The organism is Burkholderia catarinensis (assembly GCF_001883705.2).
In the GTDB taxonomy this organism is placed as follows: domain Bacteria; phylum Pseudomonadota; class Gammaproteobacteria; order Burkholderiales; family Burkholderiaceae; genus Burkholderia; species Burkholderia catarinensis.
The window spans coordinates 1-93,518 of the sequence record NZ_MDEQ02000027.1; the positions used below are offsets into that span (position 1 = coordinate 1).

The window sequence follows — 93,518 nt, forward strand, 5'->3', positions numbered from 1 at the left end:
GCTGTTCGATGACGGACGGCTACGACTGCTATCAGAATGCTCTGGCCGAGCGGGTCAACGGCATCCTCAAGGGCGAGTTCCTGTTGCAACGTCCCGCTGACCTTGAGCAGGCCGCCAAGATGGTCGAACAGTCGGTTCGCATCTATAACCACGAGCGGCCACATGCCGCTCTGAAATACAAAACGCCCGATGCGGTGCATCGGGCGCTCTAGGGTCTGGATACTGTCAACCTATTCCAGGACTTGACACCGGCTTCGAATCGACACGACGGCGTACGCACGTACTCCGCCCGATCGATTCGCCACGCGCTACGCGCGCCCTCCTCCTCGCTGCCGGATCACGGCATCGACAACGCAACCCGCATCGCTGAAGCGCACCGGATCACGCCCCCCCTCGCCATCTTCGCGGATGCGGATCCCCCGCCGGTTGCCATGTCATGCGCCACCCCGCGTGGAATCGTGTCCCACCGTTTCATCCCGGCCCATCGGACGAGTTCCGGATTTTCCGGTTTCGCGGACATTCATGATCCACCCCCGATTCCGAATACCCTGACACGTCCCCGCCAAAGCACAAACCGGGATTTCCCTAGGCTGACACGGCGGCGTTCACGCGGTTAAATAAATCAACGTGATTTATTTAATGCGCCACCGAATGGCGCGACATGGAAGGAGACGCCATGAGAAGCCCGCACTTCGGCCAGGGAAGCAATTCGGCCAACGTGCGCCGTTACAACGAGCGCCTGCTGCTGAAGACGCTGCGCCGCGCGGGCAATGCGTCGAAGGCCGACCTCGCCCGCCTCGCGAACATGACGGGCACGGCGGTCGGCAGCATCATCGCGTCGCTCGCCGACGCGAAGCTGATCGAATTCGCGGGTCGCACCGAAGGCCAGCGCGGCCAGCCGGCCTCGCTGATCCGCCTCGACCCGCGCGGCGCGTTCGGCATCGGCGTCCATCTCGACCGGATGCGCATCGAGACGGCGCTCGTCAACTTCGCGGGCGACGTGCTCGGCCGCCGCTCGCACGACACGCTGCTGCCTCCGCCCGCTGACGTGCTCGAGATCGTGCGTCACGACATCGACGCGATGCAGGCCCTGCTCTCCGACCACGAGCGTGCCCGCCTGACCGGCATCGGCGTCGCGCAACCCTACAACCTCGGCGCGTGGATGCGCGAACTCGGCCTTGCACCCGACACGTTCCGTGCGTGGGAAGACGTCGATTTCGCGAGCGACCTCGGCCGCACCCAGTCGCTGCCCGTATTCGGCGAAAACGACGGCAACGCGGCCGCGATCGCCGAGCTGTTCTACGGATATGGCCGGCAGTGCGACGACTTCGTCTACCTGTTCATCGGGCCGGCAATCGGCGGCGGCATCGCGGTGGACGGCGACTGCCTGCGCGGCATGACCGGCAATGCGGGCGACATCGCCGTGATTCCGGTGCCGCCGAGCCGGCTGGCATCCGCGCCGCCGCCGCGCGGCCCGTGGGACATCCTGCTCGCGCGCGCCTCGCTGCATGCGCTCGTGCGCCATCTGCGCCATCACGGCGAGACGGTCGAGAACCGCGCCGATCTCGAAGCGTGCATCGCCCGCGGCCTGCCCGCCGTCGACGAATGGATCGACGACTGCGTCGACGCGCTTGCGCCGGCGTTGCGCGCGGTGCTGTGCGTGGTCGATGCCCCGGTGGTCGTGCTCGACGCCGATACCGACGCGGGCCTGCTCGACGCGGTCACCACCCGCCTGCGCGCGGCGCTCGCGGCCACCGCGCCCGAAGCGCGCGGCACGCCGGTGCTCGTGCGCGGCACGTTCGGCGCCGACGCCGGTGCGATCGGCGCCGCGACGCTGCCGATGTTCTTCAACTTTTCCCCGCGGGCCGGCATCCTCAAGGGCGCCCGCACCGACTCGCAGGAGGTCAACCATGTCGCGATCTGAGTCGCCCCGTCCGCTGCTCGAAATGCGCCGGATCAGCAAGACGTTCCCGGCCGTGCGCGCGCTCGACAACGTCAGCCTGACCGTCTATCCCGGCGAGATTCATTCGCTGATGGGCGAGAACGGCGCAGGCAAATCGACGCTGATGAAAATCCTGTCGGGCGCATACCGCGCCGACGCCGGCGGCGAGATCCTGATCGACGGCGAACCCATCGAGATCGGCGGCCCGCTCGCCGCGCGCGATGCAGGCGTCGCGGTGATCTACCAGGAGCTGTGCCTGTCGCCGAACCTGACCGTCGCGGAAAACATCTACGTCGGCCGCGAACTGCGGCGCGGCAACCGGCGCTGGGGCACGATCGACCGCGCGGCGATGGCGCGCGGCTGCCAGGACGTGCTCGCGCGCCTGGGCGCATCGTTCGGGCCCGACACGCTCGTCGACACGCTGTCGATCGCCGAGCAGCAGCTCGTCGAGATCGCGCGCGCCGTGCACACCCGCGCACGCATCCTCGTGATGGACGAACCGACGACACCGCTGTCGTCGCGCGAGACCGAACACCTGTTCCGCCTGATCCGCCAGTTGCGCGAGGAAGGTCTCGCGATCATCTACATCAGCCACCGGATGGCGGAGATCTACGAACTGTCCGATCGCGTGTCGGTGCTGCGCGATGGCGCCTACGTCGGCACGCTCGAACGCGAATCGCTGTCGGCCGAGCGTCTCGTCGCAATGATGGTCGGCCGCGACATCTCCGGCTTCTACAAGAAGGAACACGCACCGTACGACCCCGGCCACCTGCTGCTGTCGGTACGCGACATCGCCGACGGCGCGCGCGTGCGCGGCTGCAGCCTCGACCTGCATGCCGGCGAGGTGCTCGGCATCGCCGGGCTCGTCGGCGCGGGCCGCACCGAGCTCGCGCGGCTGATCTTCGGCGCCGAACCGCGCGTGCGCGGCGACGTGAAGCTGGGCGAGCGCACGTTCGGCTCGCACTCGCCGCGCGACGCGATCGACGCGGGCCTCGTCTACCTGACCGAGGACCGCAAGCGCCAGGGCCTGTTCCTCGACATGAGCGTGCGCGACAACATCAACATCTCGGTGTGCAACCGCGATGCGCGGCTCGGCTCGCTCGATCTCGCACGCGGTGCCGAGCGCGCGCGCGACGCGATCGCGTCGCTGTCGATCCGCGTCCCGAATGCAAACGTGAACGTCGGCGCGCTGTCGGGCGGCAACCAGCAGAAGGTGCTGCTGTCGCGCCTGCTCGAAACGAAGCCGCGCGTGCTGATCCTCGACGAACCGACGCGCGGCGTCGACATCGGCGCGAAATCAGAGATCTACCGGATCATCAACGAACTGGCCCGTGCCGGCGTGGGCGTGATCGTGATCTCGAGCGAGTTGCCGGAGATCATCGGCGTCGCCGACCGCGTGCTCGTGATGCGCGAGGGCGAGATCGCCGGCGAACTCGGCGGCCACACGCACACGCCCATCACGCAGGAAGCGATCATCGCGCTCGCCACCGGCTCGCAGGCCGAACTCGCCGACGCGCACTGACCACGGCCCCTTCATTTCCCTCTTACCTCCAGGTACCGACATGATCAACCCGACCAAGCAGCGGAACCTCGCTTCCGCGACGGCCCATCCGGTGGCCAACCGTACACCCCTGATGCGCGGCGCCGATCATCGCGCACGCATGCAGTCGCTGATACGCACCGCCGGCATGCTGCCGGTGCTGCTCGTCCTGTGCATCGGCTTCGGCTTCCTGACCGACGGCTTCTTCACGCTGCAGAACCTGTCGATCGTCACGCAGCAGGCGTCGATCAACATCGTGCTGGCTGCCGGCATGACCTTCGTGATCCTGACGGGCGGCATCGACCTGTCGGTCGGCTCGGTGCTCGCCGCCGCGGCCGTCGCGGCGCTGCTCGCCTCGACCATCCCGGGCTGGGGCTGGCTCGGCGTGCCCTTCGCGCTCGCCGTCGGCCTCGTGTTCGGCGCGATCAACGGCGGGCTGATCTCGTTCCTGCGCCTGCCGCCGTTCATCGTCACGCTCGGTGCGATGACGGCCGTGCGCGGCGTCGCGCGCCTGATCGGCAACGACACGACCATCTTCAATCCGCAGTTGCCGTTCGCGTTCATCGGCAACGGCACGATCCTCGGTGTGCCGTGGCTCGTCGTGATCGCGTGCGCGGTGATCGCGATCTCGTGGTTCATCCTGCGCCGCACGGTGCTCGGGATGCGGATCTATTCGGTCGGCGGCAATCCGGAAGCCGCGCGCCTGTCGGGCATCAACGTGCGGGCGATCCAGCTGTTCGTGTATGCGGCGTCGGGGCTGCTCGCGGGTCTCGGCGCGGTGATGTCGGCCGCGCGGCTCTATGCGGCCAACGGCCTGCAGCTCGGCCAGTCGTACGAACTCGACGCGATCGCCGCGGTGATCCTCGGCGGCACGAGCTTCGTCGGCGGCGTCGGCTCGATCGTCGGCACGCTGATCGGCGCGCTGATCATCGCGGTACTGACGAACGGCCTCGTGCTGCTCGGCGTGTCCGACATCTGGCAGTACATCATCAAGGGGCTCGTGATCATCGGCGCCGTCGCGCTCGATCGCTATCGCCAGCGCGATTCGGCGCGCACCTGAGCCCTTCCCGTCGATTCAACCTTGCGGTGCAGGCAGGTCCTCCTGCACCCGTTCGCCAACAGACCTCACGGAGACACAACGACATGTTCAAGCACACAGCCGCCCTGACCGCCGTCGCCTGCGCACTCGCATTCGGCGCTTCCGCCGCGCACGCGGCCGACAAGCCGCTCAAATCGATCGGCGTCACGGTCGGGTCGCTCGGCAACCCGTACTTCGTCACGATCGTGAAAGGCGCCGAGGCGCGCGCCAAACAGCTCAACCCGAATGCGAAGGTCACGGCCGTATCGGCCGACTATGACCTAAACAAGCAGTTCACGCAGATCGACAACTTCATCTCCGCGCACGTCGACATGATCCTGCTCAACGCGACCGACCCGAAGGCGATCGAGCCCGCGGTGAAGAAGGCTCAGGCGGCCGGCATCACGGTCGTCGCGGTCGACGTCGCGGCGGCCGGCGCGAACGCGACCGTGCAGACCAACAACGTGAAGGCCGGCGAGCTGGCGTGCGACTACATCGCGAAGAAACTCAACGGCAAGGGCAACGTGATCATCGAGAACGGTCCGCAGGTATCGGCCGTGATCGATCGCGTCAACGGCTGCAAGGCCGCGCTCGCGAAAAACGCGGGCATCAAGCTGCTGTCGAGCGACCAGGACGGCAAAGGCTCGCGCGAAGGCGGGATGAACGCGATGCAGGGCTACCTGACGCGCTTTCCGAAGCTCGATGCCGTGTTCACGATCAACGACCCGCAAGCGATCGGCAGCGATCTCGCCGCGAAACAGCTGAACCGCCCGGGCATCGTGATCACGTCCGTCGACGGTGCGCCCGACATCGAGGTGGCGCTCAAGTCCGGCACGCTCGTGCAGGCGTCGTCGAGCCAGGACCCGTGGGCGATGGCGCAGCAGGCCGTCAACGTCGGCTACGGAATCATGAACGGCCAGAAGCCGGCCAATCCGATGATCCTGATCGAGCCGACGCTCATCACGCGCGACAACGTGAAGGGCTACAAGGGCTGGAGCGCCCCGCGCTGATCGCGCCGCCCGCCCGCGACACCGGGCGGTGCCGGGCCGCGTCGCCGCGCGCGACGGCCGGCGCTGCCCGCCTTTTCACATCAACCGCGGCACCACCGCGCACCACGCCCGCGGCACAAGGTTCAGACATGACGACGACGTTTCCCCGCCTGATCGTATTCGGCGAAGCGCTGACCGATTTCATCCGCGACGACGCGCAGCACTGGCACAGCATCGCCGGCGGCTCGTGCTGGAACGTCGCGCGCGTCGGTGCGCGGCTCGGCGTGCCGACGGCCTTCGCCGGCACGGTCAGCCGCGACATCTTCGGCGACGAGCTGATGCGCAAGAGCGCCGACGCGGGACTCGACATGCGCTTCATCCGGCAGGTCGACCGCGCGCCGCTGCTCGCGATGGTCGTGTCGAAGCAGCCGCCCCACTATTTCTTCATCGGCGAAAACAGCGCGGATCTCGCGTTCGATCCGGCAGACCTGCCCGCGGGCGCGCTCGACGCAGCCGAGATCGTGCACGTCGGCTCGCTCGGTGTCGTGCGCGAACCGCTCGCGTCGCGCCTGATCGAGGTTGCTCAGGCCGCGCGTGCGGCCGGCAAGCGGATCTCGTTCGATCCGAACTTCCGTGCGCCGATGGCCGCGCCGTCGTATCGTGACACGCTGCGCCGGCTAGCCGCGCTCGCCGACTGGATCAAGGTATCCGACGAGGATCTGCGCGGACTGTTTCCCGAACTCGACGAAACGGCCGCGCTCGCGCAACTGCGCGTGTGGGCGCCCGACGCGACGATGCTCGTCACGCGCGGCGCATCCGGCATGCAGCTCCTGCATCGCGATACCGTGCTGTTCCAGCCTGCGTTCCCGACCGAGGTCGCCGACACGGTCGGCTGCGGCGACGCGAGCATCGGCGGCTGGCTCGCGAGCCAGCTTGCGCGTCCCGATGCATCGGCCGCCGAACACCTGCGCTACGCGGCGGCGTGCGCGGCGGTCGCCTGTGCGCATGCCGGCGCCTATGCACCGACTGCGGCCGAAGTGGCCGATATGGCCGACCGCCCAGCCGACGCGGTGCTTGCGTAGCAAGCGGCGCCGACGCGGCGTCCAGTCACGCGGCAGTCATCCCGTCGCCGCCGTCCGGCGGCATGCCGGCCTGCAGCAGTTGCAGGCTTTCGTCGACGCTCAGCTCGGACATCGCGTCGTCGCGCAGCGTATCGTCGGCTGCGCGGCGCAGCGCATGCAGCGCGTGCACCTTGAGCCGCACGATCGCGAGCCGCAGCCCGCGCGCCGTGCATTCGGCCGCGAACGTGCGCAACGATTCGATCGTCGTGCCGTCGACATCCGGCGTTTCCTCGAGGCTCAGCATCACGGCATGCGTGTCCGGCGCGGCCTTCATCAACGCGCGAACGCGATTCAGCATCCGGTCCGCGTTCGCGAAGAACAGCTGCGCCTCGGGCCGCACGATCAGCACGCCCGGCACCGGCTTCGCGTCGGCATGGCTTGCGACGTCGACGAAGTCGTGGCTGTCGCGCAGCCGGCCGAGCACGCTGACATTCGGCTCGGACAGCTTGCGCAGCGTCAGCAGCAGGCTCACGCCGATGGCCGCGAGCAGCCCGTGCAGCACCCCGAGCACGAGCACCGCGAGCAGCGCGGCGATCACGACGAGCCGGTCGCGATGCCAGTCCCAGTACGGCCGGAATACGGACGGATGCAGCGAATGGCTGACCGCGAAGATCACGATCGCCGCGAGCACGGGCTCCGGCGTGCGCGCGAGCTGCGGCAGCAGCAGCCAGACGATCAGCGCGACCACGCCGGCCGCCCACAGGCCGGCGAAGCGCGACTGTGCGCCCGCTGCCTCGTTCGCCGACGTCGCCGAATAGCCTGCGCCGACCGGCATCCCGTGCAGCAGGCCCGACACGAGGTTCGCGCAACCGAGCGCGACGAGGTCGCGGTTCGGCGACACGCTGTCGCCATGCTTCAGCGCGAAGTTGCGGATCGATCCGTACGACTCCGCGTACAGGATCAGCATCAGCGCGAACGCGAGCTCGACCGTCTGCATCCACGCGTTGCGGTCAAGCGTCGGCAGGCCGAATTCGAGGTGCCGGAAGTCGATATGGCCGACGATTGCGATCCCGTATCGCTGCCAGTCGACCGCATAGCCGGCCGCGATCGACAGTACGATCACGACGAGCGTCGCGGGCACGCGCGAGCCGCGCCCGAGCACGAACAGCAACGCCAGCGCGGTCGCGCCGAGCACGGCGCTCGCGAGGTTCGCATGCGGCGCGCCGGCGATCAGGTCGAGCGCGACGCGCGGCGCATCGCTGTGCTGCACGGAAATCGCGAGAATCTTCGGCAACTGCTTGATGACGATCGTCAATGCGAGGCCGAACGTAAAGCCGCGCAGCACGGGCCGTGCGACGAAATCCGACATGCCGCCGAGCCGCGCGACGCCCGCCAGGATGAACAGCACGCCCGTCATCGCGACGAGCGCCGCCGCGAGCGCGAGCTGCGCGGCAAGCGCCATCCCCGACTCCGAGAACACGGTCGCCGCGAGCACGGCGGCCGACGACGACGTCGACGACACGATCGCGAAGCGGCTGCTGCCGGTGAGCGCATAGACGACGAGCCCCGACAGCAGCGCAATGAGACCGGCCTGCGGCGGCAGGTTGGCCAGCCCCGCATACGCGACCGCCTCGGGTATCAGCAGGCCCGCGATCGACAGGCCGGCCAGCGCATCGAGGCCGATGCGCCGCGTGGGCGGCGGCGGGGCCGCATCGAGCGCGGAGAAATGGTCGGCATGCTGCGGGCCGGCGTCGGGGTGGATCGGGGCAGTCGTCATGAGGCGGTCGGCACCGTGCGCCGATCAGGGTTTGACGGCGATGACGCCCGACCAGCCGGGCAGATAGCGCGCATCCTGGTCGTGCGCGCGGTGCAGCGCGATATCAAGCGACTTCGCGAAACTCTTGCGGATCTGGTCGAGCGACACGTGCAGGCGCAGGTAATCGGCCCACAGGAATTCGCTGAACGGCGTCGCATCCTTCGCATAGCCGCCGGCCGTACGCAGTTCGCCGGCGAGGCTGCGGTACGGATCGTCCTCGAGCCCCGTCAGCGCCTTCGGCAAATGCGCATAGTCGCGGCGCGACCCGTCCGTGCCGAACGGATGCACCCACTGGTTGTGCTCCATCATCCGCCAGAAGATCGTGTCGTCCAGCCACGACAGATCCTTCAGCAGCATCGCGTTCACGCGCGACTCGCCCTCCTCGATCAGCGCGAGGCCGAGATGGTGGTGATCGGTGATGTAGTGCAGCCCGTCGGGGCCGAGGACGGCCGGGAACCAGTGCGATTCGATCGCGGCCTTGCGCGCGCGCTTGTCGAGCGTCTTCCAGTGCTTGCGCTTCGCCTTGACTTCGCGATACCCGACCGTCATCTGCGTCGGACGCAGCGCGTCCAGCCTGACGGGAAAGAGATGAACATCGTTGCCGAGTGCCATGGTCGTACCCCATGTTACGAAATTCCGGCAACGATACTCCTGATCTCGCGGGCCGTTAATACGTTATGACCTCGATACACGCCCGGTTGACGATCTCTGACACCCGCGCGTAAGCACGACGCTGCGCTACGCGCGCAGATCGTTGCGTTCGAGACGATGGCGAATGTAAGGAATGCCGTCGTGCACGACGCTCACGCGACGCATCCCGAGCTTGCGCGCGACGTTCAGCGAGCCGCTGTTGGCCTCCGCGATATCGGCGATCACGCGCGGCAGGCGCACGGTGTCGAATGCGTGCCGCACGACGGCTTCCGCGGCTTCGCTCGCGATGCCGCGCCCCCATGTCGTGCGCACGAGCCGCCAGCCGATCTCGACGTCGCGCGCCTCGTCCGCGTAATCGGGAATCAGCAGGATCCAGCCGATGAACGCATCGGGTGCGGCCTTCTCGAAGATCGACCAGTAGCCGAGGCCCGGCGGGTAGTCGCGCGTGATCCGGTGCGTGACGAAGCGGCGATGCTCGACCGGATCGTGCCACGGGCCCGCAATGTGCCGCGTGACCTCGGGATCGCGATCCATCGCGATGCACGCATCGAGATCGGCCAGCACGCGCGGACGCAGCCACAGCCTGGCGGTTTCGAGCACGGGCAGCGCAGCGGCGAAACGTTCGGTCATCGGGACTCCTGATTCAGTGACGATGCGCGTCGGATACATTACAAAATTGATACAAGCAGCCTTCCGGAATGATACAGATGTCTGTCGCGTGGTTTCGCGCAGCTCCGTTTCCGTTTCCGAAACAGTTCATTTCGTAGGGATTATTCCCGATTCGGCGTTATCGCGCCCTACATCGAGCGACGCCGCGGCCTACACTCGATCAATGCCCCCGTACCGCGCGCAAGCCGGGCCGGCATCCACATGCATATCGTGAGCGCGCAAGCCAACGAGGAGACCTCGGACATGAGCTGGACCCGCGAACAACGCAACGTCACGATCGCCGCCTATCTGGGCTGGACGCTCGATGCGTTCGATTTCTTCCTGATGGTCTTCGTGCTGAAGGACATCGCCGCCGAATTCTCGTCGACGATCCCGGCCGTCGCGTTCGCGCTCACGCTGACGCTCGCGATGCGCCCGATCGGCGCACTGATCTTCGGCCGGCTGGCCGACCGCTTCGGCCGCCGCCCGACGCTGATGGTCAACATCGCATGCTATTCGCTACTCGAACTCGCATCGGGTTTCGCGCCGAGCCTGACCGCGCTGCTCGTGTTGCGCGCGCTGTTCGGCATCGCGATGGGCGGCGAATGGGGCGTTGGCTCCGCGCTGACAATGGAAACCGTGCCGACCCATGCGCGCGGCTTCGTGTCGGGCCTGCTGCAGGCCGGCTATCCGAGCGGATACCTGCTCGCGTCGGTCGTGTTCGGCCTGTTCTACCAGTACATCGGCTGGCGCGGGATGTTCATGGTCGGCGTGCTGCCCGCGCTGCTCGTGCTGTACGTACGCACGCACGTGCCCGAATCACCGGCGTGGAAGCAGATGGAGAAGCGCGCGCGCCCGAGCCTCGGCGCCACGCTGAAGCAGAACTGGAAGCTCACGATCTACGCGATCGTGCTGATGACCGCCTTCAACTTCTTCTCGCACGGCACGCAGGATCTCTATCCGACGTTCCTGCGCGAACAGCATCACTTCGATCCGCATACCGTGTCGTGGATCACGATCGTGCTGAACATCGGTGCGATTGTCGGCGGCCTGTCGTTCGGGGCGATCTCGGAGCGGATCGGCCGGCGTCGCGCAATCTTCATCGCCGCGCTGATCGCTCTGCCCGTGCTGCCGCTGTGGGCGTTCTCGAGCGGCCCGGTTGCCCTCGCCGCGGGTGCGTTCCTGATGCAGATCTCGGTACAGGGCGCGTGGGGCGTGATTCCGGTTCACCTGAACGAGATCTCGCCCGACGAGATCCGGGCGACTTTCCCCGGCGTCGTCTACCAGCTCGGCAACCTGCTCGCGTCGGGCAACGCGACGATGCAGGCATCGCTCGCCGTTTCGCACAACAACAATTACAGCTTCGCGCTCGCGCTCGTGGCCGGCATCGTCGCCGTCGCAATCGCCGTGCTGATCCTGTTCAGCCGCGAGCGGCGCGGCATCGACATGACGCAATCGGTCAATACGCGTAGCACGGTCAGCTGAATCCGCGCATTGCCGCATCGCACCATCGCGCGCGCCCCGTCCCGCCGGGGCCGCGCGTGATGCTTTCCGCATCCGCACATCGAACTAGAGGAATTTATCCAGATTCCCTGCTTGCCCGCTGCGCCCGCGATTTTTTATCTTAATAAAAACGACTGTTTGAATCAGATAATCAAATCACCTGTTCGCGGCCGGGCGACCGGCATGGGAGGCGGAACATGGCAGTAAGTCAGGAGGGGCGGCCGTCCACGGGACGGCCGTCCGGGGGACGGTCACCCGGCACTCGGCAGACCGGCGGGACGAAGGCGCGCATCCTCGATGCGGCCGAGGACCTGTTCATCGAGCATGGCTTCGAGGCGATGTCGATGCGCCAGATCACCTCGCGCGCGGCGGTCAACCTCGCTGCGGTCAACTACCACTTCGGCAGCAAGGAAGCGCTGATCCACGCGATGCTGTCGCGCCGTCTCGACCAGCTCAACCAGGAGCGCCTCGGCATCCTCGACCGCTTCGATGCGCAACTCGGCATGCACATCACGTGCGAGCACGTGCTCGGCGCGATGTTCATTCCCGCACTGAAGGCATCGCGCAATCCCGAACGCGGCGGGCGCGGGTTCCTCCGGCTGATCGGCCGTGCGTACACCGATCCGTCGCCGTTCGTGCGCAACTTCCTGACCGCGCACTATGCGAGCGTCGCGGGCCGCTTCTTCGACGCGTTCCAGCGCGCATTGCCGCATCTGCCGCGCACGGAGCTCGGCTGGCGGCTGCACTTCGCGATCGGCGCGCTGTCCGGCGCGCTCGCGGGCGCCGAAACGGAAAGCCTGATCGACGAATTCTCGCAAGGCCGCACGATGAACGACGTGCAGATGATCGCGCGGCTGTCGTCGCTGATCGTCGCCGCACTCAAAGCGCCGATGCCCGACAGCGCGCAACTGTCGATCTTCGCGGCGGTGCTCGACGACGCGGGGGCAAGCGAAGCGTTCGGGTTGCCATCGGGCGCGGCCGCCGCCGATACGGCGACGCTGCATTCCACGAACTGAGCGCGCGAGGCCACGCGCGGCTCCCTGTTCACGATTTGTTTGATACACGCGATCAAGCGGGGCGTCGAGGCGCCCGCGCCGATCGATCGCGACGCACGGGGCACGGGCGGGCGCCGAAGCGCCTGCCCTCGCCGAGAGCTAAGACCGGAGACACGTCATGTCATCTTCCGCAGCAACCGCAGCGGCCCAGGTTCCGCCGAACACCGACGGCATCTGGTACGCGTCATATCCGCCCGGCGTACCGCACGAAATCGACGTTGCGCAATACGCATCGCTCGTCCAGTTCTTCGACGAATGCACGACACGCTTCGCCGAGCGCGTCGCCTATGTGAGCGCCGGCGCATCGATGACCTACCGCACGCTTGCGCAGAAAGTCGACGCGTTCGCGTCGTATCTGCAAAGTCTCGGCGTGAAACCCGGCGACCGCGTCGCGATCATGCTGCCGAACACGTTCCAGTACCCGGTCGCGCTGTTCGGCACGCTGAAGGCCGGCGCGATCGTCGTCAACGTCAATCCGCTCTACACCGTACGCGAACTCGCGCACCAGCTGAAGGACAGCGGCGCGCAGACGATCGTCGTGTTCGAGAACTTCGCGCGCACGCTGCAGGACGCGCTGCCGGAAACGCAGGTGAAGAACATCGTCGTCACCGCGCTCGGCGACCTGCTCGCCGACGGCTTCAATGCGAAAGGACGCCTGATCAATTTCGTGCTGAAGCACGTGAAGAAGCTCGTGCCGGCCTATCACCTGCCGCAGGCCATCCGGCTGCGCTCCGCCCTCGCGCTCGGCGCGCGCGGCAAGCCGCAGCCCGTGCAGACCACGCGCGACGATCTCGCGTTCCTGCAATACACGGGCGGCACGACAGGCGTCGCGAAAGGCGCGATGCTCACGCATGGCAACCTGATCGCGAACCTGCTGCAGGCGAAGGCGTGGATCGCCGACCAGGTCTCGGGCGACGTCGAAACCGTGCTCACGCCGCTGCCGCTGTATCACATCTATTCGCTGACGGTGAACGCGTTCATCTTCATGGGGCTCGGCGGGCGCAACATCCTGATCGCGAACCCGCGCGACATGAAGATGGTGATGAAGATCATCCGCAACGAGACGTTCACGGGGATCACCGGCATCAACACGCTGTACAACGCATTCCTCGACAACGAGGAATTCCGCAAGCGCGATTTCTCGAAACTCAAGCTCGCGATGGCGGGCGGGATGGCCATGCAGCGCGCGGTCGCGGAGCGCTTCCAGCAGGTGACGGGCCGGCCGGTCGTCGAAGGCTACGGCCTCACCGAATGCTCGCCGATCGTCACGATGAACCCGGTGGACCTGAACGACATGGCCGCGTTCAGCGGTTCGATCGGCCTGCCCGCACCGTCCACCGTCGTGCGCTTTCGCCGCGAGGACGGCACCTGGGCCGCCATCGGCGAGCCGGGCGAGCTGTGCGTGCACGGTCCGCAGGTGATGCGCGGCTACTGGCAGCGCCCCGACGAGACGGCCAACGCGATCGACGCCGACGGCTGGCTCGGCACCGGCGACATCGGCGTGATGGACGAACACGGCTTTATCCGCCTCATCGACCGCAAGAAGGACATGATCCTCGTGTCGGGCTTCAACGTGTATCCGAACGAGATCGAGGAAGTGCTCGTGATGCATCCGGGCATCAGCGAAGCCGCGGCGATCGGCATCCCGGACGAGGTACAGGGCGAACGGATCAAGGTGTTCGTCGTGCGCCGCGACCCGTCGCTTACGGTCGACGACGTGCTCGCGCACTGCCGCAAGAACCTGACCGGCTACAAGATGCCGAAATTCGTCGAGTTCCGCGACGCACTGCCGCAGACGAACGTCGGCAAGATCCTGCGCCGCGCGCTGCGCGACGAGGAACTCGCCCGAATCAAGGCCGCGAAGCAAGACTGAACGATCCATCGCTCCTGGAGACGCTGTCGATGAACGAAGGAATGAAGCGCCGCGCGCGGCATGCCGCCGCCGCGGCAGTCGCCTGCATGCTGTCGCTCGCGCAGGCGGGGCTGCATGCGCAGGAAACGGCCGGCGCCACGAGCGCGGCACCGGGCATCGCACTGCCGGCGGACCTCGCGAAGGTCGCGCACGAGCCGATCGCGCAGCAGGCGCGCTGGCTGCGCACGGCCGCGCAGCGCGGCACGCTCGCGCAACTCGATGACGCAACGCTCACCGCGCTGTTCAAGGCACTCGATCCGCTCGCCGTGCCGCTCTATATCCGTAATGGTCCTAACGGCTATCCGTCGTACCAGTTCACGATGGCACGCCAGGAGCGCATCAGCGGGAAATGGCCCGATACGCCCGACCGCATGCTCGTGAAGACCACCCGCGAGCCGCTGCGCGTTTATGCGAAATGGCTGCCGGGCGGTGCGCATGCCGGACAGGAGACCATCTACGACACGACGCAGCGCAAGGACGAGATGTACGGCCATCTCGGCGGCCTGCTCGGCAAGATTCCGCTGTGGACGGCACTCGACGGCGCGCTCGCGCGTGCCCAGTCGAATCACCAGGTGAAGGATCTCGGCACCGAGTTCATCACGAACCTGTACCTGACCGAAGGGAAAAAATATCTGGAAGTCGGCGTGCAGCGGCCGACCGACGTCGAAGCCAAAACGATCGACGGCGTGCGCGTCGTCGCGCTCACCTACGAAACGCCGACCGGCCGGCCGCAGTTCTATGCGAAGAAGGAAGTCCTCGGGCTCGACCTGCACGCGCCCTATTTCCGGACCGTCGAGTCCTATGACAACGACGGCAAGATCTTCGAGCGGATCGTCATCGAGAAAATCGTGCCGGCGACGCTCGACGACACCGCATTCGACCCGAAAAACCCCGACTACGCGTTCTGATTCGCGCCGGCATGGCCGGCTCCGGGCTCAATCGTCATCGTCGTCGCCGTGGTGCCTGCGCCATTGCTTGTAATGGTGCTTGCGCCACTTCCGGTAGCCATCGTCGTCGTCATCACGGTAATAGTCGTATCCGTAGCCCGGATAAGCAACCACGGCCGGCTGCGGCGCCACATAGACCGGCGCCGGCTCGACATAGACCGGCGCGACCGGCACGCCGATGCCGACCGACAGGTCCACATGCGCCATTGCACTGCCGGAAGCCAGCAACGCCACGCCCCCGACCCACCCTGCCCATCGCCTCTTGTTCATGTTCTGAATCCCTGATATACCGGCCCGCCCGGCTCGCGCAGCTAATGTAAGCACTGCGCGCACACTAAGGTGATACGGCGCTGCGAGAGTCGTAACGCGGCGTAACGAAACGGCTTTGGCCATTTGGCCGAATCGCGAAAATGCGCTGGAACGTCTATAGTGGGTTACGGTTCGACACAATCACGACTGCGCGCTCCCCGATCGAACAGGGTAGAATTCCGCCAAACGTCTTGTGGACGAACACGCCACACATACGCACAACATATTCTCTGACGCAGGCTCCTGCCGCACCTCAATGGCCAATCCCGCAGAATCCCATCCGCAAAACGACTTCATCAATTCGGCGCGCAAGGAACGTAAGCGCGTTGAAATCTATCTCGTCAACGGCATTCGTCTGACGGGGTGTATCGAGTCGTTCGACCAGTACTTGGTGATGCTGCGCACCCCCGTGGGTCTGCAAGGCATCTACAAGCGCGCGATTTCCACGATCCAGCTCGACACGGGCGGTTCGCGCCCGGGCGGCAGCGGCCCCCGCGGGCCGCGCCCCGGCGGCCGCCCCGGCGGTCGTGAAGGCGGCGGTCACAGCCCGTACGGCTCGCACGGCGGCCCGCGCGAATCGCGCGGCGACGGCGGCTACGGTTCCCGCGAACCGCGTGAAGGTTATGGCTCGCGCGAGCCGCGCGAGGGTTACGGCTCGCGTGAGCCGCGTGAAGGCTACGGCGCGCCGCGCGAACCCCGTGAACCGCGCGAAGGCTACGGCGCGCCGCGCGACACCGGCGACGCATCCGGCAACGCATCGCCGTCGGACCCACGCGGCGGCAACGGGCCGGTGATCGTGACCCGCCGCCGGCGAATCGTGCCGGACGGCCAGTAAAACAAAAGGGCAAGCCAACAGGCTTGCCCTTTTTCCTGGTGCGGCCGGAGCGGCATGTCGCCGCACCGCCGCCGGGCTCAGCGTGCCGTCGTCGGCAGGCCCGCGTCGGCCTCGCGCTGCAGCGAACGCACTTGCTGCTGCAACGCTCGCAGTTGCGACTGGAGTTCGGCCTGTTGCGCCTGCAGCGCAGCCGTCTCGCTACGTACGCTCTTCTGGCGATCCGCAACCGCCGCCTGTTGCTGACGTGCGATCGAGATATCGGCCTGCAGGCGTCGCGCGCGATCCTGCGTGACTTCGATCTGCTTGTCCATTTGCGCCTTCTGCGCTTCCAGCTTCGCCGCTCGCAGTTCGTTCACGGCCAGCCGCTCCGCCTGGCGCGAGAAATCGCGATAGATCGCTTCCGCGCGCGTTTCGTCGTAAGTCTTGATCACGCGCCAGAACGCCTTCTGCTGAAACAGCGCGACGAAGTATCCGCCGTCCTTCACGTTGAACAGCAGGCTCGCCCCGTAGCTGCCGTTGTAGCTCGTGCGCATTTCCGTCAGCGTGTGCGCCTGGATCTGGCGCTGCAGATCGTCGACCGTGCTCGGCCCCGTCGTCTCGCCCGCCTGCGGCTGCACCGACGTCTGCACCTGCGAATCGATCACCGGAATCGCGGCCACCGGCGCCGATGCCTGCTGCACCGCCGGCGAACCGCTGCCGGCCAAGCCCTGCGCGTAAGCGCCCTGTATGCCCCCCACCATGGCGAGCAACACACACGCCCGCCCTAACCCCGTCATATGGCTCATGAAGTTTTATTCCCGCCCGAGTCGTTGTAATTCAGCGCGATTTTATCTCATTAATTATTCGCTTTCGCGAGTCTCGGGTTCTTCGTCGAAGATCTGATATTTGCGCATTTTTTCCCACAATACCTTGCGGCTGATGCCGAGCTGCTGCGCCGTGTCCTGACGCCGCCAACCGTTTGCGTCGAGCGCCGCGATGACGCGGTTGCGCTCGTTCATGTCCCACTTGCTGCGGTCGACGAAGACCTCGGCTGCACTCTCCACCGGCACCGGCTGTGCCGAATTGCGCGCGTGCGCAATCAGCCGCTGCAGCCGCGCGGCATCCCACCCGCCCGTCTGCCGCACCGTCACGCCGACACGCTCGGCGAGGTTGCGCAGTTCGCGCACGTTGCCGGGGAAATAGCTGTCCGCGACCGAATCCGTCAGCCAGTACGGCAGATCGGACAACTGAGCGAGCCGCTCCTCGCCGACGACCTGTGCGACGAACGACTTGAACAGCGCAATCTTGTCGACTGCACCGCGCTCTTCCAGCGACGGAATGCTCAGCTCGATCACCGCAAGCCGGTAGTAGAGATCGGCGCGGAACAGCCCTTCCTTCACGAGCTGCGGCAACTTCTTGTTGCTCGCCGCGACCAGGCGGAAATCGACCTTGACCGGCGCCGACGCGCCGACGCGCAGCACCGCGCCGTCCTCGAGCACGCGCAGCAGCTTGACCTGCTGGTACAGCGGCAGATCGCCGACTTCGTCGAGAAACAGCGTGCCTCCTGCCGCCTGCTCGAAATAGCCTTTATGCGCAACAACCGCGCCGGTGAACGAGCCTTTCGCGTGCCCGAAGAACAGCGATTCGAACAGGCCGTCCGGGATTGCGCCGCAGTTCACCGGCACGAATTCGCCCTGCCGGTAGCGCGAATGCTTTTCGTGCAGGAGTTGCGCGATGCGCTCCTTGCCGACGCCGGTTTCGCCGTGCAGCAGCACGTTGGTGTCGCAATCGGCGAACGTATCGACTTCGTGCAGCAGCGCCTGCATCGATTCCGAGTGCGCGACGAGTTCGGACGGCTGCGACGTTTCGGCCTCATGGGCGCGCAACTGAGTGACGAGCTTGCTGATCATCCCGCGCAGTTCGGCACAGGTGAAGTCGAGCGGCAGGATGTGCGAGTAATCGGGCGGATACTGCGACGCGTCGTGGTCGCGTGCCGCACCGACCCAGACGACCGGCATGCCGATGTTGGCCTGCCAGTCGCGCAGGAACGCCGCGCCGGTTTCGATCATCGACACGCTGATGATCGCGAGCGACGGCCGCAACGCGGCGCGCTCGGGCGAGATCTCCGCGTTGTCGGCACGGATCACTTCGACGTCGAAGCTCGCCATGCACCGGGCGACGCGGTCAACGATGTCCGCCTTGCCTTCCCAGACGTACAGGTCGAGTTCTGCGATTGCGGGGGTGGTTCTCATCGGGTGGTCTTGCTTCTCTAATTGCTGACTGTTTGCGCGACGCCGCAGGTCAGCGACATCTGATGCACCGTGGCGGCACCGAGCTGGACACCAAGCAGGTCCAGCAGGGGATCGATGATACCGTCGAGTGCGGTCAAAAGCGGGCTCAGAACGGTGGTCAGGACCGACAGCAGCGACGAAAGGAAATCTGGCGTAATCGTGACGGAAATGAGCCCAAACAGGACACTCACGGTCGGCGTGATCTGTGCCGCTTTCAGGCCCGCCAGCGCGTTGTTCACGGCCGAACCCAGCGCATTCGTGTTGGTCGTCCAGTAGTACGACGGATCGCTTCCGCCCCTCCCGTAGAACGTATTGGTTGCTGTATTACCGGCCAGATTCGCCGAGACGTTGGAGACGGTCGCGGACACCTCAACGGCGCCCGCCAGAACCTTGACGTCAAGCACCTTGGCCGGTGACGTGCAACTGTAATTCGCTGGCAGGTTCAGCAGATTGCCGGATGTAAGCGGCGGCTGGCCGATGCAGAGATTGGCGACGCTCGGCTGCGCACTGATCGTCGCAGAATTCGGTGATGTCAGGCAATTGGTCGAAAGCAGCGTTGCGTTGCCGGCACCCAGTTGCACGTAAAGCGGCAGGTACACGTTCGCGGAAACCACGACCGGCAGCGGATTCACACCCAGGTTGACGACAAGATACAGGCCGATCTGCGCATTCGTCGCGACCGTCCGCCATGCGCCTTTTGCGTCCTTCCCGCCTTCGCCGACCGCAATGGTCGGTGGGCTGATGACCTGCACCTGCAACTGGACGATCGATACCGAATTGCCGTTGGGTAACGTCAGCGGCACATTGGCGCCAATCACCACGCCCGGCTTCCCGCTCTGCGAGATCTGCGCCATCGCCATGACGAGATCGAGCACGTTCACGGTCGCATCGGCCGCGGCCTGCGAATTCGCAAGGCCAAGCGTCAGCAGCGACGTGGCGCCTTTTCCGGTCAGGCTCGCAACGTTGATCGCCGTGTTGCTGAGCAGGTTCAGATTGAGGAGGTCGTTCAGTGCGCCGGTTGCACTGGTCTGCAGGGTCGTGCCCAGCGTGGTCGTCTTTCCGACGGCCTTCACCATCGCGTTGAGCAAGGTGCCGACCGACGCATTGGCATTGACCAGCCCGCCGATCGTTCCATTGCCGACCGACAGTGACTGCAGCGCGACAGCAATGTCGCCAAGCTTGACGTTCGCACAGGCGAGCCCCTGGTAGGACGCGAGATTGAGGTTGAGCGGCGTGCCGCCCTGCCCCTGCATCAGCGCGCCCAGCAGCGCATTCACCAGGCCGGGGTTCCCGCTCGGCACCCCCGAGCAGCCGACACCGCCAACCGCAGCCAGCGTCGCGCCGATCGAAAAGGTATCGATGTTGGTTGCCTTCGCAGTCGACGTTGCAGTCACGGTGCGTGTCGGCCCGAAGAAAAAATACGGCAGCGTCTTGGAGATCGTCACGCGAACCGCGTTCAACTGCGTCGCCAGCGGCACTGTCGACTTCGACGAATAGAAAGTGCTCGCCGTCCCGCTTGCCGATGGTGCCCAATAGCCGCAGTCGGCCGACAGCGTCGCGGTGCCGCTGCCGCCCAGCGTAAAGCCGTTCGTCGACGCGTTACTCGTCGCCACCGAGGTCACATTCGCACACGTATCGTCCAGTTTCTGAACTGCGGCGAGCGCGGCAAGATCGGCCACGCGCTGCATGTCGCGGCGCGTGAAAAAGACGTTGCCGAGGTCGATCGAACCGAGAATCACCATCGACAGCAGTATCCACACGGACGCCATGACGACGACCGAACCTCGCTGCCGCCGCAGTAACGCGCGGCCTTGTCCGGCCACCCGTTTCGATGCATGTCGAGCCGTGCTCATCGCCGCGCTCAATACGATTGCGATGAACTTTGCCCGCCGGACGACCCGCTGCCGTTCGCGTTGACCGGCGACCCCATCGATTCCGGAATCTTGTGCTTGAACGATTCGAGATACCGTTGATAGGTGAGCGACGCGGCGTCACCCAGCATCGGCAATGCCGGTCCGGCCGCGCGATCGTCCCGCTGAAATGCGAGCAGCGCGTTGGTCGCATGACCGATTTCCGACGCGTCCGGCGCCGGCTGCTCGCAATACGCTGCGGTTGCAGCCCCCATGAGCGCGAACAGCGCGACACCTTGGCGCATACGTGCAGCGCGACCGGGATTCTTGTTGTTCGTCATTTCAGTTCCCCCGAATGCCTTTTTCATTGTGCAAACCGCTGCAGCAGCGGCGCAGTAGGATCGAATCCCTGAATGTTCGCCACCGGCGACGGGCGCCTCGCGACATCCGAGCCCGAAACGTTGACCACGCTCCCCGAGCCGATCGGCGTCGCGACTGCAGTCGAAGCCTGAGCCGGGGACGCACGACGCCACGTGCGTACCGCTGCAGAAATCTTCATCGCATCGTTGCGGATTTCGTTGCGGACGTCAGCCGACAGCTTCTGCTGCGCCATCAGCTTCTGCGCATCTTGTGTATGGCCGGATACGAGCAGGTACAGCGCCAGATTGCTGATGATCTTCGGATTACTCTGGTCGAGTTCCGCAGCCTTCATCAGCGGAATACGCGCCCCCTCGACGTCGCCGCAGCGCAACTTTGCATAAGCGAGATCCGACTGCGTCGATGCATCGGTCGGCGTCAGTACGGTCGCCTGCGACAGCGCCTGCACAGCGCGCGGAAAATCACCCGCACCCCCGGCGATCAGCCCGAGCCCGCGATATCCACGCGCGGCCAGCGTCGTATTGAGCAACTGGGTATAGACCGCCGCGCTCGCGGCTGGCTGGTCGGTCATGCGCAATGCATCGGCGCGCAGCAGGATCGTTTGCGGCGATGCGCCGTACTGTTTTTCGTACGCGTCGATATGCGCCAGTGATGCGTAATACAGCCCTTGCGACTGCATCCTCTCGATCAGGCCGAGATACATACCCGGCGTATCCGGCGCCGCCTGCTTCTGGGCTGCCGCGTCCATCAGCGCCGCGCGCTCGGCCTGCGGGCCAACGCCGTATCCGCTTTCCTTGAATGCCGAACACGCGCCGAGCAGGCCCGCCATCACCATCACGCCAGTCACTTTCACGATTTCGTCGATGCGTCTCATCTTGCTTCCTTTCCTTCCCGGCATCAACGCTGCGCCTGAGTCAGCACGCGCAACACCGAGATCATTCCCGGCCCGGCCGTCACGATCAGCAGCGCGGGCAGCAACGTCACGATCATGACACCCGTCATCTTCACCGTCAGCTTGCCGATCCGTTCGCGCAGCATCGCGCGACGCGCCTCGCGCAACCGATCACCGAACTGCTTGAGCGGCTCCTGTACCGCGCCGCCATGCTTGTCGACCTGGATCAACAACCGCACGATCGCACGCAGATCCTCGTTTTCGAAGCCGGACGACAACCGCTGCAGCGACTGCTCGCGCGTCCGGCCGGCGGCGAATTGCCGCTGGGCAATTTCCATTTCCAGCGACAGCACGGGCATCATCCCCTTGAAGTCGTTCGTCACGACCTGAATGCTCTGGTCGAGCGACAGTCCGACCCCTTGCAGCAAGCGAAGCATGTCGACCAGCAGCGGCAGTTCGTCGATCACCGCTTGCCGGCGCTGTGCAGCACGACGTCGCAGGTAGAGCTTCGGCACCATGAAGCCGGTGACGACCGCTATGCCTGTCCCGGCCCGCCATTGCGCGCCTGTCACGTGCGAGCCGATCAGAACGATGAAAAGCAACGGAATGACGATCGCGCAGGCAAGCCGCGCGCTCAGGAACAGCCCGCGGGTGCGCGTATCGGCGTAGCCGCACTGCTCCAGCAGGAGCCGATCCTCGTCGGCGACGAGATACCGGCCGATACCGGTGTCAAGCAAGCGCATCCCGACCATCGACAGACGGTCCAGCCCTTGCGCAAGACGCGACGGCCTGGCGCCCGCATCCCGGCCGCCCGGATTCTGCCGGGATTCATCGGCCTCCTGCCCAGCCCGTGCGCCCGCTGCCTCCAGTGTCGCGGAACGCCGCTCGAGCGCACTGGCCAGCGTGCGATCGCTGCGCGTCTGCGCACTCGCGCGGCGCAGCGCGAGCAGTGCCAGCAACACTACGCCGAATGCGCCGAGTGCCAGTGCAAGCGAACCAAGTTGATTGGCTGTCATGCCGTCACCTGAGTTTGGCCATGTGGTACAACCAGATCCCGCCGACGACCTGCAGCATGAAGGCGATGAATAACAACTGACGCCCCGTGTAGTCGTTCCACATCGACTGGAGATAAAGCGGATTCGTCACAATGACAAAGCTGCCGATCGCAATCGGCAACATGACAAGCACCCACGCGGATAGCCGCGTTTCCGACGACATCGCCGCCAGTTCCCGCTCGGCCTGCTCGAGATCGCGCATGAACGTCGACATCCGGTCGAGCATGACATCGGCGCGACCGCCGTACCGGACCGAGAGTCGCAACACCGAGCCGACCAGTTCGAACTCCTTCGTGTGATAGACACTCGCGATATGCCCCATCGCACGGTCAATTTCGACGCCCGTGCGCAACATCCGCGATACATGGTCCAGACAACCGCGCAACGGCGCCTCCGTCGTCAGCAGCGCTGCCTGGAACGCCGCAGGCACGCTGTTGCCCAGCGTGACGAGACGCACGATGCCGTCAAGAAACGACGGCAACTGGCGAACGATCATCAGGCGCCGCCGCTGAATGCGGGACACGAGCCAGAGCACGAGCAGCGACGCGCCGCACACGAGCGCGGCGATGCATCCGAGCCAGCCGCCCCGGTTACCGGCAACGAGCCCGACCGCGACCAATCCCAATAAAGCAAAAAGCGCCTTGCCGCGCACGTCCTCGATTCCTGCGCGGCTCGCCACGTTGACAAGGTACTCCGCACCGATCTCGCGCCAGTGTGCCCAGCGCGAAGCAGGCGTGGCGGGTGACACGCGTGCCGTGCCGGGCGCGGACGCGACGCTCGCGACCGGCCTCGCCTCGCGTTGAATCGCACCCGCCGCTCTCGCGGCCGGTTCGATACGGCTATCAATGAAGCGCCGCACGTCGGCGCGGCCGCGCTTCACCTCGCCATGCCGCCAAAGCATTAACGCGGCGGCAATGCAAAGCAGCGCCATTGCAAGCACGCCTGCCATGAGGCTATACATTGAACCCCCCGCCCCCGCGGCCGAATCCGCCACCGAAACCGCTTCCGCCACCGCCAAAGCCGCTGCCCTGCAACACCTGACGGAACCGCGCGAGCTTCGGCGAATGCGGATGAATGCCGAGCGACTCCCAATTGTCGACCTCCTCGCCCTCGGGTGTCACACGCGCTTCGTAGCGATACAGCTCCTGCGTCGCAATGATGTTGTCCGACAGTCCGGTAACTTCGGTGATCGAAAGAATCCGGCGCCGTCCATTCGACAGACGGCCAATCTGTACGATGAAGTCGATCGCATTCGCGATCTGCCGACGCAGGCTCGATTCCGTCCCCTGGAAACCCGCAAAACCGGCCAGCATCTCGAGACGATACAGACACTCGCGCGGCGAACTCGCGTGGACGGTGCCCATCGATCCGTCATGCCCGGTATTCATCGCCTGCAGCATCTCGAGCACCTCGCCGCCACGCACTTCGCCAACGATGATGCGATCCGGCCGCATCCGCAGCGTATTGCGCAGCAGATCGCGGATCGACACGACGCCACTGCCGTCGAAACCGCCCGGCCGGCTTTCGAGGCGCACGACATGGGGGTGATTCAGCGACAGTTCGGCCGTATCCTCGATCGTCACGACCCGCTCGTGCTCTGGAATATGGAACGCCAGCGCATTGAGCAGCGAAGTCTTGCCGGAACTGGTGCCGCCCGACACGAGGATGTTGCAGCGCGCCTCGACCGCCGCCTCCAGCAACGTACCGATCTCCGCATTGAAACTACCGTTGGCGAGCAGGTCGGCCGGCTTCAGCGGATCCTTGCGGAATTTCCGGATCGATACGACAGGCCCGTCGATCGACAGCGGTTCGATCACGACGTTGACGCGCCCGCCATCCGGCAGCCGCGCGTCAACCATCGGATTCGATTCGTCCAGGCGTCGGCCGATCGGCGCGAGGATGCGACGCACGATCCGCAACAGGTGCGCGTTATCGGTGAAACGAATCGGCAGCTTCGCCAGAATGCCGTGGCGCGACACGTAGATATCGTTATAGCCGTTGATCAGGATGTCCTCGACGTGCGGATCGGCGAGCAGATCCTCGATCGGCCCGAACCCGGCGAGTTCTTTCGTCAACGCTTCGGCGATCGCCCTGACCTCGTTCTCGTTGAGCGGAATGCGCCGCAAACGCACGAAGCTGTCGATTTCCAGATCGACGAACTGGTTGATCGCCTGTCGCGACCAACGGCCGAATTCGGCGCCGAGTTCCTCGATACGCGTCAGCAAATGCTCATGCGCGGCATTCTTGATATCGTGAAATTGCTGCGACTGGGAGAACGGCGCGGCGCCGTCGGCAAATTGGATGTCGTGTGCCATCGCTTACGATCGCCTGGACGAAGGTTGAATGAAACGCTTGAGCGCGGACAGGCCCAATGCGCCGCGCTGGCCGGCGGCGCTCGGGCCGGCCAGTCGATCTGCAAGCGGCTCGAGCGCGCGCACATACGGATCGCGCTCGGCCGTGTCGACAATCAGCCGCCCCTGGTTGGCCGCCTGACCGATCGCCACGCGACGCGCCGGCAGCGTCGCCAGCAGCGAAATGCCGAGCCGGTCCGAGATCTGGGCCGGCGTCAGGCTCAGCGTCGCGTCATACTGGTTGACGACGAGACGAATCTTGCCGATGTCGACACCCGCATCGCGCAGCCCTTCCAGCAGGTCGACCGCCGAGACGATCGATGCGATGCCCTGGTCGCACACGAGCCACGCCTCGTCGGCGACTGCCGTGATCTGGGCAACGAATTCATGGTTCGTGAACCCGCCGAGATCGACGATCTGCTGATCGAAGAATGCGCGCAGCCGGTTCAACAGGCCCACGCACGCCGCATACGACACGTCGCGCAGGTCGGCGAGATTGGGGGGCAACGTGGTCAGCGCGACGCCGCTCGCGTGTCGCGTCAGCGCCGTGTTGACGAACGTCCGGTCGATGCGCCGCAGATTGCGCACGGCCTCGACGAAATGGAATTCACAGCGCGTGTTGAGGAACAGCGCACTATCGCCCGCGGGAAGCCCGAGATCGACCAGCGCCGTCTGCCGCGCGTGTGGCGCGGCGACACCGAACGCGGGGGCACCCCCTTCGGCGTCGCCCGAACCGGTGCGCTTGCGCAACCACACTGAGAGGTTCGCGGCGAGCGTGCTGACGCCCATCCCCGCGCGTGCGCCGAGCAACGCGACAAGTTTGCCATGCCGATTGGCCGGCTCCGTGCCAGTGTGCTCCAGCAAACTGCGGGTGATCCGCAATGCGTCGTCGGCACTGCCGGACACATCAATGAAATCGCGTACGCCGGCCCGCAGTGCGGCAAGCGCGCTTTCCGGCTCCGTGAGCGTACCGAGTGCGACGACCGGCAGGCCCGGGTGGGCGAGGCGTACGGCGGCCGCGGCGGCACTTGCCGCGGCTTGCGCATGGGAAAAATCGATGAAGGCGATCGCGGGATTGAGCCCCGCGATGCGCTGGCTTAGTGCGCCCGGCTCGAGCGACAACGCTTCCACCGTGCCTGCTGGCACGAGCGCCTCGCCCAGCCAGCGGGCATGCTCATCCTGCTGCGATGCGCACACGAAATAGTCGGTCACGGCAGGTTCAGCCAATGAAAGGGTTCTCGCGTTCATGTTGAACACCCCCGGTTACATATCGCGCGACATCTCGTCCCGCGTTCATTTCGAAAATCCGGGCGCTGCATCGGGTGATGCGATACCGCCAAGATACGACCGCCACACCGGGCCATCGCGCTGTTCGGACAGTTCGCCCGGCGTGGTCGGCAGCGGCGCGCCCTTCGCGATCGGCGCAACGAGATGCGGCGTCACGATGATCACCAATTCCTTGTCGTTTTGCTGGTAGTTCAGCGACTTGAAGAAGGCGCCAATGATCGGCAGATCACCGAGGACCGGTACCTTGTTAATGTTCGACATCGTTTCGCGGTCGATCAGACCACCGATCACGAAGCTTTCCCCGTCGCCGAGCTCGACCGTGGTATCCGCACGGCGGGTCGTGATCGCCGGCACCGACACGCTGTTGATCGTGACGCCATGCTGGAAATCAAGCTGGCTCGATTCCGGCGCCACCTTAAGCGCGATGCGGCGCTGGCTCAGCACGGTCGGCGTCAGGGTCAGGCCGACGCCGTACTGCTTCCAGTCGATCGCCGTCGAGCCGAGTGCCTGCGGCACCGGCACGGGAATTTCACCGCCAGCGAGAAAACTGGCGCTTTGCCCGGACAACGCCACCAGGGTCGGCTGCGCCAGCACGCGGGCCAGATTGTTCGCCTCGAGAATCGAAATATTGCCGAAGATGCCGCGACCCGCCGAATTCACCACCAGATTGAACGCGGATGCGATCGGAATGCCGGCCGTCGCCTGGAACCCCGATGTCGCCCCGCCGGCCACCGACTGGAGACCACCCGGCGAAAATGCGCCGAACGCGAATCCGTTGCTCTGCTTGAAGAAATTCAGCCCTGCCTCCTTCAGCACCGAACGGCTGAACTCAACAACCCGTACGTCGACTTGCACGACATTCCGGTTACCGACCGTCGAAGCATCGATCACCGCACCGTCCTTGCCGCCCATCCGCTTGCCGACGGCAACCGCGCGTTCGTGCGCTTCGAGCGACGTCGCCGAGCCCGACACGACTGCGGTGCCCCCATACGCCTTCACGCCCGGCCCCGAGCGGTCCACCACGGCCTGTGCGGCTGCGTCGACGACATTGACGTTCCATACCGTCGGTTCATCGCGACCACGCTCCCACAGCATCACGTTCGTCGAACCCGGTGCCTTCGCAACCAGCAGCACGGTCCCGGCACGCCCACCCTTCATGACCAGGACGTCGACGACCGACGGATCGCCCACCGCGATCCGCTGCAGTGTGCGGCCGGCAGCGACCTGTCGCTGCGAGCCGACCGCAAGATCGATCGACCCATTTGCGCCGGCAGCCCCAGCCAACACGGCGAAGGCCATGGCCCAGATGGCAATTGCGTATGCAATCAATTTTTTTGTCATTGTGTCGGAGACCGTCGTACGGCCTTCTCCCTTCCGTTACTGCTGTCGATGACCGTGTTTAGGTTGTTAATAGGAGACCGTCTCGGCCTGCCCGCCCCGAATCACTTCGATGCTGGCTCCTCCTCCCCGGGCGACGACCGGCGCACGCGGCGGCGCCTGCACTCGGGGTACATTGCGCGTACGCTTGGACGACAGTTCATCGAGCATCACGCCAGCGGCAGCCTGCCCGGAGGGCGTCAAGTCGCCGGCTGTGCGAATCGCGACCGTCTGCGCCGCGACCTCTTCATCACGCGGATTGCGCAGCGCGAGAGTCAGGCGGCCGCTTGCCTCGGCGAGCGTCAGTGCATTGACCTGCGCCGTCGGCACGGCGAGCACGGCGGTCCGCACCGCACCGCCCGGTCCGCCGTTGCCGTCACGCTCGGGGGTCGCGTCGCCGAACGACAGGACCCGCAGCTTCGACATCAACAGGCGCGCCTGTGAATTGGGAATCTCCGAGCCGGATTGCGCCATCCCCGAGCCGTCGCGCCGCAAATTCAGGAACACGTCGACGAAATTGCCGGGCCGCAGCCGATTTCCAACCGCATTCGTCTCGTCGACCTTGATGGCCACGGCCCGCTCCCCGGGCGCCACTTGGTTGGCCAGCCCCGACGTCAAGCCCCCCTCCACGACGGGCGCGGCGGCGAGAATGTCGTTCGCGGGTACGCGGCCGACCAGCAGCGACGGATCGCTGAACCCGCCGATCGGCATCATGGGCGCCGAAGCAAGCTTCAGCGCATCGGCGGGAATCGGTTGACCGGCTGGCAACAAACGCGTCGCCACGACGACCGGCACCGTCTGCATCGTTGCAACGGACGGCGCCACAACCGCCGGATGGGCCGGGGCGCGGCCAAGCATCCACGCATAGATCCCGAGCAGCACGGCGATCGCGATCAGCAGCCCGGCGATGATCTTCGTCAAATTGTTGCCCATGGTAAATGTTGAGTGCCGTAAATGTTGTTATGACGAAATCCGAACACCGCTTTGCGCTTGCCGCCGCACTCCGCGCGACGTCCGTTTCATAAAATGGTCGCCGGATTGATCTGCACGGTTGCCTTGCCGGTCAACTGCGTCGGTGTCACGAGTCCGAGCAGGGGCAACGACGGAAGCAGCGGATTGGTCTTGTACGGATACGTCACCGTAACCGTCACGCAATACATCGTCGCGTCGTAACTGCATGCCCCCGACACTGGCGTCGGAACCTGAACGTTGGCCAGCCATGACGTCAGTCCGGCCGCCGTCGTCTGTGCCGCCTTCGCCCGGTCCGTCAACGCCTTCGCCCCCGACCCGTTGGCCTCGTAGACATAATTCAGCGCCGTGCGCGCCCCTTCGGTCGCCGCAAGCGTCAACCCTTGCTGAACCGCGAAGATCAGCCCGTACGTCACGATCGCGTACAGGATCAGGAAGAACAGCGGAAACACCAGCGCGAACTCGACCGCCGTCGCTCCCTGCTGACGTCGCCTCGACCGTGGCTGGCACTGTCGTTTCATTGCATACCCCCGGTAACGACGAGATAGGCCAGCCATATCGCTGCCGGAACGACGAGACAGGCTGCGTATGGCGTCGCCCGCCGCGCACCGAGCGCCAGCGTCGGCGAGCCGCGCGACCACAGCGCCCCCAACGGCGTATGCGTAACCATCATCAAAGCGAGGACATGCACACCAGCCATCAGGCTGGCGACCACCCACAGCCACGGCAGTATCGACAAACCGCACCACGCACCGAGAACCGCGAACACTTTCACGTCCGCCGCACCCATGATGCGAAATGCAAAAAGCGGGAAAAAACTAACGAATCCGACCAGCATGCCGATCAATGCCTGTTCGGTGGAAATACCAAATGGATTTGCATTGATCAATGCGCTAGCAAGCGCCGCACCGAGCCCGACGACGACAAGCGAATTCCGGACAAGCCGAAATCGAATATCACCGACGGCAACGAGCGTCGCCCAGGCAAAAAAAATGCTGGTGCTGAAAAGGTGTGCCATATCGCAATCGACTGCGCAAGCCGATGTAACGGCGGGCGAGCCGCGACTGCGACCCGCCCGCCCCCAACGAACCGCAAAGGTCAGGGTAGCGAACTGGCAATCGTGGAGAACAGCGCCGAGATCTTCGTTCCGATAGTCGTCACACTACCGATGATCAAGGCCGCAATCAGACCCGCAATCAGACCATACTCGATCGCGGTAACCCCGTCTTCTTCCCGAAGGAAACGAATCATCATTGCTTTCATTTTTTATTCCTCGTGCCTGTATTTACGTTCTTTGGCCTTTTATACGTATACGTCCCCGCATATCTGGCCGTTGCCCCACGTCGTTCGCCACATCTGCTGTAACGACAACCGGGTGCGCTTTCTTTATAGGTCGCCCCGAAGGGCATAGCTCACAATTTGATGCAAGTTAACATTCGCGATAGTCACCTCCTCGAACGTTGTGTACCGAACCGTACATTTGCTTACATCTGCTCCCGATTCTATATCTGTTCATATTTAACTTCCAACCTCTTTTAACGGCCCGGACGGAAAAAATGATCAGGAGCACAACGTATTTGTACGGCGTTTCGGTAGGACTTACACATAGGATTTACGATAGGTTAGATGTGCATGCCTAATCCACCAGTAAAACAATTGCCTCGTCCACCAAGCCTGCGTGGGCCACACGTTACGCCGCACGCGTAACGTCAATGTTGTGACGTTACGTTACGAAACGGCCGAAACCGTTCTCATTCATCTGCACTTAAACAGATTCAACAATCTTTCAATTTCCATAACTTCCTTTTCCGACAAGGAATTGCCTCGTTTAAAACTGGTTGTCGAACCGTCGGGCATTGAAATGGCACGACAGTTGCAGAGTAGTCCTCGCACCACTCAGCACAACGCAGTTCACAACACACATTTAATGCGAGGACAAAATGGACATTAAGGTTATCCCTCATGGCGTGTTCCGGACGACTCTGATCGCGGCCACCGTTGCAGCCATGCTTTCCCTCTCCGCATGCGGCGGTTCCGGTTCGATCAGCCAGGGCCTCGGCCACGGATCGAGCTCGGGCGGCGGCGATTCGATCTCCACGTCGGGCGGCGGTACCTCCGGCACGAGCGGAACCTCGGGTACGAGCGGTACTTCCGGCACCAGCGGTACCTCGGGCACGAGCGGCACCTCCGGCACCAGCGGTACCTCGGGCACGAGCGGCACCTCGGGTGTGTCGTCGAATCCAGTGGGAAATGTCCTCGCACACAGCAGCAATATCGTCACGGGTATCGGCGGAACCGTCTCGGGTCTCGGCACCGTCATCGCCAACCAGTCGCTGCCGGGCGTCAACCCGGCCACCACGCAAGCCGCAGGCGGCATCGTGCAAAACGTCGGCGGCGCCGTTACCGCGCTCGGCAACGGCCTCGGCAACGGTCTCGGTCAACTCGGCGCGACGAAGGATCCGGTCGGCACCACGGTCGCCAGCACCGGCGGCGTGGTCAATCAGCTCGGCGGCGCAGTCACGCAGACGGGCAATCTGGTCACGAGCCTCGGCAGCGGCCCGCTGTCGCCGCTCGCGCCGGTCACGGGCGCCGTCGGCGGCCTCGTCTCGACGCTCGGCGGCGCCGTGTCGAACGGCGGCACCACCCTCACCAACGCGCTGTCTACCGGCCCGATCCAGCAGGTCACGCAGACGGTCAGCTCGGCCATCACGCCGATCACGACGATGGTCGGCCAGACGACCCAGACGATCGGCACGGCGACCGGCCTCGGCGCACCCGTCAATACGCTGCTCGGCACGATCGGCAACGGCCTGAACCAGGCCGGCGCCCTGCTCGCATCGACGGGCGGCAATCCGGTCACGACGGGCCTCGGCAACACCGTCTCGTCGACGGGCAACACCGTGAAGACCGTCGGCGGCCTGCTCACGGGCGGCACCGGCGGCGCGACCAACCCACTCGCCCCGCTCACCGGCCTCGTCTCGACGGTCACCGGCGCACTCGGCGGCGCAACGGGCGGCGGCAGCGGCCCGCTCGCCCCGGTCACCGGCCTTGTCTCGACGGTCACCGGCGCACTCGGCGGCGCAACGGGTGGCGGCAGCGGCCCGCTCGCCCCGGTCACCGGCCTCGTCTCGACGGTCACCGGCGCGCTCGGCGGCGCAACGGGTGGCGGCAGCGGCCCGCTCGCCCCGGTCACCGGCCTCGTCTCGACGGTCACCGGCGCGCTCGGCGGCGCAACGGGCGGCACGAGCGGCAGCCCACTCGCGCCGGTCACGGGTCTCCTCGGCGCGGTCACGGGCGCACTCGGCGGCGCGACGGGCGGCGCAGGCGGCAGCAGCCCGCTCGCCCCGGTGACGAACGTGGTGTCTACGGTCACCAGCACGGTCGGCGCACCTGCACTGACCGGCGGTACGGGAGCCGTCACGAACTCGGGCTCGTCGTCGAATCCGCTCGCGCCTGTCACGTCGCTGATCGGCGGCCTGCTCGGCGGCACGCACGGCAAGTAAGTCAATACCCAATCATCGACAAGACAGCGAGGAGTCCATCATGTCCCAGCAACGTTCTCTCACGACGACCGCCCTGCGCCAGTGGCGCGCGCCCCTCACCGCCTTCGCCGCAGCCTGCCTGCTGGCCGCCTGCGGCGGCGGCGGCGTCAGCTCGCCGCCGACCAGCAGCAACAACGGCTCCAACAGCACGAGCGGCACGCCCAGCACGAGCGGCACCAGCGGTACGTCCACCGGCACCAAGGGCGTCGTCAGCACGGTCGGCCAGACGGCCACCGACCTCGGCAGCACGGTCGGCAACATCAGCCTGCCGGGCCTCGGCGACGGCGTGACGAAGGGCGTCGGCAGCACGATTTCCAGCACCGGTACGATCGTCGGCGCGGCCGCAGATGCCGTGAGCAACGGGCTGGGACAGATCGGCTCAACGAAGGATCCGGTCGGCACAACGGTTGCAGGTCTCGGCAATGTCGTCGGCGCGACGAGCAACACGGTGTCCGGCCTGAGCTCGACGGTCAAGGCGCTCGGCACGGGCCCGCTCGCACCGCTCGCGCCTGTCACGACCCCGGTCGGCACCGTGCTCGACACGGTGGCCAACGGCCTGACGGCCGCCGGCACGACGATCGGCTCGACGCTGTCGTCGGGCGCCGTGCAACAGGTGACGCAGCCGATCAGCTCGGCGATCACGCCGCTCGTGATCACCGCCGGCCAGGTCACGCAACAGGTCGGCACGACGACCGGTCTCGGTCAACCCGTCTCGGGCTTGCTCGGCCAGGTTGGCGGTGCGATCAGCTCGGCCGGCAAGCAGGTCGCCGGCACGTCGAGCCAGCCGCTCGTCGGCGATGTCGGCCAGCTCGTGACCGTGGTCGGCAACACCGTGACCAACGCGGGCGGCCTCGTCAACCCGAACGGCCCGAACGGCGCGGCACCGATCCCCGGCCTGATCACCAGCCTCGTAGGCGGCTCGAATGCGACCGTCGCGAACGGCACGTCGTCGGGTTCCGGCTCGACGAACCCGCTCGGCGGCCTGCTGTCGGGTCTCGGTTCGACGCCGCTCGGCTCGCTCACGGGCGCGCTCGGTGGCGCAACGGGCGGCTCGGGGAGCGGCCCGCTCGCCCCCGTCACGAATCTCGTGTCGACGGTCACGGGCACGCTCGGCGGTGCAACGGGTGGCGCAGGCAGTGCAAACCCTCTCGCGCCCGTCACTGGTTTGCTGAATACTGTCACCGGAGCAGTTGGCGGTGCAGCGGGATCCGGGGGCTCGAGCCCGCTCGCGCCGGTCACGTCGCTGATCGGCGGTGTCTCCGGTACGGCATCGTCGGGGGGCGGTTCGACGGGCCTGCTGGCACCGGTAACGGGGTTGCTGGGTACGCTGGGTAGCGTTGGCAAGTAAGGAGGACGGTCGCGTCTTCGCAGCCGGAGCGGATGGCGCGGTCGTACCAACACAACCGGCATAGTGGCACGCGGCGCGCGGCACCCTGGTGTCGCGCGCCGGCATTACAAAGAAGACGAAAAGCAAGGCCTACGAGGAAGAACAATGAAATCCAGACTCGACAGATGGATGATGCTGCTCGCCATCGCGGCAGCAGGCACGGCACATGCGCAAACGCGCGTCGGCGGCAACCCGCTCGACTCCCTTCCCCAGATCAACGCGCCGAAACCCGGCCCCAACGTTACCGTGCAGGTCGCACCGCAGGCACCGCAACTGCAGGAGCTGCTGTCGCGGCACCTGACGCCGAAGACGTTCCAGGTCGAAGGCGTGAAGTCGATACCGTTCGAGGAAATCACGCGTCGCTTCACTCCCCTCGTCGGCAAGGACATCACGATCGGCGAGCTGATCGAAACCGCCAACGGCGTGACGAAGCTGTATCAGGATCGCGGCTACGCGCTGTCGTTCGCGTTCGTTCCCGCGCAGACGTTCGAGAACGGCGTCGTGCGCATCACGGTTGTCGAAGGCTACGTGTCGGACGTCAAGGTCACCGGCAAGCCCGGTGCGATGGAATCGAAGATTCGGGCGATCGCCGCGCATATCACCGCCGATCGCCCGCTGCGCCGCGCGACGTTCGAGCGCTACGTGAACACGTTCGGCCTGCTGCCCGGCCTCACGGTGAAGGCGAATGTCCCGCCGCCGCAAACGACCGAAGGCGCCACGACGCTCGAACTCGCGGTCGACCGCAAGCCGTTCAACGTCAGCACCGGTATCGACTTCAACCACCCGGGCGTCCAGGGCCTCATCACTGCGACCGAAAACGGCCTCACGTCGTTCGGCGAGCAACTGAGCATTTCCGCGCTGGCGCCGCCGGGACGCGACAAGCAGACCTACTTCGCATTCAGCGGCGCGGTGCCCGTCGGCAGCAGCGGCCTGATCACGCGCCTCGACGCGAGCACCTATCGCGGCAAGCCGACCGACAACCCGGGCCTGCCGTCGACCGTTCAGCGTACGGTCAAGAGCGAAAAGCTTGGTCTTTCGGCATCCTATCCACTGCTGTTGAATAACCAGCGCAGCCTGCTCGGTACTGTGTCGGGTTATGCAGCGCATAACGACGACAACTATCAGAACAAGGTCAACGGCAATACCCTCGACAACCGGTCGCAGGTTCGCGTGCTGCAGTTGCAACTCGACTACACGAGCGTCCAGCCGAAGCAGGTGCGAAAACTGAGCATCAACGTCGCCAAGGCGTTCGACATCCTCGGCGCGTCGAAATCGCAGACCGGCCTGGTTAACGGCACAGCGATTACGTACCCCGACCCGACATCGCTGACCTTCGTCCGCACCGGCGCGACCTTCACGCAAACCAACGAATGGCCGTTCCGGATCGGCACCTCGGTCTCTCTGACCGGGCAATACAGCCCCGACTCGCTGCCGACGTCCGAGCAGATCTCGTTCGGTTCGACGCGCTACGCGCTCGGCTATCAGCCCGGCGAAGCGTCGGGCGACTCGGGATGGGGGATGTCGCTGGAGGTCAACCGCGGCTTCTCGCCGGGCTGGACATATATGAAATCGGTCACGCCGTACATCGCGTACGACATGGCGCGCGTGTATCTGCACGCGGGCACGCCGTCGCCGAGCCGCATGTCGTCGGTCGGCATCGGCGTGCGATTCACGGACAGCCGTTTCTACAGTCTCGACCTGAACGTCGCGAAGCCGGTTGGCGACGCACCCGTCGAAAGCGCATCGCGCAGCCCGCGCATCAACGCCGCCTTCTCGTATCAGCTCAACTGATCCGTCACCAGACAGCCCGCGTCACGCGGGCTGTTTCGATTAGAGTCCCCTCTATCAAACGTGGCGCGCGGTTTCACGTATTCTGGCGAAGCTCGCAACATGCCCGCCCCATGCAGACGGTCGTGCGGGCGCATCGAATACGACATGCAAAACAAGGAGGACGACAATGATTCAACTGACCCGCCCGTTGCGTGCAATCGCCGTCGCCGGCGCACTGCTCGCCTGTGCAGCCCCCACGTTCGCGCAAGCCGACAACCCCATCGGCATGTGGCAGACGATCGACGACAACACCCATCAGCCGAAGGCACTTGTGCAAATCGCCGAGGACGGCGACGGTGCGCTGTCGGGCAAGGTCGTCAAGGGCCTCGGCGCGAACGATACGCCCGATCGCCGCTGCACCGCCTGCACGGACGAGCGCAAGGATCAGCTCATCAAGGGCATGACGATCATCAAGGCGATGAAGAAGGAAGGCGACCACTGGGACGGCGGCAACATTCTCGACCCGGAGAACGGCAAGGTCTACAAGTGCAAGATGACGCTTGAAGACGGTGGCCAGAAACTCGTTGTGCGCGGTTACATCGGCGTGTCGCTGCTCGGCCGGTCGCAGACCTGGGTTCGCCAGCAATAACGCGGCACGCGCTGAAACGCGCGTGCTCAATGAAAAAATCGGCCTGCGACGAAGTCGTCAGGCCGATTTTCTTTGGGTGCGTACGCAGCAATGACTCACGGGCATCACGCCGCGTGCTTCAGCGTGTCCGACGCATAGCCGCCCGGTGCGCGATACGCAGGTGCCGCGTTGCTACGCGCCTCTGCTGCCTTCGATTGCGTATGCTTGCGCATCCGCGAGGACAACTCATTGCACAGATTCATGCCTGCGTCGCCATAGAGTTCACGCATCACATTCATCAGCGTGCCCGTCTCGTGCCAGGTCTTGAAACGGCGATGGCACGTCTGATACGAAGGGTAACGGCGCGGCATGGCGGACCACGTTGCGCCGCTGTAGATCACCCAGAGCACGCCGTTCAATACGGCACGCGTATTGGCTAACGGCCGGCCGCGCAACTCGGTGCGCGGCTGCATTTCGGGCAGAAGCGGCGCAACGCAGCGCCACTCGTGGTCGGTCAGATCGCGATACGGTGTCATGGACATCTCCAGCCTTGGTAACCATGACACAACGATATCGGCTCACCTCAACAATGAATATAAGACAAATCCGAAAATACCCCGAGATTCAATGAATTTGACCGGAATTGACGTTTAAATCCCGCCAATTGCCGAATATCGTAATCAGGTCAGCGACGTATCGACGATGCGGCGTGGTGTTTCGAGATATTCCTTCGACTGCATCTCGACGATTCGCGAGACCGTTCGCGCAAACTCGTTGGCCATCGGGCCTTCGACGTACAACTGCTCCGCCGGCACCGCAGCCGACATCAGCAGCTTGACCTTGTGGTCGTACAGCACGTCGATGAGCCACGTGAAGCGGCGCGCCTCGGACGCCATCCGCGGCGACATCTGCGGCACCTCGGACAGCACGATCGCGTGGAAGCGGCTGGCAAGTTCGAGATAGTCGTTCTGCGATCGCGGGCCGCCGCACAGCGTCGCGAAGTCGAACCACACGACGCCGTCCGCCTTGCGCAGCGCCTTCAGCTCGCGTTTCTCGATATGCAGGATCGGACTTTCGTCGGGTACCGCGGCGAGCTGCGCGAATGCATGGCGCAGTTCGCGATCGGCGTCCGCGCCGAGCGGCGTGAGATACATCTTCACCTGCGCGAGCGTGCGCTGGCGATAATCGACGCCCGCGTCGACGTTGAGCACGTCGAGCTTGTCCTTGATCAGCGCGATCGCCGGCAGCATGCGGTCGCGATGCAGGCCGTCCGGATACAGGTCGTCGGGATCGTAGTTGGACGTCATCACGAACTGCACGCCGTTATTGAACAAGCGGTCGAGCAGACGGTACAGGATCATCGCATCGGCAATGTCCGACACGTGGAACTCGTCGAAGCAGATCAGCCGGTAGCGCTTCGCGATGCGCCGCGCGAGCTCGTCGAGCGGATCGGCCTGCCCCTTCAGTTCCTCGAGTTCGCGGTGCACTTCGCGCATGAATTCGTGGAAATGCAGGCGCGTCTTGCGCTGCACGGGCACGACCGCGTAGAAGGTGTCCATCAGGAAGCTCTTGCCGCGACCGACGCCGCCCCACAGGTAGACGCCGCGCGGGAGGTCCGGATGAATGATGAGCTTCTTGAATGCGTTCGAGCGGCGCGCCTTGTACTCGACCCACTCGTCGAAACAGGACTGCAGGCGATCGACGGCCGCGCGCTGCGCGGGATCGGACTGATAGCCGCGCGTGGTCAGTTCGCGCGTGTAGTATTCGGTGACGTTCATCGGGCAAACCGGAAAAAACGAAGGCGAGCGGGAAACCCCGCCCGCCTTCGTCATGAGACGGCTGCGCCGGCCGACGGCCGGCAGGCGCTACACCGTGCTCAGCTGTTCAGCGAGCGCTTGTCGACGGCGAGCGCCGCTTCGCGCATCACTTCCGACATCGACGGGTGCGGATGGCAGATACGGGCGATATCTTCCGACGCCGCCTTGAATTCCATCGCCACCACGGCTTCCGCGATCAGGTCCGACGCGTTCGCGGCGATCACGTGCACGCCGAGCAGTTCGTCGGTCTTCGCATCCGCGATCATCTTCACGAAGCCGTCCGGCGCGTTCATGCCGAGCGCGCGACCGTTGATCGAGAACGGGAACTTGCCCGTCTTGATCTCGCGACCTTCCGCCTTCAGTTGCTGCTCCGTCTGGCCGACCCACGCGATTTCCGGGTACGTGTAGATCACCCACGGAATGCAGTTGTAGTCGATGTGCGGCTTCTGGCCGTCGATCACTTCCGCAACCAGCACGCCTTCGTCTTCCGCCTTGTGCGCGAGCATCGGGCCGCGCACCACGTCGCCGATCGCGTACACGTTCGGCACTGCCGTGCGGCAATGGTCGTCGACGTCGATGAAGCCGCGCTCGTTCGCCTTCAGGCCGATCGCCTCGAGGCCGAGGTTGTCGGTGTTCGGCACGCGGCCGACCGACACGATCAGGCGATCGGCATCGAGCGTCTGCGCGTTGCCGTCCTTGTCCGTGTAGGCAATCGACACGCCGTTCGCGGTCGTCTTCACTTCGCCGATCTTCACGCCGAGAGTGATGTCGAGGCCCTGCTTCTTGAGCAGCTTGGCTGCTTCCTTCGCGAGCGCTTCGTCTGCTGCGCCGAGGAATGCCGGCAGCGCTTCGAGCACCGTCACTTCGGCGCCCAGGCGGCGCCACACCGAGCCGAGCTCGAGGCCGATCACGCCTGCGCCGATCACGGCGAGCTTCTTCGGCACCGAGTCGAACGTCAGCGCGCCTTCGTTGTCCGACACGATCTTGTTGTCGACCGGGATGCCCGGCAGATGACGCGCCTTCGAGCCCGTCGCGATGATCACGTTCTTCGCGGTGACGACTTCGGTTTCACCCTCGCCGCTCACTTCGATCTGCACGCCGGCATCGGTCTTGCCGGTGAACTTGCCATGGCCCTTCAGCCAGGTGATCTTGTTCTTCTTGAACAGGAACTCGATCCCGCTCGTCATCTTCTCGACGATCGCGTCCTTGCGGCCGAGCATCTTCGCGACGTCGATCTTCACGCCGTCGACCGTGATGCCGTGGTCGGCCAGGTGATGCGACGTGTTCTCGAACTCTTCCGACGATGCGAGCAGCGCCTTCGACGGGATGCAGCCGACGTTCAGGCAGGTGCCGCCGAGCTTCAGCGCGCCGGCCGGGTTCTTCCACTTTTCGATACAGGCAACGGTCTTGCCCAGCTGCGCGGCGCGAATCGCGGCGATGTAGCCGCCGGGGCCGGCGCCGATCACGACGACGTCAAATTCCTTGGACATGGCAATCCTTTCTACTTGTTCGTCCGCACGGGCAGCGCGTGTCGCGCCCCCGTGCGGAGCGGGTCAATGCGGTGAAACTCGGCTTACAGGTCGAGCAGCAGGCGTGCCGGATCCTCGAGCGCATCCTTCATCGCGACGAGCGACAGCACGGCTTCGCGGCCGTCGATGATCCGGTGGTCGTACGACAGCGCGAGATAGTTGATCGGACGGATCACGATCTGGCCGTTTTCGACGACCGGACGCTCCTTCGTCGCGTGCACGCCGAGGATTGCCGACTGCGGCGGGTTGATGATCGGGGTCGACAGCATCGAGCCGAACACGCCGCCGTTCGAGATCGAGAACGTACCGCCCGTCATTTCCTCGATCGACAGCTTGCCGTCCTTCGCCTTCTGGCCGAATTCGGCGATCTTCTTTTCGATCTCGGCGAGGCTCAGCTGATCCGCGTTGCGCAGGATCGGCACGACGAGGCCGCGCGGCGAACCGACCGCGATACCGATGTCGAAGTAGCCGTGATAGACGATGTCGTTACCGTCGATCGACGCGTTCACGAGCGGGAACTTCTTCAGCGCGTGCACGGCCGCCTTGACGAAGAACGACATGAAGCCGAGCTTCACGCCATGTTCCTTCTCGAACTTGTCCTTGTACTTCGTGCGCAGGTCCATGACCGGCTGCATGTTGACTTCGTTGAACGTCGTCAGGATCGCGTTGGTCTGCTGCGATTCGAGCAGACGCTCGGCGATACGCGCACGCAGGCGCGACATCGGCACGCGTTGTTCCGGACGGTCGTTCAGCCACGCCGTCGCCGACGCCGGCACCTTCACTTCCGGCAACGCCGGCTTCGCAGCGGCCTTTGCCGGTGCGGCTGCCGGAGCGGCCTTCGGTGCGCTGCCCGCGGCCAGCGCGTCGCCCTTCGTGACGCGGCCGTCGCGGCCCGAACCTGCAACGTCGCCCGCCGACAGGCCCTTCTCGGCCAGCAGCTTCGATGCGGCCGGCGATGCGGTGGCCGACGATGCCGCTGCGGCGACCGGCTGTGCTGCCGGTGCGGCTGCAGCAGGCGCTGCTGCCGGCTTGACTTCGGCGGCGCCCGCCGCTGCTTCGGCTGCACCTGCCTTCGCTTCGGTATCGATCGTAGCGATCAGCTGATCGGCAACCACCGTGTCACCGTCGTTCTGCAACACTTGCGCGAGCACGCCCGCTGCCGGCGCCGGCACTTCGAGCACGACCTTGTCGGTCTCGAGTTCGATCAGGATTTCGTCCTGCGCGACTGCTTCGCCCGGCTTTTTCTTCCACTGCAGCATGGTCGCTTCCGAAACCGACTCCGAAAGCTGGGGGACTTTGACTTCTACGATAGCCATGTGATTTTCCTGGATGCTTAATCTGGGTAATGACGAGGTTCGTGCGATTCCTTCGGCCGATGCGGCGCGCAACGCGCCCGGCGGGCCAAAAGAGACGGGAAAGCGCATGGCGCCTTCCCGTTTCGCTTCCGTCGGTTATTTCGCGATCGATGCGCTCTTCAGGCGGCCGAAAGCACCTTCGATCAGGGCCTTCTGCTGCTCGTAGTGCTTCGCGTAGTAGCCAACCGCCGGCGAGGCCGAAGCAGGACGGCCGCTGTATGCCAACTTCTGCCCTTCCTTCATGCCTTCCTTCAGATGGTGCTCGACGTAGAACCAGGGGCCCTGGTTCTGCGGCTCGTCCTGCACCCAGACCACTTCAGTCGCGTTCTCGTACTTCTTCATTTCGGCTTCGAACTGCTTGTGCGCGAACGGATACAGCTGCTCGATACGGATGATCGCGACGTCGTTCGCCTTCGCTTCGCGGCGATGTGCGACGAGGTCGTAATACACGCGGCCCGAGCACGCCAGCACGCGCTTGACCTTCTTCGCGTCGATGCCGCCGTCGACTTCGCCCAGCACCGGCTGGAACGAACCCTTCGCCAGTTCCGACAGGTCCGACACCGCTTCCTTGTGACGCAGCAGCGACTTCGGCGTGGCGATGATCAGCGGCTTGCGGAACAGGCGGATCATCTGGCGACGCAGCAGGTGGAAAATCTGCGCCGGCGTCGTCGGCTGAACGACCTGCATGTTGTGATCCGCGCACAGTTGCAGGAAACGCTCGATACGCGTGGACGAGTGCTCCGGACCCTGGCCTTCATAGCCGTGCGGCAGCAGCATCGTGAGGCCCGACACGCGGCCCCACTTCACTTCGCCCGACGAGATGAACTGGTCGATCACGACCTGCGCGCCGTTGACGAAGTCGCCGAACTGCGCTTCCCACAGCACGAGCGTATTCGGCTCGGCGGTCGAGTAACCGTATTCGAAGCCCAGCACGGCTTCTTCCGACAGCACCGAGTCGATCACCGTGAACTTCGCCTGGCCTTCCGCGATGTTCTGCAGCGGCACGTACGTGCCGTCGTTCCAGCGCTCGCGGTTCTGGTCGTGCAGCACCGCGTGACGGTGCGTGAACGTGCCGCGGCCCGAATCCTGACCCGTCAGGCGTACCGAGTAGCCCGATGCGACGAGCGACGCGAACGCGAGGTGCTCGCCCATGCCCCAGTCGAGCGGCTGGTCGCCACGCGCCATGTTGCGGCGGTCGTTGATCACGCGCTCGACGAGCGGGTGGACCTTGAAGTTTTCCGGGACCGTCGTGATGCGTTCGCCGAGGCGCTTCAGTTCTGCGAGCGGCACGGCCGTGTCGGCCGCATCCGTCCACTTGCGGTTCAGGAACGGAACCCAGTCGACCGCGTACTTGCTCTTGTAGTTCGACAGGACCGGGTCGACCGTGTGGTGACCGTCGTCCATCGCCTTGCGGTACGCCTTCACGTAGTTGTCGGCGTCGTCCGCGGCGATCACGCCCTGCTGCACGAGCTTCTCGGCGTACAGCGCACGGGTGCCCGGGTGCTGCGCGATCTTCTTGTACATCAGCGGCTGCGTGACGGCCGGCGTGTCCTGCTCGTTGTGACCCAGCTTGCGGAAGCAGACGATGTCGATCACGACATCCTTGTGGAACTGCATCCGGTAGTCGATCGCGATTTGCGTCGCGAGCACGACGGCTTCCGGATCATCGCCGTTCACGTGCAGCACCGGCGCCTCGATCATCTTGACGACGTCGGTACAGTACAGCGTCGAGCGCGCGTCGCGCGGGTCGGACGTCGTGAAGCCGATCTGGTTGTTGATGACGATGTGCAGCGTGCCGTGCGTGCCGTAGCCGCGCGTCTGCGCGAGGTTCAGCGTTTCCATCACGACGCCCTGGCCCGCGAAGGCCGCGTCGCCGTGGATCTGCACCGGCAGCACCTGCAGGCCGTCTTCGTCGCCACGACGGTCCATCCGCGCCTTTGCGGAACCTTCGACCACCGGGTTCACGATTTCGAGGTGCGACGGGTTGAACGCGAGCGACAGGTGGACCGGGCCGCCTTCCGTCGACACGTCCGACGAGAAGCCCTTGTGGTACTTCACGTCGCCGGCCGGCAGGTCGTCGACGTGCTTGCCTTCGAATTCGGCGAACAGGTCGGCCGGCATCTTGCCCAGCGTGTTGACCAGCACGTTCAGACGGCCACGGTGCGCCATGCCGATGATGATTTCCTGCACGCCGCTCTTGCCCGCGTGCTGAACGACTTCGTCCATCGCCGCGATGAAGCTTTCACCGCCTTCGAGCGAGAAGCGCTTCTGGCCGACGTACTTGGTGTGCAGATAGCGCTCGAGGCCTTCCGATGCCGTCAGGCGATTCAGGATGTGCTTCTTCTTTTCGATCGAGAATTGCGGCGTCGCGCGGGTCGACTCCAGGCGCTCCTGCCACCAGCGCTTCTGTTCCGGGTCGCTGATGTACATGTACTCGGCGCCGATCGTGCCGCAGTACGTGTCGCGCAGACCCTTGACGATATCGCGCAGCGAAGCCTGGTCGAAACCGAAATACAGGTTGCTCGCGCTGTACGTCTGATCGAGGTCGCCTTCGGAGAAATCGTAGAACGCGGGTTCGAGTTCGGGAATGGCGGGACGTTCGCGACGCTTCAGCGGATCGAGATTGGCCCATTGCGAGCCGAGGAAACGATAGGCGCTGATGAGCGACTGAACGTGGACCTGCTTGCGCGCGGCCGCGAGATTGCTGGTGCTTTCGCGCGGGACGAAGGCATTGGCCTTCGCACGCTCGGCGAACGATTCGACGATCGGGAAGTGCGCGACGTCATTGGCATTCGAACCGTCCGTTGCAGGCACATTCTGCAGCGCGTCGAAGTACTCTCGCCAGTTTTCTGGCACTGACGCCGGATTGTTGAGGTATGCATCGTACAGTTCTTCAACGTACGAAGCATTGCCGCCGAACAGATAGGAGTTCAGCTGAAACTGCTTCATTACATCTGACATTTTACGCTCACCTTTCTTCGAGCTTCTCGAGAAATAGCGGGTTACTCAACCTTCCGCGACACGGCCTGACCGTTTAGCGGATTGCGAATCAAGTCTTGCTTGGAAGGACCTAAAACTTGCGTGCGCGCAGCATATCACAGAACCGATACCGAAGCTCACGGCGAAATGCGGCTGAAAGCACCGCGCGGCGGGGTTTTGCCCGATTGCCGCGACCTCCGGGAACAGTGTTTTGCAGACAATCCGATTGCGCGCCGCGCGGATGCGAAAAAGGCTGCCACGAGGCAGCCTTTTTCGTCATGCACGGGAACGATCAAATCGCTTAGTCGACCGCGCCTTCGCGGCTCGCGCGGCGACGCTCGTGCTCCTTCAGGAAGCGCTTGCGCAGGCGGATCGACTGCGGCGTCACCTCGACGAGCTCGTCGTCGTCGATGAATTCGACCGCGTATTCCAGCGACATCTGGACCGGCGGCACGAGACGCACGGCCTCGTCGGTACCCGACGCACGCACGTTGGTCAGTTGCTTGCCCTTGATCGGGTTCACGACCAGGTCGTTGTCGCGGCTGTGGATGCCGATGATCATGCCCTCATAGAGCGCATCGCCCGGCTTCACGAACATGCGACCGCGATCCTGCAGCTTCCACAGTGCGTACGCCACGGCGGCACCGTCGTCCTGCGAGATCAGCACGCCGTTGCGACGCTCGCCGACCGAGCCGTCCTTGACCGGTGCGTACGAGTCGAAGATGTGGCTCATCAGGCCCGTGCCGCGCGTGAGCGTCAGGAATTCGCTCTGGAAGCCGATCAGGCCGCGTGCCGAGATCTTGTATTCCAGACGCGTGCGGCCGCGGCCGTCCGACGCCATGTCGAGCATTTCGCCCTTGCGGCGACCGAGTTCTTCCATCACGCCGCCCTGGTGCTCGTCCTCGACGTCGACCGTCAGCAGCTCGTACGGCTCGCTCTTCACGCCGTCGATTTCCTGCATCACGACGCGCGGACGCGACACGGCCAGCTCGTAGCCTTCACGGCGCATGTTCTCGACGAGAATCGTCAGGTGCAGTTCGCCGCGGCCCGACACTTCGAACACCGTTTCGTCGCCGGTGTCCTTCACGCGCAGCGCGACGTTGTGGTTCAGTTCCTTCATCAGGCGGTCGCGGATCTGGCGGCTCGTCACGAACTTGCCTTCACGGCCCGCGAGCGGCGACGAGTTGACGAGGAAGTTCATCGTCAGCGTCGGCTCGTCGACGGTGATCATCGGCAGCGCTTCCGGCGTATCCACCGCGCAGATCGTCGCGCCGATGCCGACATCTTCAATGCCGTTGATCAGCACGATGTCGCCCGCTTCGGCCGAGTCGACCTGCACGCGCTCGAGCCCGGTGAACGACAGCACCTGGTTGATCTTGCGGCTCAGCACGTCGCCTTCCGGGCCGAAGCGCATCACGACCGGCTGGCCCGGCTTGATGCGGCCGCGCGTGATGCGGCCGACGCCGATCCGGCCGACATACGTCGAATAGTCGAGCGACGTGATCTGCAGCTGCAGCGGCGCATCCGGGTCGGCCGGACGGACCGGCACGTGCTCGAGGACCGCCTCGAACAGCGGACGCATGTCGCCTTCGCGCGCGGCCGGGTCGAGCGACGCATAGCCGTTCAGGCCCGATGCGTAGACGATCGGGAAGTCGAGCTGCTCTTCGGTTGCGCCGAGCTTGTCGAACAGGTCGAAGGTCTGGTTGATGACCCAGTCGATCCGTGCGCCCGGACGATCGATCTTGTTGACGATGACGATCGGCTTCAGGCCGAGCGCGAGCGCCTTCTTCGTGACGAAGCGCGTCTGCGGCATCGGACCCTCGACGGCGTCGACCAGCAGCAGCACCGAGTCGACCATCGACAGCACGCGCTCGACCTCACCACCGAAGTCCGCGTGCCCCGGCGTGTCGACGATGTTGATGTGCGTCCCTTCGTACTCGACCGCGCAGTTCTTCGCGAGAATCGTGATCCCGCGCTCTTTTTCGATGTCGTTCGAGTCCATCACGCGCTCGACCATCTGCTGGTTCTCGCGGAAGGTGCCGGACTGGCGGAGCAGTTGGTCGACGAGCGTAGTCTTGCCGTGGTCGACGTGGGCGATGATGGCGATATTGCGAAGGGCGCGGGTCATAGAAACCTGGAAATCGATTGAACGCGCAAACGCGCCCGCTCGTTTTTCACGGGCGCACGCACATTGCAGCTTGGAAAGCCACAAATTATAGCACGTGAGAATGTCGAGAGCTGACGGGTGCAGCGCAACGCAACGAATCGGGCCGCCCCGCCCCCTTCCGGACAGACAAATCGACCGAATACGCGACCGGCAAGCCGAAAAACCTTATCGAGACAAGGGATTTTTGCCCCGCGAAGCGCGCCCTTTGCCGTTCGATTAACATTTGCCGCGGCAAGCAACTGTGCCTATACTGCTGCCTAGTCAACTATTGCAGCTTCAGGGTTTTATGTCGGATTCTTCTAACCAATCGCCCGTGTCGCCGCTGTCTTCATATCAGATGAACGACAGCGTCGGTTATCTGATGTCGCGCGTGAAGTCGGTGATGACCAACCTCGTCACGCAACGCACGCAGGAAGAGCTCGGCATCACGGGCACGCAGGCGAGCATGCTGTTCATGATCGCGGTCGGCAAGTGCTCGACGGCCGCCGAGCTGGCGCGCGAATACGGGATCGACGCGAGCGCGGTCACGCGCCTGCTCGACCGGGTCGAGAAACGCGGCCTGCTGTCTCGCGTCCGCAGCATCGAGGATCGGCGCGTCGTGCGCCTCGAACTGACCGACGAAGGCCGCGCGCTTGCCGAACGGCTGCCGCCCATTTTCCGCAGCGTGCTCGATCAGGTACTGGACGGGTTTACGCCGGAAGAAGTCGGGTTCCTGAAGAGCATGCTGCGCCGCATTCTCAGCAACTATTGCGAGACGGGCGCCGGCAGCATCACGTAATAGTTGCCATAACAATTACTTTTGACAGATTAATGTAAGGAAATCCTTGCAGTGTCCATCATTCATTCCGAGTCAGGGATCAGCGCGATGAAATCCTCCCCGTTGTCCGTGCGCGCCGGGTCGTGCCGCGCCGCCGTCGCCGCCGCGGTCGCCGCACTGGCGCTGGCGGGCTGCGCGAACTACATCGGCATCAAGAGCGACAAGCAGATCGCCCCCGCGTCGCAATTCGAATCCGCCCAGAGTCTGCCGGCCCAGGGCGGCCAGTGGCCGGCGCTCGACTGGGCAAACCAGTTCGGCGATCCGCAGTTGCCGAAGCTGATCGACGAAGCCCTTCAGGGCAATCCGTCGATCGCGCAGGCACAGGCACGCATCGCGAAGGCCTCGTCGTACATCGAATCGTCGCGCTCGAACCTGCTGCCGAAGGCAGAAGCCAGCTATTCGTGGACGCGCGAGCTGTATTCGTCGAACGCACTGTTCCCGCCTCCGTACGGCGGCCAGTGGTACAGCGAGAACAACGTGCTCGCGAGCGCTTCGTGGGAACTCGACCTGTGGGGCAAGAACCGCGAACGCCTGCACACTGCCGTGTCGCAGGAAAAGTCGGCTGAAGCCGACATGCAGCAGGCGCGCATCACGCTCGCGTCGTCGGTCGCGCGCAGCTATAACTCGCTCGCGCAGCTCTATGCGCTGCGCGACATCGCGCAACGCGAGATCACCAACCGCGAGACGGTCGGCAAGATCACCGACGGCCGCGTGTCTGCGGGCCTCGACACCAACGTCGAACGCCAGACGGCCCGCGGCAACATCGCGACGACCCAGGCTTCGCTGTCGGACCTCGACGGCCAGATCACGACGGTGCGCTACCAGCTCGCCGCGCTGCTCGGCAAGGGTCCGGATCGCGGGCTGCAGATCGCGGCGCCCGTGCTGAACCCGAGCGGCGACGTCGTGCTGCCCGGCAACCTGCCGGCCGATCTCGTGTCGCGCCGCCCCGACATCGTCGCCGCGCGCTGGCAGGTCGAGGCTGCGATGCACGACGTGAAGGAAGCGAAGGCCGAGTTCTACCCTGACGTGAACCTCGCGGCCGGCTTCGGCTTCGATGCGTTCGGCTGGGGCAAATTCCTGAATTTCGCGAGTCGCCAGGCGCAGTTCGGCCCGGCGGTCCACCTGCCGATCTTCGACGCCGGCGCGCTGCGTGCGCAGCTCAAGGGCCGTTACGCGGACTTCGACCTGTCGGTCGCGAACTACAACCAGACGCTGATCAACGCGCTGAATGACGTCGCGACGCAGGTCGCGTCGATCCGCGCGGTCGATCGCCAGATGGGCGACGCGCAACGTGCGCTCGACGCATCGACGCGCGCGTACGACCTCGCCGTGATTCGCTACAAGGCCGGCCTGTCGCCGCAACTGCAGGTGCTGACCGCGGACAGCAACCGCCTCGCATCGGAGCAGACGGTGACCAACCTGAAGATGCGCCGACGCGACATGCAACTCGCGCTGATCAAGGCGCTGGGCGGCGGATTCGACGCGACCGGCACGCCGCTCGCCGCGCCCGACGCCGACAAGCCGACAAAACAGGCCGCCAACTGATCCGGCGCCACCACTACGCAGACACTCGAAATAACGGACGGAGAAAATCGCCATGAGCGACCCTCAACAAAATGCCGCCAGCGCACAGTCGCAAAACAACGGGAAGCGCAAACGGATGATGACGCTGCTCGTCGCGGTCATCGTGATCGCGGCCATCGCGTACGGCCTGTACTACTTCCTCGTCGCCCGCTTCCGTGAAGGGACCGACGATGCGTACGTGAACGGCAACGTCGTGCAGATCACGCCGCAGGTCACCGGCACCGTGATCGCGGTGAAGGCCGACGATACGCAGACGGTCAAGGCCGGCGACCCGCTGGTCGTGCTCGACGCGGCCGATTCGCAGGTCGCACTGCAGCAGGCGGAAGCCAACCTCGCGCAGACGGTGCGCCAGGTGCGCGGCCTGTTCGTCAACGACGACCAGTACCGCGCGCAGGTCGCACTGCGCCAGTCCGACCTGTCGAAGGCCGACGACGACCTGCGTCGCCGCATGGCCGTCGCACAGACGGGTGCCGTGTCGCAGGAAGAAATCTCGCATGCACGCGATGCCGTAAAGGCCGCGCAAGCATCGGTCGATGCCGCGCAGCAGCAGCTCGCATCGAATCGCGCACTGACGGCGAACACGACGATCGCATCGCACCCGAACGTGATGGCCGCGGCCGCGAAGGTTCGCGACGCGTACCTTGCGAACGCGCGTAACGTGCTGCCGGCGCCGGTCACCGGCTACGTCGCGAAGCGCTCGGTGCAGGTCGGCCAGCGCGTGTCGCCGGGCACGCCGCTGATGTCGGTGGTGCCGCTGAATGCCGTGTGGGTCGACGCGAACTTCAAGGAAGTCCAGCTCAAGCATATGCGCATCGGCCAGCCGGTCGAGATGACGGCCGACATCTACGGCTCGTCGGTCACCTACCACGGCAAGGTCATCGGCTTCTCGGCCGGTACGGGCTCGGCGTTCTCGCTGCTGCCGGCGCAGAACGCGACCGGCAACTGGATCAAGGTCGTGCAGCGCCTGCCGGTGCGTATCGAGCTCGACCCGAAGGATCTCGACAAGCATCCGCTGCGTATCGGCCTGTCGATGCAGGTCGACGTCGACATCAAGGACGAACGCGGCGACCAGCTCGTGAACGCGCCGAACACCGTCTACGAGACCAACGTGTTCGCGAAGTACGGCGACGAAGCCGACGCCGAAATCGCCCGCATCGTCGCCGAGAACGCAGGCGGCAACGCATCGGCGCCGGCTGCGGCGAAGTCGAACGCCGCCGCGAAGATGATGTAACCGTTCCGACTCCGGAAAAACAACCGACATGGCACAGGCTCCTGCCTCTCACCCGCCCTTGCAGGGCGGGAAACTCGTGCTCGGGACGATCGCGGTGTCGCTCGCGGTGTTCATGAACGTGCTGGACACGTCCATCGCAAACGTCGCGATCCCGACCATCTCGGGCGACCTCGGCGTGTCGTCCGACCAGGGCACGTGGGTCATCACTTCGTTCGCCGTCGCAAACGCGATCTCGGTGCCGCTGACGGGCTGGCTGACCGACCGCTTCGGGCAGGTTCGCCTGTTCCTCGCGTCGATCATCCTGTTCGTCATCTCGTCGTGGATGTGCGGCCTCGCGCCGACGCTGCCGTTCCTGCTCGCATCGCGCGTGCTCCAGGGCGCGGTCGCGGGCCCGATGATTCCGCTGTCGCAATCGCTGCTGCTGTCGAGCTATCCACGCGCGAAGGCGCCGATGGCGCTTGCGCTGTGGTCGATGACGACGCTGATCGCGCCGGTCGCGGGCCCGATCCTCGGCGGCTGGATCTCGGACAACTACTCGTGGCCGTGGATCTTCTACGTGAACATCCCGGTCGGCATCGCCGCCGCGCTCGCCACGTGGTCGATCTATCGCACGCGCGAATCGACCGTGCGCCGCGCGCCGATCGACGGCGTCGGTCTCGCGCTGCTCGTGCTGTGGGTCGGCTCGCTGCAGATCATGCTCGACAAGGGCAAGGATCTCGACTGGTTCGCATCGACCACGATCGTCGCGCTCGCGCTGATCGCGATCGTCTCGTTCGCGTTCTTCGTGATCTGGGAACTGACCGCCGAGCACCCGGTTGTCGACCTGTCGCTGTTCCGCATGCGCAACTTCACGGGCGGCACGATCGCGCTGGCGGTCGGCTACGGGCTCTACTTCGGCAATCTCGTGCTGTTGCCGTTGTGGCTGCAGACCCAGATCGGCTATACGGCAACCGACGCGGGTCTCGTGATGGCGCCGGTCGGGCTGTTCGCGATCCTGCTGTCGCCGCTGACCGGCAAGTTCCTGCCGCGCACCGACCCGCGCTATATCGCGACCGCCGCGTTCCTGACGTTCGCGCTGTGCTTCTGGATGCGCTCGCGCTACACGACGGGTGTCGACGAATGGTCGCTGACGTTGCCGACGCTCGTACAGGGTATCGCGATGGCCGGCTTCTTCATCCCGCTCGTGTCGATCACGTTGTCCGGCCTGCCCGGCCACCGCATCCCGGCAGCTTCCGGCTTGTCGAACTTCGTGCGGATCATGTGCGGCGGCATCGGCACGTCGATCTTCCAGACCGCGTGGGACCACCGCAACAACTTCCATCACGCGCAACTGGTCGAGCAGGCGAACCCGTACAACCCGACGTTCAACCAGGCCGTCACGCAGATGGGCAACCTCGGACTGACGAAGGACCAGGCGCACGGGCTCATCAACAATATGGCCACGCAACAGGCCGCGCAGCTCGGCGTGAACGATCTGTTCTACATCTCGGCGGTGATCTTCGTGCTGCTGATTGCGCTGATCTGGATCACCAAGCCCGAACGCGCGGGCGGCGGCGATGCCGGTGCGGCGGCGTCGGCTGCGCACTGAGCGCCACCCGATACCGCGCCCCGCGCGCCAAACAAAAAGCCCGGTCGAAATCGACCGGGCTTTTTCGTTCCGACGGCGCTTGGCGCGCCGCGAATCATGCAGCCGTCACCACGAGGCGTTCCGGCGCCAGCACGCCGTTGGCCTTGCGAGCCACACCGAGCAGCCGCGCCGCGTCGTACACGCGCACACGCTCACCCTCCACCGCGTCGATCGGATCGAGCGCAGACAGCGGCAAACGTTGACCGTGCAGAAACCGCTTCGCGCAGGCTTCGTCGAGACGAACCAGCGGAAACGTCGACAGCAGCGCGTCGACCGGCTGAAGCCACGCATCGCGCGCCGCTTCAGCGGCGTCCGACAGCGCATCGAGCGTCACTGCATGCTCGAGCGTCAACGCGCCGACGCCCGTGCGACGCAGCATCGTCAGATGCGCACCGCAACCCAGCACCTCGCCGATATCTTCCGCCAGTGTGCGCACATACGTACCCTTGCTGCAGGTCACACGGAACGTCACGTCGGGCAGCTCGCAGGCGAGCAGGCCGAGCGCATGGATCGTCACGTTGCGGCCCTCGCGTTCGACGGTCTGGCCCGCGCGCGCATATTCGTACAGCGGCTTGCCGTCGCGCTTGAGCGCCGAATACATCGGCGGCACCTGCACGATCTCGCCGGTGAAGCGCACGAGCGCGGCTTCCACCGCTGCGCGGTCGCATTCGACGGGCCGCGTATCGATCACTTCGCCTTCCGCATCGCCGGTGGCCGTGCGCTGGCCGAGACGCATCGTCGCTTCGTAGGTCTTGTCGGCATCGAGCAGGTCCTGCGAGAACTTCGTCGCCTCGCCGAAGCACAGCGGCAGCAGGCCCGAGGCCAGCGGATCGAGCGTACCGGTGTGACCGGCTTTCTTCGCGAGAAGCAGGCGCTTCGCGCGAATCAGCGCATCGTTGCTCGACAGGCCAACCGGCTTGTCGAGCAGGAGGACGCCGTCCAGCGCGCGCCGGGGCACACGCGGACGTTGGGGTGCTGCAGTCGTCATAGGCCGGTCGAGCTCACTCGTCCTTGGTAGGTACGTCGGCCTCGTCGTCGTCCTTCGCGCGCGTCGAGTTCGCTTCCTTGATCAGGCGCGACATTTCCACGGCCTTCTCGATCGTCTGGTCGTAGTGGAAATGCAGCGTCGGCACCGTGTGAATGTGCAGGCGCTTGAACAGCAGGTTGTGCAAGTGACCCGACGCATGGTTCAGCGCCTCCTGCGTCTTGGCCGGATCGCCGGTCAGCGCCGTGAAGTACACCTTCGCGTGCGCGTAGTCCGGCGTGAGCTCGACGCTCTGGATGGTCACGATACCGATACGCGGATCCTTGACCTCGCGCATGATGAGTTCGGACAGATCGCGCTGAATCTGGTCGGCAATCTGAACGTTGCGATTGGGGGAAGTACGTTTCCTGGACATGATCGATCCCTGATTCGTTTATCAGGATAATGCGGCCGCCTTCTGGCGAGCCGCCATGAAAATGGGCGGGACAGGCCCAAGCCTGCCCCGCCCACGAGCCGATACGCGACGATTACAGCGTACGCGCGACTTCGGTCACTTCGAAGACTTCGAACTGGTCGCCTTCGATGACGTCGTTGAAGTTCTTCACCGACATACCGCACTCGAAGCCTTGCTTCACTTCCTTCACGTCGTCCTTGAAGCGCTTCAGCGATTCGAGTTCGCCCGTGAAGATCACGACGTTGTTGCGCAGTACGCGCACCGACGACGAGCGCTTGACGATACCGTCCGTGACCATACAGCCGGCGACCGTGCCGATCTTCGGCACCTTGAACACCTGGCGCACCTCGACCATACCGGTGATGACTTCGCGCTTCTCCGGTGCGAGCATGCCCGACATCGCGGCCTTCACCTCATCCACTGCGTCGTAGATGATGTTGTAGTAGCGGATGTCGATGCCGTTCGACTCGGCCAGCTTGCGCGCCTGTGCATCCGCACGCGTGTTGAAGCCGATGATGACCGCCTTCGATGCCGTCGCGAGGTTGACGTCGTTTTCGCTGATGCCGCCCACCGCGCTGTGCACGATCTGCACGCGCACTTCGTCGGTCGACAGCTTGAGCAGCGACTGCACGAGCGCTTCCTGCGAGCCCTGCACGTCCGCCTTGATGATGAGCGGCAGGTTCTGCACTTCGCCTTCGCCCATCTGCTCGAGCATGCTTTCCAGCTTCGCGGCCTGCTGCTTCGCAAGCTTCACGTCGCGGAACTTGCCCTGACGGAACAGCGCGATTTCGCGCGCCTTGCGCTCGTCCGGCAGCACGATCACTTCCTCGCCCGCACCCGGCACTTCCGACAGACCCTGGATTTCGACCGGGATCGACGGGCCGGCTTCCTTCGTCGGCTTGCCGTTCTCGTCGAGCATCGCACGGACGCGGCCATAAGCCGAGCCCGCAAGCACGATGTCGCCGCGGTTCAGCGTGCCGGACTGCACCAGGATCGTCGCGACCGGGCCCTTGCCCTTGTCGAGCTTCGCTTCGATCACGATGCCCTTGGCCGGCGCTTCGACCGGTGCCTTCAGTTCCAGCACTTCGGCCTGCAGCAGCACGTTCTCGAGCAGATCGTCGATGCCTGCGCCCGTCTTTGCCGACACCGGCACGAACGGCGAATCGCCACCGTATTCTTCCGGCACGACGCCTTCCGCGACCAGCTCCTGCTTGACGCGATCGAGGTTAGCGTCCGGCTTGTCGATCTTGTTGATCGCGACGACGATCGGCACGCCACCCGCCTTCGCGTGGGCGATCGCTTCCTTCGTCTGCGGCATCACGCCGTCGTCGGCTGCCACCACCAGCACCACGATGTCGGTCGCCTTCGCGCCGCGTGCACGCATTGCCGTGAACGCTTCGTGACCCGGCGTATCGAGGAACGTGATGACGCCACGCGGCGTGTCGACGTGATACGCGCCGATATGCTGCGTAATGCCGCCCGCTTCGCCTGCGGCAACCTTCGCGCGGCGGATGTGGTCGAGCAGCGAGGTCTTGCCGTGGTCGACGTGACCCATCACCGTGACGACCGGCGGACGCGGCAGTTGCTCCGCATCGGTAGTGGCTTCGCCTTCGACGAGCAGCGCTTCCGGATCGTCCAGCTTCGCAGCAACCGCGCGGTGGCCCAGTTCCTCGACGACGATCATCGCCGTTTCCTGGTCGAGCACCTGGTTGATCGTGACCATCTGGCCCATCTTCATCATCACCTTGATGACTTCGGAGGCCTTGATCGACATCTTGTGCGCGAGATCCGCAACCGAAACGGTTTCCGGCACGTGCACTTCACGGACGATCGGCTCGGTCGGCGCCTGGAACGACGATGCGCTGTCCTGGTGACGGCCGCGACCCTTCGGGCCGCCGCGCCAGCCGCGGTCGACACCGCCGCTCGAATCGCCGCGCGTCTTGATGCCGCGACGCTTCGACGCGTCGTCCTGCCAGCCGCCCTTGCCTGCGCCCGGCTTCTTGTTGCGGTCGCCCGCGCCTGCCGGCGCCTGCGTCGTTGCCGGTGCTGCACCGGCCGGCTTCTTCACGGCCGGACGCGCTTGCGCGCCTTCCGGCTTCGCCGGCTTGTGCAGCGTGCCCTTCGCTTCGACCGGCTTCGGCGGCTCGACCGGCTTCGGCGGCTCGACTGCCTTGACCACTGCCTTGCGCGGCGTGTTCATCATTTCGCGGATCGCACGCGCTTCGGCTTCCGCCGCCTCGCGACGCTTGCGAATTTCTTCCTGCTCGGCGCGCGCCTTGTCCGCCGCTTCGCGGGCAGCGTCTTCAGCCTTCTTCGCCGCTTCGCGCTGCGCCGCACGTTCGGCGGCCGCGCGTGCTTCGTCCTGTGCGGACTGCGCACTCGTCGCTTCCTGCTCGGCCGCGGCGGCCTGCTGCGCTGCCGCCTGCTGCTGTGCCGCAGCGGTTTCGACCGCGACACGCTTCGCCGCAGCCTCTTCCTCGGCGCGACGGCGCTCGGCTTCGGCCGCTTCCTCTCGGGCGCGACGTTCGGCTTCCTCGCGCTCGAGGTGTTCCTGGCGCTCGCGCAGTTCCTGCGCCTGCTTCTCGAGCAGCTCGGCCTCGCGGCGCGCTTCTTCCTCGCGACGCTTCAGTTCTGCATCGTCGTCCGCTTCGGCGACCTGCTCCTGACCCTGTTCCGCCCCATCGCTCACGTCGTCGCGCTTGACGAACGTGCGCTTCTTGCGGACCTCGACCTGAATGGTGCGAGCCTTGCCCGTCGCGTCAGATTGCTTGATCTCCGACGTATGCTTGCGGGTCAGCGTGATCTTGCGCTTGTCGCCGTCGGTTGCGCCGTGCGACTTGCGCAAATGATCGAGCAGACGCGCCTTGTCCGTTTCGGACAGCGCATCGTCTTCACTCGCTTTCTGGACGCCCGCTGCCTGCAGCTGTTCGAGCAGCACACCAGCAGGCATTTTCAGTTCCGCGGCAAATTGGGCTACGTTGTTACTCGCCATTCATTCCTCTTAGTGCAAGGACCGATTCCTTGCTGTTAGCATCGGGTCAGGCCATACGGCCGCCATCAAATCAGTGCGCCATGGTCATTTCTCACTGGAACCAATGTTCACGTGCTTTCATGATCAACGCCTTAGCGGCATCCTCTTCCATCCCGGTCATGTCGACCAGTTCATCCACTGCCAGCTCGGCGAGATCGTCGCGCGTGGCCACTGCGTGTTCGGACAGCTTCGCAAGCAACTCCGGCGTGATGCCGTCGAGGCTCTTGAGATCCAGCGCTGCGTTCTCGACTTTTTCTTCGTTCGCGATAGCCATCGTCAACAGCGCGTCACGGGCGCGGTTACGCAACTCGTGCACGGTGTCCTCGTCGAACGCCTCGATTTCGAGCATTTCGTTGAGCGGCACGTAGGCGATCTCTTCGAGGCTCGTGAAGCCTTCGTCGATCAGGATGTCGGCAACTTCTTCGTCGACGTCGAGACGCGCCATGAACAGCGCACGCAGCCGGTCGCGCTCTTCACCCTGCTTCAGGGCGGATTCGTCCGGCGTCATGATGTTGATCTGCCAGCCGGTCAATTCACCGGCAAGGCGAACGTTCTGACCGCTGCGGCCGATCGCGACCGCCAGCTCGTTCTCGTCGACGACGACGTCCATCGAGTGCTTTTCTTCATCGACGACGATCGACTGGACAGCTGCCGGCGCGAGCGCGCCGATCACGAACTGGGCGGGATCCTCCGACCATAGCACGATGTCGATGTTTTCGCCACCGAGCTCGTTGCGCACGGCCTGCACGCGGGAACCGCGGATGCCGACGCAGGTGCCGATCGGATCGATCCGCTTGTCGTATGCGATGACGCCGATCTTCGCGCGCACGCCCGGGTCGCGGGCTGCCGCCTTGATTTCGAGCAGACCCTGCTCGATTTCCGGCACTTCCATCTCGAACAGCTTCATCAGGAACTCGGGCGCCGTACGCGACAGCTCGATCTGCGGGCCACGTGCGGTGCGGTCGACCTTCGCGATGTACGCGCGCACACGGTCGCCCACGCGCAGGTTTTCCTTCGGGATCAGTTGATCGCGGCGCAGCAGCGCCTCGACACGACCCGATTCCACGATGAAGTTGCCCTTGTCGAGGCGCTTCACCGTACCCGTCATGATCTTTTCGCCGCGCTCGAGATAGTCGTTCAGGATCTGCTCGCGTTCCGCGTCGCGGACCTTCTGCAGGATCACCTGCTTCGCGGCCTGCGCGCCAATGCGCCCGAACTCGATCGACGGTACGGGTTCCTCGACATACTCGCCGACTTCGACGTCGGACTTCTGCTCACGTGCTTCGAACAGCAGGATCTCGCGATCCGGCTCCTGCAAGCCTGCCTCGTCGGGTACGACGAGCCAGCGACGGAAGGTTTCGTGCTCGCCGCTTTCGCGATCAATATGGACGCGGATTTCGGCGCCTTCGTCGAACAGCTTCTTGGAAGCGGACGCGAGCGCAGCCTCGAGGGCGCCCAGCACCACATCCTTGTCGACGTTTTTCTCGCGCGCCAGCGCATCCACCAGCATCAACACTTCGCGACTCATTATTTGCGGCTCCTAAAGTCAACTTGCGGAATCAGGCGGGCTTTGTCGATATCGGCCAGCGTGAAATCCAGCATGGCCGCCTCGCCCTTCTTCCCTTCAAATTCCAAACCGATCGTTTCGCCATTCGGCGCGTGCAGAATGCCCCGGTACGTCTTGCGCCCGTCCAGCGGCTTTTTCAAGGTCACGGAAACTTCGTTGCCGGCGAAACGCTCGAAGTCAGCCAGTTTCTTCAACGGGCGGTCGAGCCCCGGAGACGAGACTTCGAGCCGTTCGTAATCGATGTTTTCGACCGTCAAGACGTGCTGGAGCTGACGCGTGACCTTTTCGCAATCTTCGAGCGAGATGCCGGCAGGCTGATCGATATAGATGCAAAGCATGCCGCGCCCGGTGCGCTCGAGATCCACCAGCTCGTAGCCGAGCCCGGTGACCGTGGTTTCTATCAGTTCCGTCAGTTGCACTGTGTCCTCTCAGGTGTTCGCGCCCGCCGCTCGCGATTCACCCGCGGGCGCGCGCCTTAGCCGGCGCAGGAAGCGCTACCCGAGATGCCTAACCGTTTCAGCAAAAAAAAATGGGCGGAACGCCCATCTTCTTACTACTGGTGGTCGCACCTGAGCCGCACATTGAATCCGTACGCCCAGCGACTTCGCGATTATAGCGATTTTTGGCGCAAACGCCAAGCCAGCCGGTAAAAGCAGCGCGTCGTCTGCCTTTACGGACCGAAAATGTGAAATCGGACTGCCCGATCAACCGGCGCCATCCTGCCGCACCGGAGATCGGCGATGCCGGCGGCCATGCAGCGGCACGCGACATATAGACAGTCGAAAGCAAGAAATGCCATGCATCGTGCCGACAAAACCGGACGGATGCCGATCTTGCCGGCACGCCGGCGGCTTTGCGCCGCCGTATGCCTGAACGCTCAGCGGCTGCGCGTGCGAGTACGCTGCGGACGCTGGCCGCCGCGCGGGCCGCCACCGTTGCCGGCGCCCTCGGGACGATTGCCGTTCGGGTTGCGATTGCCGCCCTTGCTGCCGCCACGCTTGGGGCCCGCGCCATCGCGCTTCGGGCCTGCGCCATACGACGCGCGGTTCCCGTCGACATCGCGGCCACCGCCCGTGCGATTGCCATCACGACCGCCGCCTGCACGGTTGCCATCGCGGCCGCCGCCAGTGCGGTTGCCGTAGCCCGACGGCGCAACCGGCAGGCTACCATAGCCGCTCAGGCCCGGCAGGCCCGGCCCGCCGCGCCGACCGCCGCCACGACGCGGCTGGTCGAGTTGCCCGTGCGTCGTCAACACCGGCTCACGACTGATGAAACCCATCGACGTCTCCATCGGATCAGGCTGGCGGCGCTCGGCCTGACCGGCATCGCCGCGCTTGCCCTTCTCCTCCGACGGCGCCTTCAGGCCGACGGCCGCCAGCAGCTTGCGCACCTGCACGTCGTCGAGCTCCTCCCAGCGGCCGCGCTTCAGGCCGCGCGGCAGCGGGATCGGACCGTGGCGCGTACGGATCAGGCGGCTCACCATCAGGCCGACCGCCTCGAACATCCGGCGCACTTCGCGGTTGCGGCCTTCGGCCAGCGCGACGTGATACCAGTGGTTCGTGCCTTCGCCGCCGCCATCGCGGATGCGCAGGAAGTTCGCCGGGCCGTCATCGAGCTCGACGCCGTGCAGCAGCTTTTGCCGCGCACCTTCGGCCAGCTCGCCGACGACGCGCACCGCGTACTCGCGCTCGACGCTGTAGCGCGGATGCATGAAGCGGTTCGCAAGGTCACCCGAAGTCGTCAGCATCAGCAGACCTTCGGTATTGAAGTCGAGGCGGCCCACCGCAAGCCATTTCGCCGTCTTCATCGGCGGCAGGCGATCGAACACCGACGGACGGCCTTCCGGATCTGCGTGGCTGACGATCTCGCCCGTCGGCTTGTGGTACAGCAGCACGCGCGGCGGCTTGTTCGGCAGCTTGCGCTTGACCGGCTTGCCGTTGATCCGCACCTGGTCGGTCGGCATGATGCGCTGGCCGATATGCGCGGGCTCGCCGTTCACCGACACGCGGCCGGCGACGATCAGCTCTTCCATTTCGCGGCGCGAGCCCATCCCCGCCTCCGCCAGCACCTTGTGAAGCTTCGGTGCGTCGTCGTCCGGCGACAGCACGCGCTTGTTCGCCGGCTGGCTGCGGCCGCGGCGCAGCATCGGCGCACGCACGCCGCTACCGCCCGCGGAGTTGTCCGCGTCGAATGCCGGCGACGTCACGTAGGCGAACAGTTCGTCCTGGGACGCATCGCCTTCCGCCTTCACCGAGCCACCCTCAGCCTTCGGTGCGCCGCCGCGTCGGCCTTGGCCGCCCTGAGCGCCCGGGCCGCCCTTGGCCGCGCCTTCGCGCTTGCCGGCAGCAGGCTTGCGACCGCCCTTGGCCGCACCTTCCTTGCGCGGCGCACGCGCCGGCTGCGCTTCGGCAACCTCGGCCGGCTGCGCGTCAGCGCCTTCGCCGCCCTGCGGCTCGCCTTCGCCCTTCGACTTGGCCGCCGCGCGACGCCGCGCGATCAGACTGCGCGGGCCTCGCCGCAAACCGCGGCGGGGACGCTCGTCGCCACCCGCGGCCGAAGCGTCCTGCTCCGGCGCATCGTCGGCACGCGCTGCCTGCACGGCAGGCGCGGACGATTCAATATCGTGGATATCTGTCAAAACAACCTCAAAATGTCAGGTCTCGCGCCCGACACGGGCGCGGCAAGAAGTTGGCCGCGATCAGGCGCGACGCTGTTCGGGTTCTGCTTCGTCGTCCGGCAACGCGTCGGCACCGATGGGTGCACTGGCGCTTCGTACGGCATCCGCGAGACTGTCGGACGTGTCGTCCAGCATCTCGTCGTCCGCAGGACGGGAACGGGACGCGTCGGCTTGGCCAGCCTCGCCGGGCGTGTCGCCGGCCGCTTCCGCTCCGTCTCCGGCAGCCGCTTCGGCGGCCGGCTTGCGATCTTCCTCGTTCCAATCCGCGCGCAGCGGCTCGGGCTGCACACCGGTCGGCGCTGCTTCGGCGCCAACCTGTTCAGTTTGCTCGCGATCAGCATCGAGCGTATCGCGGCCCGGGATTTCCTGCGTCGACGCGACGTCGGTCGCGGCATCGCCCGGCAATTCATCCGCCTGCGCCTGCGGCGCGTCGTCCATTGCGCTGCCGACAACCGCCGCGTGATCGTCGAAATCCATTGCCTGCTGCGCAAGCAGCGCGGCCTCGATGTTCGCTGCCGGCTCTTCGAGCGCAGGCAGGTCGTCGAGCGCCTTCAGGCCGAGATCGTCGAGGAACTGCTTGGTCGTCGCATATAGCGCCGGGCGCCCCGGCACGTCACGATGACCGATCACCTCGATCCAGCCGCGATCCTCGAGTTGCTTGACCACCTGCGTATTGACCGTGACGCCGCGAATCTCTTCGATGTCGCCGCGCGTGACGGGTTGCCGATACGCAATGATCGCGAGCGTCTCGAGCACCGCGCGCGAATATTTCGGCGGCTTCTCGGGATGCAGGCGATCCAGATAATGACGCATCGCCGGCTTGCTCTGAAAGCGCCATCCGGTCGCCAGCGCCACCAGTTCGACGCCGCGGCCGGACCAATCCTGTTTCAGATCTTCGAGCAACGTGCGGACCGTGTCAGCCGACACTCCGTCGGCAAAGAGCTTGCGCAAATCGCCGAGCTTCAGCGGTTCCTGCGCGCAGATCAAAGCAGTCTCGAGGACGATCTTCGCCTCTTGGGTATTCATGCAGCTAGGCCAGACCCTGTGGTCAAACGAACCGGATCAACAAACAGACGAAAGGAACGGAAGACGCGCTCGCCCGATTCTGATCGGTCATATTGATGGGAGCACGAACCGGGGGCGGCGAACCAACTTCAGGCCAGGCCCAAACCGGACGGAACAGCACGGCTCAACGGCGGAACCGCGTGACTGAGCGCCATATTACGCAAAATTGTCCGGTGCGTAAAGATGGACCGAGGATGGGCCGAGCGGGCCGCCGCCAGTCGGCCGCGTCCGCTCCGGCCCCGCTTCAACGGGCAACCGTACCGCGCGCGATGAACCGGCGCAGCCGTTCGACGCCCGCGTCAAGCCGCGCCGGATCGCATGCGTAGCACCAGCGGACGAACCCTTCCCCTTCCGGGCCGAATGCACACCCGGGCGCAAGGCCGAGCCCTGCCTCGCGCACCAGCGTCTTGCAGAATGCGAGACTGTCGGCCGCGCCCGGCAGGCGCAGGAACAGGTACATCGCGCCCGGCGGAGGCAGCACCTCGACGCCCGGCAGCGTCCGCAGCGCGGCCACGAGGTGATCGCGCGCGTCGCGTAGCGCCGCGACGAACGACCGTACGAACGGCTCGCCATCGCGCAGCGCGACCTCGCCCGCAGCCTGCACGAAGCCCGGCGCACACGACGTGTTGTATTCGACGAGCTTCGACAGGTCACCCATCACCGATGCCGGCGCAATGAGCCACCCCAGCCGCCAGCCCGTCATCGCCCACGCCTTCGAGAACGAATTCACGACAACGACCCGCTCGTCGCGCGATGCGATATCGAGGAACGACGGCGCGCCGCCCGTGCCGAACGCGAGCCGTTCGTACACTTCATCGGCGACAAGCCAGATGCCGTGACGGCGGCAATGGGCGAGCACGGCCTGCTGATCGTCGCGCGACATCGTCCAACCGGTCGGATTGTTCGGCGAGTTGATCAGCAGCATCCGCGTATCGGGCGTCAGCGCGGCAAGCAGCCGCCCGACATCGAGCTGCCAGCCCGCGTCGCCATAGCCGAGCGGCACGCATTCGACCTGCGCGCCGAGGATCTTCGGAATCTCGACGAGATTCGGCCACAGCGGCGTGACCGCGACGACGCGCTCGCCCGGACCGACCAGCATCTGCGCGGCCAGCATCAGCGCACTCACGCCTGAACTCGTCACGGCTACCGTGTCGACCGCCGTCGCGCCGTGACGCGCGCCGACGTAGGCCGCGATCGCTTCACGCAGCGGCGCAGTCCCGAGGTTGTGCGTGTAGAAGGTCGCTCCGTCGCGCAGCGCCGCAGCTGCAGCGTCGCGAATGAAGCCCGGCGTCACGCGATCGGATTCACCGAACCAGAACGGCAGCATGTCCGGCACGCCGAAGCCGGCGTTCGCCACTTCCCGGATCAGCGACGGACGCAACGCATGCACCGCGTTGCGTACCGCCGGTTCGCCGGCCGCCGGAAAAAAATCTGCGGAATGCGTCATCGAGAACCACCGCCGAAGAACACGATCCGCGTAGTGTACCGACCCGCAAGCCGGACCGGCGCACGTCGTGCGCGTCAGTCGAGATCCTCCGCCCTCGCCGGCATCTGCCGCACGAGCTCCCAGATCGCCTGCGCAGCGGGCGACAACGACCGGTCGCGGCGGCGCACCAGTTCGACCGTGCGTTCGGTGCGCGGCGTGAGCGGTCGCGCGACGAGTGTCGAGCCGGCCGGCAGCGGCAGCGACAACCACGGCTGCACGCTCACCCCGACACCGGCCTCGACGAGCCCGAACACGGTCGCGGAATGCCCGAGTTCCTGCATGACCGTCGCGTTGACGTGATGGGCGGCCAGTGCGGCATCGATCAGCGGCCGGCTTCCCGACGCATGATCGAGGAGCACGAGGCGCTCGCCGTCCAGTGCCGTCCATGGCACCTCGGCACGCGCTGCAAGCGGATGGTCGGCGCGCGCGACAAGACAGAACGAATCGGTCATCAACGGTTCGCAGACGAGATCGGCGACCGTGAGCGGCCCGATCACGACGCCGAAATCGACTTCACTCGATTTCACCTTGCGCAACACATCACTCTGCACGTCGTCGCGCAGGCCCAGCGTCACGAACGGGAACTGGCGCTCGCACGACGCCACCACGCGCGGCATGAGCCTGCACGCGATCGTCGGGCTCGCCGCAACGATCACGCGCCCGCGGCGCTGCTCGCCGATTTCGCGAATCTCGCGCAGCGTGTCGTCGAGATCGTCGATCAGACGCGACACGCTCGCGATCAGGTTCGCGCCGACGTCAGTCAGTTGCACGTCGCGTGTCGTGCGGTCGATCAGCTTCAGCCCGAGCTCGGCCTCGAGCTCGCGCACGCAGCGGCTGACCGCGGACTGCGTGAGCCCGATCTCGTCGCCCGCGCGACTGAAGCTCTTGAGCCGCGCTACCTCGATGAATACGCGAAGCTGGCGCAGCGTGACGTTCATCTCCTGACCCCATCAATCGTCGATATCGATTCGCGATTCTAATGCGCTAATCCGGCTTCGATGTGCGAATCCGGCACCTGCCGCACATGTTTCGCTGCGGTGCAATACGTGCGCAAACGCACGTGGCGCGGGCGGACTGCACAAGATTGGTGATTGTCCCGATTTGCCGGCGGGTTATTTTGGCGTCTTATACGCCCCTAGCTGACTTAGCCGTTAGCTCGCTGCCAAGCGGCTCTCGAGGGATTCACCTCCGACATGGCACGCTTCGTGCATTACCTGACGCACAGGGCGCAGGTTTCGTCGGACGGAAGAGCAGAAACGCCGCTGCCGGCCAACCGGACGCCCCCACCCGGCACTCGACGATCGAGTGCTTGAAGAGTGCGCGGCGCAGGGCAGCGCACCGGAGTTAGCTTCGCTGAGGTGAGGACATGATGCTGTTCGACGATTTGAGAGATAACGAGTGGGCGCTGGTCGAGGGTCTGTTTTGCTCGGAACCCGCACGGAGTGAGCGGCGCGGCCGCCCCCGCGTGGAAGCCCGTTCGGTGGTGAACGCCGTGCTGTGGGTGCTGTCGACGGGTGAAGGCTGGTCGAAGCTGCCGGGCCGCTATCCGTCGCCGCCGACCTGCCGCCGTCGCTTCGACGAATGGCAGGCTGACGGCACGCTCGCCGAAATCGTGAAGCGACTCGGCACGAGCGGCCGGCAGATCTCGCTGCGCGGGCGCATCGGCGCGAGCGCCGCGAAACCGCCTGCACCGCCGAGCCGCGACCGGCTGCGCGGCGCCTTCTGGACCAATCCGGAATCCTGGCGCGCACCTGTCAAGATGGCGTAACGAATGCTCGATCGGGCGGCTTCGGCCGCCCGGTCTCTTTCTGCGACGCGGCCTTTTCGCGGCGCCTGCATTGCCGTCGATTCCCGTTGTCTTACCGCGATACATCTATTTACTAATATTTACAGCAAGCCTGCACTCCCGCGCTTACCTTAGCGAGATATCAACAGGCCGCGTCGACGGCTTGAAGGGAGCCCCGCCATGAAACCAATGTCACTGCTCGTCGCATGCGGCATTGTCATTTCCCTGGCGCTGACCGCTCCAGCCCACGCCGACGATCGCACGAAGCCGCCCCATCGCCAGCAGGATCACCGGAATACGCTCCGCCAGCCGCCGTCCGCCAACGCGTCCGGCCGACAAACCGTGCCGCGCGGCGACCTGCGCGGCGACATCGCCAGCAACGCGCGTGCGCGCATCGGCTCGCAGCCGACCGACGTACCGCGTCATCCGTAGTCCTGCGAATTTCAGGATTTCGCCAAAGAAAATGCCCGCTTTCGGGAACTGCGCTGCATGCGACGAGTCACATCGTTGCCATGAGCACAGCGTGGCAACAGCAAAAGTATCCGGTACGCCCGTATCCTCGCGATACGGGCTTTTTTTTGCATCGCCGGCCCGCGCGGCGACGCACGAGGCGGGATGATCCGCCGCTACAGGCGGCTTTCGAGAATCGCCACGGCGCTGGCTTCGCTCAATGCGTAGTCGTCCATGCGGCGGTCGGTCCAGGAAAGTAATTTCTCGTCGCGCTCGAGGCGCAAGAATTCGGCTCGACCACTGTCGGTCAGCACGGCGATGTCGACCGGTGCGTGGAAGCCCGGCGCGGGGGCAACTGTCTTCTGCCTGACCGTGTCCATCAGCCCGAGCGAACGGAGATACTCGAACACACCCGGGCGGCGTGCCCACGGTACCTGGCGGTACTGCACTCGTCTCAATGCGTCGAGCACCGCTTCGTTGGAATACGTGGCCATCTCGATTCTTTCTTAAAGTGCAGCGACAATGCGAAGCGGCGCGCCGGGCGGTCTCCGCCCGCCGATACCGCCACCGATTCTGGAGGCCGACGTTCGGCGTCGCGTCAGGGCCGGATCATCGGCCGTCCATAAAAAGACACCATACCCCAATCAAATTGATTCTGTTCGATTCATTTGTCCTTCTCTTCATCTGTTTCATGCTCTGCCGCAAGCGGCGGCGAATCATCTCGATCACCGCCGTTGCGCTGTTCTGGCTGCTCGCGACAGGCTGGCTCGCCGCGCCGCTGATCGCCTGGACCGAAGTGGGTGTCACGCCGGTCGAGCACCCGGACATGCACGGGCGGACCACGCTGATCCTCATCGGCGCCGGAACGCATCGCACCCACACCGGGCTGCAGCCGCCGCCCGACGGAGTCGCACGCATCCACAAGATTGCGGCGCTCTATCGCATGTGCCGGCAGCAGGCCGAGCGCTGCACCGTGGTGATGTCGGGCGGCGACCCGCAGCATCACGGCGAAACCGAGGCGGCCGTATACGGGCGCCAACTCGTCGCGGAAGGCGTCGCCCCCGCTGACCTCGTTCTCGAACCGAACAGCCGCACAACCTACGAAAACGCGAAATTCACTGCGCCTATACTACGCTCACAGTATGACGACGCACGCATTCTCGTCACCTCGTCGTACCAGATGCGCCGCGCATTGCTCGATTTCCGCCGCTTCGGCATCGATCCACAGCCCGTTTATGCGAATCGCCTGCGCGCACAACCGGGCTGGCTGCCACGCTGGCGCAATGTGGCCAACACCGAGCAGGCGCTGCACGAACTTGTCGGCATCGCACAATTCCACGTCTATCGATGGCTCGGATGGTTCTGACGGCCGCGCGGGAACCGGAGCGGAAATGGCGGCGGCACCCAGGATGGCACGCGCGTGACGAAGTGCGCGAAGTGTTGCGCGACTTCAACGGGGTCTTGCGTCGCGCCGCGATCCGGTGCACATTGATCCGTCACTTTTGTTACACTCGACGCGCACTCGATTGCAGTCGCCAGACAAAACGGCAACACTCGGGTTCATCACCACTTAGCGGAGGTAAAGCAATGAAGAAGACGTCCCTGGCTATCCTGGTAGCGATGTCGGCGCTGACTGGCGCAGCGTATGCGCAAGAGAGCACGGAAATCAAGACCATTACCGATCCGGCCAAGATCTCCGAGATCGAGCAGCGCGCACAAGCCCTGCAACAGCAGCAAGCGGCCGAGGCCGCTCAGCCGGCGATGCAAGAAGAGCATCACCACGGCAAGAAGGCTGCTCACCACAAGGCAGCGGCGAAGAAGGCCGGCAAGAAGGCTGCCAAGGCCGCAGACGCTGCCAGCCAGTAAGTTCGGCGGCACCGCACAAGCGAAAAAGCCGAATCCGGGCAACCGGATTCGGCTTTTTTGGTTGCGGCGCCCGTGCGCTGTGCTAAAGTCGCGCACCGAAATTTTCCACCCGTGCGCACCCCGGTGCGGAGGACAGCATGAGCAACATTCAACTCGACATCGAGTGGACCGAAGCCGCCACTCGCCAGATCAAGCAACTGATGCCCCGCGGCTCGACCGACGCATTTCTCGCACTGCCGCCGATCGAGTGCCTGCCGATGGAGGGCGACGTGCTTTTCCTCGGCCCGCAAGGCAAGCAGCAACCGTTCATCGTTGCCGAGCGCCAGTATCATCACGACGGCGACGCAGACTGGACGATCATCCTGATTCTCGACGTCCCCAGCACGTCGCACTGACGCGCCAGCGCGACCGGACACGTCCGGTCGCCCCACCCTGCTCAGACGAGCTTCGACAGCACACGGATTTCGGAACGCTCGATCCAGTCCGCAGCTGCTTCGCGATAGGCGAGAATGTGCGCGGAACGCGCATGGGCGCCCAGCGCCTCCTCGCTCTCCCAGCGCTCGACGAATACGAACCGCGCGGGCTCCTTCAGGTCCTGGTGCAGATCGTACTGCAATGCACCGGCTTCGCTGCGAGTCGGCGCGACGATCCCTTCGAGCACGGCACGCAGTTTTTCCTCGGCGCCCGGCTTCGCCACGATCTGCGCCATGACTGCAATTTCCGCCATTCCCGACTCCTTCATCCAGAAAAGTCCGAGAATACGCGAATCACGCACCGCGCATCGGCCGCGCCGATGCGCCATTGCACGACGGCCCCAAAAAAATAGCCCGCGCTTCAGAGAAGCGCGGGCGAAACCGTCGCCCTACGAGGATAGGCGACGGGGCCATCGAGATCCGCGCACTGGCGCGGATCGTCATCAGTTTCGCCGGCGCTCGTCGCGCCGGCACTTGAAGACGTCGATACGGTTGATCGGGCAACTCGCGGTGCACCCCGGTATCTGACGCCGTCCTCCCTCTTCTAACGATTCCAAGATATAAAGCAGGTTACGTGCCAGACATCGTTATCCGACTATTTCATTGATTTATAAGGATAATTTTTTCGTCAGCGACGATGTGACACGTGTTCTGCCGCCGTAACGCACGGATGTTACGTAACGTCACGAGGAGGGATCCACTCTCTCGCACGCGCCGACGAGCACCCATGAAAAAACCCGCCGAATGGCGGGTTTTTCGTTGGTGCAGAGAAACGTCGAAATCAGCGGAGCTGATTCACGAGCAGCCCCATGATCTGGCGAGCCGGCGACGACGTGTCGATCGCACCCGAATCGTCGACGACCGCAATGCGCGTCTGGTCGGCCGTGACCGCCTTCACGTTGACGCGGTACTGCTTCGCCTGCTTTTCCTTTTTGCCGTGGAACAGCTGGCTCCAGAAGCCCTGCTCGGCCGAACTCAGATCCTTCGGATCGACATAGCGCACGAAATACAGGCCCTTCGAGCGATCGCGATCGTCGACCGTGAAGTTCGCGCGATCGAGCGCGAGACCGACGTGCAGCCACGACCGGTCGTACGGCTCGCCGAGCGTGACTTCGGACGGCACGGCGGCAGCGTCGGCCGCATCGTTACCTTGCGCCGACGTGCGCGTGACGTTCTGTGCGGCGATCGCGGCGGCAGCCTTCGACGATGCGTCGGCGTCGGCCTTCTTGTCGATCGGCACCACGTTGTCTTTGATGTTCGCGATCGGCGGCTCGCCGTTCTTCGCGCGCTGCTCGTTCTGCGCGAGCACGGCCATCAGCCGCTTCAGGTATTCGGTCTCGAGCGCCGGATCGTTCGGCTTCGGTTCCCACTTGCTCGAGTCGTTGCTCGCGCCCGTGATCGCCTCGCGCATCCCCTTCTGGCTGATGAACACGTAGGTGCCGCCGTTCGGCGCCGAATCGAGACGCGTGCGGTACTTGTTGCGCTCGGCCGTCACGTACGAGTTGCCCATCGCCTTCGAGATCACACTGCGGATCAGACCGTCGTTGATCTGCGGATGGGTTTCGTTCCAGTCGGTTTCCATCACGCCCTTGTCGCGCTGGTCGACGACGAGCAGGAAGCCCTGCTCCTGCCAGAAACGGCGGACCTGCGGCCAGATGTCGGCCGGCTGCTTGCCGTCGATCACGAGCCAGCTCTCGGTGCCGTCACGCTGGATATGCATGCCGGTCACGGCCGGAGCGACCGTGTCCAGTGCAGGCGCCGCCTGCCGGACCTGCTGAAGCGCAGACAGGGAAGTCGCGCCGCCCTGGGGCGGCAGCGAACGCTGATCGGCCGTCTCGTCGAGCATATTGGGCGGCACTGCGAGCGACGCTTCCTTCGATTTCGAATCGCTCTTGTAGTCCACTTTCGTGGGCGACGACGTACCGCAACCGGCAACGAGCGCGCCGGTGGCGAGCACTGCAGCGAACCGCATGGTAAGACGAAGATCAGTCATGTTCGGGGAATCCTCTTCCGCTAAATCACGGCGCTTTCCGTGGATCAACCTTGCATTTTACCGGGGCCGCGCCGCGATGTGCAAAAAAGCGGTCGGCAAGAAAAAACCCGCGTCAGCCTAGGCTGACGCGGGTTCTTGTCTGGTCGGGGCGAGAGGATTTGAACCTCCGACCACCTGCACCCCATGCAGGTACGCTACCAGGCTGCGCTACGCCCCGAAAGAAAAAAATTATAACAGACACTTTCCTGATTTAGAACGGGTCGCATGCATTTTGTGAATGTTCTTGTGAAATTTTTGGATGTGGCAGCACCGATGCGAGCGACGACGCACATGGCATAGGCCACCTGCGCACCGGCCTCACGGCCCGGCATCGCATTCACTGCTTGCGCGCGACACAGATGACCGTCAGGCCGGCGACGCGGTTGAAGCGGAACATAGGCAACTCGATCCGGCAGATCGTCTTGAGCAAGCCATTGACGAGCGGATGGTGCCGGCGTAATTGCGACGCCGGCTCGCGCGGATGCCGACGCGCCCGCTCGCCCAGCCGCAATGCCGCTGCGAGCGGAAACGTGAGACCGAAATAATAGGCGCCGTGCTCGACATCGAGCCCTGCGCGACGCACCACGTCCTCGAGACTGCCGAGCGTATATCGGCGCTTGTGCTCGAGAAAATCGTCATGGCCGCTCCAGAGGAACTGGAACGCGGGAACCGTGATCAGGAACCGGCTACCCGAAGGCGCGCCCTTTACGTACTGCATCAACAGACCGACATCGTCGTCGACATGCTCGAGCACGTCCATCAGCAACACGAGATCGGCATCGAATCGTTCAACGGATCGCCGAAAGTGGATGGGCTTGCCGGCCGCCTCGCCGTCGGTATCGTCGGCGTAACTCGTATCGACACACCACGCCTCAGACGCCTGCGTACGCTCCAGCAAATGCTTCGAGAAGAAGCCGGAGCCTGCACCGACATCGAGTATCCGGTTCGCGCCCGACGCACCCAGAAACCGACGGATCGCGCTCGCCTTCGACGCGTAGTACCAGTGATCGTCCACACCCGCACCCAATACGTCGACTTCCTTCAGATCCATGACGCTTCCCCGTGATGGCTACCGTGCGTTGATCGATACAGCCACTGATGCCGATCTTACCCCGCCGTCGATCGTAGCCGTCAACAATGGCCGGCCTGCACCGGCAACCGCACGCCTCCCTAATCGAAAAGGACGATGGCCGCTTCGCCGCAATTCGCTACCGTGCGGTTACCCGGCGCGAGATTGACGCGCACGGCGAACCGTCCGACTGCATGCGCCGATCGATCCGGCCCGCCCCGGCTTTGCCGCATCGCGCGAGATACAGGAGGCGGCTTCGGTCACCACCGCGGTCGCGACTTCCGGTAACCGTCTCCGACAAAGGGCATTGAATGCATCAGAAAAGCGAAATTTCCCGTCGACATTTTCTCCGGCTGGGCGCCGGAACGATAGGCGTGGCACTCGGAAGCGCGTCGCTTCTGTCGGCATGCGGAGGCGACTCGATTTCGGTCGCGCCGGTCACGACACCACGGCTGAGTTCGGCATCGAACTTTCGCGACACGGCCGGACCGGACGTCACCGGCTATGTGACGATCAGCGGCGCGAAGATGAAGAAAGGCGTGATCTATCGCTCATCCGCCCTCGCGCTGTCCACCGCCGACGTCGTCACCGTCGGCACGCTCGGCATCAGGCAGGTCTGCGACCTGCGCACGCCCGCCGAGATCAGGACGCAACCGGATATGCCGCTGGCCGGCGCAACCTGGCAAAACCTCAACGTGCTCGGGGCCGCCAGTATCGACCCGATTCCGACCACCGGCCCAACCGCGACGGCATTCATGCTGAGCATGTACCGGGCGTTCGTGACGTCGGACACCGCGCATGCAAGCTATCACGCACTCTTCACCGGTTTCGCCGACAGTGGCGAGAACCTGGTTTTCCACTGCACGGCCGGCAAGGATCGCACCGGCTGGGCAACCGCCATTCTGCACACGGTCCTCGGCATCTCTCGGCAAACGATTCTCGCCGACTACCTGCTGACCAACGTCTATAGCGCATCCGAAATCGCCACCTCAATCGCCCAGGCTCAAAAAGCCGGCGGGCAAAATGCGGCAGACATGATGACCGCGCTGCAAGGCGCACATGCCGACTATCTGCAGGCGGCATTCGATCAGGTCACCGCGTCGTATGGCTCGATGACGTCGTATATCGAGAACGGCCTGCAACTCGACCCGGCGACGCTGAACGCAATCCGGCAGCGCATGCTGGTCTGATCGGCCTCGCGGGCAGCCGCGACGGAGCCGGTTCGCACACACGCTTCGCCAGCACCGGCCGCCCGGATCCTGTAAAACCCGTGCCGGCCAAGGCTGGCGGCAGGTCTGCCCGGTCGCGTCAAAAGACGGCGGCCGATGGTCCGCACGAACCAAACGACCGTTTGATCCAGTCTCCGGCCCACGCCGAATCCATTGTCCGGCAGCCCGCCGGCTCGCCGCACCCGGGCGCCCGTTGTTTGGTAACGCCGCTCTAGCACGCTATGACACACTGCACGGCATCGACGCTCGCGCCGTGCAGTGGCGCGCGCCGCCGTCGATCACGACAAGACATGGAGACAGACGATGCGGAATGCGGTCCGGCGCGGCCATCGCACGCCTTTGGCAATTTTCGACCGGATTTCCGGCGCGCGACGTGCGGCCACCCCGGTTTCGCACAAGACATCCCGCGTGTTCGGCTGCGGCGCACTGGCGCTCGCGCTGCTCTGCGCCGGCTGTGCGGAACCGGCCGCGCAGCGCGACGGCAACACGTCGGTCGCGTCGACAAAGATCGAACGCACAAAAGCCGAACGCCTCGCCCGCGAGCAGCAGATCGCGCGCACCGTACCGTCGCTCGCATCGATCAGCCTCACGCAACCGCGCCCGTTCACGCTACGCGACTCGGGCCAGAACGGCGCGATGACGTTCCTGCGCGACGTCGATTTCCGCATCGTCAACAACCTCGGCTTCTTCATCCATCAGTTGTCGGCCACGCTCGTGCCGACACAGGCCGGCGCGCCGATCGTGTTCGACGATCCGACGAGCTTCGAGATCGACGTGCATGAAGGCACGGTCACGCTCGACAACGCCAAGCTGACCGCCCTCTTCAACACCTACATCTTCGGCTACCGCAACGCGCCGCTGCGCAAGCTCGCCGTGTCGGCCGGCGACGGCGTGATCCATCTGCAAGGCGAGATGCAGCGTGACGGCTGGGTGCCGTTCTCGCTGACAGGCACACTCGCGATCCGCGACGGCAGCCAGCTCGTGTTCCACCCGACCGGCGTACGCGTGTCAGGCATCAACGCTCAGCCCGTGATGCGCGCGGCCAACGTGAAAATGGCGGACCTGCTGAAGGTCCAGACACCGATCGCGCGGCTCGCCGGCGACGAGCTCGTGATGTCGGTCGACAAGCTGATGCCGCCGCCGCGCCTGAAGCTCTTGATCACCGCGCTGCGCGTGACGCCGGCCGGCCTCGACCTGACGCTCGACGACGGCACGCATGCAGGCTTCGCGATGCCCGCGAACGCACCGCAGCAGGCGATGGTCATTCGCGGCGGCGATGTGAAGTTCATGCGCTCGATGCCGATGAACGCGGATATCGTGATCGGTCCGGCCGATCCTGCGAAGCGCGACCAGACTTTCGTGTTCGACCTGTATCACTATCGGGACCAGGTGTCGGCCGGCTACTTCAATTTCGACGAAAGCGGTGCGATGGCAATCCGGATGCCGTCGTACGCCGGCCCGGCCAGCGGCTCGCTGCTCGGCAACGCGGCCGCGCGCCTGAACGACAGCTTCCTTGCCGCACAGCAGAACGCACTGCGCGACGTGCGCCAGCACTGGGAAGCCTACGCGCTCGCGGCGGACACCGCTCGACCCGGCATGCAGAAGGTCGCGATGCGGCGCACGTCGACCACGCCGTTCAACGAACGCCACGTGTCGAACCGCAACCCGACGATCCACCTGCGCAACGTCGACTTCAACCTGTCCGGCGATATCGGCTTTCATGTCGAGGATCTCGACGTGGAACTCGTGTCGAAGCGGCCCGGCGAACCTGTCGATCTCGACGATCCGAACCAGTACGACATCCGCATTCTCGGCGGCACGGTCGTCGAGTCGTGGAAGGCGATGTCCGCGCTCTTCAACAATTATTTGCTCGACTACTCGCCGCGTTCGCTGAACGACCTGCAACTGAGCGCGGATGGCCAGAACCTGCGCGTCCAGGGCGGCATCAAGCTGTGGAATCACGTGCCGGGCGTCTGGCTGCCGACCGACATGAGGGGCTCGCTGACAGTGCTCGACGACCGGCACCTCGCGTTCAAGCCGTCCCAGGTGTCGGTGCTCGGCATTCCGCAGGCAAAGCTGCTGCGCTCGCTCGGCATCGAGCTCGCTTCGCTGACGCCGCTGCAGCGTCGCGGCGCAGAACTGCGCGGCGACACGCTCGTGCTCGACCAGTACACCGTGTTCCCGCCGCCCGTGCTGAACGGCAAGCTGGGACACGCAACCGTCGAGCGCGACGGGCTGCGCCTTACGTTCCGGCGGGTGGCGGGCGCGCCCGCGCCGCAGCGGCCGCAGATCGATGCGACGAGCTACATGTGGATGGAAGGCGGCGACATGAAGATGTTCAACGTGCTCGAACTGAACGTGCGTGCGCTGATCCGGAATTCGGCCGAGGCCGGCCCGATGCGTTTCGACCTGTACGGCTACCGCAGCCAGGTCGCGCAGGGCTCGGTGCGGATGCTGCCGGACGGCACGCTGGTCGTCGACATGGGACAGAAGAATCCGCTCGCGTCGCGTTGATGCACGTGTGCGACACGCATGAAAAAACCCGGTGGCAATTCGCCAACCGGGCTATTCATTTCATCACGCGCACTTCGTACTCAGCCGTGTTTCAGTCCGTCGATCACGTCGAGCAGCGCCTGCCGTAACGCAATGACGTCGACGCCCGGCTTGCCCGGCACACGCGCATCGGCGGCCTGCGCCTCCTGCTCGACGGGGGCCACCGCAACCCGCTCGCCGCCCGGCGAATCGAGCCGGTTACGCGCGCCATTGATCGTAAATCCCTGCTCGTACAACAACTCGCGAATCCGCCGGATCAGCAGCACTTCGTGATGCTGATAATACCGACGATTGCCGCGCCGCTTCACCGGCCGCAGCTGGGTAAATTCCTGTTCCCAATAACGCAGCACATGCGGCTTGACCCCGCACAGTTCGCTGACTTCACCGATCGTGAAGTAGCGCTTCGCGGGAATCGGAGGCAAGACGACTTTCTCAACCGTAGTGGTCATCGTCGGTTAACCGTCGGTAAAGGGTGCGCGGCGGTCGCGCGGGACGTCAGCGCGCCGGGCTTACTCCGCGCCGTTTTCGACCAGCGCCTTCAGCTTCTGGCTCGCGTGGAAGGTTACCACCCGGCGGGCCGCGATCGGAATCGCCTCGCCCGTCTTCGGATTGCGGCCCGGCCGCTGCGGCTTGTCGCGCAACTGGAAATTGCCGAACCCCGACAGCTTGACGCTTTCGCCGTTTTCGAGCGCGTCGCGGATCACTTCGAAAAACGCCTCGACCATGTCCTTCGCTTCACGCTTGTTCAGCCCGACGCTGTCGAACAGCAGCTCCGCCAGTTCCGCCTTCGTCAGCGTGGGCGTCTCGGCGGACGCCGGCGCCGAAGCGTCGCGGTTCATGGCGCTTCGTTGCGCCGTCAGGAGGGCTTCGAATTCACTCGAGGTCATGTCGTTCATATCTGCCATACAGCGCGTTAAATCAAAACTTACGATCGGAAAAAGCCGCCCGCGAACGGGCGGGCCCTCTCCTTAGCCGCGCAGGCGCGCACCGGCACGAGCCATCCGCTCGACCAGCGTCTGGATCGCCTGATCGACGACCTCGTCCTGTAGCGTGCCAGCCGCGTCCTGCAGCGTCACGCGGAAGGCAAGGCTCTTCTCGTGCGCGGCAAGACCACCGGAAGTATTTGATTTTGCACGAAATTCGTCAAAGAGTACAACCTTCTGAACGAATCGGCAGGCCTCTTCGGCGAGCGCCTTCTTCATTTCGTCGAAAAGTGCCTGAACCTCGACCGCCTGATCGACGACCACGGCGATATCGCGCCGTACCGGCGGGAATTTCGACACGTCGGTCGGTGCGGGCAGCGCACGCGCAATCAGCGCGTCCGCATCGATCTCGAACATCACCGGCGCATGCGGCAGCTCGTATTTCTGCATCAGGCGCGGGTGCAATTCGCCGACCCAGCCGACCGCACGGCCATCGACCTCGATGCGCGCGCTGCGGCCCGGATGGAGGGCCGGATGCTCTGCCTTCACGAAGCGCGCGGCCGCGGGCGCGAGCAGCGCCTCGAGATCGCCCTTCACGTCGAAGAAATCGACCGGGCGGGTCTCCGCGCCCCATTGCTCGTCGAGTGCCGGACCGTACGCAAGCGCGCCGACACGCTTCGGCTGCGCATGACCTTCGACCGCCAGCTCGCCCGCCTTCACCGACGGATCGGCAACGAACACACGGCCCGACTCGAACACGCGCACGCGATCTGCGCGGCGGTTCAGGTTGTGGCGCAGCACGGCGATCAGGCTGCCGAACAGCGTCGTGCGCATCACCGAAAGCTGGCTCGCGATCGGGTTCAGCAGCCGGATCGGATTGTCGTTGCCGGCGAAATCGTGCTCCCACTCCGCGTCGACGAAGCTGAAGTTGACGGTTTCCGCATAGTCGCGCGCGGCGAGCGCGTGACGGATGTCGTGGATCGAGCGCCGCGTCTCGTTGGTCGCGCGCATTTCGCTCGTCGCGACCGGCGGACGCGCCGGGATCTTCTCGAAGCCGTAGATGCGCGCCACTTCCTCGATCAGGTCTTCCTCGATCTCGATGTCGAAGCGGTGCGACGGCGGCGTGACGAGGAACGCGTCGTCGTCACGCTCGAACGGCAGGCCGAGGCGCGTGAAGATGCTGGCGATCTCGTCGGCGCCGATCTTCACGCCGATGATGCGGTTCGCGCGCGACACGCGCATCTTCACCGGCGCGCGCTGCGGCAGGTTCACGGACTGATCGTCGACCGGGCCGGCCTTGCCGCCGCAGATCTCGAGAATCAGTTGCGTAATGCGCTCGACGTGCTCGACGGTCGTCGCGTAATCGACACCGCGCTCGAAGCGATGCGCCGCATCGGTCGAGAAGTTGTACTTGCGCGCGCGGCCGCGGATGCTGTCCGGCCACCAGAACGCGGCTTCCAGGTAGATGTTGGTCGTGTCGAGCGTGACGGCCGTGCTGTCGCCGCCCATGATGCCGGCCAGGCTTTCGACTTGGGCGGCGTCCGCAATCACGCCGACCGTTTCGTCGAGTTCGACCGTGCTGCCGTTGAGCAGCTTCAGCGATTCGCCGCGCTTGCCCCAACGCACCTCGATACCGCCGTGAATCTTGTCGAGATCGAACACGTGCGACGGGCGGCCGAGTTCGAACATCACGTAGTTCGAGATGTCGACGAGCGCCGACACGCTGCGCTGGCCCGAACGCTCGAGGCGCTCGACCATCCACTGCGGCGTCTTCGCATGCGCGTTCACGCCGCGGATCACGCGGCCCGAGAAGCGGCCGCACAGATCGGGCGCGGCAATGCGCACCGGCAGCGTCTCGTCGAGCTCGACGCGCACCGGGCGGATGTCGACCGGCGTCAACGGCGCGCCGGTGATCGCGGCCGTCTCGCGCGCGATACCGAACACGGACAGGCAGTCGGCCTTGTTCGGCGTCAGCTTGATTTCGAAGATCGTGTCGTCGAGATTGAGCGTCTCGCGGATATCCTGGCCGACCGGCGTGTCTTCCGGCAGGACCAGCAGGCCGCTGTGATCCTCGGACAGCTTCAGTTCGCGCGCCGAGCACAGCATCCCCTGGCTCTCCACGCCGCGCAGCTTCGACAGCTTGATCGCGAACGGCTTGCCGCCCTCTTCTGCCGGCGGGAGTTCCGCGCCGACCAGCGCGACCGGCACTTTGATGCCGGGCGCCACGTTCGGCGCGCCGCAGACGATATTCAGCGTCGCGCCGGTACCGGCGTCGACCTGGCAGACATTGAGCTTGTCCGCATCCGGATGCTTGACGACTTCGAGCACGCGGCCGACGACGATCTTCGACGTCGGCGGCGCAGCCTTGCTCAGCGATTCGACTTCGAGCCCCGCCATCGTCAGCGCGTGCGACAGCTCGTCGGTCGTCAGCTGCGGGTCGACAAAGGTTCTCAACCAGGATTCAGGGAATTGCATGGATGTCTACGTTCGAAACAGGTTAGATCGACGCCCGGGCCCCGTCGGATCGTCCGTCGAGGCGTGCGCGGGCACATGTCGGCGCGGCGAGCGGCGTTATGCGAACTGGCGCAGGAAACGCAGGTCGTTCTCGAAGAACAGCCGGAGATCCTGGACGCCATAACGCAGCATCGTCAGGCGCTCGAGGCCGCTGCCGAACGCAAAGCCGATGTAGCGTTCGGGATCGAGGCCCATGTTGCGGATCACGGTCGGATGCACCTGCCCCGAGCCGGAGATCTCGAGCCATTTGCCGGCGTTCTTGCCTTGCTCGAACATCATGTCGATCTCGGCCGACGGTTCCGTGAACGGGAAATACGACGGACGGAAGCGCACGAGGATGTCGTCGCGCTCGAAGAATTTCTTCAGGAAATCGGTGTAGACGCCCTTGAGGTCGGCGAAGCTGATGTTTTCGTCGATCCACAGCCCCTCGACCTGATTGAACATCGGCGAGTGGGTCGCATCGCTGTCGACGCGATACGTGCGGCCCGGCGCGATCACCTTGATCGGCGGACGGTTCATGCGCGCGTAACGCACCTGCATCGGGCTCGTGTGCGTGCGCAGCAGCAGCTGGCGGCCGTCGGCGTCCTTGCCTTCGACGTAGAAGGTGTCCTGCATCGAACGCGCCGGATGGTTCTCCGGGCTGTTCAGCGACGTGAAGTTGTACCAGTCGGTCTCGATTTCGGGACCGTCGGCCACATCGAAGCCGATCGAGCCGAAGATCTGTTCGACACGCTCCCACGTGCGCATCACGGGGTGCAGGCTGCCTGCACCGGCGCCGCGGCCCGGCAGCGTCACGTCGATCGCTTCGGTGGCGAGGCGCTGGTTCAGCAGCGCGTCGGCCAATGCCTGACGACGGGCGGTCAGCGCGGCTTCGACCTGCTGCTTCACGACGTTGATGCGTGCGCCTTCGGTCTTGCGTGCTTCGGGATCGAGCTTGCCGAGGCCCTTCAGCAACTCGGTCAGCGCACCCGACTTGCCGAGAAATCGTGCTTTCTCGTTTTCGAGCGTGGTGATGTCGGCAGCCTGTTCGAAGGACTGCTGCGCGTCGGCGACAATCTGGTCCAGATCCATAGATCCCATCATTTCCAACGTCATTCGGTCTTGGCGAGCGAAACTGCTCCACCAAACAAAAAAGGGGCTCGGAAGAGCCCCGTTTTCGCTGCAGCGGCCGAGACTACCGGAACGTCGCTGCAACTAACCACGCAGTGCTAATTTCGCAATTAGGCTGCAACGGCGGCTTTCACCTGCTTGACGATCGCAGCAAAAGCAGCCTTGTCGAACACCGCCATGTCGGCCAGCACCTTACGGTCGAGTTCGATCGACGCCTTCTTCAGGCCGTTGATGAACACGCTGTAGGTCATGTCGTGCTGGCGAACTGCCGCGTTGATACGCGTGATCCACAGTGCGCGGAACACACGCTTCTTGTTGCGGCGGTCGCGGTACGCGTACTGACCAGCACGCATCACCGCCTGCTTGGCGATGCGGTAGACGTTATTGCGGCGGCCGCGATAACCCTTGGCCAGGTTGATGATCTTCTTGTGGCGGGCCCGTGCGGTTACCCCACGTTTGACTCGAGGCATATTTCTCTCCTTAGAGTATCGATTGAGGGGTTACGCGAACGGCAGCATTGCGCGGACGGAGTTCAGATCGGAATCATGAACTGCCGTAGCGCCGCGCAGGTGACGCTTGTTCTTCGTGGTTTTCTTGGTCAGGATGTGACGCTTGAAGGCTTGACCGCGCTTGACGGTACCGCCCGGACGCACCACGAAGCGCTTTGCAGCGCTCTTCTTGGTCTTCATCTTAGGCATGACGACAACTCCAGTTTATTAGATGGCGATGGGTGTGCGGTTGGCTTGCGCCCTTGACCCGCCCTTCGAAACCCAGTCCACTTGTGTACGGCGAACCGCTTGCGCAGCCACCGTCATTGTTGGAACGCCGCCCTGACCGGGCAACGCGCCGAACCACTGTCGAACCAGCGCGCAACGCGCGCGGGCTCGTTACTTCTTTTTCTTCGGCGAGAGCACCATGATCATCTGGCGCCCTTCCATCTTCGGCATCTGCTCGACCTGGCCCACTTCCTCGAGATCCGTGCGCAGACGCTCAAGCATCCGCATACCGATTTCCTGGTGAGCCATTTCGCGACCGCGGAAACGCAACGTGATCTTCGTCTTGTCGCCCTCTTCGAGGAAGCGCACGAGATTGCGGAGCTTGACGTTGTAATCCCCGTCATCGGTACCCGGGCGGAACTTGACTTCCTTGACCTGGATGACCTTCTGCTTCAGCTTCGCTTCGTGCTGCTTCTTCGATTCCTGGTACTTGAACTTGCCGTAATCCATCAGACGGCAAACCGGGGGAACCGCTTGCGGCGCGATTTCCACCAGGTCAACATCCAGTTCTTCCGATTTACGGAAAGCATCAGCGAGTTTTACGATACCGAGCGGTTCGTTCTCGATCCCGACCAGACGCACTTCCGGCGCATTGATTTCACCGTTGATGCGATGCGACGACTTATCAGTAGCGATGTTACGTTTCCTCTAAAAATTAAAAAAACGAGCCGCGCTGCCAGGGCTTACTTGAACGAGCGCAGGTCTTCCTGCAGACGCTCAACGAAGGCTTCGACCGGCATAACGCCAAGATCGACGCCGCCACGGGCACGCACGGCTACCGTTTGCGCATCACGCTCCTTATCACCCACGACGAGGAGATAAGGCACCTTTTCCAGCGTGTGCTCGCGTATTTTATAGCTAATCTTCTCGTTGCGCAAATCGGCCGTCACTCTAACCCCTTGTTTTTGCAACGATTGGGCCAGAGCATGCGCATATTCGATCTGATTTTCGGCGATATTGAGCACAACTGCCTGGCTCGGCGCGAGCCAGGCCGGCATTGCACCAGCATGGTGCTCGATCAGAATGCCGAGGAATCGCTCCATCGAACCGACGATTGCACGGTGCAGCATCACGGGCCGGCGACGGCTGTTGTCTTCCGCCACGTACTCGGCGCCGAGGCGCTCAGGCAGCATCATGTCGAGCTGCAGCGTGCCGCACTGCCACGAACGGCCGAGCGCATCCTTGATGTGGTACTCGACCTTCGGACCGTAGAACGCACCTTCGCCCGGCAGTTCTTCCCACTGAAGGCCGCACGCCGTCAGCGCTTCGCGCAGCCCCTGCTCGGCACGGTCCCAGGTTTCGTCGGAACCCATGCGCTGCTCCGGACGCAGCGACAGCTTGATATCGATGTGGTCGAAGCCGAAATCCTTGTACACGCTCATCGCGAGCTTGTTGAACGCGATCGACTCGGCAATGATCTGATCTTCGGTACAGAAAATGTGTGCATCGTCCTGCACGAAGCCGCGCACGCGCATCAGGCCGTGCAGCGCACCCGATGCCTCGTTGCGGTGGCACGAACCGAATTCCGCGTAACGCAGCGGCAGGTCGCGGTACGAGCGCAGGCCGTGCTTGAACACCTGGACGTGCCCCGGGCAGTTCATCGGTTTGATCGCGTAGTCGCGCTTTTCCGACTCCGTCGTGAACATGTTCTCGCGGTAGTTCTGCCAGTGCCCCGACGCCTCCCACAGCGAGCGGTCCATGATCATCGGCGTCTTGATCTCGAGATAGCCGGCTTCGTTCACGCGGCGGCGCATGTACTGCTCGACCTGCTGCCACAGCGCCCAGCCCTTCGGATGCCAGAACACCATGCCCGGCGACTCTTCCTGCATGTGGAACAGGTCGAGCTGCTTGCCGAGCTTGCGGTGGTCGCGCTTTTCCGCTTCCTCGAGCATGTGCAGGTACTGATCCTGGTCTTCCTTCTTCGTCCAGGCCGTACCGTAGATGCGCTGCAGCTGCTCGTTCTTCGAATCGCCGCGCCAGTACGCGCCCGCGACCTTCATCAGCTTGAAGACCTTCAGCTTGCCGGTCGACGGCACGTGCGGGCCGCGACACAGATCGGTGAAGCCGCCATGCGAATACAACTTGATTTCGTCGCTTTGCGGAATCGATTCGATGATCTCGGCCTTGTACTTCTCGCCGATGCTGCGGAAATACCCCGCGGCCTCGTCGCGCGACACGACGCGGCGCGTCACGGGCTCATCCTTCTTCACGAGCTCCTGCATGCGCTTCTCGATCTTTTCCAGATCTTCCGGCGTAAACGGGCGGTTATACGAGAAGTCGTAATAGAAGCCGTTGTCGATCACCGGGCCGATCGTCACCTGCGCGTCCGGGTACAGTTCCTTCACCGCGTATGCGAGCAAGTGCGCCGTCGAGTGGCGGATGATGTCGAGGCCGTCGGCATCCTTGTCCGTGACGATCGCGAGCGACGCGTCACGGTCGATCACGGCCGACGTATCGACGAGCTCGCCATCGAGCTTGCCGCCAAGCGCAGCTTTCGCAAGACCGGGACCGATCGAGGCCGCGACCTCGGCAACTGTCACCGGATGCTCGTATTGTCGAACTGAGCCGTCAGGCAAGCGTATCGAAACCATAGCAATCTCCGTGATGCCGACAGTGGGCGGCAGACCAGGTACGCAATATAAAAATCACGCGTGAAATTTCGCGACAAAAAAAATGCGGCCCCGCTTTCGAGGGGCCGCATTCGATACTTCACTCAAACTCAAAGGGCGAAAGGGTTCCTCGACTAGCGTCGCTCCGAAGTAGTTTCGGTCAACGTTCGCGGTGTCATAACCGTATTCGCCTTGTTCGCGTTGAGTTATTTACTGCATCGAACACCCGGAGACCGGGCATTCTCAATTCGTTGGTAGGCTCGATTGGACTCGAACCAACGACCCCCACCATGTCAAGGTGGTGCTCTAACCAGCTGAGCTACGAGCCTAGAGAAGCTGAAATTATATGGAGCCCCTACCTGTTTGGCAAGTGTTTTTATGCGGTCGCAGCAAAATGACCGCGTTCCAACCCCATCATGCCTTCCGCCCGGCCCGCACGACGCCCTGCACCTCGCCGAGCAACGTGCAGGCGCGCTGTACCTGTGCCGAGTTCGACACCTCGACCGTGAACTGCATGAATGCCGCATTGCGTCGGCTCTGCGTCTTCACGCCCACCACGTTGATCTTTTCGCGCGCGAACACTTCGGAGATGTCGCGCAGCAACCCTTGCCGGTCGCTCGCCTCGATCATCAGGTCAACCGGATAGACGGACGCGCCGCGCCCGCCGAGCACGTCGGCCGACCAGGTCGTCTGCAGCACGCGTTCCGGCGCACGCTCGACCATCCGGCGAAACGTCGGGCAGTCGGTGCGGTGGATCGACATCCCCTTGCCGCGCGTGACGAAACCACTGATCGGATCGGGCGGCGCCGGACGGCAGCAGCGCGCGAGCTGGGTCAGCAGCGCGTCGACGCCCACCACCAGCACGCCGGTCGACGCGCCATGCGCGACGCTCGCGCCGCTGCTGCGCTTCTCGAAATCGGCAGGCGCCTCGAACGCAGGCTCCGGTGGCGGCGCATCGGACAGCGCATGCTCGACGTTGCGCAGGCTGAACTCCTCCTTGCCGACGACCGAGAACAACTCCTCGGGCGACTTGAAGCCGAGTTTCGCGGCGAGGTTGTCCAGGTTGACCGACGTCTTGCCCTCGCGTTGCAGCGTCTTTTCGACGAGCGCCCGGCCATGCGAGACGTTTTCCTCCTGCTCGATCGAGTTGAACCACGCACGCACCTTCTGCCGTGCGCGCGAGCTCTTCAGGTAGCCGAGCTGCAGGTTCAGCCAGTCGCGCGACGGCCCGCCCTCCTTCACCGCGACGATCTCGACCGTCTGGCCGTTCGCGAGCGACGTGTTCAGCGGCACCATCACGCCGTCGACGCGCGCGCCGCGGCAGCGATGACCGAGTTCGCTGTGCAGGTGATACGCGAAATCAACCGGCGTCGCGCCCTGCGGCAATGCGATCACGCGCGCCTGCGGCGTCAGCACGTAGATGTGATCGTCGTCGAGCGATGTCTCGCGCAATTGCGCCCATGCCCGGTCGCCCGACACCTCGGTGCCGTCCTCGACGTCGTCCTTCCACGCCAGCAACTGGCGCAGCCACGCGATCTTCTCGTCGTACTTGTCGCTCGCCGAGAACTGGCCGCCATAGCCACGCGCGCCGGCCTCCTTGTAGCGCCAGTGCGCGGCCACGCCGTACTCGGCAAAGCGGTGCATGTCCTGCGTGCGGATCTGCACTTCGAACGCGCGACCATCGTCGCCGATCACGACCGTATGCAGCGACTTGTAGCCGTTCGGCTTCGGCCGCGAGATGTAGTCGTCGAATTCCTTCGGCACCGGCTGCCACAGGTGATGCACGATGCCGAGCACCGTGTAGCAATCCTTGATGTCGGGCACGATCACGCGAAACGCGCGCACATCGTACAGCTCGGAGAAGTCGAGCTCCTTGCCGCGCATCTTGCGCCAGATGCTGTAGATATGCTTCGGCCGGCCGCTCACGTCGGCCTGGATGTGCGCCTCCGCCAGCTCGTGCTGCAGCCGCGCGATTGCCTGCGTGACGTACGCCTCGCGTTCGATGCGCTTCTCGTCGAGCAGCTTCGCGATGCGCTTGTAGGTGACGGGATCCTCGAAGCGGAACGCGAGATCCTCGAGCTCCCATTTCAGCTGCCAGATACCGAGACGGTTCGCGAGCGGCGCATAGATCTCGAGCGTCTCGCGCGCGACGTCGGGCGGCGGATCGATCTTCGCGGCCGCGTAGTAGCGCAGCGACTGCAACCGCGATGCAAGCCGGATCAGCACCACGCGGATGTCCTGCGCGAACGCGAGCAGCATCTTGCGCAGCGCCTCGATCTGCGTGCGCCGCTCTTCCGCCGCATCGCGCCCGACGTCGGACACCGCGTTCTGCGCGGCGCGCAGGCTGACGGTACCGAGCCGCAACAGCTTGCGCACATCGGCAACGAGCCGCGCGACCTCTTCGCCGAAACGCTCGGTCAGCTCGCGCCCGGGGTCGCTCAGGTGCGGCGTCAGCACGAACAGCGCGGCGGCCTGCATCGCGGAAGGGTCGACGTTCAGCGTGCGCATGATCGACGCCGTGCCCGCCGAGTGATCGGCGAGCAATTCGCCGGACGACAGGCGCACGTCGCCGGCCCGCTCGCGCACGAACGCGAGCACGTCGTCGAACGACGGTGCCGCGACGGGGGAAGCTGAAATGGACTCGGTCATTGCACGGCCTGGCGGAATGCGGTCATCGTCGGGCGACGCTCAGCTCAACTCCGCTGCGCGGCGACGACCACGATCTCGACCAACAGCGCCGGATCCGCGAGCTTCGCCTCGACGGTGGCGCGCGGCGGCGTGTTGCCCTGTGCGACCCACGCGTCCCACTCCGCATTCATGCCTTCGAAGTTCGCCAGATCCGAGATGTAGATCTGCACCGACAGCAGATGCGCCTTGTCGCTGTTCGCTTCGGCGAGCAGGCGGTCGATGTGGCCGAGCACTTCACGCGTCTGGCCCTTGATGTCCTGCGTGGTGTCTTCGGCGATCTGGCCGGCCAGATACACGGTACCGTTGTGGATCGCGGTTTCGGAGAGACGGGCCCCGACGTGGTGACGAATGACTGCCATGGAATGTTCCGGTCGTGAGTGGTGAAGAATCGAACGACGGCACGGCCCGCGTGCCGCCGAACCGCATATTATGACGCGTTTATGCAGCGCCTTCGACGAAAAACCGCCGCGCGAGCGCAATCTGGTCGGCGTTGATGAACGCCGGCGCGTGGCCCGTACCCGGAATTTCGGCCTGCGTCACATGCCGGCCGCGACGCATCATCTCGGCTACCGTCTCGCGCGACAGCAGGTCCGACATCTCGCCGCGCACGACGAGCAGCGACGCATCCGTCGTCTCGATGGCACGCCACAGCGCGGCCTCGCCGAGCGCGGCCAGTTCGGGCGTCGTCGCCTTGAACGGTTCGGCGATGCGCGGATCGTAGCGCATCGTCCAGCCGCCTTCGGGCAGCTCGCGCAGCAGCGGCCGGTTGATCTCGCGCCACTCGTCGCCGGTCAGCGCGCCGAACGGCAGCGACAGCGACGTCAGATAGTCGACGCCCTCCTGTTCGGTCGTAAAGCACGGCTGCACGCCGAGATATTCGCCGATGCGCGTCAGCGAATCGGGTTCGATGCGCGGGCCGACGTCGTTGACGATCATCCGGCGCAGCGGCGAACCGGGCAGCCCCGCGAGCGCCATGCCGATCAGTCCGCCCATCGACGTACCGAACCAGTCGACCGATTCGACGTCGAGCCGCGCGATCAGCGTCACCATGTCGGCCACGTATTGCGGAATCGCATAGAGCCGCGAATCGGCAAGCCGGTCCGACCGGCCGCGGCCGGCGACATCGGGGCAAACGACACGATACGTATCCGACAGCGCAGCGGCGAGCCGGTCGAAATCGCGCCCGGAACGGGTCAGGCCGTGCACGCAGACCAGCACGCGCGGATTGGCGGGGTCGCCCCATTCGGTATAGGCGACGTGGTGAAGGCCGGCGACGCTTGCACACTGCACGCATCGCTGACGGGGAACCGGAGGATTCGCTGAGGTTGTTGGCATCGTTGGCATCCTGTCGAACGGGGGGCGGCGCGGCGGACGACGCTTGCGCCGCCCGATGCAAACGATTGTAAACCGCTTCGTAACCGCAGGTCGTCACGCACACGCCACCGCCAATACATCGTTCGCAGCGTGCTCAGTCGCTGCGGCTCCACGCGCCGCGCAACTGCTCGCGCAGGAAATCGACGAATGCGCGCACGCGCAACGGCACGTGACGACCACCGGGATAAACCGCATGAAGCGGTGCCGCGGGCGCCGCGAATGCCGGCAGCACGCGGACCAGTCGACCGGCATCGAGATCGGCACCGACGTCCCAGATCGACTTCAGCGCGATACCCGCGCCCTCCAGCGCCAACGTACGAGCCGCGCCGCCGTCGTTCGTCAGCAGCGCGGCCGTCACCTCGACCGCAACCGTGCCCTGGGCACCGTCGAACCGCCACTCGGCACGCGGCTGGTCGCCCATCACGATGCATCGGTGCGCACGAAGCTCGGCCGGATCAGCGGGCAGCCCGTGCGCGGCGAGATAGCTCGACGATGCGCAAAGCACGCGATGATTCGGTGCCAGTTCGCGCGCGACCATCGTCGAATCCGCGAGGCGGCCGATCCGCACGGCAACGTCGATGTCATGCGCGAGCAGATCGACAATCGTGTCCGTCAGCATCAGTTGCACGGTCAGCTCGGGATGTCGCCGCTGAAACGCTGCGACGAGCGGCGCGATCCGCAGGCGGCCGAGTTCGCCCGGCGCCGTCAGGCGCAGCAAACCGCCGACCGTGCCGCGGCGATCGCTCATCAGCGTTTCGGCGCGCCCCACTTCGGCCAGGATGCGCAGCACCTGCGCGTGGAACTGCGCACCGTCGTCGGTCAGCGTCTGCTGCCGCGTCGTCCGGTGCAGCAGACGCACGCCGAGCTGCGACTCGAGATGCGCAAGCCGCTTGCTGACGACGGACAGCGACAAGTCCAGCTCGCGCGCCGCCGCCGACAGGCTGCCGGCCGACACGATTCTCGCGAAGGTATCGAGCGCCGGGAGATCGTCGATCAGCATCGTGGCACCGGCCCCGATCGCATCTTTCCTTTTTTCGAATAATCCATTCGCTTTCCGCCGGTATTTAGATAGATATCGGAAACCTACCATACCTGTTCCGCGTCGTCGTACGACGCCATACACAGGACACCCGAAACCATGTCGACCCGCCTTCCTTCGACCGCTCGCCCGATCACCCGCGTCATCGCTGCGGCAGCCTGCGTCGTTGCGCTGTCGCCTGCCGCGTCCCGCGCGGCCGGCCTCGTCGAGCCGCACAGCCTGACCGTCGCGGCCGACGTGCCGGTCACGCAGGCACGCGCACAAGTCCTCGCCGCGCGTCGCTACGGCACGTTCTGGGATACCGGCGACGCCACCCTCGCCCGCACGGCACTCGCCGCCGGCTTCATCGACCGAACGCTTCCAGCCGGCCGCGCACAGGGCTTGCCGGGACCGCTCGCGGCATCCCGAACGATGCGCGCAGCCATCCCGGACCTGCGTTGCGACATCGAGCAGATGATCGTCGCGGGCGACCGAGTCGTCGTGCACCTGCATTTTCGCGGGCATTTCACCGGCACGTTCAATGGCACGGCCGGAAGCGGGCAGACGGTCGACTTCATCGCGACCGACATCTACCGGATCGACCACGGCCGTATCGCGGAAAACTGGCACATCGAGGACAACCTGACGCTGATGCGCCAGCTCGGGCTCGTCGGCTGACGGGGAAGACGATGACTTACAGCGACTCCAATTCGGCGACGCCTCCGGCGCGCCGCACGTTTCTTGCACAGGCCGGCGCCGGGCTGGCGGCCGGCGTCGCGGCGGCCGCGGGCGCCTCCCGGCTGGCAGCCGCCGCGCCGGCACCGCGGCCAGCAGGCAGAGGAGCCGGCGGATTCTGGCCGAACGATACGCGGCTCGTCATCTCGATCTCGATGCAATTCGAGGCCGGCGGACAACCGCCCAAGGGCGCAGACAGCCCGTTCCCGCCCGTCGAATTTCCATCGTCGGCGCCGGTCGATCTGGCATCGGCCACGTGGTTCGCGTATGGCTATCGTGAAGGGATTCCGCGTCTTCTTGACCTGTGGGACCGGCACGGCGTGAAAGTCACGTCGCACATGATCGGAGAAGCCGCACGCCGGCATCCCGAACTGGCGCGCGAGATCGTGCGGCCACGAAGCGGCCGCGCACGGCCCGACCTGGCGCTCGCAATTCGCGATGAGCCGCGACGACGAGCGTCGTTTCCTCACCGAAGCCCGCGACATGGTCGAAGCGGCAACGGGACAGCGCCCGATCGGCTACAACTGCAACTGGCTGCGGCGCGGGCCGCACACGCTGCCGCTGCTGCAGGAACTCGGCTACGTGTATCACATCGACGACGTCAGCCGGGACGAGCCCTTCGTCGAGACCGTCGGCGGTCGCGATTTCGTGGTCGTCCCGTACACGCTGCGCAACAACGACATCCTGCTGATCGAGGGCCGCAACTACTCGCCGACGATGTTTCTCGAGCAGATCAAGCTCGATTTCGACCAGCTGTACGCGGAAGCCGGGCAGCGGCGCAGACTGATGTCGATCAGCGCGCACGACCGGATCAGCGGCACGCCGCAGATGGTCCGCGCGTGGGACGCATTCCTGCAGTACGCACGATCGCATCCGGGGGTCGCCTTCATGCGCAAGGACGACATCGCCCGCTTCGCGCTACGCAGCCCGTCGACGCTGCGCGAAGCCGAAACGATCTGACCGGATTCCGCTCACCTCCTCACCTCGGAACGACCACCATGAACGATCCACTCCACGGAAAGAAAGTACTTGTCGTCGGCGGCAGCTCCGGCATCGGCGCCGCCGCCGCGAAAGCCTTCGCGCAACGCGGCGCTGTCGTGACGATCGCATCGCGCGACCCGGCCAGGGCCGGCGCAGATGCCGCGCCGGACGAGCACGTGCGCACCGAAGCGCTCGACATCACCGACACGGCGGCCGTCGATGCGTTCTGCGCGCGCGCCGGCCAGTTCGACCACGTCGTGATTTCGGCCGCGAAGACGGCCACGGGCCCGGCCCGCGCACTGCCGCTTGCCGACGCGCAGGCTGCGATGGACAGCAAGTTCTGGGGCGCATACCGCATTGCCCGCTCGATCGATATTGCACCCGGCGGTTCGCTGACATTCGTGTCGGGTTACCTCAGCGTGCGACCGAACGCGTCGTCGGTGCTGCAGGGTGCGATCAACGCGGCGCTCGAGGCGCTCGCCCGCGGCCTTGCGCTCGAACTGGCGCCCGTGCGGGTGAACACCGTGTCGCCGGGCCTGATCGCGACGCCGCTGTGGGACAAGCTCGCACCCGACGCGCGCGATGCGATGTACGCGGGCGCCGCCCAGCGCCTTCCCGCACGCCGCGTGGGCCAGCCCGAGGACGTCGCGAATGCGATCGTGTACCTGGCCACAACGCCCTATGCGACCGGTTCGACGGTGCTGGTCGACGGTGGCGGCGCGATCGCGTGACGCATGCGGTCATGACAAAACGCCCCGCGTTCCGTCAGGAACGCGGGGCGTCGGTCGTCATCCGGAAAGGACGGTGCTCAGGCGACCGCGCTCACATCGAGCGGTGCGCCCGTCTTCGTCTGGATCTCTTCCGCGCTCACGCCGTCGGCGAGCTCGAGGACCTTCAGGCCGGCCGGCGTCACTTCGATCACGCCGAGATCGGTGATGATCAGGTCGACCACGCCGACCCCCGTCAACGGCAGGTTGCATTCGTCGAGGATCTTGTGCTGGTCGCCCTTCGCGACATGCTCCATCAGCACGACGACGCGCTTCACGCCGGCGACGAGGTCCATCGCGCCGCCCATTCCCTTGATCATCTTGCCCGGGATCATCCAGTTCGCGAGGTCGCCCTGCCGGCTGACCTGCATCGCACCGAGGATCGCGAGGTTGATGTGGCCGCCGCGGATCATCGCGAACGAATCGGCCGACGAGAAGATCGACGAGCCCGGCAGCGTCGTGACGGTCTGCTTGCCGGCGTTGATGAGATCGGCGTCGACTTCGTCCTCGGTCGGCGACGGGCCGATGCCGAGCAGGCCGTTCTCCGACTGCAGCCACACCTCGACGCCTTCCGGCACGTGGTTCGCGACGAGCGTCGGCAGCCCGATGCCAAGGTTCACGTAGAAGCCGTCCTGCAATTCCTTCGCCGCGCGCGCGGCCATCTGGTCACGATTCCAGGCCATGTCAGTCTCCTTTCGCGCGTACGACGCGTTGTTCGATGCGTTTTTCGGGCGTCGCGTTCAGCACGATGCGCTGCACGAAGATCCCCGGCGTATGGACCTGGTCCGGATCGAGCGTGCCGTTCTCGACGATCTCCTCGACTTCCACCACGGTGATCTTGCCGGCCATCGCGCACATCGGGTTGAAGTTGCGCGCGGTGCGGCGATAGATCAGGTTGCCGGACTTGTCGGCCTTCCAGGCCTTCACGAGCGCGACGTCGGCCGTCAGCGACGGCTCGAGCACGTAGTGGCGATCGCCGAACTGGCGCGTTTCCTTGCCTTCCGCGATGACGGTGCCGTAGCCGGTGTTCGTGAAAAATGCGGGGATGCCCGCGCCACCCGCGCGCAGCTTTTCGGCGAGCGTGCCTTGGGGCGTGAATTCGAGTTCGAGTTCGCCTGCCAGATACTGGCGCTCGAACTCCTTGTTCTCGCCGACATACGACGAGATCATCTTCTTGATCTGGCGCGTTTCCAGCAGCAGGCCGAGGCCGAAACCGTCGACGCCCGCGTTGTTGCTGATGCAGGTGATGCCCTTGACGGCCGAATCGCGCAATGCCGCGATCAGCGCCTCGGGAATCCCGCACAGGCCGAAGCCGCCCACCGCGAAGGTCTGTCCGTCGCGGACGATCCCTTCCAGCGCGGCAGCCGCGCTTGGATAGACTTTGTTCATCTGTTGTCCCTTCCTCTATGGAAACCAGCGAAACCGGTTCACGCGCCCACCTGGCCCGCAAGCCCGCCGCACCATTCTATGCATGCGCGGCGATGCCTGCGTCGAGGCGCGCTGTTTTTATGTCGCGGCAAACCGCCGCGAGATGCCTGAAAGGGTACGATGCGGCGTGGATGCGGCACAATACGCAAAAATACATAAGCGTTTGCCTCCCCTTGCCTGCGCCATGCCCGCTCTCGATTACCAGACTGCCTTCCACCTCGCGCCGCTCGGCCTCGTCCTGTCGCGCGACCGCGTGATCGAGGACTGCAACGACGCACTCGCGTCGATCTTCCGCTGTGCGCGGGCCGACCTGATCGGGAAATCGTACGAGGTGCTCTACCCGTCGACGGACGAATTCCAGCGCATCGGCGAGCGCATCGCGCGCGTGATGGCCGCGAACGGCATCTACTCGGATGACAGAATCATGAAACGCGCGGACGGCGAACTGTTCTGGTGCCATGTGACGGGCCGCGCGCTCGACCGTACCGCACCGCTCGCGGCCGGCGTGTGGACCTTCGAGGATCTGAGCGCGACACGCCGGGTCGCCGTCGAGCTGACCCCGCGCGAGCGCGAGATCGCCGCGCAGTTGGCAACCGGCAAGACCAGCAAGCAGATCGGGCGCGTGCTCGAGATCAGCTCGCGCACGGTCGACATCTACCGCGCACGGCTGATGCGCAAATACGGGACGAACAATACGCCGGAACTGTTGCAGCGCCTGCTCGGGCAGTAAATGGCAGCGCCGGATGACAATCGGCCGCATGATGCGGCCGATTCGGAGAAACAACGGGCATGGCAAGTTACCGGCGGCCCTGCGCCGGCCTCGCCGTGCGACGCTCAGCCGACCTTCGGCGCGAGCGCGCGCTCGATCGTGTCGCGCAGCAGTTGCGGCAGCGGCGCCGACTTGCCGAGCGCGTAGTCGACCCACACGCAGCGCGCATTGCCGCGCGCATAGACGTGCTGCGGATCGTCCGCGCGCGTGAGCTCGAAACCGGTGTCGAAGCTGCTTCGGCCAGGCTTCGCGGCCGACATCTTCGCGATCACGTCGCCCGGATAGTGCAACTGCTTGAGAAACTCCATCGACGCCGTGACGATCACGGGCCCCTGCCCTTCGCCGTTGCCGCCGGCGATGCCGAGCTCCTCGAACCACGAGATTCGCGCCTGCTCCATGTAGCGGAAATAGACCGTGTTGTTCACATGGCCGAACGCGTCCATGTCGCCCCAGCGGATCGGCATCGACATTTCAAAAACGGGGGAATAATCGCTCATTGCAGTCTTCTTTGTTGCTGAATGTCATCCGCTCAGGCGAGGCCGAAGCCGTCGTCGGCGGAGATAATCGAGCCATTGATGAACTGCGACTCGTCGGCCGCGAGCAGCAACAACAGCCCGTCGAGGTCCTGAGGCTTGCCGACGCGCCGGCGCGGCAGCATCGACTGCAGCTTCTGGCCCTGCTCGGTTTCCCACAGGTAATGATTGATTTCGGTATCGATATAGCCCGGACAGATCGCGTTGACGTTGATCCCGTGGCGCCCCCACTCGAGCGCCATCGCGCGCGTCATCTGCACGACCGCGGCCTTGCTCATCGCGTACAACCCGATCTGCGGGAACACGCGCAGCCCGGCGACCGACGCGATGTTGATGATCCGGCACGGCGGCTTGCCGTTGCCGCCTCCGTTCGCGCGCATGATCATCCGCTTCGCGACTTCCTGCGCGACGAAAAATGCGCCGCGCGTGTTGGTATCGAACACGAACTCGAAATCGGCAGGCGTCACGTCGACGAGCTTCTGCATCGTCGAGACGCCCGAATTGTTCACGAGGATGTCGATCGTGCCGGCCTCCGTCTCCGCATGCGCGACTGCCGCCTTGATGCTCTGGACGTCGGTCACGTCGAGCGACACGACGTGCGCAGCGCCACCCGCCGCCTCGATCTCCGCGCGCAGTTCCTTCAGGCGCTCGACGCGCCGGCTCGCGAGCACGACCTTCGCGCCGGCCTGCGACAATACCTGCGCAAAGCGCTGCCCGAGGCCGCTCGACGCGCCCGTGACCAGCGCAACCTTGCCTTCCAGATTGATCGATCGACCCATTTGCACATCCCCTTTCGATGTCATTTCGCCGCCATGGACCGCACGGCCCAAGCGGCATTACCCTAGCACATAAATAGAACGATCGTGCTAATCTAGCCGCATGCTGTTGCGGCAAGCGTTTCGTTTCGCAGACAATACGCTCCCGAATAAAAGCATTCTAACGGTTAGAGGAACGCCAATGACCCCCGCAAGCCTCATCGAGCAATACGGCCCGCGCGAATCGATGGAATACGACGTCGTGATCGTCGGCGGCGGCCCCGCGGGGCTGTCGGCGGCGATCCGGCTCAAGCAGTTGGCCGCCGAGAAAGGCACCGAGATCGGCGTGTGCGTGCTCGAGAAGGGTTCCGAGATCGGCGCGCACATCCTGTCGGGCGCGGTGATGGATCCGCGCGCGATCACCGAACTGTTCCCCGACTGGAAGGAACGCGGCGCCCCGCTCGATGTCGAGGTGACGGAAGACCGCTTCCTGTTCCTGTCCGAGCAGAGCGCGGTCACGACGCCGAACTGGGCGCTGCCCGAGAACTTCAAGAACCACGGCAACTACGTGATCTCGCTGGGCAACGTCACGCGCTGGCTGGGCACGCAGGCGGAAGCCTTGGGCGTCGAGATCTTCCCGGGCTTCCCGGCCGCCGAGATCCTGTAC

General features: G+C 64.9%; 82 protein-coding genes, 2 tRNA genes and 2 pseudogenes. 31 read left to right on the forward strand and 55 right to left on the reverse strand.

What is annotated here, in order from left to right:
- The 6 genes from BFF94_RS30720 to BFF94_RS30745 form a co-directional block, all read left to right on the forward strand.
- On the forward strand, nucleotides 1–212 hold a 212-nt coding region (locus BFF94_RS30720), incomplete at its 5' end, for an integrase core domain-containing protein (protein ID WP_219140071.1).
- Between the two features lie 464 nt (nucleotides 213–676).
- Nucleotides 677–1,924, forward strand: a complete 1,248-nt coding sequence (locus tag BFF94_RS30725) for an ROK family protein (protein WP_219140187.1) — start codon at nucleotides 677–679, stop codon at nucleotides 1,922–1,924.
- Nucleotides 1,911–3,464, forward strand: a complete 1,554-nt coding sequence (locus tag BFF94_RS30730) for a sugar ABC transporter ATP-binding protein (RefSeq protein ID WP_219140188.1) — start codon at nucleotides 1,911–1,913, stop codon at nucleotides 3,462–3,464. The genes BFF94_RS30725 and BFF94_RS30730 overlap by 14 nt, the downstream gene beginning before the upstream one ends.
- A gap of 40 nt (nucleotides 3,465–3,504) precedes the next feature.
- Nucleotides 3,505–4,542: an ABC transporter permease subunit gene (locus BFF94_RS30735; RefSeq protein ID WP_128847789.1), complete on the forward strand. Its 1,038-nt coding sequence runs from the start codon at nucleotides 3,505–3,507 to the stop codon at nucleotides 4,540–4,542.
- Between the two features lie 83 nt (nucleotides 4,543–4,625).
- Nucleotides 4,626–5,570, forward strand: coding sequence for an ABC transporter substrate-binding protein (locus BFF94_RS30740; RefSeq protein ID WP_128847787.1), 945 nt, complete (start codon nucleotides 4,626–4,628; stop codon nucleotides 5,568–5,570).
- 128 nt (nucleotides 5,571–5,698) lie between these two features.
- On the forward strand, nucleotides 5,699–6,631 hold the full coding sequence (locus tag BFF94_RS30745; RefSeq protein WP_128841693.1) for a carbohydrate kinase family protein: 933 nt from the start codon (nucleotides 5,699–5,701) through the stop codon (nucleotides 6,629–6,631).
- Nucleotides 6,632–6,656: 25 nt separating this feature from the next.
- Here BFF94_RS30745 and BFF94_RS30750 read toward each other — a convergent pair whose 3' ends face one another.
- The 3 genes from BFF94_RS30750 to BFF94_RS30760 all read right to left on the reverse strand — a co-directional run bounded on the left by BFF94_RS30750 (nucleotide 6,657) and on the right by BFF94_RS30760 (nucleotide 9,707).
- Complete coding sequence (locus BFF94_RS30750; protein ID WP_128841692.1) at nucleotides 6,657–8,387, reverse strand: SulP family inorganic anion transporter; 1,731 nt, start codon at nucleotides 8,385–8,387, stop codon at nucleotides 6,657–6,659.
- Between the two features lie 24 nt (nucleotides 8,388–8,411).
- Nucleotides 8,412–9,038, reverse strand: a complete 627-nt coding sequence (locus BFF94_RS30755) for a ParB-like protein (RefSeq protein ID WP_128841691.1) — start codon at nucleotides 9,036–9,038, stop codon at nucleotides 8,412–8,414.
- A gap of 126 nt (nucleotides 9,039–9,164) precedes the next feature.
- On the reverse strand, nucleotides 9,165–9,707 hold the full coding sequence (locus BFF94_RS30760; RefSeq protein ID WP_128841690.1) for a GNAT family N-acetyltransferase: 543 nt from the start codon (nucleotides 9,705–9,707) through the stop codon (nucleotides 9,165–9,167).
- 282 nt (nucleotides 9,708–9,989) lie between these two features.
- On the opposite strand from BFF94_RS30760, the gene BFF94_RS30765 reads away from it, so the two are divergent.
- The 4 genes from BFF94_RS30765 (at nucleotide 9,990) to BFF94_RS30780 (ending at nucleotide 15,103) form a co-directional block, all read left to right on the forward strand.
- Complete coding sequence (locus BFF94_RS30765; protein WP_128841689.1) at nucleotides 9,990–11,210, forward strand: MFS transporter; 1,221 nt, start codon at nucleotides 9,990–9,992, stop codon at nucleotides 11,208–11,210.
- Between the two features lie 215 nt (nucleotides 11,211–11,425).
- Nucleotides 11,426–12,244 carry a TetR/AcrR family transcriptional regulator gene (locus BFF94_RS30770; protein ID WP_128841688.1) on the forward strand — a complete coding sequence of 273 codons (819 nt, stop codon included), beginning with the start codon at nucleotides 11,426–11,428 and terminating at the stop codon, nucleotides 12,242–12,244.
- A gap of 157 nt (nucleotides 12,245–12,401) precedes the next feature.
- Nucleotides 12,402–14,156: an AMP-binding protein gene (locus tag BFF94_RS30775; protein ID WP_128841687.1), complete on the forward strand. Its 1,755-nt coding sequence runs from the start codon at nucleotides 12,402–12,404 to the stop codon at nucleotides 14,154–14,156.
- A 29-nt stretch (nucleotides 14,157–14,185) separates the two neighbouring features.
- Nucleotides 14,186–15,103, forward strand: coding sequence for a DUF1571 domain-containing protein (locus BFF94_RS30780; protein WP_128841686.1), 918 nt, complete (start codon nucleotides 14,186–14,188; stop codon nucleotides 15,101–15,103).
- A gap of 27 nt (nucleotides 15,104–15,130) precedes the next feature.
- Here BFF94_RS30780 and BFF94_RS30785 read toward each other — a convergent pair whose 3' ends face one another.
- Nucleotides 15,131–15,412, reverse strand: a complete 282-nt coding sequence (locus BFF94_RS30785) for a hypothetical protein (RefSeq protein WP_128841685.1) — start codon at nucleotides 15,410–15,412, stop codon at nucleotides 15,131–15,133.
- Nucleotides 15,413–15,707: 295 nt separating this feature from the next.
- Between BFF94_RS30785 and hfq the strand changes: the two genes are divergently transcribed.
- Nucleotides 15,708–16,286 carry an RNA chaperone Hfq gene (hfq, locus tag BFF94_RS30790; RefSeq protein ID WP_219140198.1) on the forward strand — a complete coding sequence of 193 codons (579 nt, stop codon included), beginning with the start codon at nucleotides 15,708–15,710 and terminating at the stop codon, nucleotides 16,284–16,286.
- A 77-nt stretch (nucleotides 16,287–16,363) separates the two neighbouring features.
- On the opposite strand, the gene BFF94_RS30795 is transcribed toward hfq, so the two are convergent.
- The 14 genes from BFF94_RS30795 to BFF94_RS30860 form a co-directional block, all read right to left on the reverse strand.
- Complete coding sequence (locus BFF94_RS30795; protein ID WP_128842032.1) at nucleotides 16,364–17,071, reverse strand: DUF2968 domain-containing protein; 708 nt, start codon at nucleotides 17,069–17,071, stop codon at nucleotides 16,364–16,366.
- A 54-nt stretch (nucleotides 17,072–17,125) separates the two neighbouring features.
- Nucleotides 17,126–18,517 carry a sigma 54-interacting transcriptional regulator gene (locus BFF94_RS30800; protein ID WP_128842033.1) on the reverse strand — a complete coding sequence of 464 codons (1,392 nt, stop codon included), beginning with the start codon at nucleotides 18,515–18,517 and terminating at the stop codon, nucleotides 17,126–17,128.
- A gap of 17 nt (nucleotides 18,518–18,534) precedes the next feature.
- The gene (locus BFF94_RS30805) at nucleotides 18,535–20,409 is read right to left on the reverse strand and encodes a TadG family pilus assembly protein (RefSeq protein WP_128842034.1); all 1,875 of its coding nucleotides are present in this window, start codon (nucleotides 20,407–20,409) and stop codon (nucleotides 18,535–18,537) included.
- 8 nt (nucleotides 20,410–20,417) lie between these two features.
- Entirely contained in the window at nucleotides 20,418–20,747 is a 330-nt protein-coding gene (locus tag BFF94_RS30810; protein ID WP_128842035.1) for a DUF3613 domain-containing protein, read from the reverse strand.
- A gap of 23 nt (nucleotides 20,748–20,770) precedes the next feature.
- Nucleotides 20,771–21,658: a tetratricopeptide repeat protein gene (locus BFF94_RS30815; protein WP_128842036.1), complete on the reverse strand. Its 888-nt coding sequence runs from the start codon at nucleotides 21,656–21,658 to the stop codon at nucleotides 20,771–20,773.
- A gap of 23 nt (nucleotides 21,659–21,681) precedes the next feature.
- A complete protein-coding gene (locus tag BFF94_RS30820; protein ID WP_128842037.1) occupies nucleotides 21,682–22,692 on the reverse strand; it encodes a type II secretion system F family protein in 1,011 nt (336 codons plus the stop codon).
- Nucleotides 22,693–22,696: 4 nt separating this feature from the next.
- On the reverse strand, nucleotides 22,697–23,692 hold the full coding sequence (locus tag BFF94_RS30825; RefSeq protein ID WP_162285534.1) for a type II secretion system F family protein: 996 nt from the start codon (nucleotides 23,690–23,692) through the stop codon (nucleotides 22,697–22,699).
- Complete coding sequence (locus tag BFF94_RS30830; RefSeq protein ID WP_128842039.1) at nucleotides 23,685–25,046, reverse strand: TadA family conjugal transfer-associated ATPase; 1,362 nt, start codon at nucleotides 25,044–25,046, stop codon at nucleotides 23,685–23,687. Before BFF94_RS30830 ends, BFF94_RS30825 begins: the two co-directional genes overlap by 8 nt.
- A 3-nt stretch (nucleotides 25,047–25,049) precedes the next feature.
- Nucleotides 25,050–26,330: a fimbrial protein gene (locus tag BFF94_RS30835; protein ID WP_128842040.1), complete on the reverse strand. Its 1,281-nt coding sequence runs from the start codon at nucleotides 26,328–26,330 to the stop codon at nucleotides 25,050–25,052.
- Between the two features lie 45 nt (nucleotides 26,331–26,375).
- On the reverse strand, nucleotides 26,376–27,710 hold the full coding sequence (locus BFF94_RS30840; RefSeq protein WP_219140189.1) for a type II and III secretion system protein family protein: 1,335 nt from the start codon (nucleotides 27,708–27,710) through the stop codon (nucleotides 26,376–26,378).
- Between the two features lie 66 nt (nucleotides 27,711–27,776).
- Nucleotides 27,777–28,679, reverse strand: coding sequence for a Flp pilus assembly protein CpaB (gene cpaB / locus BFF94_RS30845; RefSeq protein ID WP_128842041.1), 903 nt, complete (start codon nucleotides 28,677–28,679; stop codon nucleotides 27,777–27,779).
- A gap of 86 nt (nucleotides 28,680–28,765) precedes the next feature.
- Complete coding sequence (locus BFF94_RS30850; RefSeq protein ID WP_128842043.1) at nucleotides 28,766–29,236, reverse strand: TadE/TadG family type IV pilus assembly protein; 471 nt, start codon at nucleotides 29,234–29,236, stop codon at nucleotides 28,766–28,768.
- On the reverse strand, nucleotides 29,233–29,733 hold the full coding sequence (locus BFF94_RS30855; protein ID WP_219140190.1) for an A24 family peptidase: 501 nt from the start codon (nucleotides 29,731–29,733) through the stop codon (nucleotides 29,233–29,235). The genes BFF94_RS30850 and BFF94_RS30855 overlap by 4 nt, the downstream gene beginning before the upstream one ends.
- A gap of 80 nt (nucleotides 29,734–29,813) precedes the next feature.
- On the reverse strand, nucleotides 29,814–29,978 hold the full coding sequence (locus BFF94_RS30860) for a Flp family type IVb pilin (RefSeq protein WP_128842042.1): 165 nt from the start codon (nucleotides 29,976–29,978) through the stop codon (nucleotides 29,814–29,816).
- Between the two features lie 677 nt (nucleotides 29,979–30,655).
- On the opposite strand from BFF94_RS30860, the gene BFF94_RS30865 reads away from it, so the two are divergent.
- From BFF94_RS30865 to BFF94_RS30880, 4 genes are all read left to right on the forward strand, one after another.
- Nucleotides 30,656–32,218, forward strand: coding sequence for a collagen-like triple helix repeat-containing protein (locus BFF94_RS30865; RefSeq protein ID WP_219140191.1), 1,563 nt, complete (start codon nucleotides 30,656–30,658; stop codon nucleotides 32,216–32,218).
- A gap of 40 nt (nucleotides 32,219–32,258) precedes the next feature.
- Entirely contained in the window at nucleotides 32,259–33,605 is a 1,347-nt protein-coding gene (locus tag BFF94_RS30870; RefSeq protein WP_219140192.1) for a collagen-like triple helix repeat-containing protein, read from the forward strand.
- 144 nt (nucleotides 33,606–33,749) lie between these two features.
- Nucleotides 33,750–35,435: a ShlB/FhaC/HecB family hemolysin secretion/activation protein gene (locus tag BFF94_RS30875; RefSeq protein WP_128842247.1), complete on the forward strand. Its 1,686-nt coding sequence runs from the start codon at nucleotides 33,750–33,752 to the stop codon at nucleotides 35,433–35,435.
- A 166-nt stretch (nucleotides 35,436–35,601) separates the two neighbouring features.
- The gene (locus BFF94_RS30880) at nucleotides 35,602–36,063 is read left to right on the forward strand and encodes a DUF2147 domain-containing protein (protein WP_128842246.1); all 462 of its coding nucleotides are present in this window, start codon (nucleotides 35,602–35,604) and stop codon (nucleotides 36,061–36,063) included.
- Nucleotides 36,064–36,167: 104 nt separating this feature from the next.
- Here the strand turns inward: BFF94_RS30880 and BFF94_RS30885 are convergent, their stop codons facing one another.
- The 6 genes from BFF94_RS30885 to typA form a co-directional block, all read right to left on the reverse strand.
- The gene (locus BFF94_RS30885; RefSeq protein WP_219140193.1) at nucleotides 36,168–36,608 is read right to left on the reverse strand and encodes a transposase; all 441 of its coding nucleotides are present in this window, start codon (nucleotides 36,606–36,608) and stop codon (nucleotides 36,168–36,170) included.
- Nucleotides 36,609–36,722: 114 nt separating this feature from the next.
- The gene (gene zapE / locus BFF94_RS30890; RefSeq protein WP_128842244.1) at nucleotides 36,723–37,820 is read right to left on the reverse strand and encodes a cell division protein ZapE; all 1,098 of its coding nucleotides are present in this window, start codon (nucleotides 37,818–37,820) and stop codon (nucleotides 36,723–36,725) included.
- A 98-nt stretch (nucleotides 37,821–37,918) separates the two neighbouring features.
- Nucleotides 37,919–39,349 carry a dihydrolipoyl dehydrogenase gene (lpdA, locus tag BFF94_RS30895; RefSeq protein WP_128842243.1) on the reverse strand — a complete coding sequence of 477 codons (1,431 nt, stop codon included), beginning with the start codon at nucleotides 39,347–39,349 and terminating at the stop codon, nucleotides 37,919–37,921.
- Nucleotides 39,350–39,432: 83 nt separating this feature from the next.
- Nucleotides 39,433–40,704, reverse strand: coding sequence for a 2-oxoglutarate dehydrogenase complex dihydrolipoyllysine-residue succinyltransferase (gene odhB / locus BFF94_RS30900; protein ID WP_219140194.1), 1,272 nt, complete (start codon nucleotides 40,702–40,704; stop codon nucleotides 39,433–39,435).
- 135 nt (nucleotides 40,705–40,839) lie between these two features.
- On the reverse strand, nucleotides 40,840–43,704 hold the full coding sequence (locus BFF94_RS30905; protein ID WP_128842242.1) for a 2-oxoglutarate dehydrogenase E1 component: 2,865 nt from the start codon (nucleotides 43,702–43,704) through the stop codon (nucleotides 40,840–40,842).
- A gap of 319 nt (nucleotides 43,705–44,023) precedes the next feature.
- Nucleotides 44,024–45,850 carry a translational GTPase TypA gene (gene typA, locus BFF94_RS30910; RefSeq protein WP_128842240.1) on the reverse strand — a complete coding sequence of 609 codons (1,827 nt, stop codon included), beginning with the start codon at nucleotides 45,848–45,850 and terminating at the stop codon, nucleotides 44,024–44,026.
- 325 nt (nucleotides 45,851–46,175) lie between these two features.
- On the opposite strand from typA, the gene BFF94_RS30915 reads away from it, so the two are divergent.
- The 4 genes from BFF94_RS30915 (at nucleotide 46,176) to BFF94_RS30930 (ending at nucleotide 51,109) form a co-directional block, all read left to right on the forward strand.
- Entirely contained in the window at nucleotides 46,176–46,667 is a 492-nt protein-coding gene (locus BFF94_RS30915) for a MarR family winged helix-turn-helix transcriptional regulator (protein WP_128842239.1), read from the forward strand.
- Nucleotides 46,668–46,754: 87 nt separating this feature from the next.
- Nucleotides 46,755–48,251, forward strand: coding sequence for an efflux transporter outer membrane subunit (locus BFF94_RS30920; RefSeq protein WP_128842238.1), 1,497 nt, complete (start codon nucleotides 46,755–46,757; stop codon nucleotides 48,249–48,251).
- 52 nt (nucleotides 48,252–48,303) lie between these two features.
- Nucleotides 48,304–49,521, forward strand: a complete 1,218-nt coding sequence (locus tag BFF94_RS30925) for an HlyD family secretion protein (RefSeq protein ID WP_128842237.1) — start codon at nucleotides 48,304–48,306, stop codon at nucleotides 49,519–49,521.
- Between the two features lie 28 nt (nucleotides 49,522–49,549).
- Nucleotides 49,550–51,109 (forward strand): DHA2 family efflux MFS transporter permease subunit, encoded by a 1,560-nt coding sequence (locus BFF94_RS30930; RefSeq protein WP_128842236.1) that lies wholly within the window; start codon nucleotides 49,550–49,552, stop codon nucleotides 51,107–51,109.
- A 94-nt stretch (nucleotides 51,110–51,203) separates the two neighbouring features.
- On the opposite strand, the gene truB is transcribed toward BFF94_RS30930, so the two are convergent.
- The 9 genes from truB to BFF94_RS30975 all read right to left on the reverse strand — a co-directional run bounded on the left by truB (nucleotide 51,204) and on the right by BFF94_RS30975 (nucleotide 63,351).
- Nucleotides 51,204–52,136: a tRNA pseudouridine(55) synthase TruB gene (gene truB / locus BFF94_RS30935; RefSeq protein WP_128842235.1), complete on the reverse strand. Its 933-nt coding sequence runs from the start codon at nucleotides 52,134–52,136 to the stop codon at nucleotides 51,204–51,206.
- A gap of 13 nt (nucleotides 52,137–52,149) precedes the next feature.
- Entirely contained in the window at nucleotides 52,150–52,548 is a 399-nt protein-coding gene (gene rbfA / locus BFF94_RS30940) for a 30S ribosome-binding factor RbfA (protein WP_128842234.1), read from the reverse strand.
- 112 nt (nucleotides 52,549–52,660) lie between these two features.
- Nucleotides 52,661–55,579 carry a translation initiation factor IF-2 gene (infB, locus tag BFF94_RS30945; RefSeq protein ID WP_128842233.1) on the reverse strand — a complete coding sequence of 973 codons (2,919 nt, stop codon included), beginning with the start codon at nucleotides 55,577–55,579 and terminating at the stop codon, nucleotides 52,661–52,663.
- A 91-nt stretch (nucleotides 55,580–55,670) separates the two neighbouring features.
- Complete coding sequence (nusA, locus tag BFF94_RS30950; protein ID WP_128842232.1) at nucleotides 55,671–57,146, reverse strand: transcription termination factor NusA; 1,476 nt, start codon at nucleotides 57,144–57,146, stop codon at nucleotides 55,671–55,673.
- The gene (gene rimP / locus BFF94_RS30955) at nucleotides 57,146–57,604 is read right to left on the reverse strand and encodes a ribosome maturation factor RimP (RefSeq protein ID WP_128842231.1); all 459 of its coding nucleotides are present in this window, start codon (nucleotides 57,602–57,604) and stop codon (nucleotides 57,146–57,148) included. The genes nusA and rimP overlap by 1 nt, the downstream gene beginning before the upstream one ends.
- A 458-nt stretch (nucleotides 57,605–58,062) precedes the next feature.
- Complete coding sequence (rluB, locus tag BFF94_RS30960; protein ID WP_219140195.1) at nucleotides 58,063–59,823, reverse strand: 23S rRNA pseudouridine(2605) synthase RluB; 1,761 nt, start codon at nucleotides 59,821–59,823, stop codon at nucleotides 58,063–58,065.
- A gap of 60 nt (nucleotides 59,824–59,883) precedes the next feature.
- Nucleotides 59,884–60,888: an SMC-Scp complex subunit ScpB gene (gene scpB / locus BFF94_RS30965; protein ID WP_128842230.1), complete on the reverse strand. Its 1,005-nt coding sequence runs from the start codon at nucleotides 60,886–60,888 to the stop codon at nucleotides 59,884–59,886.
- Between the two features lie 283 nt (nucleotides 60,889–61,171).
- A complete protein-coding gene (locus tag BFF94_RS30970; RefSeq protein ID WP_128842229.1) occupies nucleotides 61,172–62,374 on the reverse strand; it encodes a pyridoxal phosphate-dependent aminotransferase in 1,203 nt (400 codons plus the stop codon).
- A 74-nt stretch (nucleotides 62,375–62,448) separates the two neighbouring features.
- A complete protein-coding gene (locus BFF94_RS30975) occupies nucleotides 62,449–63,351 on the reverse strand; it encodes a LysR family transcriptional regulator (RefSeq protein WP_047900515.1) in 903 nt (300 codons plus the stop codon).
- 431 nt (nucleotides 63,352–63,782) lie between these two features.
- Here BFF94_RS30975 and BFF94_RS30980 point away from each other — a divergent pair.
- Together BFF94_RS30980 and BFF94_RS30985 are read left to right on the forward strand one after the other, a co-directional pair.
- Nucleotides 63,783–64,178: pseudogene (locus BFF94_RS30980) on the forward strand (transposase); the annotation flags it as partial.
- A 201-nt stretch (nucleotides 64,179–64,379) separates the two neighbouring features.
- On the forward strand, nucleotides 64,380–64,631 hold the full coding sequence (locus tag BFF94_RS30985; protein ID WP_128842228.1) for a hypothetical protein: 252 nt from the start codon (nucleotides 64,380–64,382) through the stop codon (nucleotides 64,629–64,631).
- Between the two features lie 194 nt (nucleotides 64,632–64,825).
- On the opposite strand, the gene BFF94_RS30990 is transcribed toward BFF94_RS30985, so the two are convergent.
- Entirely contained in the window at nucleotides 64,826–65,143 is a 318-nt protein-coding gene (locus BFF94_RS30990; RefSeq protein ID WP_128842227.1) for a hypothetical protein, read from the reverse strand.
- Between the two features lie 155 nt (nucleotides 65,144–65,298).
- Here BFF94_RS30990 and BFF94_RS30995 point away from each other — a divergent pair, with 155 nt between their 5' ends.
- The 3 genes from BFF94_RS30995 (at nucleotide 65,299) to BFF94_RS31005 (ending at nucleotide 66,910) form a co-directional block, all read left to right on the forward strand.
- On the forward strand, nucleotides 65,299–66,015 hold the full coding sequence (locus BFF94_RS30995; RefSeq protein WP_128842226.1) for a YdcF family protein: 717 nt from the start codon (nucleotides 65,299–65,301) through the stop codon (nucleotides 66,013–66,015).
- 221 nt (nucleotides 66,016–66,236) lie between these two features.
- Complete coding sequence (locus BFF94_RS31000) at nucleotides 66,237–66,515, forward strand: hypothetical protein (RefSeq protein ID WP_011351789.1); 279 nt, start codon at nucleotides 66,237–66,239, stop codon at nucleotides 66,513–66,515.
- A gap of 137 nt (nucleotides 66,516–66,652) precedes the next feature.
- The gene (locus tag BFF94_RS31005) at nucleotides 66,653–66,910 is read left to right on the forward strand and encodes a DNA-binding protein (RefSeq protein WP_128842225.1); all 258 of its coding nucleotides are present in this window, start codon (nucleotides 66,653–66,655) and stop codon (nucleotides 66,908–66,910) included.
- A 41-nt stretch (nucleotides 66,911–66,951) separates the two neighbouring features.
- Here the strand turns inward: BFF94_RS31005 and BFF94_RS31010 are convergent, their stop codons facing one another.
- The 4 genes from BFF94_RS31010 to BFF94_RS31025 form a co-directional block, all read right to left on the reverse strand.
- A complete protein-coding gene (locus BFF94_RS31010; RefSeq protein WP_128842224.1) occupies nucleotides 66,952–67,242 on the reverse strand; it encodes a putative quinol monooxygenase in 291 nt (96 codons plus the stop codon).
- A gap of 527 nt (nucleotides 67,243–67,769) precedes the next feature.
- Nucleotides 67,770–68,981: an NlpB/DapX family lipoprotein gene (gene bamC / locus BFF94_RS31015; protein ID WP_128842223.1), complete on the reverse strand. Its 1,212-nt coding sequence runs from the start codon at nucleotides 68,979–68,981 to the stop codon at nucleotides 67,770–67,772.
- Nucleotides 68,982–69,121: 140 nt separating this feature from the next.
- Nucleotides 69,122–69,198, reverse strand: a tRNA-Pro gene (locus BFF94_RS31020).
- A 159-nt stretch (nucleotides 69,199–69,357) separates the two neighbouring features.
- Nucleotides 69,358–70,071, reverse strand: coding sequence for a class I SAM-dependent methyltransferase (locus tag BFF94_RS31025; protein ID WP_128842222.1), 714 nt, complete (start codon nucleotides 70,069–70,071; stop codon nucleotides 69,358–69,360).
- A gap of 329 nt (nucleotides 70,072–70,400) precedes the next feature.
- Here BFF94_RS31025 and BFF94_RS31030 point away from each other — a divergent pair, with 329 nt between their 5' ends.
- Nucleotides 70,401–71,279, forward strand: coding sequence for a tyrosine-protein phosphatase (locus BFF94_RS31030; protein WP_128842221.1), 879 nt, complete (start codon nucleotides 70,401–70,403; stop codon nucleotides 71,277–71,279).
- A 342-nt stretch (nucleotides 71,280–71,621) separates the two neighbouring features.
- Nucleotides 71,622–73,832, forward strand: a complete 2,211-nt coding sequence (locus tag BFF94_RS31035; protein ID WP_219140196.1) for a hypothetical protein — start codon at nucleotides 71,622–71,624, stop codon at nucleotides 73,830–73,832.
- Between the two features lie 80 nt (nucleotides 73,833–73,912).
- On the opposite strand, the gene BFF94_RS31040 is transcribed toward BFF94_RS31035, so the two are convergent.
- The 13 genes from BFF94_RS31040 to BFF94_RS31100 all read right to left on the reverse strand — a co-directional run bounded on the left by BFF94_RS31040 (nucleotide 73,913) and on the right by BFF94_RS31100 (nucleotide 86,865).
- Nucleotides 73,913–74,320 (reverse strand): MerR family transcriptional regulator, encoded by a 408-nt coding sequence (locus BFF94_RS31040; RefSeq protein ID WP_128842220.1) that lies wholly within the window; start codon nucleotides 74,318–74,320, stop codon nucleotides 73,913–73,915.
- 60 nt (nucleotides 74,321–74,380) lie between these two features.
- A complete protein-coding gene (locus BFF94_RS31045; protein WP_040144036.1) occupies nucleotides 74,381–74,767 on the reverse strand; it encodes an integration host factor subunit alpha in 387 nt (128 codons plus the stop codon).
- Nucleotides 74,768–74,839: 72 nt separating this feature from the next.
- Nucleotides 74,840–77,269: a phenylalanine--tRNA ligase subunit beta gene (gene pheT / locus BFF94_RS31050; protein WP_128842219.1), complete on the reverse strand. Its 2,430-nt coding sequence runs from the start codon at nucleotides 77,267–77,269 to the stop codon at nucleotides 74,840–74,842.
- A gap of 96 nt (nucleotides 77,270–77,365) precedes the next feature.
- Nucleotides 77,366–78,379: a phenylalanine--tRNA ligase subunit alpha gene (gene pheS, locus BFF94_RS31055; protein WP_047900506.1), complete on the reverse strand. Its 1,014-nt coding sequence runs from the start codon at nucleotides 78,377–78,379 to the stop codon at nucleotides 77,366–77,368.
- Between the two features lie 149 nt (nucleotides 78,380–78,528).
- Nucleotides 78,529–78,888: a 50S ribosomal protein L20 gene (gene rplT, locus BFF94_RS31060; RefSeq protein WP_004192938.1), complete on the reverse strand. Its 360-nt coding sequence runs from the start codon at nucleotides 78,886–78,888 to the stop codon at nucleotides 78,529–78,531.
- Nucleotides 78,889–78,918: 30 nt separating this feature from the next.
- The gene (gene rpmI / locus BFF94_RS31065) at nucleotides 78,919–79,116 is read right to left on the reverse strand and encodes a 50S ribosomal protein L35 (protein ID WP_004191477.1); all 198 of its coding nucleotides are present in this window, start codon (nucleotides 79,114–79,116) and stop codon (nucleotides 78,919–78,921) included.
- A 189-nt stretch (nucleotides 79,117–79,305) separates the two neighbouring features.
- On the reverse strand, nucleotides 79,306–79,830 hold the full coding sequence (gene infC, locus BFF94_RS31070; RefSeq protein WP_128842218.1) for a translation initiation factor IF-3: 525 nt from the start codon (nucleotides 79,828–79,830) through the stop codon (nucleotides 79,306–79,308).
- 47 nt (nucleotides 79,831–79,877) lie between these two features.
- Nucleotides 79,878–81,785 carry a threonine--tRNA ligase gene (gene thrS / locus BFF94_RS31075; RefSeq protein ID WP_128842217.1) on the reverse strand — a complete coding sequence of 636 codons (1,908 nt, stop codon included), beginning with the start codon at nucleotides 81,783–81,785 and terminating at the stop codon, nucleotides 79,878–79,880.
- Nucleotides 81,786–82,055: 270 nt separating this feature from the next.
- Nucleotides 82,056–82,132: transfer RNA gene (locus tag BFF94_RS31080), tRNA-Val, on the reverse strand.
- An 85-nt stretch (nucleotides 82,133–82,217) separates the two neighbouring features.
- The gene (locus tag BFF94_RS31085) at nucleotides 82,218–84,452 is read right to left on the reverse strand and encodes a RelA/SpoT family protein (protein WP_128842216.1); all 2,235 of its coding nucleotides are present in this window, start codon (nucleotides 84,450–84,452) and stop codon (nucleotides 82,218–82,220) included.
- Between the two features lie 44 nt (nucleotides 84,453–84,496).
- Complete coding sequence (locus BFF94_RS31090) at nucleotides 84,497–84,850, reverse strand: RidA family protein (protein WP_014897238.1); 354 nt, start codon at nucleotides 84,848–84,850, stop codon at nucleotides 84,497–84,499.
- A 79-nt stretch (nucleotides 84,851–84,929) separates the two neighbouring features.
- Nucleotides 84,930–85,826: an alpha/beta fold hydrolase gene (locus BFF94_RS31095; RefSeq protein ID WP_128842215.1), complete on the reverse strand. Its 897-nt coding sequence runs from the start codon at nucleotides 85,824–85,826 to the stop codon at nucleotides 84,930–84,932.
- A gap of 133 nt (nucleotides 85,827–85,959) precedes the next feature.
- Complete coding sequence (locus BFF94_RS31100) at nucleotides 85,960–86,865, reverse strand: LysR family transcriptional regulator (RefSeq protein ID WP_128842214.1); 906 nt, start codon at nucleotides 86,863–86,865, stop codon at nucleotides 85,960–85,962.
- 138 nt (nucleotides 86,866–87,003) lie between these two features.
- Between BFF94_RS31100 and BFF94_RS31105 the strand changes: the two genes are divergently transcribed.
- The 3 genes and pseudogenes from BFF94_RS31105 to BFF94_RS31115 all read left to right on the forward strand — a co-directional run bounded on the left by BFF94_RS31105 (nucleotide 87,004) and on the right by BFF94_RS31115 (nucleotide 89,330).
- The gene (locus BFF94_RS31105; RefSeq protein WP_128842213.1) at nucleotides 87,004–87,561 is read left to right on the forward strand and encodes an ester cyclase; all 558 of its coding nucleotides are present in this window, start codon (nucleotides 87,004–87,006) and stop codon (nucleotides 87,559–87,561) included.
- Between the two features lie 11 nt (nucleotides 87,562–87,572).
- Nucleotides 87,573–88,578 (forward strand): annotated as a pseudogene (locus tag BFF94_RS31110) (polysaccharide deacetylase family protein).
- Nucleotides 88,579–88,616: 38 nt separating this feature from the next.
- Complete coding sequence (locus tag BFF94_RS31115; protein WP_128846484.1) at nucleotides 88,617–89,330, forward strand: SDR family oxidoreductase; 714 nt, start codon at nucleotides 88,617–88,619, stop codon at nucleotides 89,328–89,330.
- Nucleotides 89,331–89,407: 77 nt separating this feature from the next.
- Here the strand turns inward: BFF94_RS31115 and BFF94_RS31120 are convergent, their stop codons facing one another.
- Entirely contained in the window at nucleotides 89,408–90,049 is a 642-nt protein-coding gene (locus BFF94_RS31120) for a CoA transferase subunit B (RefSeq protein WP_128846481.1), read from the reverse strand.
- A 1-nt stretch (nucleotide 90,050) separates the two neighbouring features.
- Nucleotides 90,051–90,755 (reverse strand): CoA transferase subunit A, encoded by a 705-nt coding sequence (locus tag BFF94_RS31125; protein WP_011545238.1) that lies wholly within the window; start codon nucleotides 90,753–90,755, stop codon nucleotides 90,051–90,053.
- A 223-nt stretch (nucleotides 90,756–90,978) separates the two neighbouring features.
- Between BFF94_RS31125 and BFF94_RS31130 the strand changes: the two genes are divergently transcribed.
- The gene (locus BFF94_RS31130; RefSeq protein WP_124454779.1) at nucleotides 90,979–91,524 is read left to right on the forward strand and encodes a LuxR C-terminal-related transcriptional regulator; all 546 of its coding nucleotides are present in this window, start codon (nucleotides 90,979–90,981) and stop codon (nucleotides 91,522–91,524) included.
- Nucleotides 91,525–91,628: 104 nt separating this feature from the next.
- Here BFF94_RS31130 and BFF94_RS31135 read toward each other — a convergent pair whose 3' ends face one another.
- Entirely contained in the window at nucleotides 91,629–92,060 is a 432-nt protein-coding gene (locus BFF94_RS31135; protein WP_128846476.1) for an acyl-CoA thioesterase, read from the reverse strand.
- A gap of 32 nt (nucleotides 92,061–92,092) precedes the next feature.
- Nucleotides 92,093–92,875, reverse strand: a complete 783-nt coding sequence (locus tag BFF94_RS31140; protein WP_011545236.1) for an SDR family oxidoreductase — start codon at nucleotides 92,873–92,875, stop codon at nucleotides 92,093–92,095.
- A gap of 178 nt (nucleotides 92,876–93,053) precedes the next feature.
- Here BFF94_RS31140 and BFF94_RS31145 point away from each other — a divergent pair.
- Nucleotides 93,054–93,518, forward strand: a 465-nt coding sequence (locus tag BFF94_RS31145) for an NAD(P)/FAD-dependent oxidoreductase (protein ID WP_219140197.1), incomplete at its 3' end; no start/stop codon positions are given.

Coding starts and splice junctions, on each gene's coding strand:
- BFF94_RS31030 (WP_128842221.1), top strand. CDS start 70,401: ATGCATCAGAAAAGCGAAATTTCCCGTCGACATTTTCTCCGGCTGGGC.
- rpmI (WP_004191477.1), bottom strand. CDS start 79,116: ATGCCTAAGATGAAGACCAAGAAGAGCGCTGCAAAGCGCTTCGTGGTG.
- BFF94_RS30975 (WP_047900515.1), bottom strand. CDS start 63,351: ATGAACGTCACGCTGCGCCAGCTTCGCGTATTCATCGAGGTAGCGCGG.
- BFF94_RS30850 (WP_128842043.1), bottom strand. CDS start 29,236: ATGAAACGACAGTGCCAGCCACGGTCGAGGCGACGTCAGCAGGGAGCG.
- BFF94_RS30770 (WP_128841688.1), top strand. CDS start 11,426: ATGGCAGTAAGTCAGGAGGGGCGGCCGTCCACGGGACGGCCGTCCGGG.
- BFF94_RS30840 (WP_219140189.1), bottom strand. CDS start 27,710: ATGACAAAAAAATTGATTGCATACGCAATTGCCATCTGGGCCATGGCC.
- BFF94_RS30815 (WP_128842036.1), bottom strand. CDS start 21,658: ATGAGACGCATCGACGAAATCGTGAAAGTGACTGGCGTGATGGTGATG.
- BFF94_RS30865 (WP_219140191.1), top strand. CDS start 30,656: ATGGACATTAAGGTTATCCCTCATGGCGTGTTCCGGACGACTCTGATC.
- BFF94_RS31105 (WP_128842213.1), top strand. CDS start 87,004: ATGTCGACCCGCCTTCCTTCGACCGCTCGCCCGATCACCCGCGTCATC.
- infB (WP_128842233.1), bottom strand. CDS start 55,579: ATGGCGAGTAACAACGTAGCCCAATTTGCCGCGGAACTGAAAATGCCT.
- BFF94_RS30725 (WP_219140187.1), top strand. CDS start 677: ATGAGAAGCCCGCACTTCGGCCAGGGAAGCAATTCGGCCAACGTGCGC.
- rplT (WP_004192938.1), bottom strand. CDS start 78,888: ATGCCTCGAGTCAAACGTGGGGTAACCGCACGGGCCCGCCACAAGAAG.
- BFF94_RS30730 (WP_219140188.1), top strand. CDS start 1,911: ATGTCGCGATCTGAGTCGCCCCGTCCGCTGCTCGAAATGCGCCGGATC.
- BFF94_RS30795 (WP_128842032.1), bottom strand. CDS start 17,071: ATGAGCCATATGACGGGGTTAGGGCGGGCGTGTGTGTTGCTCGCCATG.
- BFF94_RS31140 (WP_011545236.1), bottom strand. CDS start 92,875: ATGGGTCGATCGATCAATCTGGAAGGCAAGGTTGCGCTGGTCACGGGC.
- BFF94_RS30765 (WP_128841689.1), top strand. CDS start 9,990: ATGAGCTGGACCCGCGAACAACGCAACGTCACGATCGCCGCCTATCTG.
- BFF94_RS31130 (WP_124454779.1), top strand. CDS start 90,979: ATGCCCGCTCTCGATTACCAGACTGCCTTCCACCTCGCGCCGCTCGGC.
- bamC (WP_128842223.1), bottom strand. CDS start 68,981: ATGACTGATCTTCGTCTTACCATGCGGTTCGCTGCAGTGCTCGCCACC.
- odhB (WP_219140194.1), bottom strand. CDS start 40,704: ATGGCTATCGTAGAAGTCAAAGTCCCCCAGCTTTCGGAGTCGGTTTCG.
- BFF94_RS31025 (WP_128842222.1), bottom strand. CDS start 70,071: ATGGATCTGAAGGAAGTCGACGTATTGGGTGCGGGTGTGGACGATCAC.
- BFF94_RS30755 (WP_128841691.1), bottom strand. CDS start 9,038: ATGGCACTCGGCAACGATGTTCATCTCTTTCCCGTCAGGCTGGACGCG.
- BFF94_RS30760 (WP_128841690.1), bottom strand. CDS start 9,707: ATGACCGAACGTTTCGCCGCTGCGCTGCCCGTGCTCGAAACCGCCAGG.
- BFF94_RS31090 (WP_014897238.1), bottom strand. CDS start 84,850: ATGGCAGTCATTCGTCACCACGTCGGGGCCCGTCTCTCCGAAACCGCG.
- BFF94_RS30930 (WP_128842236.1), top strand. CDS start 49,550: ATGGCACAGGCTCCTGCCTCTCACCCGCCCTTGCAGGGCGGGAAACTC.
- BFF94_RS30740 (WP_128847787.1), top strand. CDS start 4,626: ATGTTCAAGCACACAGCCGCCCTGACCGCCGTCGCCTGCGCACTCGCA.
- BFF94_RS30875 (WP_128842247.1), top strand. CDS start 33,750: ATGAAATCCAGACTCGACAGATGGATGATGCTGCTCGCCATCGCGGCA.
- BFF94_RS30785 (WP_128841685.1), bottom strand. CDS start 15,412: ATGAACAAGAGGCGATGGGCAGGGTGGGTCGGGGGCGTGGCGTTGCTG.
- BFF94_RS30750 (WP_128841692.1), bottom strand. CDS start 8,387: ATGACGACTGCCCCGATCCACCCCGACGCCGGCCCGCAGCATGCCGAC.
- BFF94_RS31000 (WP_011351789.1), top strand. CDS start 66,237: ATGAAGAAGACGTCCCTGGCTATCCTGGTAGCGATGTCGGCGCTGACT.
- BFF94_RS30810 (WP_128842035.1), bottom strand. CDS start 20,747: ATGACGAACAACAAGAATCCCGGTCGCGCTGCACGTATGCGCCAAGGT.
- BFF94_RS30855 (WP_219140190.1), bottom strand. CDS start 29,733: ATGGCACACCTTTTCAGCACCAGCATTTTTTTTGCCTGGGCGACGCTC.
- BFF94_RS30735 (WP_128847789.1), top strand. CDS start 3,505: ATGATCAACCCGACCAAGCAGCGGAACCTCGCTTCCGCGACGGCCCAT.
- BFF94_RS30970 (WP_128842229.1), bottom strand. CDS start 62,374: ATGACGCATTCCGCAGATTTTTTTCCGGCGGCCGGCGAACCGGCGGTA.
- BFF94_RS30990 (WP_128842227.1), bottom strand. CDS start 65,143: ATGGCCACGTATTCCAACGAAGCGGTGCTCGACGCATTGAGACGAGTG.
- BFF94_RS30985 (WP_128842228.1), top strand. CDS start 64,380: ATGAAACCAATGTCACTGCTCGTCGCATGCGGCATTGTCATTTCCCTG.
- BFF94_RS31135 (WP_128846476.1), bottom strand. CDS start 92,060: ATGAGCGATTATTCCCCCGTTTTTGAAATGTCGATGCCGATCCGCTGG.
- zapE (WP_128842244.1), bottom strand. CDS start 37,820: ATGAACGTCACCGAATACTACACGCGCGAACTGACCACGCGCGGCTAT.
- pheS (WP_047900506.1), bottom strand. CDS start 78,379: ATGGATCTGGACCAGATTGTCGCCGACGCGCAGCAGTCCTTCGAACAG.
- truB (WP_128842235.1), bottom strand. CDS start 52,136: ATGACGACTGCAGCACCCCAACGTCCGCGTGTGCCCCGGCGCGCGCTG.
- BFF94_RS31095 (WP_128842215.1), bottom strand. CDS start 85,826: ATGCCAACAACCTCAGCGAATCCTCCGGTTCCCCGTCAGCGATGCGTG.
- BFF94_RS31085 (WP_128842216.1), bottom strand. CDS start 84,452: ATGACCGAGTCCATTTCAGCTTCCCCCGTCGCGGCACCGTCGTTCGAC.
- BFF94_RS30805 (WP_128842034.1), bottom strand. CDS start 20,409: ATGAGCACGGCTCGACATGCATCGAAACGGGTGGCCGGACAAGGCCGC.
- BFF94_RS31125 (WP_011545238.1), bottom strand. CDS start 90,755: ATGAACAAAGTCTATCCAAGCGCGGCTGCCGCGCTGGAAGGGATCGTC.
- BFF94_RS31115 (WP_128846484.1), top strand. CDS start 88,617: ATGAACGATCCACTCCACGGAAAGAAAGTACTTGTCGTCGGCGGCAGC.
- typA (WP_128842240.1), bottom strand. CDS start 45,850: ATGACCCGCGCCCTTCGCAATATCGCCATCATCGCCCACGTCGACCAC.
- BFF94_RS30880 (WP_128842246.1), top strand. CDS start 35,602: ATGATTCAACTGACCCGCCCGTTGCGTGCAATCGCCGTCGCCGGCGCA.
- BFF94_RS30820 (WP_128842037.1), bottom strand. CDS start 22,692: ATGACAGCCAATCAACTTGGTTCGCTTGCACTGGCACTCGGCGCATTC.
- BFF94_RS30920 (WP_128842238.1), top strand. CDS start 46,755: ATGAAATCCTCCCCGTTGTCCGTGCGCGCCGGGTCGTGCCGCGCCGCC.
- lpdA (WP_128842243.1), bottom strand. CDS start 39,349: ATGTCCAAGGAATTTGACGTCGTCGTGATCGGCGCCGGCCCCGGCGGC.
- BFF94_RS31005 (WP_128842225.1), top strand. CDS start 66,653: ATGAGCAACATTCAACTCGACATCGAGTGGACCGAAGCCGCCACTCGC.
- BFF94_RS30905 (WP_128842242.1), bottom strand. CDS start 43,704: ATGTCAGATGTAATGAAGCAGTTTCAGCTGAACTCCTATCTGTTCGGC.
- nusA (WP_128842232.1), bottom strand. CDS start 57,146: ATGAGTCGCGAAGTGTTGATGCTGGTGGATGCGCTGGCGCGCGAGAAA.
- BFF94_RS31035 (WP_219140196.1), top strand. CDS start 71,622: ATGCGGAATGCGGTCCGGCGCGGCCATCGCACGCCTTTGGCAATTTTC.
- thrS (WP_128842217.1), bottom strand. CDS start 81,785: ATGGTTTCGATACGCTTGCCTGACGGCTCAGTTCGACAATACGAGCAT.
- BFF94_RS30860 (WP_128842042.1), bottom strand. CDS start 29,978: ATGAAAGCAATGATGATTCGTTTCCTTCGGGAAGAAGACGGGGTTACC.
- BFF94_RS30915 (WP_128842239.1), top strand. CDS start 46,176: ATGTCGGATTCTTCTAACCAATCGCCCGTGTCGCCGCTGTCTTCATAT.
- hfq (WP_219140198.1), top strand. CDS start 15,708: ATGGCCAATCCCGCAGAATCCCATCCGCAAAACGACTTCATCAATTCG.
- BFF94_RS30800 (WP_128842033.1), bottom strand. CDS start 18,517: ATGAGAACCACCCCCGCAATCGCAGAACTCGACCTGTACGTCTGGGAA.
- scpB (WP_128842230.1), bottom strand. CDS start 60,888: ATGAATACCCAAGAGGCGAAGATCGTCCTCGAGACTGCTTTGATCTGC.
- BFF94_RS30780 (WP_128841686.1), top strand. CDS start 14,186: ATGAACGAAGGAATGAAGCGCCGCGCGCGGCATGCCGCCGCCGCGGCA.
- BFF94_RS31010 (WP_128842224.1), bottom strand. CDS start 67,242: ATGGCGGAAATTGCAGTCATGGCGCAGATCGTGGCGAAGCCGGGCGCC.
- BFF94_RS31045 (WP_040144036.1), bottom strand. CDS start 74,767: ATGAACGACATGACCTCGAGTGAATTCGAAGCCCTCCTGACGGCGCAA.
- BFF94_RS30830 (WP_128842039.1), bottom strand. CDS start 25,046: ATGGCACACGACATCCAATTTGCCGACGGCGCCGCGCCGTTCTCCCAG.
- BFF94_RS30835 (WP_128842040.1), bottom strand. CDS start 26,330: ATGAACGCGAGAACCCTTTCATTGGCTGAACCTGCCGTGACCGACTAT.
- cpaB (WP_128842041.1), bottom strand. CDS start 28,679: ATGGGCAACAATTTGACGAAGATCATCGCCGGGCTGCTGATCGCGATC.
- BFF94_RS31100 (WP_128842214.1), bottom strand. CDS start 86,865: ATGCTGATCGACGATCTCCCGGCGCTCGATACCTTCGCGAGAATCGTG.
- BFF94_RS30925 (WP_128842237.1), top strand. CDS start 48,304: ATGAGCGACCCTCAACAAAATGCCGCCAGCGCACAGTCGCAAAACAAC.
- BFF94_RS30745 (WP_128841693.1), top strand. CDS start 5,699: ATGACGACGACGTTTCCCCGCCTGATCGTATTCGGCGAAGCGCTGACC.
- BFF94_RS30870 (WP_219140192.1), top strand. CDS start 32,259: ATGTCCCAGCAACGTTCTCTCACGACGACCGCCCTGCGCCAGTGGCGC.
- pheT (WP_128842219.1), bottom strand. CDS start 77,269: ATGCAATTCCCTGAATCCTGGTTGAGAACCTTTGTCGACCCGCAGCTG.
- BFF94_RS30825 (WP_162285534.1), bottom strand. CDS start 23,692: ATGTATAGCCTCATGGCAGGCGTGCTTGCAATGGCGCTGCTTTGCATT.
- BFF94_RS30775 (WP_128841687.1), top strand. CDS start 12,402: ATGTCATCTTCCGCAGCAACCGCAGCGGCCCAGGTTCCGCCGAACACC.
- rbfA (WP_128842234.1), bottom strand. CDS start 52,548: ATGTCCAGGAAACGTACTTCCCCCAATCGCAACGTTCAGATTGCCGAC.
- BFF94_RS31040 (WP_128842220.1), bottom strand. CDS start 74,320: ATGACCACTACGGTTGAGAAAGTCGTCTTGCCTCCGATTCCCGCGAAG.
- BFF94_RS31120 (WP_128846481.1), bottom strand. CDS start 90,049: ATGGCCTGGAATCGTGACCAGATGGCCGCGCGCGCGGCGAAGGAATTG.